A 115,343-nucleotide genomic window follows, 5' to 3' on the forward strand; every position below is an offset into this window, starting at 1 on the left:
CTCGGTAGCTCAATGGTGGAGCACTCGGCTGTTAACCGATAGGTTGGAGGTTCGAGTCCTCTCCGAGGAGCCATTTTTTTTTGCAAAATTTTATGAATATTGTATGTTAAGCTATAAGTTAATTTTTAAATTAATTTATAGCTTTATTTATTTTAAAAGTATAAAATTTTAGTGTAAGCTATTTGTAATTAAAGTTTTTATATTATTGGATATAATTAATAAAAGAATAAATTGAAAATTAATTTTCTATATTAGCCTAATAAAATTAATAAAGTAATTATTAATATTTTTTATTTGGCATAAGGAGTTGAATTTATATATGAAAATTTTATTAGTAGAAGATGAAGAAAGCATAAGAGGATTTTTAAGAATAAATTTCCAAAGAGAGAATTTTCAAGTAATAGAGTGTGAAAATGGAGAAGAAGGTATAAGAAAAGCTTTAATAGAAAAACCAGACATAGCAATTTTAGATGTTATGCTACCAGGAATAGATGGTTTTGAGGTTTGTCAAAAGTTAAGAGAAAATTTCCCTAGAATGGGCATAATTATGCTTACTGCAAAGGGAGAAGACATGGATAAGATAATGGGTCTTCAGTTTGGTGCTGATGATTATGTATTAAAGCCTTTTAATCCTTTAGAAATAACTTTAAGAGTTAAAGCTTTAATGAGAAGGTTAGAGGGAGTTAGCGAAGATAAGGATGAAAATTGTATAGAAGTTGATAATTTTAAGCTAGACCTTTACTCTCAAAGTTTATATAAAGATGGAGAAGAAATAGATGTAACTCCTAAGGAGTTTTTGCTAATGAAAATATTTATGCAAAATCCAGGAAAAGCCTTTACTAGAGATGAACTATTAAATTTAGTATGGGGAATAGATTTTTTTGGAGATCCAAAAATTGTAGATGTTAATATAAGAAGACTTAGAGCAAAAATTGAGGATAATTCATCTAAACCTAAATATATAGAAACAGTATGGGGAACTGGTTATAGATGGAAAAGATAGGGGTAATTAATTTATGAAAAGTATAAAAACTAGGCTAATAAAGAACTTTTTAGTTCTATTATTATCAACTATTATTATAGTTTCGGCCATGTTTTTGATTTTTATTTCTAGATATTATTATCAAAATACAGAAGAAATACTATTAAGTCAGATAAATATATCCGTTGATTTTTATAAAAGATATTTATCTAATGTTAGCTTAGAAGAAAATGTTTATGAAGATGTAGATATATTTTGGAAACAAACAGATGCACAGGTACAAATTTATAATTTAAAAGGACAATTAATTATGGATTCTATAGGCTTAGAGCCTAAAGAATATGACACACCTGTAGATGTAAAGAGAGCTTTAGAAGGAGAAACATCAAAGTGGGTAGGAACAATACCTGATTATACAGGAAAGGTAATGGCAATTTCAGCACCCCTTAGAAATTCTTCTAATGAAATAGTAGGCGTAATTAGATATATAAGCTCTCTTAGAAATGTTGATAATTTTATACTTAATTTCTTTATAGTGTTTTTAGTTATAGGTGTTACAGTTTTAGCTATAGGAATAATTTTAAGTTATTTTTTAGCGAATAGTATTGTAAATCCAATAACAGAATTAATAAAGGTTTCTGAACAGATGGCAAAGGGAAACTTAAAGGTTAGAAATAAAATTGTTACAAATGATGAGATTGAAAAATTAGCAGAAACCTTAAATTTAATGGCAGAAGAAATTGAAAATAGAGAAATTTTAAAAAATGAATTTATTTCGTCAGTTTCTCATGAACTTAGAACTCCTTTAACATCTATTAAAGGATGGGCCATAACTTTAAATAATGATTTTACAGATAGAGAAACCTTAAAGATGGGTTTTGATATAATTGAAAAAGAGTCTGATAGGTTAAGTAATATGGTTGAAGAGTTACTTGATTTTTCAAAGTTTGTAAGTGGAAAAATAAAATTAAAGTACGAAGAAATAAATTTAAAAGAATTTATGGAGTATTTAGTGTTATATATGAATCCAAGAGCAGAAAGAGAGCATAAGGAGCTTATTTTAAAAGGCGTTACAGAAGATTTTATAATTGTAGGTGATAAGAATAGATTAAAGCAAGTTTTTATAAATATCTTAGATAATGCATTTAAATTTACTAATGAAAATGAAAAAATAACTATAGAATTCTCATATACCGAAGAAGGGATATATATAAGTATAATTGACACTGGATGTGGAATAAGTAAAGAAGAATTACCAAGAGTAAAAGAAAAATTTTACAAAGGAAAAAATTCTAAGTCGCAAAATGGCATAGGCTTATCTATATGTGATGAAATTATAGCTTTACATGAGGGAACTTTAAGTATTTATAGTGAACTTGGTAAGGGAACTAAAGTAGTTATATATTTGCCTAAAAAGTTAATTAAGAGTGTTGAGAATGAGTTAAACTAGTCAAAAGAGGTGTTTTATGAAGAGAATTTGTTTAATCTTCTTTACTATTATGAGTTTTTTCATGATGGGATGTTCTCAAAAAGAATCCTTTGATATATCAAAAATAACTCCACCAGAGTCAGATAATATAAAAATATTGGGAAAATGGGAAGTAGTTAGTGAGTTATATGATAGTGATGAAAAAAATTCAAGTAGTGTAGGTGGGGCTTTTAACTTAGAAAAAAATGATATTATAACAATAAGTAAAGACGAAGTTATATCTAATGGAGTTAGCATAGTAAATCCTAAATTTAAATTAAAAAGAATGGAAAGGGACATATTCTTTAGAGAAATAGATAATGCAAAGATAAAAGATGAAATAAAAAAGTCTATTAAAGATGAATATATAGATGTTAATTCTATATATGATAGTAATAAAACTTATTTAAGCATTATTTCAATTAATGATAACGAAGCTTATTTATTGTTAGCTGATAATCTTATAAAATTAAAGAAGGTTTCAGATACTTCTCCTAAGGAGGAGGTTAATAAAATAGAAGGCGAAGATAATTTAAAAGGTAAAAATACTGTAAGTCCAGAGTATTATAATAAGGATGTAGGAATATTGCTTGGCCTTAAAAAACCTGCTCATATGGAAGGAGAAGAATTTGAGGAAGCTTCTTATAGAACTTTATGGATATCTATAATAGATAATAAATTACAACCTATAAGAGTTTTAGATGATTCTATTTTATTACCTAGAATAAATGGATTTTCAAAAATAAGTTTAAACTCAACTTATGAAAATGGAAAAATTGAAAATAAACTTAAGGTTACAAGTAAGAAGAAGGACCCTAATGATAAGACAGAAATAAAGGGTGAGAAAAATATAGAAGGTGGATATGAGGAAATAACTTTTGTTGGCAATGATTATATAGGCTTAGAATCCTATGTAGGAGATGACAACTTTAAAGGTACTTTTAATGAATATAGCATTATACCTATAAATACTATGGATTCTGATAAATGTATGGATATAGTAAGTTTATTTGGTAAGGAACAAGAGGAAAATTACAATAAGAGTGAGAAAAATGCTATACAAAAATATGATATTGAAGGAAGAAAATATTATTCTAAAAATAAATATTCTAATATAACTCTTCAAAGAAAAAATGGGAATTGGCATTTAGAAGGAATATTAAATGAAAAAAATTATATGGATTATCCAAAAACCTTTGATATAAATATAAATCCAGTACCTATTTTAATAAACTACGATACTTTATCAGTTCCTTGGAGTCAGGTTTTATCCTTTGGAAGAGATGTAAGAGATATAGTAACAGCACCTAATGGAAAAATAGCTATTACTTTAAATAAAAATAGCTTAAGCATATATAAGATAATAGATGGAAGAATTGATGAAAAGCTAGGAGAAATTTATATAGGTAGTGATGAAAAAATTGTAATGGCAGAGTGGGCTGTTGGAGATTATGTTAAGTACTGGGATGAAACTGTAGAAGATATTTATGGTGCTAAGAATATTGAAGAATAGAAATTATTTAAATAAAAAGAGCTAAGCATAAAAGCTTAGCTCTTTTTATTAATTAGAAAGCTTATCTTTAAAGTAATTTGCTCTAATCATCTTATCAGATAAATCTAAAGAGTTTTGAACAATTTCTTTTTCTTTGTCTGTAAGTTCACCTTTTACTTCTCTATCAGTTAAAACAGCGTAAGACCTATTTGTATTTAATAGATTTCTTCCTAAGGCTGTATTTTCATAAGTTTTATTATCTACGCCTAATAAATATAAAAGTGTTGGCATTATATCTATTTGTCCTCCATATACATCATCTTGAACAGGAGTTTTTATACTTGGATTGTAAATTATAAATGGAACTGTATGGTTTCCATTATCTAACCACCAAGATTCAGGATTAGATAAAGATTCTATTTTACTATTATAATATTTATGTGGACCTGCATGGTCTCCTTCTATAGCAATAACTGTATTATCTAAAAGTCCATCTTTCTTTAAAGACTCTATAAACATTCCTATTTGAGCATCAGTATAGTGAACACTTTGGAAGTAACCACCTAAAACATTCTCTTCAAGTTCAGGGCTTAGTTTTAATTTACGATATTCTCCAGGTAAATCAAAAGGTCCATGACTTGTTAAAGTAACAGTAAAGGCATAAAATGGTTGTTTTAATTTTTTTATCATAGGTTCAACTTGTCTAAAGTAACTTCCATCACTTAGTCCAAGACCTATATTTTCATCACGGTCAAAAGAATAATAATCTACAAATTCATCAAAACCTATTCCAGTTAGCCCTTGAGCATAATTCCAGAAAGAACCTTTATCAGAGTGAATAGCAATAGTGCTATAACCATCTTTTTCTAAGATGTTAGGTAAAGAGTTATAATCTGTTGCTGGATTTCTAAAGAAAGTACTTCCTTGTCTTAAAGGTAACATAGAAGTGTTTACCATTAAGTCTGAATCAGAGCTTGTACCTTCATTTACTTGTTCAAAAATGTTAGGGAAGTATATAGAGTTATTTAATAACTTGTTTATATTTGGAGTTATTTCTTGTCCATCTACTTTTTGATTTATAACAAAATCTTCAAGAGATTCAACTTGTATTACTAGAAGATTTTTACCCTTAAACATTCCTTTATAATTATTATCAGGAAGATTTTCATTTTTGAATTCATAATATTCTTTTATTTTTTCTTCATCTTCAGCAGTCATATTGTAAGGTTTTGAGTTTTTATAAACATTGTATATATCAAAAATGTGGTATCCAATTGGTGAAAAATATTCTACTGTGTTAGTAGGGTCATAACTACTAAATAAGTATGAGTTCTTAACGTTTTCTCTTTTTAATACATTTACGTTAAAAGGAACATATCCTATGTAACAAATTGAAAGTATTAAAACAACTAAAGTACCTTTCCAGTTTGATTTACAATTTTTGAAGCTTTTTCTGAAAATTATAAAAGCTATTATTAAAATAATAAAATCTATAAAGAATAGTAAGTCATATGGACTAGCCATTGAGAAAATACTATCACCAAGATTATCTAAGTTTGCAGTTTGTTTTAATAGCATTACTGATGGTACTGTTTGGAATCCCCTAAAATACCAAATATCCATTACTGTAATTAAAGTTAAGACTAAATCCACAAATATTAAAGAGAAAAATTTACCCTTATTTTTAAATAGTAAGCAGATACTTACAAAAATTGCTGCAAAAGCTATGTAATAATTAATAAAGTAGGAAGCTTGTCTAAACCCTAAACCAAAATTAAGCACATATAAGTCTTGATTTAAAGAAAAACCTAAAAAAAGTGCTCCCTTTAAAACTACGGCTATAATTGTAAAAACATAAAAACCTAGTCTTATTAAAGCATTTTTATTAAGTGATTCTTTTATTTTAGCAAGCCCGCCATTTATTTTAACTTTTTCTTGCATTGAAACACCCCTTTTTTTATTATTCAAAGCTGTTAATATTATATCATAAAATAATATGTTAATAGTATGAAGGAATTATTACAAAAAAGTTTAAAAAGCACTTTTTTAGCATAACTTTGATTTTCTCAATTTATAAAAATATGATATCTTTATAATATAGAATATTTTAAGAGGTGAAGATATGAAAAAAATAAATTGTATAGGAATGGCTTGTCCTATGCCTGTTATAACTACAAAAAAATATTTTGATTCTATTGAAAAAGGCATAGCAGAAGTTTTAGTAGATAATGAAGTTGCAAAAAATAATATATGTAAATATGCAGAAGGTTGTGGTTATGATTTTGAATCTTCAAAAAAAGAAGGAAACTTTATAATTAAAATAGAAAAAACTTTTGAAAAGGAAGTAAAGGAAGAGGAAAATGATTTTGTAATCTTGCTTGGAACTGATAAGTTAGGAGAAGGTAACGATGACTTAGGAAAAATACTTATGAAAGGATATTTATATACTTTATCTGAAAGTGATGTAATTCCTAAAGAACTTATATTTTTAAATGGAGGAGTTAAACTTACCGTTAAAAATTCAGAGGTTTTAGAATCCTTAAAGACTTTAGAAAAGCGTGGAGTTAAAATAATGAGTTGTGGAACTTGTTTAGACTTTTATGGATTAAAGGAAGAATTAGCTATAGGTGAAATAAGTAATATGTATGCTATAGTTGAATCAATGAATAAGGCAAGTAAAGTTATAAAATTATAATTCTTTTGAGAGGAGAAAATATTTTTATAGTATGGATAATATTTTTAGTGAGTATGATGTTGTAGTTGTTGGTGGAGGCGTAAGTGGTATGGCAGCAGCTATAGGGTCAAAAGAAAGAGGAATAGAAAAGATATTATTACTTGAAAGAGAAGATGTTTTAGGTGGTGTATTAAATCATTGCATACACTGTGGTTTTGGAAAAGAAATTCTAGGAGAAGCTGTTACAGGAAGTGAGTATGTAGAATATTTAGTTCAAAAAGTTAAGGCTTTAGGAATAGAAGTTAAATTAAATACTACAGTTTTAGAAATCAGTAAAAATAAAGAAGTAAGTTATGTTAGTCCTGAAGAAGGAATGAAGGTAATAAAAGCTAAGACTATAGTTTTAGCAACAGGAAGTAGAGAAAAATTTAAAGGAAATGTAAGTGTCCCTTTAAATAAATTTACAGGTATATATACTTCAGGAACTGCACATAGATTTATAAACTTATATGGATATTTGCCAGGTAAAAAGATAGTTATAATAGGCTCTCATGATAGTGATATGATAGTTGCAAGAAGATTAATAATAGAAGGTGCTGAGGTTGAGGCTATAATAGAAAGCAAAGACTATTTAAATTCTTCTCAGTATATTATAGAAAATATAATAGAAGCTTTTAATATTCCTGTTAAGCTTGGATATACAGTAAATGAAGTTTTAGGTACAGAAAGAGTAGAAGGAGTTATTATAAGTAAGGGTGGAGAAGATGAATGCTTTATAAAATGTGATTCTCTTTTAATATCTGTTCCTTGGATACCTGAAAGTGGTTTAGGTAAAAAAATAGGACTTAGAATATCTAATAGTAGTGAAACTATTTTAGTAAATGAAAATTTTGAAACTTCCGAAGAAGGGATATTTGCTTGCGGAAATGTTTTGCATGCTTATGAATTATCTGATGTAGCAACAAAAGAGGGTTTTAAAGTTGGAGAAGCTATTGAAGAGTATCTTAAAAATTAATTTTTAATAAGACTAAAATTCATTATGATTTGAATTTTAGTCTTATTTCTTTTAAAATTTATAGTTTAAGAATTTAATAAATTATCTATGCTTTCTTTTATTATACTTGCAACTAATAAATTTCCATCAATACTAAGATGCAGTCCATCTGTATAGTTTGCTTTATTTAAAGGAAAAATAGAATTTATATCTATAAATATTGTATTATTTTCTTTGCATAATAAATTTAATTTATTAGAATATTTTTTTAGCTTAAGATTGCATTTATTGTAATCAATAGATGAATCCCATTTTTCAGTAGCTAGGGAAGAATATATTTTAGGTGGCGATAAGATTACTGGTTTTATATTAAGTAAATTACAATCATCTATCATTAATTTTACATTGTCAATAATTGAAGAAAGAGATTTATTCATTAGAATGTCATTAGAGCCACACATAATCAAACAAATTTCGCAATCACTTCTTTTTAAGACTTCATATATTCTAGATAATATTCCAGTTGAAGTATCACCATTTATACCTTTATTTATAAAGGAATTTTTATTAGAGTTTAAAAGAGATACCCAAGAATTTTCCTTTGTAACTCCATATCCAAAGGTAAGGGAATCTCCTATACAAAGTATATTCATATAATCACCTACATTCTTAGTAAACATTTTTTGCAAACAATGGTTGTCCCTTTATTTGCAGTTATAAAATCATTTCCAATAATGCTTTTTTTACAAATATCACAGACCTTTTTATTTTCTCCTTTTTTTAAAGAAGGTTCTTTTTTTTCTTTAACAGATTTTCTTTTTTTATTAGGCGGTGGAGAATAAAGAATTTTTTCTACTTCCTTATCTTTTTTTACTATTTCATAATTTAAATCATAGGAGCTTTCAGCAAAAAGCTCTAGTTCAAATCTAGGGTTTTCTTTATCATAAAACTCCTCAGTTATAATTTTTCTTATTTGCATATCATTTATTATTAATCCACTCTTTTCAATTCCATCAAAAATACTCTTTGTTATATTACCTGTATCAGGATGTCTTTTAGAGCTTTTATAATATACTTTTAATAAAGCTATTAAGGATTCTTCTAAAACGATATTTGGATTTTGAATTCTTGCTTCATAAGCAATTTCTTCTTCATATAAGGCATATCTATCATGATATTTACCAGAATTAGAGGGTAAAATTGCTCTTCCCTGTGAATTTGATAGTTTAAAGTTTGACTTAGTAATAGGAGAGCCTTTTACTATAACTTTTGCATAGGAATTCATAATAAACCTCCAATCATATGATATAATAATATAGATTATATCATAATGTAACATTATGTTTTTACATTTCTTGAAAGTATTTAACATATAAAGTATAATACTTTATGTTTACAGGAAAAATTAAAAATAAGAGGGATAAAAATGGATAGAAAAGTTATATTAGCAATAGAAAGTAGTTGTGATGAAACAGCAGCTGCTGTAGTAGTAAATGGTAGAGAAGTTTTATCAAACATAATATCTTCACAAATAGATACACATACCAAATTTGGAGGAGTAGTTCCAGAGGTTGCTTCAAGAAAGCACATAGAAGCTATAAATGCAGTTGTAGAAGAAGCTTTAGAGGTTGCAGGAGTAACTTTTTCTGATATAGATGCTATAGCAGTTACATATGGACCAGGATTAGTTGGTGCTCTGTTAGTTGGACTTCAGTATGCTAAAGGATTAGCTTATTCTTTAGATAAACCTTTAATAGGAGTTAATCATATAGAAGGACATATAAGTGCTAATTTTATAGACCATAAAGATTTAGAACCACCTTTTGTTTGTTTAGTTGTATCAGGAGGGCATACCTTTATAGTTTATGTAAAAGACTATGGCGAGTTTGAAATAATAGGAGAAACAAGAGATGATGCAGCTGGTGAAGCCTTTGATAAGGTTGCAAGAGCTGTTGGTTTAGGATATCCTGGGGGACCTAAAATAGATAAATTAGCTAAAGAAGGAATGGCAGATTCAATAAAATTTCCAAAAGCTAATTTTCATGATGATACCTTAGATTTTTCCTTTAGTGGTGTTAAATCTGCGGTTTTAAATTATCTAAATAAAATGGAAATGAAAAATGAAGAAATCAATAAGGCAGATGTGGTTGCAAGTTTTCAAAAAGCTGTAGTTGAAGTTTTAACTGATAATGTAATAAAAACTTGCAAAAGAAGAAAAGTAAATAAAATAGCCATTGCAGGAGGAGTTGCATCAAATAGTGCTTTAAGAGAAAATCTTCTTAAAGAAGGAAAAAAGAGAGGAATTGAAGTTTTATTCCCATCTCCAATACTTTGCACAGACAATGCAGCTATGATAGGAAGTGCTGCATATTTTGAACTTTTAAAAGGAAATACATCTGAAATGAGTCTTAATGCAAAACCTAACTTAAGATTAGGAGAAAGATAGGGGCTGAATTAATAATGAAGTTTATTCCATACTCCAATGGATTTCATAAGATGAATAAGAATGTGCAAGTAAAGCCTATGACAATAATAAGAAATATTTTTATATTTATATTAGCTTTAGTATTTATAGGTTTTGCATATCAATTTATAGTAAATAAAATAGATAGTAAAAAAATAGAGCCAAGTAATAAATACGTAAGAATAGATAGTAAAAAGAATTATTATGATTTTGAAGGAGAGAGTAAGCCAACTATAGTTATGAATTCTGATATAGGTTTAGGATTAAGTGAGTGGAGTAAAGTACAAGACCTTATAGAAAAAGAATATGGCTATAGAACTTTTTCATATGACAGACCTGGATATGGTTTTTCTGAATCTGTAAAAGATGATGGAATAAAAGACCAAGCACAACATCTTAGAATGATTTTAAAGAAAGCTGGGATTGGAGGGCCATACATTTTAGTTGGCTCTGGTTATGGCGCTTTAGTTATGTGTAATTTTGCAAAACTTTATCCAGATTTAGTTCAAGGAGTTATTCTTGTAGACCCAATAAATGAAGAAGCTTTAAAAAATGATAAAACATATTTAAAGCAATTTTCTAAACAAAAATTTAGTAGGTTAATACAAAAATATGGTTCTTACTTTGGTTTAACAAGCATTATGGGTAAGTTTGGAATGTTAAAAAATCCAGAAGGTTTAGATGAAAATTTAAGTGAAGAAAACTTAAAAGTCTATAATACTTTAAGAACTAAAAGTGATTATAATAGTGGTTATTATAGTGAGCTTACAAATATTTTAGATTTAAATAATGATTCTCAAACAAAGGATTTATTACAGGGAAAACCGTTAAGTATAATAGTTAATGATAAAGAGTTTGTTAAGGAACAAGAAGCACTTAAAAATTTAACTTTAGAAAATAGAGTTCAAATAATAAATGCTAAAAATAAAACGAATGTTATACCTTTAGAAAAGCCTGAGATATTTTTAGATAGTATAAGATTTATACAAGACAATAGCTTAGAATATGAGGGCAATTAAGTAGCTTTAATATAATTTGCATGCCACAAAAATGACATAAATATGACATACAAATGACACAAAAAATGGTTATTATAAACATGTGGAAACGAATGTTTAGGAGGGTATGTATAAATGAGTGATTTTAATAAAAAAGATGAAAACTTAGACGAATATTTCGGTTTTGATGATAAAGAAAATAAAAACTTAGAAGGCGATAATAGCAATAAAGACACAGAAAATAATATAGATGAAACTCAAAAAATAAATACTGAAAAGGAACAAGAAAATAAAGAAGCAGACAGTAGTTCAAAAGGTTCAGAAGATGGCAAAAATAAAGAACCTAAAAAGCCGAAGCAAAAAAGTGGATTTAAAAGAGGCTTTGCACTAGTTGCAGGAGCTGTTGTTATAGCTGTTCTTGGTGGTGTTATAGGTGGTAGTGGAGTATATTTTGCTTTCAAAAATAGTATTCCAATAAGTGCATTAGAAGGTAATGGTTCCTCTAATCAAGTAGCTACACAAGAGTTTAAAGCAGACCAAGGAACTTTAACTGTTCCTCAAGTAGTTGAAAAAGTTACTCCAGCAGTTGTTGGTATTTCTACAAAGAGTTTAGTAAGAGACCAATTTTTCAATGTTAAAGAACAAGAAGGTTTAGGTTCAGGCTTTATAATAAATGAAGAAGGATATGTAGTTACAAACTACCATGTTATAAATGGAGCTCAAGAGGTTAAGGTAATATTCTCTGATGAAAAAGAGGTAAATGCTAAGGTTATAAACTATGATGTTGAAAGAGATATAGCTGTAGTAAAAATAACTGATGATGTTAAGATGCCAGGAATAGCTCAATTAGGAGATTCTTCAACTGTTAGAGCTGGAGAAGAAGTAATTGCTATAGGAAATCCTTTAGGTAAAGAATTTAGTTCAACAGTAACTAAGGGAATAATAAGTTCTCCAAATAGAAAGATGAAAACTGAAAATGGAAATGTATTAGACTATATACAAACAGATGCAGCTATAAACCCAGGTAATAGTGGTGGTCCATTAATAAATGCAAAGGGTGAAGTTATTGGAATAAATACTGCAAAGAAAGTTGGAGAAGATATTGAGGGAATAGGATTTGCAATTCCTATAAATGAAGTTAAAACTAGATTAGATTCATTATCAAAGCCAATCTTAAAACTTGGTATTACTGCAAGAACAGTAACTCCTGAATTAGCAAAGGAAAATAAACTTGAAGAAGGAGTTTATGTTGTAGGAGTTCAAGAATTTAGTCCAGCAGAAAGAGCAGGATTAAAAATTGGAGATTTAATAGTTGAGTTTGGTGGAAAGAGAGTAAAAACTCTAGAAGATTTAAATCAAGTTAAGAGTCAATATAATGATGGCGATACAGTACCAGTTGAAGTAATTAGAGATGGTAAGAAGATAAACTTAAATTTAACTTTAGTTGCTAACTAATTAGATTAATAGATGTATATCAAAAGATAAATTATGCTTTTGATATACATCTTTTTTTATTTCAATAAAATAAAAAAATTTTTAAAGGAATTTTTTATTAAATTAAGAATAATAAAAGAGAATAGGTATTAAATATTTAATGTATCATTTTACTTTAAATGGGTAACTAAAAGAAATATAGGAGGATTATATGAAGAAAATAGTATTATTATGCACATTAGGTATGTCGACATCCTTGTTAGTTTCAAAAATGAGAAAGGCTTCAAGGGAGTTAAATATTGATTGTTCTATAATAGCAGTTGGAGAATATGAACTTAAAAAATTTGAAAAAGAAGCAGATATAATAATGTTAGGCCCTCAAGTAAAATACCTATATAATAGTTTGAGGAAAAAAATAAATGAAGAGGTAGAGATAAGCTTTATAAATGAAGCTGATTATAGCACTATGAATGGAAAGCGAATTTTGACACAAGCTTTAGGACTAATAGAAAAAAAGGAATTATGTAAAAAATAATTATAAAAATAAAGATCATATAAAATCTAAGAGGATTTTTATGGTCTTTATTTATATTTAATAAATTGAAAATTTAAAAATATAATGTTGAATTGTGTAAATTACTACCATATACTAAGAAATATCAAGTTTTAAGGGGGAGAGTTTTTGGAAAAAGTAGTTCTTTTGGTAATTGGAATTTCCTTTGTAATTAGTGGTTTAGATTACATAAATAAAAATAAATTAGGACTAGGAGAAAAATTTAAAGAAGGAATGTTATCTATGGGGCCTATAGCTATATCAATGATAGGTATATATTCTTTCTCTCCGTTAATAGGAAAAATTGTAGGGTTTTTATTAACGCCTTTAAGCAATTTTATAGGTATAGACCCATCAATATTTCCTTCAATGTTCTTAGCCGTTGACATGGGAGGCTTAGGTATAGCAGAAGGTTTATCTTCAAATATAGAAATGTATTGGATATCAGGTGTAATAATAGCCTCTACTCTAGGAGCAACTATAAGTTTTTCAATTCCATTAGCTTTAGGAATAATCGAAAATAAATATTTAGAAGATTTTACAAAAGGCTTGTTATATGGAATAATTACACTACCTGTAGCACCTATTATTGCAGGGATATTTTTAGGGGTAGATATTAAATTTTTACTATTTAATATGTTACCATTAATACTTTTTGCTATAATTTTAGCATTTTGTATGAAAAAATTTAAAGATAAAACTATAAGTCTATTTATTAAGCTAGGAAAATTAATTCAGATAGTTAGTATAGTAGGGCTTTTAATTTTAGGGTTTTTATCAATTGTTGGATTAGAACCTTTAGGATATGTATTACCTATTGAGGAAGCTATAAGTGTTGTAGGAAAAATTGCCATATTTTTAGGAGGTGCCTATCCTTTAATAAATTTCATAACTGAAAAATTTTCAAAATCATTAAATAAGATAGGAAAAAAATTAGATATAGATGAATTTTCTATAGCTGCTTTTTTAGGAACTTTAGCTTCAAACATAATATTATTTAAGAGTTTTAGTAAAATGAGTTCTAAGGGAAGAATAGCTTTAACTGCTTTTAGTGTAAGTGGTGCCTTTGTAATTGGAGGTCAATTAGGCTTTGTTTCTTTAAAAACTCCAGAGGTTATAAATATATATATATTATCAAAGTTAGGAGCTGGAATAGTTGCTATGATTTTAGCATTAATTCTATGGAAAAAGGAAAGTAATTCCCATAAAAAATTAAAAGAGCAAGTTTTGAAATAGTAAAAAAGAGAGTAGAAATACTCTCTTTTATGTTAATTTAATTTTTTATTTTGAAAGTTTTATCAAGTAGTTGAAAATTATTTTTTAAACCTTCTGATAAATAAATTTCCTTATCTTTAGTTACAAAAATAGCTTCTATACTAGGAAGGGATTCTATTAAATTTAACCCATCTATAAGACCCATTCCAAAGGTTGAGGTTGAAAGAGCATCTCCATCTATAGATTTAGAAGAAACTATAGTTACTGAGGCTAAATTATTATCATAGGGATATCCTTTTTTAGGATCTAAGATATGATGATATTTTTTTCCATCAAATTCTATATATCTTTCATAAATTCCAGAAGTAACTACAGATTCGTTAAATACCTTTAAGGTTCCAAGAGGAGAGCCTCTATTTTCAAAAGGATTTTGTATGCCTATTGTCCATTTTTCTCCTTTATCTTTTTCACCAAGGGCATAAATATTACCGCCTAAATCAATTATAGCTTTAGTAACTCCCTCAGAAATTAAAAATTCAGAAATTATGTCTGCTATATATCCTTTTGCTATACCTCCTAAATCTAAAATCATTCCTTTTTCTTTTAGAAATACAGATTTATCTTTTTTATTTAAAACTATATTTTCATAGTTTACAAGGTCTAGGGTATTTAATATTTCATCTTCTTTAGGAACTTTTGCATTTTCACTACCTATACCCCATAACTTAACTAAGGGACCTATGCTTATATCAAAATTTCCATTAGAGGATTTTGAATATTCTAAAGAACTCTCTATTAAGTTAAATGTATGGTCGCTTAGCTTTACAGCTTCTATACCTGCCTTTTCATTTATTTTATTTATTTCAGAGCTATCTATGTTTAGACTAAGCATAGATTCTATTTCACTTATTTTATCAAAGGCTTTATTTAAAATGTTTTCATTAAATTTATCATAAAGTGTAATGTTTACTATAGTTCCCATAAAAAAATTAGATTTGCTTATAGGCTCTTTTTTTATAGAACATCCACCTAAAGTGAAAGCTAAAAACAATGATAGAAAAATACAAATATGTCTTAAGTTCCCCATTTTACCCTCCTAGAAATAAAATAATATTTTTAACTTATTCTACTAATGTTTCTTCAGTTTTTCCTTCCTCAGCATTTTTTAATGCCTCAGCAGCTAATTTTTTAAATTGTTCAGATGAGTTAGTAGCACCTGTAACAACATCTATTTCTGCAGATTGTTTGTCTATTAAAGATTTTTCAAGTTGAGGTTCATATTCTGAAGGGCCAACGCCAGAAACACCTTTCATTTTTTCATTGTAATCTTTATCATCTCTCTTCATAACATTAGTTTCAGCATTAAACTCATTATATTTAGCTTCTGTTATCTTTCCTTCTGATACAGTTATACTAAGTTTTGCTTTATACCCATGGTCGTCAGCATTAGCTGTTTCAACAGTATAATTACCATCCTTTAATTTTGAACTGTTTGATGCCCCACATCCAATAAAGCTAGAAGCTACTATAGTAGATAAAACAATTGCTAATAATTTCTTTTTCATAAAATCCTCCTAAATAAATTTAATTACTATAAATATACTTTTTAATATTAAAAAAATTCCTTAAAGTTAAATAAAACAAATAATTTTAACTTAACGTACATATATACATAATAAGTGATTGTTAATTAGGAGAGATTTTATGAAAAAGTGGGATTTAATTATAATTGTATTTTCAATAATTTTATCTATTATGCCTATTAGAATTCTTATATCTGGAAATAATAGAGTGGAGTTTAAAAGAGTTTTTATAAGTGTTAATGGAGAGGAATATGAAAATTTTAATTTAGAGAAAGATATAAAAAAAGTTATAAAAATTGAAAAGGGAATAGGAGAAAATGAAGTTTATGTGGAAGAGGGAAAAGTATATATGAAAAACTCAAATTGTGCAGACAAGGTATGTATTAGGCAAGGGAAAATAGATAGACTTGGTCAAAGTGTTGTTTGTTTGCCAAATAGAGTTTTTGTAGAAATAAAGGGTAATAAGGATGAGGAGTGTATCTTATCATATTAAAATAATAAAGGGGAATTAGATTTTTATGAAAAGTAAAAAGATGGTATATTTAGGGGTTTTAGTTGCTCAAGCCTTGGTTTTATATATTTTTGAAAGTATGATACCTATGCCTTTTATTACACCAGGTGCGAAACTTGGACTAGCTAATTTAATAGTTGTAATATCACTATATACTTTAGATTCATATAAAGAGTGTATTTGGTTAATATTTTTAAAGCTTATTTTATCAACTCTTCTTATGGGTTCAGTATCTACATTTATTTTTTCTTTAGGTGGTTCTATTTTAAGTTTTTTAGGAATGATTTTTATAAAAGATTTGTTAAAAGAAAAGGTGTCTGCTATTGGAGTTAGTACTATAGGAGGTGTATTTCATAATTTAGGTCAGCTTTTTGTTACTGCTATTATAATTAAAAATATAAGTATATTAACTTATCTTCCTATTTTATCTATAGCAGGTATAGGAACTGGGATTTTTATTGGAATAACAGCAAATTATTTATTAAAGCATATGAAGAATATAAGTATTTTAAATTACAAGGAAAATATGAATATATAAATAAAAAAACTTATAAATATGATTAAATTAATTAAATTTAATATATTTATAAGTTTTATTTTGTAATTAGATTTTATTATATTTATTTAAGGTTTCAAAATAAGCGTTAATAGTTTTTTTAGCTGTTTTTTCCCAAGAAAATTCTTTGCTTTTTTCAAAGGATAACTTTTCTAAGTTTTCTCTAAGTTTATTATCAGTTAAAAGTCTTTCAAGTTTTATTGAAAGGTCATTTTCATCATTTAAATTTATTAAACTTTCTTTAAAAGGAACAACCTCAGGTATAGAAGTTTTATTAGAAGTTAGCACAGCAGTTTTACAGCTCATAGCTTCTAAAGGTGGTAAGCCAAAACCTTCATAAAGAGATGGATATACAAATAGCTTAGTAGCATTATATAAAATTGGTAAGTAATCATCTTCTATAAAACCTGTAAATATAACCTTATCTTTTATAGATAAACTTTCAACATAAGATTTTAATTTTAATCCTTCATCTCTTAAACTACCTACAATTAATAGTTTATATTCTTTAGGAATATTTTTTTGTATTTTTAAAAAGGAATCCACTAAAGCTTTTACATTTTTTCTTAAGCTAAAACCACCTATATAAAGAATAAAAGGTCCTTTAAAGGAAAATCTTTTATTTACACTAAATAAGCATTTTTCTTTATCTAAGGGTTTAAAATTTTCATTTGCTGCTAAAGGTGTTACAAAAATATTTTCAGAAGGAAAATGGGGGAAAAACTTTAAAATATCTTTTTTAGAATATTCCGATACTGTAATTATTCCTGTTGAATTATCTATTATATCAGGCATTGACTTAAGAAATTTTTTTAAGTAGCCTTTTCCAACTGTTTCAGGTAAAACATAAGGAATTAAATCATGTATAGTAACAATTTTAGCTAAGTTTCCTTCAGAATTTAGTCCTATTCCGTTTTGAGGCAAATGAATCAAATCTATTTTTTCAGTTTTACAATAGTAAGGTATATAATGGTCTTCAAAAAAGCTTTGATGTTTTTTTGAGGACATTACTATTTTACTGTTTTCTTTTTCAAATTCTGATATTTTTTCTCCAGAACAAAGAAGGTTATAATAATTTTCTTTATCTAAATTTAAAATGTTTTTTAAAAGATTTAATGTATATGTTCCTATTCCTGTTCCACTATACCAAGTTGCTCCCCTTGCATCTATTAAATAATTCAATATATTTCCACTCCTTAGAAAATAAATGTTTATAATTAAATAATATTAATAAATATTATAAAAGGTGCATTGTAACAAGAGGAATTTGAAAAACATATAATAATTTAAAAAGTGAGATTAGGAGTAGTTTTATGGAATATGATTATATAAAGGATAAAATCTTACTTAACTATGGTATTGAGGCAAAAGAAATAATTAAGATTAAAAATACCTATAAGATAATATCAAAAGAGCAGGAGGAGTATTGTTTAAAAGTAATAAAATATCAATATCCTCATTTTTATTTTATAGTTTCTGCTCAAAAACACCTTATTAATAAGGGATTTAACTCAATTCCTAAAATACTAGATACTAATTTGGGAAGTGATTATATAACTTTAGAAAATAAATTAGCTTATTTAACTCCATGGGTAAAAAGTAGACAATGTGATTATAAAAATAAGGAAGATTTAGCTCTAGCCTCTAGAAAGCTTAGTGAACTACATAATAGTAGTGAAGGCTTTGTTATAAATAAAAACCTTAAACCAAGAATTTATTGGGGGATGTGGTATAAAACTTTTGAAACAAGAGGAAAAGAAATTTTAGATTTTGAGAAAAGAATTTATCAAAAGGCTTATAAGTCTGATTTTGATAAATTATATCTTTCAATATTAGAAGAGGAATTAAAGAGAGTTGAAAGTACATTATTTAGTATAAAGAATAGTGGATATTTTCAATATATGAAGGAAGAAGTTAAAAGATTAGGTTTTTGCCACCATGACTATGCAGACCATAATGTTCTTTTGCTAGATAATAAAGAAATAAACATAATTGATTTTGATTATTGCATATTAGATTCTCATTTACATGATTTAAGTAGTTTATGTATAAGAACTATGAAAGAAGGAAAATGGGATATTAATTTGTTTAATTATATAGTAGAAAATTATTCTTATAACAAAGAAGTTAAAAAGAAAGAATTGCCTATTATGGCTGCTTTTATTGAATTTCCTCAAGCTTATTGGCAGTTAGGAATACAGTATTATTGGGAGCAACAACCTTGGGAGGAAGAACATTTTCTAAAGAAGCTATATAAATATAAAAATGATAGAGAATTTAGACAGGATTTCACTTTACAATTAAAAAATTTTAATTTGAGGTGATTTACTTTGAGTAAAAGTTTAGAAGAATTTTTAAAAAACAATAATATAAAGTTATTTTCTAAAAAATCTTTTAGCTATGACAAGAAGGAATTAAAAATTGATTATTCAATAGATTATATAAAAGCAATATGTGAAATCCATGAAAGATTTTTAGGAGAAGAAAATAAAGAAAATTTTAAAATAAGAAATGAAATTTGGAAGGATATTGAAATTTTAAAACTTTGGTATAGAAGGGTAGAAAGATTAGAAAAAAAAGATTTATTAACTTTAGAAATTTTAGAAGCTTCTAGGAAAAGTTTGCAGTATATTTATGATGTGAATTTTAATTCTCTCATTAAAAGAGCTATGAGAAGAGGGGAAGTTTGTATTGGGAAACTTTATATTAATAAAGAGTATGAAAATACTTTTTTTATTAAGGATGTTAAAAATATAAGATTTAGTATGATAGAAGATGACTATTATGTTTTATTTAAAAGAATTAAAAGGGATGAAAAAAAGGTATTAGAGGACTTAATAAAAGAGGTTATTTCAATGGAAAGATTAGATTATAATAGCTATGTTTATATAGATTCCTTAGTTAAATATCCTTTTTATTCAATGAAATATTTACAAAACTGCTATATAAAAAATTTAAGTGTATGTAGAGAAAAGCTAGAGGAAATCTTAGAGAAAGATTTGATTTTTTATTAGGAGGAGAGTTTTGGGTAATATTAAATATAGAGATGAAAAATATTTATGTAGATATGATTTAGATTTAAAATTATTTGAAGCCTTAGGACTTGATATTATTGATTTAAAACCTAATAGAAATGTATTTTTTTTAGATACAGAGCAAGGTAAGAAGATATTAAAAATAATAAATTATGATGAAAATAGATTAAATTTTATAGTTAATTGTATAAATTATCTTAAGAAAAATTATGAAAATATATTAACCATAAATAAATTAGGGAAAAATAGATATGTATTAAGATGGAAAGAAAATAATTATATTTTATTAGATTATATTTATGGCACAGAATTTAATATGGCAAATCCAATAGAACTAAAAAAAATAACTACTTCAGTAGCTAAACTTCATAAGGCATCCTTAGGCTTTGAAAAAGCTATTTCAAAAAGTGAATATGAGAAAAATAGTGAGCTTTTTAAACTTGAGGATTATTTTATAAAAAGCAAATTAGATTTAGAAAAAATAAAAAATGTAGTAAGCTTATATAAATATAAAAATGAATTTGATAATAGCTTTATAAAAGAAGTTGATTTTCATTTATATGATATAGAAAGATGCATTGCTTTATTAAAAAAGAGTAGTTATTATGATTTATGTAAAGATAGAAGTAAAATAGCTATATGTCATAATGACCTTGCTTATCATAATATTTTATTTAAAGATGACAAAGTAAGTTTTATAGATTTTGATTATTGTAACATAAATTTAAGGGTAATAGATTTATGTGATTTTATAATAAAAACTATAAAGCGATTTGGGTTTAGCATAGATATGTACGATAATATAATAGATAATTATAATAAAGAAAATAAATTGTCAACAGAGGAAAAAGAATTTATAAGTATATATTTAAGATTTCCTAAGGATTTTTATAATATTTCTATGCAGTATTATTATAAGTTAAAGGATTGGAAATATGAGTCTTTTTTAAATAAGTTAGATAAAAAAAATGAATATACGAGAGAAAAGGAAATTCTATTAAAACATATAGAGAGATAAAAATAAAAATAAGACTTATAAATTTTTATAAGTCTTATTTTTATTTAAATTTAAAGAATTAAAGAAGTTTTTTGTAAACATCTAAAGTTTCATAAGCTGTTTTTTTCCAATTAAATTTACTTGAATGATATAGTCCTCTTCTTATCATAAGAGAATAAAGATTTTCGTCATTTAATAATTTAAGTATAGAATTTTTAATTTCTACTATATCATAAGGATTAATTAAAAGAGCAAAATCTTCGCAAACTTCAGGAATAGAAGTTAAATTTGAAGCAATTACAGGGGTTCCACAAGCCATGCATTCAATGGGAGGAAGTCCAAAACCTTCATAAAATGAAGGGTAAACCAAGGCCTTACTACTACTATAGAATATAGGCATATCTTCAATAGGAATAAATCCTGTGAAAATAACAGAGGAAGATAAATTAAGTTTAGAAACTCTTTCCCTATAAATTTCATAAGAAGCTCCAAAGGTTCCTACAATCACTAAATTCAACTCTTTTTTATAAGAATTTTTAACTAAGTTAAAAGCTTCTATAAGACCTAAAATATTTTTTCTAGGACTAAATCCACCAACATATAGTAAAAAGTCATTTTCTATTCCATAGTGTTTTTTTAGATATATAGAGGAGGCTTTTTTATCTAAAGGTTTATATATATCTTCTGCTGCAAGGGGAGTAACAAAAATTTTGTTTCTATCATAGGAAAAGGTCTTACTTATGTCTTCTTTAGAAAAATTAGAAACAGTAATTATTGCATTAGTATTTTTTAAAATATTACTTATATTTTCTGTAAATATATTTAAAAAAGTAGGACTTACAGTAGAAGGCATCTTCATAGGAATAATATCATGAAGAGTAATTACTGTTTTTATGTTTTTTATTTTAGAAAGGCCTATGCCATTTTGAGGAACATGATATATATCTCCTATAATGTTTTCTTTAGGATTTTCTTCTTTTATAAATTCCCAAAAATTTTTTTTATCATTTATTGTAGAGGATAAATAATTAAAATTATTTTTATTTATTAAATCTAGAGAAGAGGATTTAGGAGTTAATATATTGTATTCATTTAAAAAGTCAATTTGATTTAGATTATTTATTAATTGATATGTGTAATTTCCTATTCCAGTACCTCTATACATTTTAGCTGCTCTACCATCAATACATATTTTCATTTTTTTACTCCTTCCTTTAGGGATATATATTTTATTATATTTGTTGTTGGAATAAAATGTTAATAAATTAAGAGCAGATAACATATAAATATGTTAGGAGGTGAATGGATATGATGAGAGAGTTTGAAATAGAAAGGCAATTTGATATTAAGATAGAAAAATTAAAGCCTAATAAAGGCATATATTATTTAAAGAGTAACAAGGGCGAGAGATGTTTAAAGAAAGTTCCTTATGGAGAACAAAGCTTAGCTTTTATTTATGGTGCTAAAGAGCATTTAGCTAAAAATGGTTTTGAGAATATAGATAGATATTTTTTAAACATAGAAGGAGAGCCTTATGCCTTAGTAAATGAGGATATATATACTCTTTCAACTTGGATAAATGGAAGAGAGTGTGATTTTACTAATATAGATGAGGTGAAGATAGCCACAAAAAAATTAGCAAATTTACATGAGGCTAGTAAGGGATATGAAACTCCAGAGAATGCAAAACATAAAAGTGATTTAGGTAGATGGTCTCATCTTATGGAGAAAAGAGGAAAAGCCTTAGAAAAGATGAGAGGAATGGCTAGAAAGAAAAATTTGAAAAGTGATTTTGATATTATTTATTTAAAAAATATTGATTTTTACAAGGATTTAGCAATAAAAGCAAATAAAATTTTAAATGATTCAAAATATTTATCTTTATGTGAAGAAGCTGAAAAAGAAAAAATGTTTTGTCATCATGATTATAATCATCATAATATAATCATTGGAGAAGATAATGAAGTTTATGTTATAGATTTTGATTATTGCAAGAGAGAAATTAGAGCTTACGATATAGCTAATTTTATGAAAAAGGTATTAAAGAAAAATAAGTGGAATATTAAATATGCTAAGGCAATAATAGATTCTTATAATGAGGTGTCTCCTTTAAAGGAAGAAGAATATGAAGTTTTATATGCATACTTATTATTTCCTCAAAGATATTGGAGACTTGCAAATAGATATTATTACAATGAAGTTATGTGGGGACAAAATGTATTTTTAAATAAAATAAACAACATAATTAGTGAAAAAGAAAATTATATGAAATTTATTGAGGAATATAAAAAAGAATATAATCAAAGAGGATAATTATCTTTTAGGTGTCTAATTTTAGACACCCTTTTTATTTTCTAAAAGAAATGTGTAATTTTGTTTTTATTCTTAGAACTTATGAAAAAATTAATCATATTATATTACAACAGATAAATAATAAGGAGATAAATAATATGAAGGTTGGAGATTTAGTTGTAAGAAAGTCTTATAGTAAAGATGTAACTTTTAAAATTATAGATATAAAAGAAACTGAAGAAGGAATAACCTATGTCTTAAAAGGTATTCATATAAGAATAATAGCAGATTCAAAAAAAGAAGATTTAGAAAAAGTTGATGAAGATTTTTTAGGGCATAGAGATAGAGATTTTGATTTTAAGGTAAATGAAGTTATTAAAAAAATAGTAGAGAGTAGACAAAATAACAATGGGTTTATGAGAGGAAGTATTGAAGAAACTTTAGAGAGAGCTAAAAATAATTCAAAATTAGTCTTTGGAAGGCCTGGGAAAATACTTCATATAGATGGAGATTCATCCTATATGGAAACTTGTTTGAAAGCATATAAAAAGTTAAATTTAAATGCTATAGGAGTTGCTATTTCAGAAAGAGAACAACCCTTAAAAATATTAGCTTTAGTTAAAGAGTATAATCCTGATATAGTCGTATTAACAGGACATGATGGAGTTCTTAAAGATTCAAAGGGAATGTTAGATTTAAGTAACTATAGAAATTCAAGATATTTTATAGAAGCTGTAAAAATTTTAAGAAGTTATAAATCAAATTATGATGATTTAGTTATTTTTGCAGGGGCATGTCAGTCCTGCTATGAGAGTTTGTTAGAAGCAGGTGCTAATTTTGCAAGTTCACCAAGTAGAGTGCTTATACATTGTTTAGACCCAGTATTAGTATGTGAAAAAATAGCATATACAAGTATAAATGAAATAGTATCTATAAAAGAGGCAATAGAAAATACTATAACAGGGATAAAAGGTGTTGGGGGATTAGAAACTAGAGGTAAATACAGAGAGGGTTATCCAAAATCTCTATATTTAAATTAAGAGAATAAATTAAATTATTTAAGTTAATAATATAATTGGATGTTTTAGTTTAAATATAGTATATTTTTATTGACAAGAGAGGGCTTTATATAGTAAAATAATTTATTTATTGAAAAAACATCCCCTTTAGTGTATAATGTATAATAGAAAGAGGGTGTTAAAATGAGTACCAGACTTACATTGAACTCCATTAGAAAGAATATAGAAGATCATGTTGGTGAAAAAGTTAAGCTTAGAGCTAATGGAGGAAGAAAAAAGATTTTGGAAAATGAAGGAATACTAGAAAGTGTTCACCCAAGTATTTTTGTAGTTAGATTACAAAAAGACACCCAAAGGAAAGTGACATACAGTTATTCAGATGTACTTACAAAAACAGTTCAACTAGATTTTGTTGGTTAAATAAAAAAAAGTTAGCTATTTAGCTAACTTTTTTTGTTTTATTTTATTTCAAAAAAAAAGAAAGATGGTGGGTTTCCATCTTTCAACTATGGTATAAAAGGGTATTGAGAATTTATGAGAGGTTATATGGTCAATAACCATCTTTATAATACGACAGATTTTTTACTATGTCAACACTTTTTATAAAAAAATGTCGAAAAAAAGATTATTTTTTTTAATTTTATTTTAAAAAGCTATGTAAACGTTTATAAATTTTTTTATATAAAAATATAAATAATGTATCAATAATAAGAATTATCATAATTTAAGAATCATACATATATATTATAGTATTAGATTATTTAGGAGGGATAAATTTGGTAAATTTAGATATTATAAAGGAAAGCATTGGCTTTGAAAGGGTTTTAAGTGAAAGTTATTTAGAAATACCTTTTAGAGAAGAATACTTAATACCAGATACTCAACCAGATGTTCATGAAATTCTTTCAGTTGATACAAAAGTTTTTATTTTAAATAGGGAAGTTCAAAGTGATAGATTATTATTAGAATATGAAATTGAGTATAATGTTATTTATTTAGCTAGAGAAGAAGAAGGTTTAGGAGTTAATAGTGTAGTATATAAAGAAAAAAATTCTAGTTTTACAGATATAACTGGAGTTGAACATAGCATGATGTGTGATATAACATGTGATTTAGAACATATGGATGCGAACATAATCAATGAAAGAAAGATAAGAGTAGAGGGATTATTAAAGGCTAAATATAAAATTTATAAAGAAGAAAAGATAGATGTTGTAAAAGAGTTAGATGGCTTAGGTAATCTTCAAATAAAAAGAAAGCCAGATAGCATAGAAAAAAATATTACTAATGTTACTTGTTCAATGAAAGGAAACTTACCAATAAATGTTGGAATGGACAAACCTCAAATAGGTAAGGTTATTAAATGTTCTTATATGATTCATAGACAGGAGATAAAAATAGGAGAAGATAAGATACAAGCTTCCTGTTTAGCTAAAGTAAATATTTTATATAGAGCTTACGATTCTAAAGAAATTATATCTTTAGAAGATGATTTATATTTATCTAGTGAGGAAGAAGTTTTAGGTATTAATTCTGAAATGAATTGTAATGGATATTTTGAAGTTAAGGAGCAAGAAGTTAAAATATCACAAAATGATTTAGGAGAAAGTAGAGTTTTAGATGTTAACTTAGTTGTTGATGCAAATATTTCAATATCTAAAGTAGAACTTTTAGAAACAGTTGATGATTTATATTCACCAACAGAGAATATAGTTCCTGTAAAAGATTTTTATAATATAAATATGTGTGTTACTGAAAACTCTAGTGAATCGATTGTAAAAGGGGTTATTCCTTTAGAGAACAACAGTGAGGTTATACAAATACTTAACTGTGCAGGAAAGATAATAGATATGGAAAGCTACTTTATAGAGGAGAAAGTAGTTATAAAAGGAAATTTAAATGTTGAAGCTTTATATAAAACAATTGATGAAGAAAATTCTTTTGGCAAATCTAAGGGAAATATTCCTTTTGAAGTTGCTTTAGATATGAAAAATTCTCAATCAGGCATGATATTTGATACTAAGGCAAATTTAGAAGATTTACAATGTAGTATTGAAGGAAGTAATTTATCTATAAAGGCTATAATTTATTTTTATGGCAAATGTTCTGACATCTTTAATAAGGAGTACGTAAAGGATATAGAGCAGTATGAAGATAAAGTTGAAAAGGCATCTTCTGTTACTATATATACAATTCAAAAGGGAGATACCTTATGGAATTTAGCTAAGAAATATAAAACAACTGTAGATACCTTGATTTCATTAAATGATATAGATGATTCAGAAGTTATATATGAAGGAGATAAAATAATTATTCCAGGTAGAGCTATCTTATAATAAAAAAGAGTTTTGCGATAATATGTCGCAAAACTCTTTTTTATGAATAAATATAAATTTTATGGCAAAAATAAGAAATGCATGATTTGAGGTGAAAAAATTGAGTTCTAAGAATAAAAAAAATCTTATTATAATAGGTGGAGCTGAGGATAAAGTAGGAAAGAAGGTAATATTAAACTTCGTTGCAGATAAACTAAAGAAAACAGAAGGGAAATTATTAATTGCAACTATAGCCACAGAATCTCCTAATATAGTAATAGAACAATATAAAAATATCTTTTCAAGTTTAGGAATAAGAAAGATTAATGAACTTCGTATTATAGAAAGAAAAGAAGCTTTTGAAGAAAGAAATATTTCTTTGGTAAAGGAAGCTTCTGTTATATTTTTTACAGGAGGAGATCAACTTAGAATAACTAGTTTAATAGGAGGAACTCCTCTTTATGATGTTTTAAAAGAAAGATGTAGTGAAGGCTGTTATTTTGTTGGAACCTCTGCTGGTGCTTCTGTTATGAGTGATGTAATGATTGTTGGTGGAGAAGAAGAAGAATCACCTAAAAAGAGTACATTAAATATGTCAGCAGGATTAGGTCTTATAAAAAACACACTTATAGACCAACACTTTGCACAGAGAGGAAGAATTGGAAGATTATTGTCTGGAGTATGCCAAAATCCAGAGGTATTAGGTATTGGAATAGATGAAGATACAGCCATAGTAATAAATGATGATGAACTAACTGTAATTGGAAGTGGTTCAGTTTACTTTGTAGATGGAAGAGAAATTAAATATACAAATGTTTCAGAAAAAAGGCAAGATGAGGTTTTTAGTATATTTAATATAAAATTACATGTGCTAACAGCAGGAAAGAAAATGAATTTATCAACAAGGGTGCCTTTTGAGGAGGAAAGAAATAAAAATGAAGATAAATAATCAACGTATCTTTGAAGGAAGAAACATATATTCACATAAAAAGTGTATTAGATTAGATGTTGATTTAGAAGGATACTGCGAAAAACCAACTAAAGATATTACGGGGTTTAATGAAAATTTATTAAAATACCTTCCAGAACTTTATAGCCATAGATGTGGTATAGATGTAGAAGGAGGATTTGTTAAAAGATTAGAAGAGGGAACATACCTAGCTCATGTTTGTGAACACATAATAATAGGAATACATAATAAATTAGGTATGGATATAAAGTATGGTAAAGCTAGAGAAATAAAGGAAGATTTATACTATATAATATTTCAATATGAGCTTAAAAAAACTGCTTTATTAATAGCAGAATTAGCTGTAGATTTAATAAATTCCTTAATAAAAAATAAATCAATTGATTTTTATGATAGAGTAAACAAAATAAAGCAGGTTATGAATGAAGAAGTTTTAGGTCCTTCTACAAGAGCTATTTGTGAAGCTGCAAATAGAGAGAAGTTACCTATTCTTTCTATAGGAGATGGAAGTTTATATCAAATAGCCTATGGAAAGGCAGGAAAAAGATTTAGTGCTACAATTGGGCATTATACAAAGGGGATTGCGATTGATACAGCTTGTGATAAGCTTCTTACAAAAGAACTTTTAGAAACACAAAATATACCTGTTGCTAGAGGAGAAAAAGTATTTAATGTAATAAATCTCTTAGATTCAATAAATAGAATTGGCTATCCTGTAGTTTTAAAACCACAATGGGGTAGCAAGGGTAAGGGCGTTTATCTTAATATAAAAAATGAAAAAGAACTTTTAAAAGCTTATTCAGAGTTAAGTAAAGATTGTAAAGAAGTAATTATAGAAGAATATAAAGAGGGAAATGACTATAGAGTTCTTCTTGTAGATTATAAAGTAGTAGCAGTTTCATTAAGAAAACCTCCATATATAATAGGAGATGGTTTTAGAAGTATTAAAGACTTAATAGAGGCTATGAATGCAAATCCATTAAGGGGAGATGACCATGAAAAGCCTTTAACTAAAGTTAAAATAGATGAAGAACTTATAGATAGATTAGCTAACTTAGGATATGCTTTAAATTCAATTTTATCTTATGGAGAAAAAATTGTTCTTAGGTCAAATGCTAATTTATCTACAGGAGGTAGTGCAGAAGATAAAACTACTGTTATATGTAGAGAAAATATTGAACTTTGTGAAAGGGCAGCTAAGATTATAGGATTAGATATTTGTGGAATAGATATTTGTACTAAATCAATAGAAGAACCTATAGAAAATAATGGAGGAATAATATTAGAAGTAAATGCTGCACCAGGTATAAGAATGCATCATTTTCCTACTTTAGGAGAGAAAAGAGATGTTGGTAAATGCATACTAGATAATATGTTTAAAGATGGTTATAATAATATTCCTGTTATAGCTGTAACAGGAACTAATGGAAAGACAACAACTGTTAGGTTAATATCACACATTTTAAGTTTAATAGGCTTAAAGGTAGGATGCACTACAACATCAGGTGTTAAGATTGGAGATAAATATATACATAAAGGAGATGACACAGGATATTATAGTGCAAGAACAATACTTTTAAATCCAGAAGTTGAAGCTGCTGTTTTAGAAAGTGCTAGAGGTGGATTAGTTAGAAAAGGGTTAGCTTATGATTTAGCTGATGTTGGAGTTATAACTAATATAAGAGAAGACCACTTAGGAATAGATGGAGTTGAAAGTATGGAAGATTTAGCTTTTGTTAAATCTTTAGTTGGAGAAGCAGTAAAAGATACAGGATATTCTGTTTTAAATGCTGATGATGAGTGGAGTATTAAAATATTAAATAGAATAAAAAATAAAAAAATATTATTTTCTATGAATGAAAATAATAAGTATATAAAATCAAATATTAATAATGGAGAGCCTGTAGTATTTTATAGAGAAAAAGATAAGAGTATTTATGTTAATAATAGAGGTAGAGAATATAAAATAGCTTCAGTTTATGAAATGGAATTTACTTTAAATGGAGTATTAGTTCATAATATAGAAAATGCAATGGCGGCTTGTGCAGCTTTAGTTGGAATAGGGGCAGATTATTGCATAATTTCTAAAGGGTTAAAAATGTTTAAATCTTCTGAAGAGGATAATAGAGGAAGGTTTAATATTTTTGATGTAAATGGAATAAAGGTAATATTAGACTATGGACATAATATTGATGGATATGAAAAAGTTATAAAGGCACTTAAAAATTTAAACTTTAGCAAGGTTACAGGAATTATAGGAGTTCCTGGAGATAGAGATATAAAAACTATGAGAGAGATAGGAAAGATAAGTGGTGAATTCTTTGACCATATAATAATAAAAGAAGACAAGGATTTAAGAGGTAAAAAGGTTGGAGAAGTAGCAAATATAATGAAGGAGGGAGTAAATAGTTCTAAAAGAGATAATTTAAGTGTAGAAATTATACTTTCAGAAGAAGAAGCTTTAAATAAAGCTTTAAAAACTGCTAAAGTTGGTGAGTGTATAATAGTGTTCTTTGAGGACTATGAACCTTTATATGATATAGTAAAAAAAAATAAAAGATATTAGGATATTTTAAAGAGAGATTTTCTTTGATTTTTAGGAGATTTCTCTTTATTTTAATTAACTCTTTATGTTTTTAAAATAAAATAATATAATTATATTTAGCTTTATTAATGTAAGAAGGGTGATTATATGAAAATGAAGGCTTATGCAAAAATAAATATAGCCTTAGATGCTGTTGGAAAAAGAGAAGATGATTATCATTTATTAAGAATGATAATGCAAACAGTTGATTTATATGACATTATAGATATAGAAAAAAGTATGGATGAGAAAATAAGCATAACTTGTAATAAACATTATGTTCCTACAGATGAAAGAAATTTAGCTTATAAAGCAGCAGTTTTATTTAAGGAAGAATTTAAAATAAAGCAGGGAGTAAAAATTAATATTAAAAAGAATATACCAGTTGCAGCAGGGATGGCAGGAGGAAGCACAAATGCAGCAGCAGTTTTAGTAATAATGAATGAAATTTTTAATGTTAAGGCTCCTTTAGAAGAATTAGAGAGAATTGGATTAAAGATAGGTGCAGATGTACCTTATTGTATTAAGGGAGGAACTGCTTTATGTGAAGGTATTGGAGAAGTTATAACTCCTTTAAAAGCTTTTGAAAATAAAATTTTAGTTATATTAAAGCCTAATTTTGGAGTTTCAACTAAAGAAGTTTATACAAGCTTAGATATAAATAAAATAAGAAAGCATGTAGACATAGAGAGTTTAATTAATGCTATGGAAAAGGATGATTTAGACTATGTAGCTAAAAATATGAAAAATGTATTAGAAAATGTAACCTTAAAAAAACATAGCATATTAAAAAATATAAAGGACGATATGAGAAAAAATGGTGCTTTAGGGGCTATGATGAGTGGTAGCGGACCTACAGTATTTTCTTTCTTTGAGGACATGTTAACAGCACAGAGAGCTTTTGAGTTCTTAAAAAATAAGTATAAATATTCAGATGTTTATATTACAAGAACTATAAATAATATAGGCAATAAATTTTAATAAATAATTTTTTAGTATGTATATAATAAAGACTCCTTGGTAATAATTAAGGTATCAGGGGGTGTATTGTTATGAAAAAAATATTATCAGTTTTATTATTAGGTATTGTAGGTTTATTTTTAATAGGAGTTTCTTTAGATGGTAGACAAGCTTTAGGAGCAACAGAAGAAAGTTTAGTTGAAGATATAAGTGAGAAGTTAATAAGATTTCATGTTTTAGCTAATAGCAATAGTGATATTGACCAAGAGTTAAAGCTTAAAGTTAAGGATGAAGTTTTAAAATATATTTCACCTATATTAGAAGAATCAAAAAGCTTAGAAGAGTCTAGAGAAATATTGAAAAGAGAAGATGAAAATATTATAAAAATAGCAGAAGATTACATAAAATCTCAAGGATTTAATTATAATGTAGAAACTACATTATCTAGAGAGAACTTTCCAGTTAAGCAATATGGAAATATTATATTACCACAAGGAGAGTATGAAGCCTATAGAATATTAATAGGTGAAGGCGAAGGTGAAAATTGGTGGTGTGTTATGTTTCCTCCACTTTGTTTTATAGATGTAACTAAGGGACAGATTTCCTATGATAAAACAGAGGAGAAAATGAAGGATGTATTAACTGATGAAGAGTTTGATAAAGTTAATAAAAAAGAAAATAATGTTAAATTTGGATTGAAGATATTTGATTTATTTAATTAAAAGAATTAACATAGGATAATAAAGTTATTTTAGGAGGAGAGAAATATATGACTAGAGCATTAGCCATGGTTTCAGGTGGATTAGATAGTATATTAGCTGCAAAGCTTATAAAAGATCAAGGAATAGAAGTAATAGGAATTTGTTTTAAATCATATTTTTTTAATGAAGAAAATGCTAAAAGAATGTGTAAACAAATAGATATGCCTTTAGAAGTAATAGATTTTTCTAAAGAACATTTTGAAATGGTAAAAGACCCTAAGCATGGAAGAGGGAAAAACATGAATCCTTGTATAGATTGCCATGCAATGATGATGAGATATTCAGGGGAACTTTTAAAGAAATTTGATGCTGATTTTATAATAACTGGTGAGGTTTTAAATCAAAGACCAATGTCTCAAAATAGACAAGCATTAAATACAGTAAAAAAAGAATCAGGATTTAGTGAAAAAATATTAAGACCATTATGTGCTTTAAATTTAGAACCTACAGAGATGGAGTTAAATGGATTAGTAGATAGAGAAAAATTATTAAAAATATCAGGTAGAAGTAGAAAAGCTCAAATGGAACTTGCTGAAAAGTGGAATATAGTCGATTATCCATCACCAGCAGGAGGATGTAAATTAACAGAACCAGGATATGCTATAAGATTAAGTGATTTACTTGATAATCAAGATGAAGTAGCACAGGATGAAATTGAAGTTTTAAAATATGGAAGACATATGAGAATATCACCAAAAAATAAAGTTATAGTAGCTAGAAATGCTGACGAGTGGAAAGATATAATTAAGTTAAAGAAAGATGGAGATATTTTAGTAACTTCAAAAAATTCAACAGGAGCACCTGTTATTTTAAGAGGAGAATTTAATAATGAGGACCTTGAAATAGCAGCTAGAATTTGCGGAAGATATTGTAAGGAAAAAGATAAGGACTTAGTTGAAATAAATTATGATAAAGATGGAGAAGTGAAAACTATAACTATAACTCCATTTAAAGATGAAGATTTAAAGAAATATATGATAAATCAATAGTAGTAGAGAGGATATTATTATGAGTAAAAAAGCTATAATATCAATATGTAGTACACAAGATATAGGTGATAGAGAAAAAATAGAAGTTGTAACTGTAGGAGAGTTTTCTATTGTAGGAGATGAGTTTATAGCTACTTATGATGAGACTGAAATTTCAGGTATGGAAGGAACTAAGACTACTTTGAAAATAAAGGGAGATAAAGTTGAGTTACATAGAGAGGGTACAACTAGTACTAAAATGGAATTTAAAAAAGACAATACTCAAGTAGCACTATATAATACTCCTTATGGAATGTTAGAACTTAAAACAACTACTAAGGAATTAGATTTAGATGTAGATGAAAAAGGTGGAAATATATCTATAAAATATCATTTAGTAGCTGGTGGACAAGAACCTATAAAAACTAATTTAAGTATGAAAATAAAGGTAGATGAATAAAATAAAAGGGCTATAAAATAGCCCTTTTTTATTATGATAAAAATAAAAAAAGTTGAAAATTTTCAACTTAACAATTTTAATATTTATAATTAATTTTAAAAAATATGAGTAAAATATAACTAGTAAACGTTCTAGAAATAAAAAAATTAAAAAACACAAAAAAGTACTAGACTTATGTCTGAACTTTTGATAGAATATCTACTATGTTATTAAATCAAGCAATAAAAACCCATTCTAAATGAGGTAATTATCATTATAAATGAAATAAAGAGATATGTCAAGAAAAAATTTAGGAGGAAAAAATATGAGCAAAAATACTAAGTATGTATTTGTAACAGGTGGAGTTGTTTCTTCTTTAGGAAAAGGAATAACAGCTGCTTCTTTAGGAAGATTATTAAAAAATAGAGGATTAAGTGTAAGTATTCAAAAATTTGACCCTTATTTAAATATAGACCCAGGTACAATGAGTCCATATCAACATGGAGAGGTTTTTGTAACTGATGATGGTGCAGAAACTGATTTAGATTTAGGACACTATGAAAGATTTATAGATGAAAACTTAACTCAAAACTCAAATGTTACTTCAGGTAGAGTTTATTGGTCAGTAATATCAAAGGAAAGAAAAGGGGAATACTTAGGAGGAACAGTTCAAGTTATACCTCACATAACTAACGCTATTAAAGAAAGAGTACATAGAGTAGGAAAAGAAAGAGATGTAGATGTAGTAATCACTGAGATCGGTGGAACAATAGGTGATATCGAATCATTACCTTTCTTAGAAGCTATAAGACAAATAAAATATGATGTAGGCAAAGAAAATGTTTGTTTTATACATGTTACATTAGTACCTTACTTAGGAAAAGCTGGTGAGTTAAAAACAAAACCAACTCAACATTCTGTTAAGGAATTAAGAAGTATAGGAATTCAACCTGACATAATAGTTTGTAGATCAGAGAAAGAATTATCAGAAGATATTAAAAAGAAAATAGGTTTATTCTGTAATATAGATGCAAATGAAGTTATTCAAAACTTAGATGCTGAACATTTATATGCTGTTCCTTTAATGTTACATAAAGAAGGCTTAGATAGATTAGTTTGTGAAAAATTAGGTTTAGGATGCAGAGATATAGATAATGCAGAGTGGATAGATATGGTTCATAGAATAACTCACTTAACTCATACAACTAAAATTGCTTTAGTTGGTAAATATGTTGAGTTACATGATGCTTATATATCAGTAGTTGAAGCTTTAAATCATGGTGGATTAAGCAATGATACTAATGTTGAAATTGAGTGGATAAATGCTGAGAATGTAACTAAGGAAAATGTTGATGAATTACTAAGTGGAGTAGACGGAGTTTTAGTTCCAGGGGGATTCGGAGATAGAGGAGTAGAAGGAAAAATAGAAGCTATAAGATGGGCTAGAGAACATAAAAAACCTTTCTTAGGAATATGCTTAGGAATGCAATGTGCTGTTATAGAGTATGCTAGAAATGTATTAGGTTTAGAGGGAGCTCACTCATCAGAATTAGACCCTGAAACACCATATCCAGTAATTGATTTAATGCCAGAACAAAAGGATGTTGAAGATTTAGGTGGAACAATGAGACTAGGATTATATCCATGTAGATTAGAAGACAATACTTTCTGTAAAGATGTTTATGCATCAGATTTAATATATGAAAGACATAGACATAGATATGAATTTAATAATGAATATAGAAGTCAATTAGTAGAAAATGGATTAACTATAGCTGGTACTTCACCAGATGGTAGATTAGTTGAATGTGTAGAAGTTAAGGACCACCCTTGGTTTGTTGCAGTTCAATATCATCCTGAATTAAAATCAAGACCAAATAGACCACATCCATTATTTGTAGGTTTTGTTGGTGCTGCTTTAAATAATAAATAATAGTTTATAAAAGGATATCTAACCTTAATAGGTTGGATATCCTTTTTTTATTAAGAATCAACACAAAATGTTATTAAAATATACTATATATAGATTAGATTTTATATGATATGATAATAATATAAATATTTAACATAAGAAATTTTATACATTTTTAATAGGATATTCGAAGTTTTCTATATATAAAAGTCTTAAAGCAATCTAAAAATTACTTTTCTTTATTTATTCCACTATTTAAAAGAAGCAGGAGGTGCTTAATTTGCATATAGAACAATATGAAAATATGACTTTAGTTCAGCTAATGGAAAAGGCGAAGGAATTAGGAATAAAAAACATAAGTAGAAAAAGAAAAAGCGAATTAATCGAAGAATTAAAAGAAGTATCTAAAAAAGAAAATAATAATATTAGTAAAGTAATACATAAAGATGGCGTTATTTTAAGAGAAAAAATATCTCAAAAAGAAAATAGTGGATATAAAGAAAATAGTTTAAATGAGAAAGTAATTAAAAATTGTAATAACCTTAATGGAAATGGTAATTATCATAATAGTTCAAATGAAGAGGGTAAGAAAGAACAATTAAAAGACATGATTAGTTCATCAGACTCAGCTAAGGGAATACTTGAAATATTAGATAATAATAATTTTGGATTTTTAAGATGTAGAAATTACTTAACTAGTGAAGATGATATATATGTTTCTCCTTCTCAAATAAGAAGGTTTGGTTTAAGAACAGGTGATGAAGTTCAAGGTAAGGTTAGAATCCCAAAGGAAGGGGAAAAATTTAAAGCTCTACTTTACGTTGAAAAGGTAAATGGGGAAAGTCCTGAAAAAGCTATAGGAAGAAAAAAGTTTGAAGATTTAACACCAATATATCCTAAGGAAAGATTAAGACTTGAAACAGATAATAGTAGAGATTTAAGTTCAAGACTTATGGATATAATTTGTCCTATAGGAAAAGGGCAGAGAGGAATGATAGTTGCACCTCCTAAAGCTGGTAAAACAACTCTTTTAAAAAGGATAGCTCAAAATATATCTAAAAATAATCCTGAAGTTAAACTTATTGTGCTTTTAATAGATGAAAGACCTGAAGAAGTAACTGACATGAAAAGAAGTATAGATGGTGAAGTTATTTATTCAACCTTTGATGAGGAACCACAAAATCATGCAAAGGTTTCAAGTATAGTTTTAGAAAGAGCAAAGAGAATGGTTGAGCAGGGAAGAGATGTTGTTATCTTAATGGATTCTTTAACAAGATTGTCAAGAGCATATAACTTAACTGTTACTCCTTCTGGAAGAACATTATCTGGAGGCTTAGACCCAGGAGCTCTTATAATGCCTAAAAAATTCTTTGGAGCTGCTAGAAATTTAGAGGAAGGTGGAAGCTTAACTATTTTAGCTACATCTTTAGTAGATACAGGAAGCAGAATGGATGATATGATTTTTGAAGAATTTAAAGGTACTGGAAATATGGAAGTTCATCTAGATAGAAAACTTCAAGAAAGAAGAATTTTCCCAGCTATTGATATTTATAAATCAGGTACTAGAAAAGAGGACCTTTTATTTAATGAAGAGGAAAGAGAAGCTTCATATAAAATTAGAAGAGTTATGCAAAAGGAAAATAATATAGAAGATGTTGCTGAAAAGATTATAAATTTACTATCTAAAACTAAAAATAACAAGGATTTTTTACAAGTTGTTTTAAAAATTGATTTTGAAGGATAGTAAAAAGTATAACAAAAGAAGATATTAAAGTTTAGGTACTTTAATATCTTCTTTTATTATATGAATTTTCAAGCATTTCATGACAAAGTTTGATTGTTCCTTCAGGTGAATATGAACTTAAAACTTCTACAATGCTTTTTTTCATATTTACTAATATGTTAGACTCTAAGTTTAATTCATTTATTATATCATTTAATTCATCTAAATGTTTAATTGGAATGGCACAATTACTACTTGATAAAAATTCTCTATTTTCACTTTCTTGCCCAGGGATTATAAATGGTATTATCATAGGCAGATGACTTAAAAGTGATTCAGTAGTAGTTAGCCCACCAGGTTTTGTAATAATTAAATCTGAGTTTTTCATAATTTTTGGTATTTCCGTAGTGTATCCTAAAATATTTAACTCTTTATTACCCTTTATATGTCCATATTGTTTACATAACTCTGTTTTTAGCTCAGTGTTATTTCCACAGACTATAGTTAAATTTAAAGGATTTTCATTTTTTATTAGGGTTTTTAATACTTTAGATATATTATCTAAACCCATACCGCCTCCCATTAAAAGAATATTTAATGGTGATTGGATAATTTCTTCTACATAATTATGATAATCTGTTTTATAAAAAGCCTCTTTTGCTGGAATGCCAAAGGGTGAAATATTACTTTTTAAAATTCCTTTTGATGCTAAGTTTTCTTTTGTAAAATCACAAGCAACTATGTAATGATCAATTAATTTAGAAACATAAGTATAATGACACATAAAATCAGTAACAACTGAAATAACAGGAACATTTATCTTTTTCTTCTTTTTCAAATGAGAAAGAATACTTATAGATAAAGGGTGTGTTGTGATTATTAAATCTGGATCAAAATTACTTATAAACTGTTCTAGTTTTTTCGATACAGGTAAAAAAAGAAAACTAACTAAACTATTTATAAATCTTACATTACTAAGTTTATAAATTACACCATAAAGTGTTCCTAGGGAACTTGCACATAAATCATATCCATTTACTATTGATCTATCAAAGAAACGGTTCTCCTTAAGAAAGTCGTGTATAAGAATTTCAGTATTATCATTCTTTATAAGTTCCATTAAAGAGTTGGCTGCTTGATTATGACCATAACCAGTAGATGTACTTAAAATAAGAACTTTTTTCATTATATCCACTCACTTTTACTAAAATCTATTTAAAACAAAGTTTATTTGGAAAATATTCCTTATAAATAAAAATGGGAAAGATACGAGTCTTTCCCATAAAGAAATTATTTATTAAGATTAAATCTCTTGTTGAATTTATCAACTCTTCCGCCAACATCAACGATTTTTTGTTTTCCTGTGAAGAATGGGTGGCACTTAGAGCATATTTCAACTTTAAGTTCTGGTTTAACTGAACCAGTTGTGAAAGTGTTTCCACATGCACACTTAACCACTGTATCGTGATGGTATTCTGGATGTATGCCTTGTCTCATGTAATTCACCTCTTTCAAAAATAAAAAAATGTTGCTAAACAACTATTAACAAGTATATCATGGGTATATTTAATCGTCAATAGTTTAAAAGCTTTCTTATTTAAGTTATAATCATATTTATAATATTATAAAAGGATAAGGAGTTTAAATTTAAAATGAGCAAATTATATTTTAGATACGGAGCTATGAATTCAGGAAAATCTACACATCTTATGCAAGTAGCTCACAATTATGAAGAAAGAGGCATGGAAGTTATAATAATAAAGCCTTCTACAGATAAAAAGGGTGGAGATAAGGTTGTTTCAAGACTTGGTGTTGAAAGAGTTGTAGATATTTTAATAGAAAATGAAGAAAATATTATAGATATAATTGAAGATAGATTAAATAAGGGTAGAAAAATAGATTGTATAATAGTTGATGAGGTTCAATTTTTAAAAGCTCATCATATAGATGAGCTTTTTGAAATTGCAGTTGGAAAGAATATTCCTGTAATATGTTATGGCTTAAGAACAGATTTTCAAATGAACGGTTTTGAAGGAAGTGAAAGACTTCTACTATTAGCCCATAGCATAGAAGAAATGAAAACTATATGTAAATGCGGTAAAAAGGCTGTTTTAAATGGAAGAATGATAAATGGTAAATTTACCTTTGAAGGAGAACAGGTTGCTATAGATTTAGTTGATAATGTTGAATATCAATCTTTATGTGGGGAATGTTATTTTAAGTATAAGTATGGAGATAATTCTCATAAATAATAAATAGTATATGAAAGGATAGGGTTAAAAAATATGAGAAAATGCCAAGTAGGCGGTCAAGCAGTATTAGAAGGCGTTATGATGAGAGGAGCCAAGGGAACAGCTACAGCTGTTAGAACTCCTAAGGGAAACATAGAGGTTTCTTTTGAAGAAACAATACCATACACAAAGAAAAATAAAATTTTAGGATTACCTTTTATAAGAGGATTTGTAACTCTTGTTGAATCTTTAGTTGTTGGATTAAAATCTTTAAACTATTCAGCAAGTTTTTTTGAGGATGACGAACCTTCTAAATTTGAAAAGTGGTTAAATAGCAAGTTAGGTGAAAAAGCTAACAATGTAATTATTACGGTAACTATGATGTTTTCATTTTTATGTGCAATTATTTTGTTTATAGCTATACCAACTGGAATTACATTTTTACTTAAAAAGTTTAACCTTCCAGATTGGACTTTAAGTGCTATTGAGGGAGTTATAAGTATAAGCATTCTTCTAGGATATATGTATTTAATGGGAAAAGTTTCAGATATACAAAGGGTTTTTCAATATCATGGAGCTGAGCATAAAACTATATTTTGTTATGAAAATGAAGAAGAACTTACTGTTGAAAATGTTAAAAAGTATCCAAGATTTCATCCAAGATGTGGAACTAACTTTTTATTTTTAGTAGCTATAGTAAGTATATTTATATTTTCCTTTACAAAATGGGATTCTGTATTGCAAAGAACTGTTATAAGGGTTATTATGTTACCTGTTGTAGCTGGAATAACTTATGAATTAATAAAATGGCTTGGTAATTCTCAAGGGAAAATTGCAAGGATAATTGCTTTACCAGGTTTACAACTTCAAAAGTTAACAACAAGAGAACCAGATGATTCACAAATAGAAGTTGCTATAGCTTCTTTAAGGAGGGCTGAAGGATTGAAAGAACCAAGGAAAAAAGTTTATGAGTTATTAGCTTTAGGAAATGAAACTTTAAAAAATGCTAATATAGACACATATATATTAGATACTCAATTATTATTAGGTGAAGCTTTAAAAAAAGATAAAATTTGGATTATGACTAATAAAAATGAAGAAGTTAAAAAGTCAGAGGAAATACATTTCTTTAATTTATTAGAAAGAAGAAAGGCTAAAATGCCAATACAATATATTTTAGGAACTTGTGAATTTATGGGATTAGATTTTCATGTTGAAAAAGGTGTTTTAATACCAAGAGGAGATACTGAAATAATTGTAGAGGAAGTTTTAAAAAATATAGAAGAAGATTCAGATATTATTCTTTGTGATTTATGCTGTGGAAGTGGAGCAATAGGTTTATCTTTAGCAAGTTATAGAAAAAATATTAAAGTTGATTTAATAGATATTGATGATATTCCACAAAGAGTTACAAGAAAAAATATAATAGAACTAGAATTATCAAAAAGATGTAGTTTTATTAAAAGTGATCTTTTAAGTGAAGCTATAAAAAGAGGAAATAAATATGATGTTCTAGTTTCAAATCCTCCTTATATAAAAAGTAAGGTTATAGGTACTTTAATGGAAGATGTAAAAAACTATGAACCTCATTTAGCTTTAGATGGAGGAGAAGATGGATTAATATTCTATAGAAGAATTATTGATGAATCTTTAGAAGTATTAAATCAAAATGGTATATTAGCCTTTGAAATAGGACATGACCAAGGAGAAGATGTTAAAAATCTTATGATAGAAAAAGGTTACTTAAATGTTAAGATAATAAAAGATTTAGCAGGTTTAGATAGGTGTGTTATAGGGAGAGTAAACCTTGAATTGTAGTCTAATAGTGTGATATAATTGTAAAATATGAAAATCTGTATACGGAGTGATAATAGATGATACTTGATAGATTAAATTTTATTGAAAATAAATATGATGAACTTTCAGTTAAAATTAGTGACCCTTCAATAATGGCTAACCAAAAAGAGTGGAGAAAGCTTTGTAAGGAACATGCTGATTTAGAAGTTATAGTTAATAAGTACAAAGAGTATAAGGAAGCTACTGAGGAATTAGAAGCTAATAAAGAGATGCTTTCTGAAGAAAGTGATCAAGAGATGAGAGAGATGATAAACTCTGAAATCAAGGACTTAACAGAAAGAAAAAAAGAATTAGAGGACGAAATACAAATTCTTTTATTACCAAAAGATCCTAATGATGATAAAAACGTATTTGTTGAAATTAGAGGTGGTGCTGGTGGAGATGAAGCAGCACTATTTGCAGCTAATCTTTTCAGAATGTACACTAAATATGCTGAAAAGAATAGATGGAAGGTAGAACTTATGAGTGCTAATGAAACTGATATTGGAGGTTTCAAAGAAGTTGTATTTATGATAAAGGGTGCTGGTGCTTACTCAAAGCTTAAATACGAAAGTGGTGCACATAGAGTTCAAAGGGTTCCTGATACAGAAAGTTCAGGTAGAATCCACACATCAACTGCTACAGTAGCTGTTTTACCTGAAGTTGATGATGTAGAAATAGAAATAAATGATAAAGATATTAAAATAGATGTCTTTAGAGCATCAGGTAATGGAGGACAATGTGTTAACACAACTGACTCAGCTGTAAGAATAACTCACTTACCTTCAGGACTTGTTGTTTCATGTCAAGATGAAAAATCACAGCTTAAAAATAAAGAAAAAGCTATGAAAGTGTTAAGAGCTAGATTATTTGAGCAAGCTGAAGCTGAGAGATTAGCAGGAATTGCTGAAGATAGAAAAAGTCAGGTTGGTACTGGGGATAGAAGTGAGAGAATAAGAACTTACAACTATCCACAAGGAAGAGTTACAGACCATAGAATAAATATGACTTTATATAAGCTAGACAGTTTCTTAGAAGGTGATATAGACGAAATAATAAATGCTCTAATTACTGAAGATCAAGCTCAAAAGATGAAAGCTATGGGTAATACTGAATTTTAATAAAAAGCCTTACATTAATAATGTAAGGCTTTAAAAATACATAGTTTTAAAATGGTAATTTAAAGAGGAATATAATTATGGATATAGATAAAGCTATAAAAAAACAAAAAAAATCATATAATAGATTCATGTTTCTTATGGTAGTACTTCTAATATTATTGCCTCTTTTGGTTTGCTTTTTTGAGGTTTATAAGGATTTTCTTATAATATATTTAATTCTTTTAGAAATTTTTATAGTCATAGTTATGATTAAAAATTTTAATAATATTAGATTGGAATATAGTTTAGAGAATGGAATTTTAAAAATAAAACCTAATATACTATCTAAATATAAATATATTTATTGTGATAGGGTAGGGTTAGTCCATACTGAAAATGAACTTGAAGATATGAAAATTATAATTGTTTTTACTAACAAAGGGAGAAAAGGAAAGTTTGGTAAACCAGTTGGAGAATATTTTTGCAAAGTTCATCCTGGGTTAAGTAAGGATTATAACAAAATGGTTAAATTAAATAAAGAAAAACAATGGTATTATATAATTATAAAAAGAGGAGCTTTAAAAAAATTTAAGCTTTTAGATGATATTTATAAAAATTGTGTTACAGCAACTTATACAAATGAGAGTATTGAAAATATAAAAATTGCAAGAGGTCAAAAGAATTTATAAAGATGAAGGTGATACTATTTTATGAATACAAAGGTACATTTCATAAAAGATATAAATAAAGACATAGTATATTTAGAGGAAGCTGCTAAAATTATAAAGGATGGCGGTATTGGAGCTTTTCCAACAGAAACAGTTTATGGATTAGGTGCAAATGCCTTAGATGGAGAGGCGGTTAAAAAGATTTTTATTGCAAAGGGAAGACCACAGGATAATCCCTTAATAATACACATAGCTCATAAAAATGACATAGAAAAATATGTTGCTGAAATACCAAGTTTTGCAAAGGAATTAATGGATAAATTTTGGCCAGGACCTTTGACAATAATTTTAAAAAAGAAAGATATAGTTTCAAATGTTACCTCAGCAGGATTGGATACTGTAGGGGTTAGAATGCCAAAGGATGATATAGCATTAAAATTAATAGAACTTTCAGGTGTTCCAATAGCGGCACCATCAGCAAATATATCAGGTAGACCAAGCCCTACAGATATAGAAAGATGTGAAGAAGATTTAAATGGAAGAGTTGATTTTATAATTGGAAATAAAAAAAGTGAAATAGGTGTGGAATCAACTATAGTAGATGCAACAGGAGAACATCTATGTGTTTTAAGACCTGGAGGAATAACTTTAGAAATGCTAAAGGAAATAGACAAGGGAGCATATATAGATAAGGCTATATTAGGTTCTTTAGATAAGAATTTAAAACCAAAAGCTCCAGGAATGAAGTATAAACACTATGCTCCTAAGGCAAAAGTTAGAATGGTTCAAGGACCAGTAAATAAAATGGTTGAAAAAATTAAAGAAATAGTGCATAATTACATAGATGAAGATTTAAAAGTTGGAATTATGGCAACAGATGAAACAATTTCTATGTATAATGAAGGGATTGTAAAGTCCTTAGGCACTAGAAGTGATTTAACTTCTGTAACTAAAAACTTGTTTGAAATGTTAAGAAGTTTTGATGACTTAGGAGTTGATATTATAATAACTGAATCTTTTGAAGAAAAAGATTTAGGGGTAGCCATAATGAATAGATTAAAAAAATCCTGTGGATTTGATATAATAATTGTTTAAGAATATATGTGGAAGGAGCTAGATTAAAATGAAACTTTTTTCAAAAAGGAATTTTTTTGAATTTGACTTTTTACAAAATTCTATATTTGATTTTTTAAAAGTTTTAAATTTTATATCTAGTTTTCTTCTATTTAATAAAAAGAGTGCTTTTTTATTTGGCTTTACTATTTGATTTTTAAAATTAAGTAGTGTTATTAGTCATTGAAAAAGCACTTTTTTTAAAATAATATATTAATTTAAATAGGTATAATGGAGGTTAACGAAATGAAAATAGCAATAGGTTGTGATCATGGTGGATTTAATTTAAAAAACACAGTGATAAAGCATTTACAAGAAAAAGGTATTGAAGTAAAGGATTTTGGTACATACAGCACAGAATCTTGTGATTATCCTGATATATCTATACAGGTTGCAGAAGCTGTAGCTAATAAAGAGTTTGATTTTGGTATATTAATTTGTGGAACTGGTATAGGTATATCTATAGCTGCAAATAAAGTTCCAGGAATAAGAGCTTCTTTATGTTCTGACACATTTAGTGCTCATGCAACAAGACAACATAATAATGCAAATATTTTAGCTATGGGTGAGAGAGTTGTAGGACCAGGATTAGCTTTAGATATAGTTGACACTTTCTTAAATTCAGAATTTGAAGGTGGAAGACATCAAAAAAGAATAGATAAAATAACAGCTATTGAAGAAAAATATTCAAAATAATATAGGGATTTTAGGAGGAAGATAAAATGAGTAATGTAACAGAAATAACACATCCACTTATACTGCATAAGTTAGCTTTTATAAGAGATAAAAATACAGGGTCTAAGGATTTTAGAGAGTTAGTAAGTGAAGTTTCTATGCTTATGGCTTATGAGGTAACAAGAAATCTTCCTATGGAAGAAATTGATATAGAAACTCCAGTTTGTAAAACTAAATGTAAGGTTTTATCAGGAAAAAAAGTTGCTATAGTTCCAATATTAAGAGCAGGTTTAGGTATGGTAGATGGTATGCTACAACTTATACCAGCTGCAAAAGTAGGACATATAGGTTTATATAGAGATGAAGAAACACTTCAACCTGTAGAATACTTCTGTAAGTTACCACAAGATATAGCAGAAAGAGATGTAATAGTTGTAGATCCAATGTTAGCTACAGGAGGTTCAGCAGCAGATGCTATAACTCTTTTAAAGAAAAGAGGGGCTAAGCAAATAAGACTTATGTGCTTAATTTCTTCACCAGAAGGCATAGAATTTGTTAAAAAAGCTCATCCAGATGTAGATATATATGTAGCTTGTATTGATGAGAAATTAAATGATCATGGATATATTGTTCCTGGATTAGGTGATGCAGGAGATAGACTATTTGGAACAAAATAGTTATAATTTAAATAGCTACTTAAATTTTAAGTAGCTATTAATTATTTTTGGAGGTAAATGATTCATGGAAAAGATAAAAGTTTTAACTATCTTTGGAACAAGACCGGAAGCTATAAAAATGGCTCCACTAGTAAAAGAGTTAGAAAAAAGATCAGAAATAGAGTCAAAGGTTTGCGTAACTGCTCAGCATAGACAAATGCTAGATCAAGTTTTAGAGTTATTTGATATAAAACCTGATTTTGACCTAGACATAATGAAAAATCGTCAAACTCTTACAGGAATAACAAACAGAGTTTTAGAAGGATTAGAAAAAGTATTTATAGAAGAAAAGCCAGATATGATACTTGTTCATGGCGATACTACTACTACTTTCGCAGGTGCTTTAGCAGCATTTTATCAACAAATAAGAGTAGGTCATGTTGAAGCAGGACTTAGAACTTTTGATAAGTATTTCCCATTCCCAGAGGAAATGAATAGAAAATTAACAGGAGCTTTAGCAGATTTACATTTTGCTCCAACTAAAGGTTCAAAGGCTAACCTTTTAAGAGAAGGAATAAATGAAAATGACATAAAAATTACAGGTAATACTGTAATAGATGCTATGGAACATACTGTAGAAGATAACTACGTTTTTGAAAATGACGAATTAAACAAAATAGATTTTAAAAATAAAAAGGTTATAATGATAACTGCTCATAGAAGAGAAAACTGGGGAGAAGGTATAGAAAATATCTGTACAGCTTTAAATAAAATAGTTGAAGAGAACAAAGATGTTGAATTAGTTTATCTTGTTCATTTAAATCCAGTTGTAAAAGATGTAGTTTATAAAAATCTTGATGGAAAAGAAAGAGTTCATCTTTTACCGCCACTTGATACAAAAGAAACTCATAACTTAATGAATAAATGCTTTATGGTTATGACTGATTCAGGTGGACTACAAGAAGAAGCACCGCATTTAGGAAAACCAGTATTAGTTTTAAGAGATGTTACAGAAAGACCAGAAGCTGTTCAATCTGGAACTGTTAAATTAGTTGGTACTGATGTAGACAAAATAGTTGAAGAGGCTAATACTCTTATAAATGATAAAGAAGCTTATATAAAAATGAGTAAAGCTATAAATCCATATGGAGATGGTAAAGCTTCTGAAAGAATAGTTAAAGCTATTTTAAATTATTTTGGAAAAAGTGATGAAGTAGTTGAAGAGTTCGTTAGTAAATAAACTTTGTTAAAAAACTAAATAAATATATTTTCAATAAATGTAAAATAAAGACATATAATTAGAATATTATAGAAATTTTAAAGGTATACTTCTATAATAAAGCTTAATTATCTGTCTTTTTTTTTAAAAAGATAAAAAATAGAGAAAAAGATTGTTTAAAATTTAACAAAAAATATTGAAAGGTAATAATTTTAAAGGTATAATTAAATCAGTTAGAAAAAAAATAAAATTTTGATAATTTTTAACTAAATTGGGAGGTATTTGATATGAGAGAGGTAGTTATTGCAAGTGCAGTAAGAACAGCACTAGGTTCTTTTGGGGGTTCATTAAAGGATGTACCTGCTGTAGATTTAGGAGCTTTAGTTATTAAGGAAGCTTTAAATAGAGCAAATATAAAACCAGAATGTGTAGATGAGGTTTTAATGGGAAATGTAATTCAAGCAGGCTTAGGTCAAAATCCAGCAAGACAAGCTGCTGTAAAAGCTGGTTTACCAGTAGATATTCCTTCAATGACAATTAATAAGGTTTGTGGTTCAGGATTAAGATGTGTAGCATTAGCTGCTCAAATGATAAAAGCAGGTGATGCTGATATTATAGTAGCTGGTGGTATGGAAAATATGTCACAAGGACCTTATATCTTAAGAACAGCAAGATTTGGTCAAAGAATGGGCGATGGAAAAATGGTTGATGCTATGGTTAATGATGCTTTAACAGATGCTTTTAATGGGTATCATATGGGTATAACAGCTGAAAACATAGCAGAACAATGGGGAATAACTAGAGAAATGCAAGATGAATTTGCTGCAAATTCTCAAAGAAAAGCAGAAGAAGCTATAAAAGCTGGTAAATTTAAAGATGAAATCGTTCCAGTTGTAATTCCACAAAGAAAGGGAGAACCTATAGTATTTGATACAGATGAGTTCCCTAGATTTGGAACAACAGCTGAAAAGTTAGGAAAACTAAGACCAGCATTTAAAAAAGATGGTACAGTTACAGCAGGTAATGCTTCAGGTATAAATGATGGTGCTGCTGCTTTAGTTGTAATGAGTGCTGAAAAAGCAAAAGAATTAGGAATAACACCTATTTGTAAAATAGTTTCTTATGGTTCAAAGGGATTAGAACCTTCAATAATGGGTTATGGTCCATTCCATGCAACTAAAAAAGCTTTAGAAGGAACAGGATTAACAGTTAATGACCTTGATTTAATAGAAGCAAATGAAGCTTTTGCAGCTCAAAGTTTAGCAGTTGCTAAAGACTTAGAATTTGATATGAGTAAGGTAAATGTAAATGGTGGAGCTATAGCTTTAGGACATCCAGTTGGTGCTTCAGGAGCTAGAATTTTAGTTACATTACTTCATGAAATGATAAAGAGAGATGCTAAAAAAGGTTTAGCAACTCTTTGTATAGGTGGAGGAATGGGAACTGCTCTAATTGTAGAAAGATAATAAGTTTACCATTATTATAATATATATTTTAAAGGTATCATTCTATATAGGATGATACCTTTTTAAATTTTTATTGAATATTTTATGATAAAAGTTAAAAATATACTATATAAATTGCACCTTAATAGTAGAAAAATTTCATATTTAAATTTATACAATTTACTTTAGTTTCTATAAAAATCATGAATAATATTAATAGTAATAGAAAAAAATAGGATTAAAGGTGAGAAATTTGTTTAAATTAAAAAAAAAATATAAAAAAATGTGAATAAATATAAAAGAGGTTATTCAAAACCTTTTAAGTTGTATGCTATATTCTTAATAGTGGTTTAAGAGTTTTTTCACAAAATGCACAATAAAATATGGAATTTCACAATAAAAACTTTTAAAAAAGGATTTCAAAATCGAAAATAGTAATCGGATTTTAACTTGGGGTACTTAGTATTAATTTAAAAATTCGGAAAAATGAAAGTATAAATTCAAAAGATTTCATAAATAATTTGTAAAAGAGAAAATGAGAGTTTTTGAGAGTAAAAATGAAGGAAATAGTTAAAAACACTTTAAAATATAGGAATATTAATAAATACAAGCTAAATTTAAATTTTATTAATATTACATTCGGGAATATAATTAGTAAAGTACATTGCAGAATGATGGAGGTTATATGTGAACGCTAAAATTAAAGGTTTAGTTTTATCCATTAATAAAACTAATGTTTTATTGACAATAGTAGCAACCCTGTTAATTAGTTTTTTTAATTTTAGATTTGGGGTGGCTTTTTTAGTTGGAAGTTTAATTGCAACAATTAACTTTACAGTAAATGCAATTGTAATTAATAAAGTCATAAGTGAAAGAAGAGGAGCTTTTAAAATACAAATAAGCTTCATTTTGAGAATGCTTTTGATTCTTTTATTTACATTATTTTTTATGAGAAATGTTAAGGAATTAGCATTTTACTTAGTAGGATTTATTTTACATCAGATATCAATATTTATTTATACTAAAAGAAATAAGGCCTTATGATAAAAGTAAATAAATATTTATATACATATATAAATTAATACTAAGATAGAAAGGGAGTGATTCCGTGGATATCTTTTCACCAATGTTTACAGTTAAGATTGGTAGTATAAGTATAAGTAGTACAATTATTTTTCAATGGGCAGCTATGCTTGTTATTATAATTTTTGCTATCTTATCAACTAGAAATCTTAAAAAGAAACCTGGTAAGTTACAAGTTGTTTTAGAAACAATCTATCAAACAATTTACAACTTAGTAAAAAGCAACATGGGGGAAAGTTATATTGGTTTTGTGCCTTATATAGGAACTTTAGCAATATTCCTACTAATATTAAACTTTTATGGTTTAATAGGGCTTGCACCTCCTACTCAAGATTTAAGTGTTGCAGTGGCATTAGCAATTACTTCCTTTGTTGTTGTTCATGTTAATGCTATACGTAGATGTCATATTGGAGGATATCTAAAAGGATATTTAAAGCCTTATCCACTAATGTTACCTTTAAACCTAATGGAGAGAATTATTTTCCCAGTATCTCTTGCACTACGTTTATTCGGTAATATGCTAGCGGCTACTCTATTAATTGACTTAATGTATTCAGGTTTAGGTCATATAACTTGGTTTGCACAATTAGGGGTACCAATACTAGCACATGGTTTCTTCGATGTTTTTGATGGAACAATACAAATGATAGTATTTACTATGTTAACTATGGTAAATATTAAAATAATAGCAGATCACTAAGAAAAGTTAAGAAGACAAATCAAAAAACCTTATTTGATTTGAAAAAGGAGGAATTTTTAATGGATATGAAGTTATTAGCAGCAGGTATAGCTGTATTAGCAGGTATAGGAGCAGGTATAGGTATAGGTATTGCGACTGCAGGAGCGTTACAAGCAACTGCAAGACAACCAGAAGCATCAGATAAGATTCAAAGTTTATTCATCATGGGAGCTGGTCTTTCAGAAGCAACAGCTATCTATGGATTAGTTGTATCAATAATCTTATTATTCGTTGCTTAATATCAAATTACGTACTTTTTATTAAGAACTTGTAGTAATTAATAAATAAAGATAATAGAGTTAATATAATTGACTCCGAAGGGAGGCTGTGATTGATATATGGAAATAGATTTTATGAGAATATTAGCTACAATCATTAACTTTATAATATTAATTCTTATATTAAAACATTTTTTCTGGAACAAAATCAAAAAAGCCATCGATGAAAGACAAGAGGCTATAGATGAAACTATCTTAAAAGCCGATGAAGATGCAGAAAAAGCAAGAAGATTAAGATTAGACAATGAAAGAATTCTTAAATCTGCAAAAGAAGAGGGCAGAAAGCTTAGAGAAGAACAGAAAAAAGAAGCTGATAGAATTTATAAAGAAATAGTTGATGATGCTCATAGAGAAGCTGAGGCTATAATAAATAGAGCTAATATTGAAATTCAAAGAGAAGAAGAAAAAGCAAAATACGAATTAAAGCAACAAGTAGTTGATATTTCTGTAATGCTTTCTGAGAAAGCACTTGGAGAATCTATTGACGAATCTAAACATAGAGAATTAATAAATGATTTTATTGAAAAGGTAGGTATCTAATTATGTATGAATATTTAGATCGTAGATATGCCTTAGCTCTATATGAAGTTGCCGAAGAAAAAAATAAAGTTGAAGAGTACATGAATGATTTAAGAGAAATCTGTGATATCATTTATGGAAATAAAGAGTTTTATGAAATAATAAAACATCCTCAAATAAGTACTGTAAGAAAGAAAAAGACTTTTAGAAACATATTTGAAGGAAAAATAGATGAGGATTTACTTTCATTCTTAATGGTTCTTATAGAAAAAGATAGAATACTTTATCTAAGAGAAAAATTAAAAGAAATGGAAAAAATCCATTTAGAGAAAAATAACACCTTACTTGCAGAAGTTAAAAGTGTTATTAAGCTAACAGATGATGAAGTTAAAAGACTTGTAGAAAAGTTAGAAAATAAATACTCAAAGAAAATATTATTAAGACAAGAGATAGATAAGAGTATCATTGGAGGACTTTATGTCAGAGTTGGCGATGATGTTATAGATGGTACTGTTAAATCTAGACTTGATGATATGAAACAGATAATGCTTAAGAGAGAATAGAGGTGAGTCTATGCATATTAAACCAGAAGAAATAACTTCTATAATCAAGAATGAAATAAAAAACTATGAAAAAGAGTTAGAAACTGTTGATTCTGGTACTATCATACAGATAGGTGACGGAGTTGCCAGAGTTTACGGATTAGAGGATTGTATGGAAGGTGAGCTTCTTGAATTCCCTAATCAAGTATTCGGTATGGCTCTTAACTTAGAGCAGGATAACGTTGGTTGTGTTCTTTTAGGTTCTGAAGAAGGAATAAAAGAGGGCGACATCGTTAAAAGAACTGGAAAAATAGTTGAAGTACCAGTAGGTGAGGACTTAATAGGTAGAGTTGTAAATTCATTAGGTCAACCTATAGACGGAAAAGGTCCTATAAAAAATAATGGATACAGAGCTATAGAAATACCAGCACCTGGTATTCTAGAAAGAAGTTCTGTTAATGAGCCTTTACAAACAGGTATTAAAGCAATTGACTCAATGATACCAATAGGTAGAGGACAAAGGGAATTAATTATAGGTGATAGACAAACAGGTAAAACTGCTATAGCTATAGATACTATAATTAACCAAAAAGGTAAAGATGTTATATGTATATATGTTGCTATTGGACAAAAACAATCTACAGTAGCTAACATAGTTAACACTTTAACTGAAGAAGGAGCTATGGATTACTCAATAGTTGTAACAGCATCAGCATCAGAGTCAGCTCCATTACAATACATCGCACCATATTCAGGATGCACAATGGGTGAATACTTCATGAATAAGGGTAAAAATGTATTAATCATATATGATGACTTAAGTAAACATGCAGTTGCTTATAGAACAATGTCACTATTAATTAGAAGACCACCAGGAAGAGAAGCTTATCCAGGGGACGTATTCTACATACATTCAAGATTACTTGAAAGAGCTGCTAAGTTATCAAAAGAAAACGGTGGTGGATCATTAACAGCACTTCCAATAATAGAAACATTAGCAGGAGACGTAACAGCATATATTCCAACAAACGTTATATCAATAACAGATGGACAAATATTCTTAGAAACTGAGTTATTCAACGCAGGACAAAGACCAGCTGTTAACCCTGGTATATCAGTTTCAAGGGTTGGAGGAAATGCTCAAATAAAAGCAATGAAACAAGTTTCAGGTACTTTAAGACTAGAACTTGCTCAATATAGAGAATTAGCATCATTTGCTCAATTTGGTTCAGACCTTGATAAAGATACTCAATCAAGACTTGAAAAAGGTAAGAGACTTATAGAAATCTTAAAACAAGATCAATATAAGCCAATGGCAGTTGAAAAGCAAATTATGATAATATATTCTGCTGTTAACAATTTCTTATTAGATATAAAAGTTTCAGATATTAAGAGATTCGAAAAAGAATTCTTAGAATATATGGATACTCATCACAGAGAAATTGGTAAAGCAATATTAGATAAGAAGGTTTTAGATGATGAATTAAAATCTGCTTTAGAAAGTGCTATAGTAGAATTTAAAAAAATATTCTTAATGTAATAAAAGAGCATAGCTTTTTAATTAAAGCTATGCCCACATTTTTAAGAATGGAGGTGGATCTTAAATGGCAGGTGCAGGACTTTTAGAAATTAAAAGAAGAATAAAAAGTATCACAAACACAAGAAAAATAACAAAAGCTATGGGACTTGTTGCCACTTCTAAGTTAACAAAAGCTAGACAAAAGCTAAATGAAAACAATCAATATTTTAGTAGTCTAGATGAAATTGCTAGAGAATTAATCGGATCATTAAATAGCAATGATAATCCTTTACTTAAACCCAATGATAATCCTAAAAAGTTAATAATTTTATTAGCATCAGACTCAGGATTATGTGGTGGATTTAATGGTAATACTGCAGCTTTTGTAAGAGATCATTATGAAAATAATATTCAAAATATAGAAGCTATAGTAGTTGGAAAAAGAGGTATCCATTATGTTAAGAAAAACAAGATTTCTACTTTAGCAGAATATGTTGATTTAGGAGATACACCAAATATTGGTGATGCATCAACTATAGTAAATAGAGCTGTTAAAGAATTTTTAGATGGAAATTTTGGAGAGGTAAATTTAGTTTATACTAAATTCTTCTCACCTGTTAAGCAAGAGGTTGTTGAGGAAAAACTTTTACCTTTAGATTTAGTTGCAGAAAAAGGAAATGTTTCATTCTCAGTTGAACCAGATGAAGATGAATTAATAGATTCATTAGTTTCATCATACTTAAAAGGTAAATTCATGAATGCTATGTTTAATTCAAAAGCTAGTGAACAAAGTGCTAGAATGCAAGCAATGGACGGAGCAAGTAAAAATGCCGATGATTTATTAAACTCATTAGATGCTAAGTATAACAGAATAAGACAAAGCATAATCACTCAAGAGATATCAGAAATCGTTGGTGGAGCAGAAGCACAAAAATAAGGAGGTACTCAAAATGTCTAATAATATAGGTAAAGTAGTTCAAGTTATTGGACCAGTTGTAGATATAAAATTTGCAAATGATGAACTTCCTAATATATTTAATGCAATACACATAAAAATGGATGATGGAAAAATCTTAGTTTGTGAGGTAGAGCAACACGTAGGAGACGATATAGTTAGAACTATAGCTATGGAAGCTACTGAAGGACTAAGAAGAGGTGTTGACGCTGTTGATACAGGGGCACCTATATCAGTACCAGTTGGTGAATGCGTATTAGGAAGAATATTTAACGTATTAGGTAAACCACTAGATAGTGGAGCTGAAGTTAATCATGAAGAAAAATATCCAATTCATAGACCAGCTCCATCATTTGAAGAACAATCAGTTGTTCCTCAAATGTTTGAAACTGGAATAAAGGTAATAGATCTTTTAGCACCTTATCAAAGAGGTGGTAAGATTGGTCTATTTGGAGGTGCCGGTGTTGGTAAAACAGTTCTTATACAAGAGCTTATAAACAACATAGCTAAAGAGCACGGTGGACTTTCTGTATTTACAGGAGTTGGAGAAAGATCAAGAGAAGGTAATGACCTTTATTATGAAATGAAAGATTCAGGAGTTATAAAAAATACAGCATTAGTATTTGGACAAATGAACGAACCACCTGGAGCAAGAATGAGAGTTGCTTTAACAGGACTTACAATGGCGGAGTACTTCAGAGATCAAGGGCAAGACGTGTTATTATTTATAGATAACATATTCAGATTCTCACAAGCAGGATCTGAGGTTTCAGCTTTATTAGGAAGAATACCATCAGCTGTTGGTTACCAACCAACTCTTGCTACAGAGATGGGTGCTCTTCAAGAGAGAATTACATCAACTACTCATGGATCAATTACATCTGTTCAAGCGGTATACGTACCAGCCGACGACTTAACTGACCCAGCTCCAGCTACAACATTCAACCATCTTGATGCAAAAACAGTTTTATCAAGAAGTATAGCTGAAATAGGTATATATCCAGCAGTTGACCCACTAGATTCTTCATCAAGAATATTAGACCCAAGAGTTGTTGGAGAAGAACACTATGAAGTTGCTTCAAAGGTTAAACATATACTTGAAAGATATAAAGAACTTCAAGATATCATAGCTATCCTTGGTGTTGATGAACTTGCAGATGAAGATAAATTAATAGTTGCTAGAGCAAGAAGAATACAAAAATTCTTATCACAACCATTTACAGTAGCAGAACAATTTACTGGAATGCAAGGAAGATATGTTCCAATAAAAGATACTATAAGAGGATTTAAAGAAATATTAGATGGTAGACATGATAATGTTCCTGAATCAGCTTTCTTATTTGCTGGAACAATAGAAGAAGTACTAGAAAAAGCTAGTGCAATGGCCCAATAAAAGGGGTGAATAAAAATGAATAAATTTAAATTAATTGTTACAACACCAGAAAGAGTACTTGTTTCAGGTGAAGTTACAAAGGTCTTATGTAAAAATGCTATTGGTGAATTTGAAATATTAGCAGGGCATCAACCTTATTTAACAGCAACTATTCCTACAATCACTAGAATAGACGATGAAAATGGAGAAAGTAAATATTTATTTACTTCTACAGGATTAATGAAGGTTCAAAATAATGAAGTTACTTTTTGTGTAAATTCAGCAGAATGGCCAGAAGAAATCGACGAAGCTAGAGCTATGAGTGCTAAGGAAAGAGCTGTTGAAAGATTAAAGAATAAGACTGATGACATAGATGAGAAGAGAGCTAAATTAGCTTTAGCAAGAGCTATGTCTAGATTAAAATTAAAAGAAATGTAATTTATATAAAGCATACAGTTTTACTGTATGCTTTTTTTATTTATATATTTTACTTAATTTATAGAACCTTTTAAGAGGATTATAATATATTGATAATATAGTAAGTAAAATAATGTATAAAAATGATAACTTTGACAATAATTTAGTTGAAGGGGTGATTTTTATGAATAATTTCTTATTATCAACATTAATTTGTTTTTCAATGATTTTTAGTACAAGCACTTTTAATATAGATAGCATGATTTATTCTAAATTAGAAAGTAAATTTAATATAGAAGAGTATGGAATGAAGATAGAGTATAATATTGAAGAAAATATATATAAAGAAATGAATCATATTTTAGATAAAGTAGATTTTGAAAAATTTCAAATAGAAAAAAATAAAGATAATGTTTATTTAAAAGGTGTTATGGAAGAAGTTTTAATTGAAATAAACTTAGTATGTGAAAGTGATTATTCAAGAGGAGAAATAATTTTAACTTCTAAAAATAAAATAAACATAAATAGTATAAAGAAAGATTTTCAAGTTTTTCATAATAAAAACATGAAAAATATAAAATATTATACTTATATTAAAGGCGATATTAGAGAAAATAATAGTATAGATAAAATAGAGGAAAGTATTATAGAAACTATAGGAAAAAATATAATTAAGGAAGTAGAAAGCTTTGATTTAAAAAATGGAAGAACAGGAATGATAAATCTTAAGAGTGATTACCAGTTTAATTACTCCATTATGACATATGAGAAAGATAGGAGCATTATTATAGGAACTCCTATTATATTCAAAACATATTAAAATAATTTTAATGGAGGATAATATGGATAAAATAGTAGTAAAAGGTGGAAAAAAATTAAGTGGAGAAGTAAATATAAATACAGCTAAAAACTCAGTCTTACCTATAATAGCAGGAAGCATATTAGCTACTGAAGATGTACTGATAAATGAATTGCCTATGCTTAAGGATGTATATACAATTTGTAACTTAATGGAACAGCTAGGTTATGAGTTAAAAATAGATAAAAAATCAAATAGTTTATTTATACCCCCTTTAAATAGGGAGCCATTAATTCCAAATGAGGACTTGGTAAAAAAAATGAGGGCTTCTTTTTTAATTATGGGTCCTATGATAGCTAAATATGGAGAATTTAAATTATCAAGGCCAGGAGGTTGTAATATAGGTTCAAGGCCTATAGAACTTCATCTAAAGGGATTAAGAGCTTTAGGAGCTGAGGATAGTAACTGTGGAAATGGTTTTGTTTGTATAAAGGCTAAAAGGTTAGTAGGAAACAAAATATATTTAGATTTTCCTTCCGTTGGCGCAACAGAAAATATAATGATGGCAGCTACAATGGCAAAGGGAACTACAGTTATAGAAAATGCAGCTCAAGAGCCTGAAATAAATGATTTAATTAATTTCTTAAATTCTATGGGAGCTAAAATTTATATAGAAAAACCAGGACAAATAATAATAGAAGGAGTAGAGTCTTTAAAATCAACAAAATATACTCCTATATACGATAGAATAGAAGCAGGAACTTTTATGGTTGCAGCTGCCATAACAGGTTCAGAAATAAAAATAAATGGTGTTAATAAAGACCATTGTTCAGGAATAATATCTAAATTAACTGAAGCTGGAGTAGAGTTTTATGATGTTAAAGATGATAAAAACAGTATTATAGTAAAGGGAAATTGTGATATAAAACCTATAAATATAAAAACTCAACCATATCCAGGATACCCTACTGACATGCAATCACAAATGATGAGTTTGTTAAGCTTAGCTAGGGGAAGTAGCATTATTACTGAAAATGTTTTTGAAAACAGATTTATGAATGTAGATGAATTAAGACGTATGGGAGCTAATATACAAGTAGAAGGAAAATCTGCTTTAATTGAAGGTGTTACAAATCTTACTGGTTGTGAAGTTAAAGCAACTGATTTAAGAGCAGGTGCTGCACTTATTTTAGCAGGACTTGTAGCTTCAGGAGAAACAATAGTTACAGATATACATCATATAGATAGAGGATATGTTGAAATAGAAAGCAAATTTAAAGCTTTAGGAGCTGATATAAATAGAATATAAGTCAACAGCATTTTGCTGTTGACTTTTTTTATTGTAAATAAATTATTTTATAAGTTCGACTTTTATAAAGCTTAGCATATACATAGACTGTATTAATAAGTCTTAGGAGGAATTATGTTAAGAAAAAGAGATTTAGAGCCGTTAATTTTTATTGTAATAATATTAATAATTGTATTTTTAATACCTATTTTCTTTGGAATATTTTCAACCTCAAAAACTATTGAAAAAAGAGATAATATAGAGGAAGTAAAGGGAGAAAAACTAATAGATAAGGTTAACTTAGAAGAAGTTGAAGTCTACATATCTAAAGAAAAGAAAGTTAAAAAAGTTAATTTAGAAGAGTATGTTTTATCTGTAGTATCTAGTGAAATGCCTGCATCTTTTAATGAAGAAGCGATAAAAGCACAAGCTATTTTAGCAAGAACCTTTGTGATAAATAAATTAGTTTCTAAATGTTCAAATATAAAAGAGGGCGATATTTGTGATACAACTCATTGTCAAGTTTATACTAATATAGAGGAAAAGAAGAAGCTTTGGGGAAAGAAGGGAGAAGAATATTTAAATAAAATAAAAAGTGCAGTATCTAGTACAGAAGGAGAGGTTTTATCTTATGAGGGTAAAATTTCTAAATATCCTCAATATTTTTCAACAAGTTCAGGAAATACAGAAGATTCTATAGCTGTTTTTTCTGAAGATATACCTTATTTAAAGTCTGTTAAAAGTCCAGGTGAGGAAGTATCTCCAAAATATAAAAGCGAAGTTTTAGTATCTTTTAAGGAGTTTAAAGATACAGTAAAGAAATATATTAAGAGTGTAAAAATAAATAATATCAATAATGAAGAAATAAAAATAATAAGCAGAAATACTGGTGGAACAGTAAATGAAATAAAAATAGGTAATAAAACAATTAAAGGTAAAGAATTTAGAAAAATATTTAATTTGAATTCCGCTAATTTTACTTTAGAGTTTTTAGAAGGAAAAATAAAGATAAATGTTTTAGGATATGGACATGGTGTAGGAATGAGTCAATGGGGTGCAAATATTATGGGGAAAGAAGGAAAAAGTTATAAGGAAATATTAAATCATTATTTTACAAATAGTAAAGTACAATCTTCTAAGGAGGTGTTTATTTAATTTTAGAGTAGACAATTTGTCTACTCTTTTTTTATTAAAAAGATTTTTTAATTTATGTATTAATTTAGGATATATGGACAGAATTAGAAACGGAGGTGTTGAAAATGAATAAAAAAGACAAATTAAAGAGATTTATCAAAAAGGATGGATTTTATGTAGTTTTATTTGCCTGTCTATGTTTAATAGCAACTGTAGGCGTAGTTGTTGCAAATAAAAGTGCAAATGATACTTTAGAAGAAAATATAGCAGAGAATACTATAGAAAATACAGAGGATAGTGCTACAACAGGAAACAATTTTGAAGATGCTGAGTTAGTTGAAGAAAATAAAGAAGTTGCAAAGGAAGAGGTAGCTACTAATGAAAACAAAGTTCAAGAAAATGTAGAAGAAGAAGCAAAAAAACAAGAGGAAGTTGTAGAAACATCAAATCAAAATAAAAATTTTATATCACCTATTAATAATGGGATAATTACAAGGCTTTATAATTTAGAACCAAGATTAAATGAATCAGGACAAAGTGCTTCTGTTTACAAAGGTATTGATATAGAAGGTAAAGAAGGAGCAGAGGTTTTATCAATTGGTGATGGAAAAGTTTTAGAAGCTGGAAAAGGTAATTCAAAAGAAGGTTGTTTTGTAAAGATTGAACATCAAAATGGCATAGTTGGTTTCTATGGAAACTTAGACCCTGAAATAAAAGTTAAAGAAGGGGATGTGGTTAAAAAAGGTGATGTTATAGGTAAGATTGGAAAAACAATTCAAAATAATCCAAGTGATAGAGTTTCAGAAAATTACTTAATGTTCCATATGGAAAATTCTAAAGAACCAGTAGACCCTCAAAAATATTTAAAAGATGTTCCTGTAAAGGAATAAAAAATACATAATCAGCTGCTTTAATTTTAGCAGCTGATTTAATAAAAAAGATTAAGGAGGAATGGTTCTTGAAAGATTATATTGAGGAAAGAGTGTTAGAGGTAGCTCAATACATTATTTATTCAAGAGCTACAATAAGAAAAACAGCTAAGGTTTTTGGAGTTAGTAAAAGTACTATACATAAAGATATGACTGAAAGATTACCAAAGATAAATCCAGATATAGCAGAGGAAGCTAAAAGTATATTAGATTTAAATAAGGCAGAAAGACATATAAGAGGTGGAAAAGCAACTAAATTAAAATATAAAGTTGTTGAATGATGAAAATATTCCTTATATAATAAAAGTTAGTATTTATGTATAATGTTATAGAAAATAATAATAATTATTATATATTAGGGAGTTGTAAATATGTGGTTTTGGAAAAACAGTACAGACATGGGTATAGACCTTGGAACAGCAACTGTTCTTGTCTATATGAAGGATAAAGGTATAGTCTTAAAAGAGCCCTCAGTAGTTGCTATAGATAAAAACAAAAATAAGGTTTTAGCTGTTGGAGAAGCTGCAAGACAAATGATTGGAAGAACACCTGGAAATATAGTTGCACTTAGACCTATGAGGAATGGGGTTATATCAGATTATGAAATGACTGAAGCTATGCTTAAATATTTCATAAAAAAAGGTGTTGGAAATAGAAGAATATCAGCACCTAAAGTTATGATTTGTATTCCTTGTCAAGCAACAGAAATAGAGAAGAGAGCTGTTATAGATGCAGCAAAAAATTCAGGAGCTAAAGATGTTTACCTTATAGAAGAACCATTAGCAGCTGCTATAGGAGCAGGTTTAGATATATCTAAAGCAAGTGGACATATGGTTGTTGATATAGGTGGAGGTACAGCAGATATAGCAATAATTTCTCTTGGAGGAATTGTTATAAGAGAGTCTGTAAAAGTAGCTGGTGATAAATTTGATGAAGCTATAATAAAGTTTGTAAGAAATAAATATAAGCTTATGATTGGTGAAAGAACAGCAGAAGAATTAAAAATAAACGTTGCTACAGCAGTAGAAGGAAATAGAAAAGAAACTATGGAAGTTAAAGGAAGAAACCTTATTACAGGACTACCAGGAACTATAAATGTTGATAGTGATGAGCTTAGAATGGCTTTAAAAGATGAAGTTAGCACAATTGGAGAGGCAGTTCATTCTGTTCTTGAAAAAACACCACCAGAATTAGCAGCAGACATAATAGAAGAAGGAATTCTTATGACTGGTGGAGGAGCTTTATTAAATGGACTTGATAGATTTATTGAGGAAAGGACAGGCATTAAGGTTAAAGTAGCAGATGATGCTATAAAATGCGTTGCAGAGGGTACTGGTAAGGTATTAAAGACATTTGAAAAATTAAATATAAGTATGGATAATTTAGAAGTTAAATTGATAGACGAATAAAATTAACTACATATCTCTTAGATTAAGAGATATGTAGTTAATTTTTTTTATTTAAGTTATAGGCTGTAACTAAAGAATCTGCTATAACTTTAGACATATCTAATATAAAATTTAATCTAATAGGTCTAGAAGTAAATGATTCTATATTCTCAGAAGAATCTACTATAGCTATTATAGAAATATTTCCAACACTTCTTAAAGTTTTTCCAACACCTTTTCCAGGATATATTGGCTTAGTTCTAACATGAATTTCTCCAATAGAATTTGCATCACCTAAGCAAGCATCAATTGCTAGTATTTTATGATTAGGATATGCTTTTGAAATTTTATCTATTTCAGTATCTAAATTTAAGGCGTGAATTGGAGATTTTAAAGTTCCAAAAACCTTTAAAGGAAAAGATTTTTCTTTTAATAATGTACCAACCATAGGGCCAAGACAATCACCAATACATTTATCTGTTCCTATACATACTATAATTGTTTTTTCATCTATATGATTTTTAAGGAAATTAGAAATTTTATAATATGATAAGTTATTTTTATAGTAAATTTTCACTTTTTCCAAGGTATCACTATGTCAAAGGCTTAAAACTAGTTTGACATACTCCTTTCTTAATATTTTAAGTTTCTATCAGTTAATTATATGAAGGAAAAAATAGAAATATTAAATCAAGTATAAAAATATTTTATGTGGAAATTATTAAAGAAGAGGTGAGGACATTTATGAGTAGAAAAGTTTTAAGTCTTTTAGTAATAACTTTAACTATTATAACTTTAGGAGTTATTATAAATATTCCGAAGGTAAATAAAGAAAAAATAAAATTGAAAAAAGAAAGTTTAGTACTTAATGAAAATAATAATTTCAATAAAGAAAAAGTAGAAAAAGCACCTTTAAACGAAGAAAAAGTAATTTTGCCAAGTAAAGAAAAAAGTAATATAGAAAAAGATAATTTTATTAAAAAAGATGAAAATAATAAAGTAGAAGAAAATGATAAAAAAGAATTAGAAATAAATAAAGATTCAAATAAAGTTAATGAATTTAAAAATAGTAGTTCAAAGGAAAAAAATAATTCCTTAAAAGAAAATAAAAAGGAAAATATAAAGCTTTTTAAAGTTGATAAGTACTCTATTCCAAGTAAGATAAGTAAGAAGGATAAATTTAAATTATTAAAATTATCTAAGGAGTTATCTATAGATGACTATAAAACTTTATTAAAGCACATAAAAAGAACAGATGAGTTAGAGGCAGCTATTGATATATTTAAAATACTTCAAGAGAAGCTATCCTATAAAGATTTTGAGTATGTAAAAGAATTATTAAATCCTTTTATAAATATATCGCTAATAGAAGAAAAAATATAAGTTAAAAAAGAAGTAAATTGGAGAAAAAAAGAGTAATTTAAAAATAAATTAACATAATATCTTTAAATGGCTTAAAATTGAGTTTGAAATAAAAAGCATAACAATATATACTAAGTCTTGTCGATTGGCGATGAGCCAAGAGATAGAAGTTAAAAATACGCTGGTGTGGCTCAATTGGCAGAGCAGCTGACTTGTAATCAGCAGGTTATCGGTTCAAGTCCGATCATCAGCTCCATAAGTGGTGGAATTCCCGAGTGGCCAAAGGGGGCAGACTGTAAATCTGTTGTCGGACGACTTCGAAGGTTCGAATCCTTCTTCCACCACCAATAAGGTCGCATAGCTCAGCTGGGAGAGCACCTGCCTTACAAGCAGGGGGTCACAGGTTCGATCCCTGTTGCGACCACCATTAAAAATAAAATAATAAATACGCTGGTGTGGCTCAATTGGCAGAGCAGCTGACTTGTAATCAGCAGGTTATCGGTTCAAGTCCGATCATCAGCTCCATAAGTGGTGGAATTCCCGAGTGGCCAAAGGGGGCAGACTGTAAATCTGTTGTCGGACGACTTCGAAGGTTCGAATCCTTCTTCCACCACCAATTAAAAAATAAAATATAAATATGCTGGTGTGGCTCAATTGGCAGAGCAGCTGACTTGTAATCAGCAGGTTATCGGTTCAAGTCCGATCATCAGCTCCAAATGTGGTGGAATTCCCGAGTGGCCAAAGGGGGCAGACTGTAAATCTGTTGTCGGACGACTTCGAAGGTTCGAATCCTTCTTCCACCACCAGCAAGAGACACTTAATTTAGTGTCTCTTTGTTAAAATAATATATTTAAAATAGAATATTTAGTATTTATATACTCTTATCCAGAGAGGTGGAGGGAAACAGGCCCTATGAAACCCGGCAACCAGTGAAATTCACTAAGGTGCCAATTCCGGTAAAGAAATTCTTTACAAGATGAGAGAAGATAAATTTAGTGTATAACTAAAATCTCTTCTTAAGTCTTTAAGAAGAGATTTTTTTATTAAAATCATTTTAAAGGCGCGCATTAAGATGATTTTAATAAACAAAAAATATATTATTTTAAGTCGTGGGAAGATAATAAATATTACTTGTTGAATATATAGGGTTGGATAAATAAAAAATGAAAGGGGTGAATTAGCTATCTTAATATAAGTGTAAGATAGCCTAAATCATGAGAAGATTATTTACATCAGAATCAGTTACTGAAGGACATCCAGATAAAATTTGTGACCAAATTTCAGATGCAGTTTTAGATGCTATATTTGAAAAAGACCCAAATGCAAGAGTTGCTTGTGAAACAGCTGTTACTACAGGATTAGTAGTTGTAATGGGAGAAATAACAACAAACTGTTATGTTGATATTCCTAAAATAGCTAGAGAAACTATAAAAAATATAGGATATGATAGAGCTAAATATGGATTTGACTGTGAAACTTGTTCAGTTATGACTACAATAGATGAGCAATCATCAGATATCGCTATGGGTGTTGATGAAGCTTTAGAATCAAGAGCAGGAGAAAAAATTGATATAGATGCAGTAGGTGCAGGAGACCAAGGAATGATGTTTGGTTTTGCTACTAATGAAACTGAAGAATTTATGCCAGCACCAATAGCTATGGCTCATAGATTATCAAGAAGATTAACAGAGGTAAGAAAGAACGGAACTTTACCTTACTTAAGACCAGATGGAAAAACTCAAGTTACTGTTGAGTATGAAGATGACAAACCAGTTAGAATAGATGCAATAGTAATTTCAACACAACATGGTCCTGAGGTTTCTCAAGAGCAAATACAAGCTGATTTAATGGAGCATGTTATAAAAGCTGTTATACCAGCAGAATTATTAGATGAAAATACTAAATACTATATAAATCCAACTGGAAGATTCGTTATAGGCGGACCTCAAGGAGATGCTGGATTAACAGGAAGAAAAATAATTGTTGACACTTATGGTGGATATGGAAGACACGGTGGTGGTGCTTTCTCAGGAAAAGATCCAACTAAGGTTGATAGATCAGCTGCATATGCTGCTAGATGGGTAGCTAAAAACTTAGTTGCTGCAGGTGTTGCAGATAAATTAGAAGTTCAAGTTGCTTATGCTATAGGTGTTGCTAAACCAGTATCAATAATAGTAGATACTTTCGGAACAGGAAAAATTTCTGACGAAAAAATAGTTGATATAATAAATAAGGTATTTGACTTAAGACCAGGTGCTATAATAAGAGACTTAGACTTAAGAAGACCTATATACAAACAAACAGCTGCTTATGGACACTTTGGAAGAACAGATTTAGACCTTCCATGGGAAAACTTAAATAAAGTTGAAGAAATAAAAAAATATCTTTAATATAAAAAAGCTTAGGAAAAATCCTAAGCTTTTTTATATATTATTTATAAGTTCATAAAATTAATTTTGTAATATAATAAATTTTTTAAGCTTTATGAACTATTTTTCCATTAACTATTACGTATTTTATATCTATATTTTCATCAAAAAGAATTAAGTCAGCATCATAACCTTCCTTAATTAAACCTTTTCTATCGTCTACTTTACAATGTCTTGCACCATTATAAGTAGCCATTTTTATAACCTCATTAAGTGGATAATTAGTATTTAAAAATACATTTTTAACTGCAACATCTAATGTTAAAATTGAACCTGCTAAAGAACCACTTAATAATCTTGCAGCACCATTTTTAACTTCAACATCTTGACCACCTAATGTATACATTCCATCAGGCATACAACAAGCCATCATAGCATCAGTTATTAATAGAACTTTATCTGTTCCCTTTTGTTTATATGCAACTCTTAAACTTGGATATGCTATATGAATACCATCAGATATTGTTTCAGTAGTTATTTCACTATCAAAAACTGCACCTACAACTCCAGGTTCTCTATGAGTAAATGGAGTCATTGCATTAAAAAGGTGCGTAGCATGAGAACAACCACATTTTATTCCTTCCATAGCTTCTTCATAAGTTGCCTTTGTGTGTCCCATAGAAACTACTATACCTTTTTTGCTTAAAAATTTAGTAAGGTCTTTAGCACCATCTACTTCAGGAGCAAGAGTTATTGATACAACATCCTCTTCATGTTCTCCAACTAATTTATAAAAGTTTTCTTCAGTTGGAGGTATTAAAAATTCAGGATTTTGAGCACCTATGGCTCCAGGACTTATAAATGGACCTTCTAAGTGAGCACCTAAAACATTAGCACCTTCAGTTCCTTCAGTTTTTGCTTTATGAATTGCTTTCATTGATTTACATACATCTTCAGCAGCTACAGTCATAGTTGTTGGTAAAAATGAAGTTGTACCATGCTTAACTATAACTTTTGAGATTTCATTTATGGCTTCATAAGTTCCATCCATGGTATCATGCCCACCAGCACCATGTATATGAACATCTATAAATCCAGGAGATAGATACAATCCTTGTCCATCTATAACTTCACAATCACATTCATTTTTAGGATTTATATCTTTAATTTTCCCATTTTCTATAAGTATATTTCCTTTTTCAATCTTATCTAAATATACTATATTACAGTTTTTTATTAACATACGAATCACCTTCCTCATAATAATCTTAAAATTTTAATTTAAGTAAGTCAACATAATAAGCCTTATGATTTAAATTAAATAATTGTGATATAATTAGTAGTAAATATTAAAGAAAAAACCTTTTAGGAGGTAATATGGAAGTACTAAATGGAATAGTTGAGAGTATAGTATTTAATAGTGCAGATACTGGTTATACAGTAATAAAATTTAGAGAAAATAATATTAATCATACAGTTGTTGGAGTTTTGCCTCATGTAAAGGAAGGTCAAACTTTAAAGTTAAAAGGAAGTTGGGTTAATCATTCTAATTTTGGAAAACAATTTAAGGTGGAAGAGTGTGAAGAAATATTACCAACTTCAAAAGAAGGAATAGAAAAATATTTAGCTTCTGGAATAATACAAGGTATTGGGCCTGTTACAGCAAAAAAAATTGTAAATAAATTTGGAGAAGATACTCTTGATATTTTAGATAATAATATAGAAAGATTAAAAGAAATAGAAGGTATAGGAAAGAAAAAATTAGAAACTATAATTGATTCATATAAAGAACAAAGAGAATTAAAAAATATAACTATATTTTTGCAAACTCATGGATTAAGTGTAAATCAATGTTTGAAAATATATAAAAAGTATGGAGCAAACTCAGTAGAAACAGTAAAAAATAATCCATACATACTCTGTGATGAAATTTCAGGAATAGGGTTTAAAACTTCAGATAAAATTGCTAGAAGTTTAGGAATAGAAATTGATTCTCCCTTTAGAATTCAAAGTGGAATAAGATATGTAATAAATGATTTTTGTGCTAATGGGCATACATTTATGCCAAAGGATAAACTTATTAAAGAAGCTAGTAATGTACTTACTGTAAGTTATGATGTAATAGAAGAAAATATTAAAAATGCTGCTTTAGATAGAAAAATAAAACTAGAAAAAATTAATGATAAAGAAGGTGTTTTTACAATACCTAATTATTATTGTGAGCTTGGAATAACTAACAGAATTTTAACCTTAGCTATAAGTAATTTTCAAGATGTAAATGTAGATGTAAATCACTTAATACTTCAATTTGAAAAGAAAAATAATATAACTTTTGCTAAATCACAAAAAGATGCTATAATAAGTGCTTTTCAAAATGGTATAGAAATAATAACAGGTGGTCCTGGTACAGGAAAAACAACAATAATAAAATGTATAATTGAAATTTTTGAAACCTGTGGAATGAAGGTTCTTTTGGGAGCTCCCACAGGAAGAGCTGCTAAAAGAATGAGTGAATCAACAGGTAAAGAGGCAACAACAATACATAGAATGCTTGATATGGGGGTTTTTGAAAAGGAAGAAAGTGTTTTTATAACTAATACAGAAGATAATTCCTTAGAGGCAGATGTTGTTATAATAGATGAGGCATCAATGATTGATATAACTTTAATGAATGCACTTCTTAAGGCAATTAAAGTTGGAACTAGGCTTATTATAGTTGGAGATGTAGACCAGCTTCCATCAGTAGGTGCAGGAAATGTATTAAAAGATTTTATAGAAAGTGGCTTTACAAAGGTTGTACGTTTAAAAGAAATATTTAGGCAGGGAAAAGAGAGTATGATTGTAATAAATGCCCATAAAATAAATCAGGGAGAAATGCCTAAATTAAATGAAAAGGGAACAGATTTTTTCTTTATAAGAAATGACTTTCAAGATGGTATATTAAACACTATTGTAGATTTAATAAATACTAGATTACCTAAGTTTAATCCAAAGTGGGATAAATTAAAAAGTATACAGGTTTTAGTTCCTATGAAGAAGGGAATATTAGGAGTTACAAATTTAAATGAGAAACTTCAAAGTGTATTAAATCCAAAGGCACCTTATAAAAAAGAAAAAGAATTTAGAAGTGTTATATTTAGAGAAGGCGATAAGGTTATGCAAATTAAAAATAACTACTCTTTAAAATGGACTAGAATAGCAGGAAAAGGTGAGCATGAAGGTGTTGGCGTATTTAATGGAGATATGGGATTTATAAAAAGCATAGACCTAGAGGGAAAGAAATTGTCTATAATTTTTGATGATGAGAGAGAAGTTGTTTATGATTTTATGTATTTAGATGAATTAGATTTAGCTTATGCAATTACAATACATAAAAGTCAAGGAAGTGAATTTAAGGTCGTTATAATTCCAGCATATATGGGAGCACCCTTACTTATGAATAGGAATTTATTATATACAGGGATAACTAGAGCAAAAGAATTAGTGGTTGTAGTTGGAGTTCCAAAGGCTTTAAAATATATGGTTGATAATAATAGGAGTATGGAGAGATATTCTTCTCTTAATTGGAGGATAAGAGAAGTTATATCTAATGAGGTTTTTGAAAAAGAATAAAATAGGAGGAATTTCACTTGGGGTTATATGAAAATAACTTAAAAGAGGAGAATAAATATAATAGTTTATTAAAAAAGTGGTACTTTAAAAAAGAAGAAATATTTATAAATTTTATATGTGAGCCCTATGAAGATATAAATTTTCTTAAGGATTTTCTTTATTATTGTTTAAAAAATAGTGATAAAGTTTTATATGTAGGAAAAAATAAAAAATCTTTTAATAGTGAAAAGATAAAAGCATCAAATTTTTATTTTGTAAATTTTAGAGATATTTTTAACTTGAAAGAAAATTTTGATTTAGTAATTTATGATGACATAAGCTCTTATTCAAGTAAGACTTCTCTTCAATGTACTGAGGACTTGATGTATTTAAAAAGGTTTTGTAAAAAAATAATAATATGTTCAGTTTTTAAGATATTTAATAATATAAAGCACATAGAAGTTTTTAATAATAGAAAAGAACATTTTTTAGAACCTAGAGTTATAACAACTAGATATAACTTAGAATCATCTATGCCTTATAATTTATACGATTATATAGAATGGTTTATAAAAGAAAAAAGATTATTAGTTATAGATTTTCCTAATAAATTAAATTTAGATAAAATATATGATTATTATACTTATGATTTAAATTTGAAAAATAAGGTTAAAATAATAAAAGAAGATAAGAGAAATACCTTTTTTTATGCATTAAAGGAAAGCAAGTTAAGAAAGGAAGGGATAATATTTATGACAGATTCCCTTTCTAAATATTTTGATTTTTTATCAGACTGTGATGTACTTATATATTCTTTTGCACATGACTGTATAGATTATAAGAAAATAATATTTGCTTGTGGTGCTTTATGTAAAGAAAACAATAACAATAAAGAGGTTTTAATTCTTACTAATTGCGAAGAGGAAAATATAGAATTGGCTAGGAGGATAGCTAGAAGTTTTAATAAAACCTTATGGAGAGAATCAAAAAAAGTATAAATCATTTATTTAAATGTCTTTTAGAAGTAATTTATCCAAGAGAAGAAAAATGTTATATTTGCAATAATTATAGAGAAGATATTATTTGCAATAATTGTTTTAATAAAATACAAAGGATAGATGAAATTTTTAATATTGAGGAATGTAATCTTTTGGTTTGTTCTTATTATTCATATTCAGTAAAAGATTTAATATTAAGATTAAAGTATAAGGGAGATTTTAATGCTGGTGAAATATTAGTTCTTTTATTAGAGGAAAGAGTTAAAAAGGAAAAGCTTAATTTAGATTATATAACTTTTGTTCCTTCTTCTAAGAACTCACTTAAAAAAAGAGGGTTTAATCAATGTGAATATCTATCTAGAAAATTAGGTGAAAGATTAAATTTAAAGGTAATAAATATATTAAATAAGAAAAATAGGGTTAAAGAACAAAAAACTTTATCTAAAGCTGAAAGAGAAAAAAATATTATAGGTGCTTTTAAATTAAATAGAAAAGCTAAAGAATTAGAAGGAAAAAATATTTTACTAATAGATGACGTTATTACAACAGGTTCTACCTTGAAGGCTTGTGTTTTAGAACTTAAAAAAATAAGGAATATTAAAATTTTTTTATTGACTATTGCTAAAAGTAATATATAATATTAATGTAGCTAGGTTTGTGGTTGAAAGTCGATGCCAGTCGCAGGCGAAACGATCCACGTAAGTTAAACAAAGTTTTAATGAGCATGGTGCGGCTTAGAAGTAAGACCTACCAGTTAATAAAAACTGAGAGGGTTAGTAGTGAGAGGTTAATTCCGGGTAGCGAAATCTCCAGTAGGCGAGTGTGGGGTCAAAGACCAGGTCAACTAGCTATAAAAAGGAACCATATATTTATGGTTCCTTTTTATGTTTTGTCAAGTTTAACATCTTATAAATAAATTAAGTAAAGGGAAGATTTAACTAGACATACTAAACTGACATAATGAGAAATAAGATTATTAAAAGTAATTAAAGGTTGTATAAAATACATTAAGATAGTAAAATTATAATATAATATTTAAACCTTTACATTATTAAGGTTACTTGTTTTTTGAAAGGGGCTGACTATATGAAAGTAACAGTATATGCTAAAAATATAGAGTTAACAAATGCTTTAAAGGATTGTGTAGAAAAAAAGCTATCCAAATTGAGCAAGTATTTTGAACCAGGAGTTGAAGCAAAAGCCACTTTAAGCGTAGAAAAGAATAAACAAATAATAGAAGTTATGATTCCTTTTAATGGAATATTATTAAGAGGAGAAGAGTCTACAGATGATATGTATAAATCTATAGACTTAGTTGAAGAAAAAATAGAAAGACAAATAAGAAAACAAAAAACTAGATTATCAAAGAAAAATAGATATGATTCTTTAAGATTTGCTCATATAGAGCCAATTGAAGAAAATAAAGGAGAAAAGGAAGCAAAAATAGTTAAGACTAAAAGATTTGATGTTAAGCCAATGGGGGCTGAAGAAGCTGTGCTTCAAATGGAACTTATAGGACATGACTTCTTTGTATTCCAAGACCCAGATACAAATCAATTAAATGTGGTTTATAAAAGAAAAGATGGAAATTATGGTTTAATTGAACCAGGTTTAGATGAAGAATAGTTTATGAATATAAAAAAGATGCAGGTATTTTTTACCTGCATCTTTAATTTTTTTTATAAAAGCTTTATCTAAATTATTACATTTATTGAAAATAGGTTATTATAAATGGTATAATCTAATGAGAATTATTTTAAATATTTTTATAAAAATTAAGAATAAATTGTATATGTGTTATAATTATATAATTAATTAGAATATTAAGCATATAAGAAATTAGAATTGAGGGATATTATAATGGGATTGTTTGATAAAATATTTGGAAGTTATAGCGATAGAGAAGTTAAAAGAATAACACCTATTGTAGACAAAATAGATTCATTAGAGCCTGAATTTGAAAAATTATCAGATGATGAGTTAAAGCAAAAAACCTTTGAATTTAAAGAAAGATTCTCAAAAGGTGAAAGCTTAGATGATATGCTTCCTGAAGCTTTTGCAGTTTGTAGAGAGGCTTCAAAGAGAGTTTTAGGAATGAGGCATTATAGAGAGCAGTTAATTGGTGGTACTGTATTACATCAAGGTAGAATAGCTGAAATGAAAACAGGGGAAGGTAAAACATTAGTTGCTACTTTACCAGTTTATTTAAATGCTATAGAAGGAAAAGGTGTTCATGTAATAACAGTTAACGATTATCTTGCAACAAGAGATAAGGAGCAAATGAGTCAATTATATGGATTTTTAGGTTTAACAACTGGCGTTATAGTACATGGTTTAACAAATGATCAAAGAAGAGAAGCTTATAATGCAGATATAACTTATGGAACAAATAATGAGTTTGGATTTGATTATTTAAGAGATAACATGGTTATTTATAAAGAAGAAAGAGTTCAAAGACCATTAAATTACTGTATAGTAGACGAGGTTGACTCAATTCTTATAGATGAGGCAAGAACCCCTCTTATAATTTCAGGAGCTGGAAGTAAGTCAACAGACTTCTATAAAATCGCTGATTTCTTTGTAAAGAAATTAAGAGAAGGAGAAGACTATACAATAGATGAAAAGGCTCATGCAGCAATGCTTACTGATAAAGGGGTTGCAGAAGCAGAAAAAGCTTTTGGAGTAGAAAACTATGCAGATGCTAACAATATGGAGTTACAACACCATATTACTCAAGCTTTAAAAGCTAACTATGTAATGAAGAGAGATAAAGATTACATGGTTAAAGATGATGAAATAGCTATAGTTGATGAATTTACAGGAAGACTTATGGAAGGTAGAAGATATTCAGATGGTCTTCATCAAGCTATTGAAGCTAAAGAAGGTGTTAAAGTTCAAAGAGAATCTAAAACTTTAGCAACTATAACTTTCCAAAATTATTTTAGAATGTATAATAAATTAGCAGGAATGACAGGTACTGCTATTACTGAAGAAAACGAGTTTAGAGAAATCTATGGATTAGATGTTGTTGTTATACCAACACATAGACCAATACAAAGGCAAGACCATTCAGACTTAGTATTTAAAACTGCTAAAGGAAAGTATGATGCTATAGTAGATGAGATAATAGAAACTCATAAAACAGGTCAACCAGTTTTAGTTGGTACAACAAGTATTGAAAAATCAGAATATCTTTCATCTTTATTAAAGAAAAAAGGTGTTCCGCATAAAGTTTTAAATGCTAGATATCATGAGCAAGAAGCTGAAATCATATCTCATGCAGGAGAATTAGGTAACATAACAATTGCAACTAATATGGCAGGTAGAGGTACTGATATTAAGCTTGGTGAAGGTGCTTTAGATGTTGGTGGTTTAAAGATAATTGGTACTGAAAGACATGAATCAAGAAGAATAGACAATCAGTTAAGAGGACGTTCAGGTCGTCAAGGAGATAAAGGAGATTCAAGATTCTATATCTCACTAGAAGATGACTTAATGAGAGTATTTGGTTCAGAAAAACTTCAATCTGTTGTTGATAAATTAGGCTTAGAAGATACTGAAGCTATAGAAAGTAAAATGGTTACTAAATCTATAGAAAATGCTCAAAAGAAGGTAGAAGGTAATAACTTTGATATAAGAAAAACATTATTAGGTTATGATGATGTTATGAATAAGCAAAGGGAAGTTATTTATAAGCAAAGATCTCAAGTTTTAGAAGGTGAAAACTTAGAAGATAGTGTTCAATCAATGATTGAGGATGTAATAACTAATGCAGTTGAAACTCATTTAGGAAATGTTGAGGATGATGAGTTTGAAAAAGAACTTGGAGATTTAATTAAGTACTTAGAAGATATAATGTTCCCTCATGGAATGTTCACAGTAGAAGAATTAAAATCCTGTTCAAATGAAGAAATAACTAGAAAATTTATAGAGGGTGCTAGAAAACTTTATAAAGAAAAAGAAGAATCTATCGGCTCAGAACAAATGAGAGAAATTGAAAGAGTTATCATCTTAAAAGTTGTTGATACTAAGTGGATGGATCACATAGATGATATGGACCATTTAAAACAAGGTATTGGATTAAGAGCTTATAAACAACAAGACCCAACTCAAGCTTATCAAATGGAAGGTAGTGCTATGTTTGATGAAATGATAAATAACATCAAAATAGATACAGTAAAATATTTATTCCATGTAAAAGTAGAAGAGAATAAGCCACAAAGAGAAAGAGTTGCTAAGGAAACTGGAGTAAGTCATGGTGATTCTAAAGATGTTAAGAAAAAACCTGTTAAAAAAGAAGCAAAAGTAGGAAGAAATGATTTATGTCCTTGTGGAAGTGGTAAAAAATATAAATCATGTTGTGGAAGAGAAGTAGTTTAATAAAAAAGTCTTTGTATTTTAAATACAAAGACTTTTTTGTTTAAAAATTTTATAGTATTTAGTTTATAAAGTTTGAATTTAAAAACTTCTTTAAATTAGATTATATTGTTTTAAATACTTATAAAATGATATACTTTATAATGTGAAAATAATTAGCGTTAGGGGTGAAGTTTTTATGGTTATGGAACTTGAAAATCAATTATCTAAGTTACATGATATAAAAAATAATTTAAAAGAAATGGGGGCTTCACTTTGACTTAGCATCTTTAGAGAAAAAAAGTGCAGAGTTAGAGCTTAAAATGCAGGAAACTGGATTTTGGGATGATACTAAAAGAGCTCAAGAAGTAACCCAAGAGGCAAAGAGGATAAAAGATAAAATTGATAAATTTAACAGTTTAAATGAAAGAGTAGAGGATATAGAAGTTTTAAAAGAACTTATGGAAGAAAATGACGAAGAAACAGCTAAAGAGATTATAAGTGAAGTTAAGGCCTTAAATAAAGAAGTAGAGGCTTTAAAAGTGGAAACAATTCTTTCTGGTGAATATGATAGAAATGATGCTATATTAACTCTTCATACAGGAGTTGGTGGAAGTGATGCTAACGATTGGACAGAGATGCTTCTTAGAATGTATACAAGATGGTGTGAAAAGAAGGGTTACTCCTTAGAAACTATTGATTATTTACCTGGAGATGAAGCGGGAGTAAAGAGTGTTACTTTAAAAGTTAAAGGTGAATTTGCCTATGGATATTTAAAGGCAGAAAAGGGAATTCATAGGTTGGTTAGAATTTCTCCTTTTAATGCTAATGGTAAAAGACAAACTTCCTTTGCTTCTGTAGAAGTTTTACCAGAATTAACTTCAGAGCAGGATATAGAAATAAATCCAGTTGATTTAAGAATAGATACTTATAGAGCAGGTGGAGCAGGAGGACAACATGTAAATAAAACTGAATCAGCAGTTAGAATTACTCATATTCCAACAGGAATAGTTGTTCAATGTCAAAATGAAAGAAGTCAATTTTCTAATAGAGATACTGCTATGTCAATGTTAAAATCTAAACTTATAGAACTAAAAGAAAGAGCTCATAAGGAAAAAATAGAGGATTTAACAGGTGAATTAAAAGATATGGGATGGGGAAGTCAAATAAGAAGTTATGTTTTTCATCCATATTCAATGGTTAAAGACCATAGAACAAATGTGGAAACCTCTAATGTAAGTGCTGTAATGGATGGAGATATAGATAATTTTATAATTGCCTATTTAAATTCATAAAACATATAATATAAAATTTATAAATAGAATTAAATAGAACTTAATAATAAATTTTAAATCCTAAGCTATTATAAATAAGTATATACTAGCTTAGGATTTTATTTATATAAATTATATTTATAAATTTTTTTGTTTAAAATTTTAACTTTAGTACTATACAAGACATAGCACATAATATTAAAAGAATAAGTATTTTATTATCTAATAAAAATAATCCAGAGGATTCATAGGCTAAATTAAATATTTCATTCCATACAACTGAAAAACTTCTACTTATAGCTGAATTACTAATATATTCTACTTTATCTTCAGGAGTATGTATTTTTGATAAATCTCCATCATTTATTGTTATAGCATCAAATCCTTCATCAATAAAACTTGCATGGTCTGAGGAATCTTTATTTTCTATAATATTTGGTATTTTCTTTTTATTACATATTTCACAAAGATTATCTAATAAATAACTATGAAAGCAAGAATCTTCTCCCGTCATAAATGTAAGAGGAATATTTTTATCGCTTCCAATCATATCAAAATTTATTACTTTAGCATTTTTTAACAATTCTTTATTTTCTCTTGCAAAATTTTTAGAGCCTAAAAGTCCAAATTCTTCTGCATTTAAGGAAACTATTATTATATCTCTTGAAGGTTTAGGTAAGGAGGCTAAAAATGAACTTAATTCAAGTAAAAATGAAGTTCCAGAAGCATTATCTAAAGCACCTCTGTAAATTTCACCAGAAATTCCTTTTCCCATATGGTCAAAGTGAGCTGTTAATACTAATGGATTTAAAAAAGGATTTTTTCCTTTTATTATTCCAGCTACATTATTAACAACTTTTTCTTGAACTTCATAGGGAATAAAACAGTCTATTTTATATCCTTTATTTAAATATTCTTCTAATTCTTTTATAATTTCAGGTCTTACTAATACATATAAATCGCAAGGAGTATTAAAATTAAATGAACTTCTAAAGTTAAAGGCTTCTATATTAGATGACAAAAAAACTATACTTTTATTAGAAATAGATGTTCCTTTAATTATGTTAGGATAAACTTTAAAAGGATTTTTATTATTAAAAGAAATATTATTTTCTCTAAAATTAATAAAGGCTTCTTTAAAATCAAGCCCATAAGTATAAGCTTTTATTATATTATTGTTTTTATCATATATATTTAAATAAGGTTTTCCATCAATTAATACTGGAGTTTTTACAGAAAAGTCATGTAGGTAACTTGAATTAAATTTTTCAATTTTTGAATTAATATAAGAGTTTTTAATAAAATCTTCAGCTAAATAATTTCCTTTATTTCCACAAAGTCTTCCTTCTAATTTGTCAGAGGTTAAATATTCTATATTTTTTAAAACATCATTTATTTCAAAAGGTTCAACCTTATTTTTAAAAGTTATAGAGAATTGTATAAGTAAAATAAATGTGCATAAAAGTATATTTATTATAGATATATATAATTTTTTCATATTATCCTCCAGAAATAATTAGGTTATAATTAAGAGTATGAGATGTAAATTATGTTTATTCAAAAAAACAATAATATTTAAAATTCGTAAGTAAAACACAGGAGGATTTATGGAGAATATAAGCAATATTTTATCAAAGGAACTTAATATTTCATTAAGACAGGTTAAAAATGTCATAGATATGTTAGAAGAGGGAAACACAGTACCTTTCATAGCTAGATATAGAAAAGAGAGAACTGGTGGATTAACAGACGAAGTTTTAAGAAATTTAAATGAGAGATTAATTTATTTAAAGAATTTAGAAGATAGAAAAAAAGATGTATTAAGACTAATAGATGAGCAGGAAAAATTAACTTCAGATTTAAAGAAGAAAATAGAAAATGCTATTACTTTAACTGAAGTTGAGGACATATATAGACCTTTTAAAGCTAAAAAAAGAACAAGAGCTACTATAGCTATTGAAAAAGGATTAAAGCCTTTAGCTGAAGTTATTTTAAAAGGTGATTTTAATGGAGATATATTAAAAGAAGCTAAAAAATATATAAATGAAGAAAAAAATGTGAAAAATGAAGAAGAAGTTTTACAGGGGACTATGGATATTATTAGTGAAATAATATCTGATAATGCTGAGTACAGAAAGTGGATTAGAAATTTTGTTAATAAACATGGAATAGTTAAAGCTAAGGGAAATTGTGAAGAAAAAACACCTTATGAAATGTATTATGATTATAGTGAACCTGTTAAATATATTCCTCCTCATAGAATATTAGCTATAAATAGAGGAGAAAAGGAAAAAGTTCTTTCAGTAAAGGTAATTTGTAATGAGGATAGTATTATAGATTATTTAGATAAAAAGATTTTAAAGGGAAATAAAATAACTGATAAGTATTTAAAAGATAGTATAAAGGACTCTCTTAAAAGGTTAATATATCCTTCAATAGAAAGAGAAGTAAGGGGAGAGTTAACAAATAAGGGAGAAGAAGGTGCTATAAAAATTTTTAAAGCTAATTTGAAAGCACTTTTAATGCAATCTCCTATAAAGGGAAAAGTTGTTATGGGCTTTGATCCAGGCTTTGTAACAGGGTGTAAAGTTGCTATTTTAGATGAAACAGGAAAGTTTCTTGAAAATGTTACAGTTTATCCTACAAGTCCTAAAAGTGAAGTTTCAAAAACTATAAAAACTCTTAAAGATTTAATAAATAAATATAAAGTTGAAGTTATTTCTTTAGGAAATGGAACAGCATCAAGAGAATCAGAGGAAGTAATTGCAAGAATGATTAAGGAAATAAAGGAGGAAACAGGAAGAGAGGTATTTTATGTTATAGTTTCAGAGGCAGGTGCATCAGTTTATTCAGCTTCTGAGCTTGCAAATAAAGAATATCCTAATTTAGATGTAACAGTAAGAGGAGCAATTTCTATAGGAAGAAGGCTTCAAGACCCCTTAGCAGAACTTGTTAAAATAGATACTAAATCTTTAGGTGTTGGTCAATATCAACATGATGTAAATAAGAAAAAACTTGATGAATCTTTAAAGGGAGTAGTGGAGGATTGTGTTAATAATGTTGGAGTAGATTTAAATATAGCAACACCGGCTTTATTAAGTTATATTTCAGGAATAAATTCTTCCATTGCTAAAAATATTGTTGAATATAGAGAAGAAAATGGAAAATTTAAAAATAGAAAAGAACTTTTAAAAGTTAAAAGATTAGGACAAAAAGCTTATGAACAATGTGCAGGATTTTTAAGAGTTATGGAAAGTGATGAAGCTTTAGATAATACTTCAGTTCATCCTGAATCCTATGATGTTGCTAAAAAATTGATTAAAGTTTTAGGATATACAGAAAATGATTTAAAAGAAGGTAATTTATTAAATATAGATGAAAGAGTGAAATTAAAGTGCTTTTCTGATTTAGCAAGAGATTTAGAGGTTGGAGAGCCTACCCTTATAGATATTATAGAGGAAATTAAAAAGCCTGGAAGGGATATAAGAGAAGATTTACCAAAGCCTATACTTAAGTCTGGAGTAATTGAAATGAAAGATTTAAAACCAGGCATGACTTTAATGGGAACTGTTAGAAATGTATCTGATTTTGGTGCCTTTATAGATATTGGAGTTCATCAAGATGGACTAGTTCATAAAAGTGAGATGTCAGATAAATATTTTAAACATCCCTGTGATATAGTTAAAGTAGGAGATATTGTTGAAGTTAGAATACTAAATGTTGATAGCGAAAGAAAGAGAATTTCATTATCAATGAAAAAGTAAGCTTAATAAAGAAATAAATATTAAATAGGTAATTTTAACAGTTAAAAAGTTTTTATTATATTGAAATTAAAAGGAATAAGTGTTAAAATTATAACAAATAAATTAAAAATCTTCAGGGCGGGGTGAAAGTCCCCACCGGCGGTAAAGCCCGCGAGCTAATTTTAGCATGATTCGGTGAAATTCCGAGGCCGACAGTATAGTCTGGATGAAAGAAGATGAGTATTTAATGATTTAAATTCTGAATTTATATGCCCTGATATAATTACGTATATCAGGGCTTTTTAATTTAAAAAAAGTCATTAAAAACTTAAGTGCCTAAGAGGAGTTAACTTTTGGGAGGGAACAAAATGAAACCAAAAACCTTAAACACAAACAAATTTATTAAACTATCACTTTTATCTGCAATTGCAGTAATACTTATGTATATTGATTTCCCAGTAATACCTATATTTCCTTGGCTTAAAATTGATTTAAGTGATGTACCAGCTCTTATGGGTGCTTTTGCCTTTGGACCAGTAGCAGGAATAACTATAGAGCTTATGAAAAACTTATTAATTTTAATAGTAAAAGGAACTGGAACAGCTTTTGTTGGTGAGTTTGCAAACTTTTTAGTTGGTGTAGCTTTAGTATGGCCTGCAGCTATGTTATATAAGAAAAATAAAACTAAAAAAACTGCTATTTTAGGAATGATACTTGGAGTAATATGCATAGAAATAGTAGGAGTACTAGCAAATGTTTATTTATTACTTCCAGCTTACGGTATGGCTATGTCAAAGGCTGAATTAATGCAGTATGTAATAGTAGGATTAATTCCTTTTAATGGTATAAAAGCTATTTTAGTTTGTGGAATAACATATATTTTATATAAAAAGGTTTCTGTATCGATATTTAAGGTTGAGCCTATGTTAGATAGGCCAAAAGAAATGAAAGAAAATTTAGGTTAATATAAATAATTTTAAAACTTACAAATATATTTCTAGAAGATAAAATATAATTTTTATTTAAAACTTCTTTTAATATATTTGTAAGTTTTTTTATAAAGTTTTTTACGAAATTATAAACTTTATAATATTTTAAATATTGTATTTCCACATTATTATGGCATTTTCTTTTGGATTACTATAAAAATTTTTTCTTAATCCTTCTTCTTTAAAACCATGTTTTTTATAGAGATTTTTTGCAGGAGTATTAGATTCTCTAACTTCTAAGGTAAGAGATTTTATGTTAAGTTCTCTACACAAAGAAATTAAACTTTCTATTAAAAGATTTCCAATTCCCTTTTTTCTGTAATCAGGATGAACTGCAACATTTGTTATATCTCCTTCATCAAATAAAATCCACATTCCAACAAAACCAATAACTTTATCATTATGTAAAGCTACTATATATTTTGCAAGATTATTTGAAAGCTCATTTTTTATAGATTCTATACTCCAAGCTTCTTTAAGACTTAACTTACTTACTTCAAATACACCTTTAATGTGAGAAGAATTCATAAGCGTTATTTTATAATCTTTCATTATTTTAATCTCATTCTTTCTTCATATTCTCTTTCAGCTTGAGATTTTCTTAAATATATAGGAGCATACGTATTTAAATCATGAGATATTCCTTCCCTTAATAGTTTTAACCCTAATTCTCCAACAGAGGCTGCTCTTGGGTAGGAAGAATGTTTAGGTGCAAAGTTACAATTAGGAAGTTTTTCGATTAAGGTATTTTTATGTTTTTCTATACCATCTCCTACAAAGATTACATCTTCATTTTTTTCTTTTATTTTTTCTATTAAATCAGTTAAAGAAATACATTCCTTTTCGCTAATAGATTTAAGTGTATCGCCTTCTTTTTTATATAAGGATGAATAAACATTTCCTCTAAGTGCATCTATAATAGGACATATTATTCCATTAAATTCTGAAATATTATAAGCTAAGGCATCAAGAGAAGAAATACATACAGAAGGCTTCTGACTTCCAAAGCTTAATCCTTTAATAGTTGCCATTCCAATTCTAAGGCCAGTAAAAGAACCAGGACCTTCACTAATAGCAAATCCATCTAAATCTTTTATTTTTAAGTTGTTATACTTAAGTAAATCATCTATTAAATCCATTAATAAAACAGAATGTTGTTTTTTATCATTTAAATTTATTTCTCCTAAAACACCTTTTTCACTAACAATTGCGCAAGTAGCTGTGCTAGAGGAGGAATCAATAGCTAATACTAACATCTTTTTATCTCCTTTATGTAGTTATATCTATCACCATAACCATTAATAGTTATTTTTCTAAAGTTTTCGCCCATTTCAGGTAATTTTTCTATTTTTATATGTATATATTCTTCAGGAATAAGTTCTTCTATATAGTTAGCCCATTCAATTAAACTAACTCCATCACCAAAAATATATTCATCAAAACCAATTGCTTCAATTTCATCAGGGTCGTTAACTCTGTAGACATCAAAATGATAAAGAGTTAATCTACCACTATGATATTCATTAACTATATTAAAAGTTGGACTAGTTATATGCTCATTAATTTCTAATCCTTCTGCAATTCCTTTACTTATGTGAGTTTTACCAGTTCCTAAATCTCCAGTTAAACAAAGAATATCTCCTTTATTTACAAGGGAGCCTAGTTGTCTTCCAATGTTCATAGTTTTATCTACACTATCTACTATAAATTCCATAAAGAACTCCTTTCAAATTAACACTCTTTAATAATTCTATCCAAATTTCAAGAAAAAGAAAAGAGAGTGTTAAATTAATAATTATTTTAAATTCCTATGCTTAAATCTTAAGATAATATTTCTTAATAGTATATAGAAAAAGATTTCTATATAAAATTATTATAATATTAATTAGGGAAGTTTAAAGGAAAGTTAATTTGATACTTTCATAAATTTAATATATTTAGATAAATATGTAATAAAACAAGAGTATAATAAATGTATAAGATATGTTTAATTTATGAATGGGGGGATTTTTATGTTAGTAAAAGCTATTATGACAAAAAAAGATAACCTATATCTAGTTAATTCTAATACAAAGCTTAAAGAAGCATTAAAAATAATGAATGATAATAAATTTTTATCAATTCCTGTAGTAGACGGAGAAAAATTTAAAGGTGCAGTAGCTAAAAGTTCCATATATAAATATTATTTTAATCATAATTTGAGCAAGGATGATATTTTAAACAATATTACTGTAGGAGAAATATTAAAAACAGATGTCCCTATAATAAATAGTTCTGAACATATTGAAAAAGCAGTTTCTATGTTAGAAAGAATGAGAATTTCTTTTGTAGCTGTAGTTGATGAATTTGATAATTTTAAGGGGATATTAACTCATAAAGCAGTTTTTAGAGAGTTTAATAATGCCTTTGGACTTAATAAAGGAGAAAGAATAGTTATTAGGTCTTATGATGTTCCAGGACAATTATCAAAAATAACAAAATCAATATCTGAAGAAGGTGGAGATATATTAAGTGTAGTTATTGTAGATACAAAAAGTTTAACTGAAGTTAAAGAGGTTATAGTTAGAGTAAAAGATGTAGATATAAAAACTATTAAAAGAAATTTAAAAGAAGCTGGTTTTAAATTATCGTAATAAGCCATTATAAACATATAAATATAAAAGGAATATATAAATAAAAAAATTTTTTATTTATATATTCCTTATTTTATTTTAAATTATATGTATTTTGATTAAAAATAAAAAAATAAATAAAAAAACTCTTGCGTTAAGTTATTTTTTAATATATAATAAAATCTGTGTTCAGGGGTATGGCTCAATTGGTAGAGTAGTGGTCTCCAAAACCATTGGTTGTGGGTTCGAGTCCTACTGCCCCTGCCAGTTTAACACATTAAATATAATATTATAGGGGTATGGCTCAATTGGTAGAGTAGTGGTCTCCAAAACCATTGGTTGTGGGTTCAAGTCCTACTGCCCCTGCCAAAAATCAGCGAAGTAATTCGCTGATTTTTTTTGTCTTAAAATAAAAAAAAATATTATGGAAAAATATAGACTTAATTCCTTCTATTTCATAGGTTTATAATCTTACTTTTGGTTAATATAATAGTGTAAGCAAGAGATAATTAAAATTCAAGCTTACATATTACCAAAGCCAAAGGAGGAATTAGAAATGTCAAAATCATTAGTTCCAGAAGCAAAAAATGGATTAAGTAAATTCAAAAATGAGGTAGCTAGAGAATTAGGTGTTCCATTCTCAGATTATAATGGAGACTTAAGTTCAAGACAATGTGGTTCCGTAGGCGGCGAAATGGTAAAAAGAATGGTAGAAGCTTACGAAAGTCAAATAAAATAATAAACCTTTCGCACATACTGAATTAAAAAAAGACTCATTAAAATTTGAACATAATACTTGTTCTAGTAAAGTGATTCTAAAAATTTAGAATAGGAGAAATGTTATGGAGGATATACCGCCAAAGCATAATATCTAAACTTCTACCAAAAAAGGTTGTATAGAGAAATTATATTTCTCTATACAATTTTTTTGTTTTTAAAGAATTTATAAGTAAATATTGACAATAATATAAAAGTAATATAAAGTTTATAATATAAAAATGCAAATCATTTGCAAAATATCGGAGGAAATATGAAAAAATTAGCCTATATATTTTTAGGAATTTTTATAACTACTTTTTTTGTAGGATGTCAAAAAAATAAAGCTTTAGAAGAAAATGCTGAAGGTAAAATAGCTATTACTGTTAGTATTGAACCTTTAAGAGAATTTGCAGAAAAAGTAGGTGGTGATAAGGTTTATGTTAAGACTATGGTTCCCCAAGGAACTGAACCTCATGACTTTGAACCAAAAACACAAGATTTAATTGAATTAAATAAATCTAATATCTTTGTTTATAATGGCTTAGGAATGGAACATTGGATTGACCAAGTACTTAATACTATTGAAAATAAAGAACTTCAAGTAGTTGATGCATCTAAGGGTGCTGATATTTTAAAAGAAGGAGAAAAAGTAGATCCTCACCTTTGGTTAAGTTTAGAAGGAGCTAAAGTTGAGGCTAGAAATATAAAAGATGCACTTATTAAAGTAGATTCTAAAAATAAAGATTATTATGAAGAAAACTTCAATAAATTTTCTAAAGAATTAGATTCTCTAAAAGATGAGTATAAAGGAAAGTTTGATGAATTAAAAAATAAAGATTTTGTTACAGGTCATGCAGCTTTTGGATATTTATGTAGAGAATTTTCTTTAAAGCAAATAAGTGTTGAAAATTTATTTGGAGAGGGTGAAATAACACCTCAAAAAATGCAAGATATAATAGAATTTTGCAAAAAAAATAATATAAAAACAGTTTTTATGCCAGAGTTATCTAGTGAAAAGATATCACAGACTTTAGCTAAAGAGATTGGTGGGAAAATTGAAAAAATATATACTATAGAAAGTAAAGAAGATGACTTAAGTTATATTGAAGCTATGAAAGAAAATCTTTCTAAGATATATAAAGCATTGTCTACTCAAAATTAATATTTAAATATAATATTTTAATAAAAGAAAAAACCTATAAAATTTTTATAGGTTTTTTCTTTTATTAAATTTTCAAAATAGGATTAAAATACATTTGTATTAATATATGATAACTATGGTATAATATTAAAAAAGTGTTTTGAGAGGATAAAAATGGATAATATAAAAAATAATTATGAAAGTAAGATAGAAGAAGATTTAAAGATTTTAAAATCTTTAAAAAGTCAATACAATTTAATAAGTCTATTAAGATTGATAGTAGCTCTAAGTCTTATATTTTTTATTTTCTATGCTTATAGTCTAGGTTCCATAAGTTTTGGAATTATAATGTTTTTATTGAATTCTCTACTTTTCTTATACTTAGCTAAAGTCCATGAAAGTATATTAATTAAAAAAAATAAAAGAGAAGCTTTCTTAGAGATTAAAAAGAGAGAGTTATTAAGATTAGAAGGAAAATGGAGAGAATTTAAAGATTTAGGGGAAGAATATTTAGATAAAAAACATTCTTTCACAAATGATTTAGATATTTTTGGTAAAAACTCTTTATTTCAATGGATTAATGAAACAGGAACAGTTTATGGAAGAAAAGCCTTAAGCTCATTATTAAAATTAGAGCATATTCCAAGTAAGAATGAAATTTTGGAAAGACAAAAAGCTTTAAAAGAACTTTCAGAAAAAAGTAGTTTTAGAGAAGAGATTATAGCTACTTTAAAAGACAATAAAGGAAAAAAAGAAAAGTATCTAGGTGAATGGTTAAAGGAAAAAGAAGTTGGAATTAATTCTTTTAAAAATTTTGTAAGAATAGTAATGCCTATTGTAAATATACTTATTACTATTTTAGTTATATTCAATATTTTATCTTGGCAGATTTTACTTCTTTCATTAATACTAAGTTATGCTTTTTTAAAGTTTGGAGGAAAAGAAGTTTCTAAGGGGTTAAGTATTTTTGATGATTTAAAATATAGGATAAAATCTTATGTAGAAGCTTTAGAATTAATAGAGAAGGAAGACTTTAATTCTGTCATTTTAAAAAATATAAAAAACAATTTAAATAAAAATGGAAAAAGTGCAAGTAAAGAACTTTTTTATTTAGAGAAAATAACAAGTTGGCTTTATGATAGAGGAAATATTTTTTATATACTTTTAAATGCTTATTTACTTTGGGATTATCAAATTATTTCAAAGCTTGATAAATGGAAACTTAGAAATGGAGAGTTCTTTGAGTCATGGATGAACTCTTTAGGAGATTTTGAATCCTTAGTATCTTTAGCAGGTTTTTATCATAACAATAATAATTGGACTATACCAAAAATAAATGAAGGATATGAATTAAAAGGGGAAAATCTTAGTCATCCTATGTTAGGAGATAAGGGCGTTGGAAATAACTTTGAGATAAATAAAGAAAGTAGAGTTTTATTAATTACAGGTTCTAATATGTCAGGAAAAAGTACATTTTTAAGAACTATTGGCTTTAATTGCATACTAGCCTATTTAGGACTTCCTGTAAAGGGTGAAAGTTTTGAAACTCCTATATTAAACATTTATACATGTATGAGAACAGGGGATAACCTTGAGGAGAGTATATCCTCTTTCTATGCTGAGATACTTAGAATTAAAATAATGGTTGAAGGTGTAAAAAGAGGAGAAAAAATTCTATTCCTTTTAGACGAAATATTTAAAGGAACAAATTCCCTAGATAGACATGAAGGAGCTGAAATATTAATAAATCAACTTTTAGAAGGAAATACTTTAGGATTAGTTTCAACTCACGATTTTGAACTTTGTGATATGGAAAAAGAAAATTCTAAAATTAAAAATTATAACTTTAGAGAATATTATGAGAATAATAAGCTAAAATTTGATTATATTTTAAGAAAAGGTGTATCTAAAACAAGAAATGCTAGATATCTTATGAAGATGGCAGGTATAGATATTAAATAAATTTAATGAACAAAGTTAAAAGTCATAATAAAACTTAATTTTAGACAAATTACATTAATTTTGATATAATAAAAAAATGATGTATTTATTAAAAAAGCCTTAAATGGCTTTTTTTCATGAGTAGAGTTATTTAATAAAAGAGGATTTAGAATAAATAGCAAAAATTTAGGAGGCATGTATATTTTGTTTACAGAAAAGGTAAAAGCAAAAGAATATTACATAAAGGATTTATTAAGTAATAAATTCTTATTTGAAATTCCAGATTACCAAAGAGCGTATTCTTGGACTAAAGAAAATTTAAAGCAATTAGTTGAAGATATTTGGGAATCAGTAGAGATAAATAAAGCAAGAGGGAATAAGGTTTTTGACCAATATGAACCATATTTCTTAGGAAGTATTGTTTTATGTTCAAAGGAATATAAAGATGATGGCTTTGGAGTTTATGATGTAATAGATGGACAACAAAGACTTACATCTATAATAATTTTAATTGCCACAATAAGAGATTTAATAGATAATGAGGAATACAAAAAAGTTTTATCAGATTTAATATATCAAAAAGAAAATGTTCTTATGGGAATTAAAGAAAGCATAAGAGTTAAGGCTAGAGGTAAAGAGGAAGAGTTCTTTAAAAAGTACATATTAACTGAAGGTGGAACAGAGTTAGTTGAAGCTTTAAAGGTAGAAGAACTTTCAGAAGCTAAACAAAATATGGTTAATGCAATAAAAATCTTTAGAGATAGTTTCTTTAATGAAAATGGAGAGCTTTTAGAAGAAAAATTAAATGAGTTTATAGTTTATTTACTTCAAAAAGTTGTTTTAGTTGTAATAACAACAGAATCTTTCACTTCAGCTTTTAGATTATTTAATGTAATAAATGCAAGAGGCTTACCTTTAACAGATTCAGACCTTTTAAAAAGTGAAAATTTAAGAGTTATGAATCCTGAAATAAGAAAAGAATACACAGATATTTGGGAAAGTCATGAGCAAGATTTAGGAAAAGAAAACTTAGATAGATTAATTGGTTTCATGAGAACAATGAAGCTTAAGAATAAAGTTGAAGAAAGTGTTTATGAAGATTTTAGTAAAAAAATATTTAGAGATGAACCAGAATATTTAGGGGTTAAGTTTGTAGAACATTTAACTTCAGTAAAAGCTTTATATGATAAATATATAATAGATGGAGCTCTTGAAGGTGTGTCAGAGGAAGAAAAATCTTATTATAAGAATTTAATAAATATAATGAGAGAATTTTTACCTTATGATGATTGGATGGCAGCTGTTATTAGATTTGCTGAAAAATTTAAAGATGATAAGTTAGTTCTAGAATTTGTTAAAGTTTTAGAAAAAAGACTTGTTATTGATTGGGTAAATGGAAACTCTTTTGCAGATAGATTAAGTAGAGTTTATGAAATTTTACAAACTATAGAAGAGAAGAATTCCTTAGAAGAAATAAAAGAAGCACCAGTATTTTTATATGATTTAGAAAGAACAAGTGCATATTTTGAAAATGCTTTAAATGATATAGATTTTTATAGCAAAGGTAGAATGATGATACCTAAATATGTTTTTGTAAGACTTGATATGGAAAAAAGACCTAATGAAATTATAGATTATAGTGATAAAATAATGATAGAGCATGTTCTTCCTAGAAATGCAAAGGAAGCTTATTGGAAAGATAACTTCTCAGCTGACCAAAGAAGAAATTGGGCTAATAAATTAGGAAACTTAGTTATAATAACAGGTGCTAAAAATACTAGGGCTAATAATAAGCCTTTTGCTGAAAAAGTTGAGCAGTATTTAAGTAAGAAAAGTGATTTTGCTATAACTAAGGAGATTTTAGAGTTACCTGATTGGAATATGGATTCTTTAAAAGAGAGACATGAAGATTTAGTAAGTAGAGCTTTAGAACTTTGGACTAAGTTTTAATATAATTAGTTTATAGAGTAAGAAGGGTGTATTAAAGTAACTTTTGTTATTTTAATACATCTCTTTTTCTTTAGAAAGAAGTTAAAATTTGCTTTTTAAAAAAATATATTATTTATAAATATAATATATTTTTATATTTTAGTATATAAAAGGAAATAATAACTCAAATTTAATGAAAAAAAATAAAATTCATGGCATAATTATATATGGATATAGATAGTGAGAGGAAGTAGAAAATGGGGTATGTAATAATAGACCTAGAATTTAATAATATGCAAAATATTACAAAATTTTATCCTAATATTTATAATGAACAAAAGGAATTAAAAGAGTTAGATTCCTATAATGAAATAATAGAGATTGGGGCTATAAAATTAAATAAATTTATGCAAAAGGTTGATGAGTTTAAAACTTATATAAAGCCTTCAGTATTTAAGGTTTTAAACCCAAAGATAATAGACATAACAGGAATAACAGAAGAAGATTTAAAAGATGGGGTTAACTTTGAAGAAGCTATGGATAAACTTAAGGATTTTATTGGAGAAGAGGATATTTTATGTTCTTGGGCTACTGATGATATTGTTCATATAGTTAATAATGCTAAATATCATTCTTATAAAAATATAGAATGGATAAAAAAATATATAGATATACAAAAATATTGCACAAAAATATTAGCACATAAAAAGTCGCTAAGTTTAAAGCATGCCTTAGAAGAATTAAAAATAAAAATGGATAAAAATAAACTTCATGATGCATTAAATGATGCAGTCTATACAGCAGAAGTTTTTAAAAGATTATATAATGGTAAAAAAGTAAAGGAGTATATTGTAGATGATGTTTACAATATGCCTTCTATAAGGGTAAAAGATTTAAAAAATTATAATTTAGATTGTGAGGATTTTGAATTTAAATGTCCAAAATGCAATATTAAAATGGAAATGGAGCATCCATTTAAATTATTTAGTTGGAGGTTTGTATCAATTGGCAAATGTCCAAAATGTAACAGAAATGTAAGACAAGAAGTTGTGTTAAAGAAAACTTTATCTGGAAATTTAGTTTATGAATCAACAAATTCCCTAATAAATGATACAGAATATATAGACCTTGAATATAAATTTAAAAAGTTAGCTAAATGACAATAGATTGTCACTTTACAAAAAATATATATGATAGAATATATGTATAACTATTATTATAAAAAAATTAGGGGAACTGATATATTATGAATATTGCTTTTTTTTTAACACCAAAAAGTGAAGTAGCATATGAATATACAGATGCAACAATGAGACAAGTTATGGAGAGAATGGAGCATCACGGGTATACAGCTATTCCACTTATAGATAAAACAGGAAAGTATGTAGGTACTTTAACAGAAGGGGACTTGCTTTGGACTTTAAAAAGAAATCCAGAGCTAAATTTTAAAAACACTAATTTAGTTAGTGTAAAAGATATTCCAAGGAAGGTTAGACATAAAAGTGTTTGTATTAATGAGAATATGGAAAGTTTAATATCATTAGCAATATCTCAAAACTTTGTACCTGTTGTTGATGATAATGGAATATTTATAGGAATAATAAAAAGAAGTGATATAATAAATCACTGTTACAATAGTCTATATAACAAAAATTAAGGCAAAAGCCTTAATTTTTTTTTCTTTAGTATTGATTGAATTTTCTTAAAGTATTATTATTAATTATATTTAAATAATTAAATCTTTTTAGTAGTTTTAAATAAAATAAATTTATTATATAATATCTTTAATAAATTTAGAATGTGAATTTAGAAAGTGGGGGAATTTTGTGATAGCTTTATTATCACCTGCAAAAACTTTAGATTTAACAAAAGCTAGTTTAGATATAAAGACAAGCAAACCTATTTTTATAGATGAAGCTAAAGTTATTATGAATGATTTAAAAAAGCTAGAAATTCAAGACTTATGTCCTTTAATGAAAATAAGTGATGATTTAGGCGTTAAAACATTCATGAAAATTCAGGATTGGAATACAATTTATTATGGTGATGAAAAACCCTTTTTATTATCTTTTAAGGGGGAGGCATATAAGGGATTAGATGCAGATGATTTTACAAAAGAAGATTTAGAGTTTTGTAATTCTTCTTTAAGAATATTATCTGGGCTTTATGGTTCTTTAAGACCGTTAGATGGAACAAAGGCTTATAGATTAGAAATGGGAACCAAAATATCAATTAATGGTTTTAAAAATCTTTATGACTTTTGGGGAGATAAAATAAAAAATTCAATATTAAAAGATTTAGAAGGACATAATGAAAAGGTAATTATAAATTTAGCATCAAATGAATATTATAAATCTGTAAAAGGTATTGAAAAAAATGTTAGAGTTATAACTCCAGTATTTAAAGATAGAAAAGGCTTTGATTACAAGATAATTACTGTATATGCTAAAAAAGCAAGAGGAGAAATGGTAAGATACATAACTAAAAATAGGATTACTAAATCCGAAGATTTAAAAAATTTTGATTTAGATGGATATGAGTTTAATGAGGGGCTTTCTGAAGGTGATACATGGGTATTTACTAGAGATTAGCTAAAAATCATAAATATTAAATCATGATATAGTAATAATATTTATAGATTATTATATAAAATTAATATAAAGAAATTAAAATTTTAAGGAGAGATTTTTTTATGAGCAAACTTATTTTAGAGATTGATGGAATGTCATGTTCAAATTGTGTTAGACATGTTGAGGCAGCTTTATTAGATGTTGATGGAGTAGATGTATTAGAAGTAGAGGTTGGTAGAGCTGTTGTTGATACTGAAGTTGATGAAGATACTTTAAGGGATGCTTTAGAAGAAGTTGGTTATGAATTAGTTTCAATTGAAGATTAAATTTTTTAATTACCTAGTAGCAATTTAGTTATTAGGTAATTTTTTTATTTTATATAAATATCTAATAAATTTTACATAGACTTGTTTTATAACATAGAGTTATGTAAAATATTTTATAAAGTAAGCCTTAAATGAAGGAGATGTAAAAATGAGTGAAGATATTACAATGTCAGAATTAATGGATAGCTTTGAATTAAAGCATTTTCATAAAGGAGAAATAGTTAAAGGAAAAGTTATAAGTGTAAAAAATGATGAGATAATAGTAAATATTGGACATTTTGCAGATGGTATTATTCCAAAAAATGAAATTTCAAATGATAAAAACTTTGATATAAATTCAATAAGTGTAGATGATTACATATATGTAATGATTTTAAGTGGTGATGATGGAGAAGGAAATGTTCTTTTATCTAAAAAAAGAGCAGATGAAATAAAGGTTTGGGACGATTTAAAAGAGGCTTTTGAAAAGGAAACTCCTATAAGAGTAACACTAAAGGAAGTTGTTAAAGGTGGAATAGTAGGAGATTTTAAAGGTGTTAGAGTATTTATGCCAGCTTCTCAATGTGCAGGAAGAAAAATAGAAAATTTAGAAGAATTAGTTGGAAAAACTTTAGAAGTTAAGGTTATAGAGTTTAATAAACATAATAAAAAAGTTGTTGTTTCAAGAAGAATAATAGAAGAAGAAATTAGACAAAAAGAAAAGAAAGAACTTTGGGCTTCTATTAAAGAGGGAGAAAAAAGAAAAGGAAAGGTTACTAAACTAGCTAAGTTTGGTGCTTTCGTTGATATTGGTGGAGTAGAAGGATTAGTTCATTTAAGTGATATGTCCTGGTCAAGAGTTAATAAGCCAGAAGAAATTGTATCAGTTGGTGATGAGGTAGAGGTATTTGTATCAGAAGTTGATATGGATAAAGAAAGAATAGCCCTTTCATTAAAGGATGTTATTAAAAATCCTTGGGAAACTTTAGATGAGTTAAAGGTTGGAGATGTAGTTTCAGGAAAGGTAACTAATTTTATAAAGGTTGGTGCTTTTGTTGAAGTTTTACCTGGAATAGAAGGTTTAGTTCATATTTCAGAAATTACAGATGAGAATATAGCTAAGCCATCAGATATATTAAAGTTAGGACAAGAAGTTAAAGTTAAAATCTTAAACATAGATGATGAAAATAAAAAAATGAGTTTAAGTATAAAGGATGCTGTGGAAAGTTCAGATGAATATAAAAAATATAATGATGAAGAGGAAGGGTATTCTTTAGCTGATTTGTTTAAGGGTTTAAATTTATAATTTAAAAAAACTTACAAGCATACTAAGTATGTTTGTAAGTTTTATTTTTATCTTAAATTATATTTTTTCAATTTTTAGCATATTTGTTCCGCCAGTTATTGAAGTTGGGAAACCAGCAGCTACCATTATATTATCTCCAGTTTCAGCTATATTTAATTCCTTAGCAACTTTTCTAGCTTCATCTATAATTTCATCAGTACTATTAAAATAAGCACATTTTTTAGAAATTATTCCAAAGTTTAAAGCAAGACTTCTCCTAACTTTTTCATAAGGAGTTATAGCTATTATAGGGCAACTTGGTTTATATTTAGATAATATTTTAGCTGTTGAACCAGTTTGTGTTGCAGCAACAATAGCTTTAGTTGGAAACTTACTTGCTGTTTTTGAAGCAGAATAGCTTATAGCATCTGCAAAGGCATCAGGATTTGGATTTGGGTCCTTCAATCTTCTTAGAAGATAATTATAATCTAAATTAGCTTCTGCTTTTTTAGCTATTCTAGACATAGTCATTGCAGCTTCTAAAGGGAAGTTACCAGAGGCACTTTCTCCACTTAACATAATTGCATCTGTTCCATCAAAGATAGCGTTGCAAACATCAGAAGCTTCAGCCCTTGTAGGTCTTGGATTTCTAATCATAGAATCTAGCATTTGAGTAGCTGTTATAACTATTTTTCCAGCTTGATTACATTTTTTTATTATATTTTTTTGAATTATAGGAACATTTTCTATAGGTATTTCTACACCCATATCTCCTCTAGCTACCATTACTCCATCAGTAACTTCAATAATTTCTTTTATGTTATCTACGCCTTCTTGACTTTCTATTTTTGATATTATTTTTATATCTTCTCCACCATTAGAATCTAGAATTTTTCTAACTTCTAATACATCTTCAGGTTTTCTTATAAAGGAGGCTGCAACAAAGTCAACTCCCATTTTGCAACCAAAAATTAAATCTTCCTTATCTTTTTTAGTTACAGCAGGAAGTTTGATTTTTACATTAGGCACATTTACTCCTTTGTGATTTTTTATAATTCCACCTTCAATAACTTCACATATTATATCAGTTCCAAGAACTTCTTTTACCTGAAATTCTAAAAGTCCATCATCAACAAGTATAGAACCACCAGGTAGTATGTCTTCATATAATTCCTTGTATGAAATAGAGCATTTAGTGTTATCTCCTAAAATTTCATCACCACAGGAAAAAATAAATTTTTGTCCATTTTCTAATAAAGCTTCTCCATTTTTAAAATTATGAGTTCTTATTTTAGGTCCTTTTATATCTAATAAGATAGCTGTGGCAGATTTTTCTTCTTTTCTAAGTTTTTTTATAAGTTCAATCTTTTGTTTATGACTTTCATGATCTCCATGTGAAAAGTTTAATCTAGCTGCATTCATTCCAATTCTTATAAATTTTCTTAAAATTTCTTCAGAATCGCTTGCAGGTCCAATTGTGAATATCATTTTTGTTTTTTGCATAAAAACCACCTCATTTTTTAAAACTAAAATAGTTTAGCGATTGCTTTAAAAGTTTGATATAATAGAATATATTATTAAATTAATTATATTTTACCATAATAATTTGAAAGGATGGTTAAAAAATGGATGTATTAAAAGGCTTAGAGCCACAAATCGTTTTTAATTATTTTGAACAAATCTCACAAATACCAAGAGGTTCAGGTAATGAAAAAGGAATAAGTGATTTTTTAGTTAACTTCGGAAAAAGCTTAGGATTAGAAACAATACAAGACGAATCTTTAAATATAATAATAAGAAAACCAGCAACTCCAGGATATGAAAATGCACCAGGAGTAATAATACAAGGCCATATGGATATGGTATGTGAAAAGAATAAAGATACTGTACATGATTTTGAAAAAGATCCAATTAAACTTAGAGTAGATGGAGATTATATCTATGCTACAGGTACTACTTTAGGTGCAGATAATGGAATAGCTGTTGCTTATGGAATGGCTGTTTTAGCTTCAAACAATATAGAACATCCAGCTATTGAATTTTTAGTTACAACTGATGAAGAAGTTGGAATGGGTGGAGCAATAGCTTTAGATGGTTCATTATTAAAAGGAAAATATCTTTTAAATATAGATTCAGAAGAGGAAGGAAAACTTTTAGTAAGTTGTGCTGGTGGAGCTAGAAGTGATGTTACTTTACCTATAACTTTTGAGGAAATGAAGGATAACTTTGAAGTTTATGAAATTATGATAAGAGGACTAAAAGGTGGTCACTCTGGAATGGAAATAGACAAACAAAGAGGAAATTCCAATAAGTTAATGGGAAGAATATTAAATGATATAAATTCTAAATGTGATATAAGATTAATATCAATAGATGGTGGTTCAAAGGTTAACGCTATCCCTAGAGAATGTGATTCTTTATTAGCTATTAAGAAAGATGAGGTTAATAAATTAGAAGAATTAGTAAAAGAGTGGGATGCTATATTAAAAAATGAATACCATGCAAATGATGCTGGAGTTAGTGTATCCTTAGTTAAGAAAGAGGAAAATCATAAAGTATTCTCTAAAGATACTACATTTAAAGCTATAAAGATAATTAACTTAATTCCAGATGGAGTTGATACTTACAGCATGGAAATGAAAGGATTAGTTCAAAGTTCAACAAATTTAGGAGTTGTAAGTACAGAAGAAAATAATATAATTTTTGCAAGTTCAACAAGAAGTTCTGTTGAATCTTTAAAAACTAAACTTTTAGATGAAATAGCTGATATTGCTAATATTTTAGGGGCTAAATTTGAAATAAAAGCACCTTACCCAGCATGGCAATATAATCCTAATTCAGAATTAAGAGAACTTTGTATTAATGTATATAAAGATATGACTGGAAAAGAGCCGGAGATAGTTGCTATACATGCTGGATTAGAGTGTGGATTATTAGGACAAAAAATAAAAGGTTTAGATATGATTTCTTTTGGACCTAATATGTATGATGTTCATACACCAAATGAACATGTTAGCATATCTTCAGTAAAAAATGTTTGGGATTTCTTACTTCAAATATTAAAAAGCATAAAATAATTAGCCTAGTTAATTAAGATAAATAAACTACAAAACTTATTTAAGTTTTGTAGTTTTTATTTTTTTATATAAATTTATTTATTATTAAAATGTAAAATCTTAGGAAAGCAAAGTTTTAAAAAAAGGAAATTTACATTTTATGTAAAATAAATAATAGTGAGATGTTTACATATTTTGTAAAATATTTATCTTAATGAAAGGTTGGGGGAAAGGGTGAAGTACACTAGAATTGATGTGAAGAATAAAAAAAGAGGAGGAGGTCATAAAAAAAACAACAATGATGGAAAAAATTTTATCTTTCTTTTCATTGGCGTTATTGTTATAGCATTATTTATTTCAACCATAATGTCTAAATTCATATGGCCAGAGGGAAAACAAGTTTCAACTGAAGAAGAAGCTACTATAGAAGAAACAAAAAATGATTTAGAAAAAAATAATGAGCAGATTTTAGATGAAAATAAAACTTCTTCTGAAGTAAAAGAAGAGGTTAAAGCTAAAGAAAATACAGAGGGACAAGAATATGTAATGCTTCAATGTGGTTTTTATTCAAGTAAGGAAAATGCTGATAAAATTAAAGAAACATTAAAAGAGGATTATATTGCTGTTTCTTTAAAAGAAGATGAAAATTATAGAGTAATAGTTCATATTGGAAGTGAAGAAGAAGCTAAAAAATTATCAGAAGAATTAAACAAAAAAGAAATAAGCAATACAAAGGCTAGATTTATGATACCTAAAAAAGATACTTGTAGTAATGAAATTATAGAGATTATAAATGGATATGTAAACATAATAAATAAATTAAAAGAAGAAAATGTAAAAGGCGTAAAAACAGAAGATTTTAAAAAGTGGGTAAATGAATTAAAAGAATATAAAGATTCTGAGTATTTTAATATATTTAAAGAATTAAAAGAAGCAATAAATAATCTTCCTGAAGAAATAACTAAAGAAAATATAGAAGAAAGCTATCAAATAGTATTTAATACTTTAAATAAATTTAAAGTAAAAAAATAATTGTAATTTATTTTTAATTTATAGTAACATATTTTTAAATTATAATTAAAATGAAAGAGTAAAAACTCTTTCATTTTTTCTTTATAATTTATTGTAGATAGAGATTTATACTTGTTTATAAAAATAATAAATGATAAACTATATAAGATAAAGAATACAAGACCTTATTTAAGAAAAAATAAGATTGTTTAAAAGTTTTTTATATATAAGGTAAGGTGGGAAAAATGAAGGTTATTTTAGCATCTAAATCTCCAAGAAGAATTGAAATTCTTGAAAAAATAGTTAATAAATTTTCTGTAATTGAATCACATTTTGATGAGAATACAATAGAATTTAATGGTGATATTGAAAAGTATGTTAAAGATTTATCTAAAGAAAAGGCTATGGAGGTTTTAAGAAGAATTGATGAACCTTCTATAGTTATTGCAGCAGATACAGTTGTTTATAAAGATGGAGAGGTTTTAGAAAAACCTAAAAATTATGATGATGCGTTTAGTATGTTATCTTCATTAAGTGGTAATACTCATAAGGTATATTCAGGTTTTTGCGTGATAGATACTTATAAAAATGAGGTTGTAACAGATTTTGGCTGTACAGAAGTAAAGTTTTCTAAATTAAGCCCTAAAGAAATAGATAACTATATAAATTCTGGTGAACCTATGGATAAAGCAGGTGCATATGGAATTCAGGGATTAGGCGGTGCTTTTGTAGAGTGTATAAATGGATGTTATTACAATGTAATGGGATTGCCCTTGAACAAATTATACAAAGTCTTAAAAAAGCATGACATAACAATACTTTAAAATTACTTTCAATGGGCATTTTAATTTCTAAATAAGGAGTTATAACATGTCTAAAACTATAAAAATAAATGAAATTCCATCTAATGAAAGACCAAGAGAAAAATTGCTTACATATGGAGCGCAATTTTTATCTAATGAAGAACTTTTAGCTATAATTCTTAGAACTGGAAATAAGGATTTAAATGCAGTTGAATTGTCTTATAGAATAATACATAGTGTTGGTGGATTAAATGGGCTTTTTACAGTTTCTGCAAAGGAACTTATGAAAGTAAAGGGTGTTAAAGAAGCTAAAGCAACTCAAATATTGGCTATTTGTGAGCTTTATAAAAGATTTAAACTATCTCAAATTAGAGATTTTAAAATTATAAAACCTTCAGATGTAGCGGATATTGTTTTAGATGAACTTAGAATGCTAAAACAGGAGGTCTTAGTTTTAATAACTCTAGATAGTAAAAATAAAGTGATTTCTAAAAAGGAAATCTTTAAAGGTGGATTAAATTCTTCTTTAGTTCATCCAAGAGAGATATTTAAAGAGGCTGTTAAAGATAGTGCAGCATCTATAATTATATGTCATAATCATCCTTCGGGAGACCCAACACCTAGTAGAGATGATATAAACATAACAACAAGACTAAAAGAATGTGGAAAAATGATGGGTATTGAGCTTTTAGATCATTTAATAATAGGAGATAACAGATTCATAAGTCTTAAAGAAAAAGACATATTGTGATTAGGAAAGGGGATTAAAAATGGGTTTATTTAATTTTGGAATGACAAAAGACATGGGTATCGATTTAGGAACTGCAAATACCCTAGTGTTCGTTAAAGGGAAGGGAATTGTATTAAGAGAACCTTCAGTTGTTGCCATAAACAACTTAACAAAAAAATCCTTAGCTGTTGGTACAGAGGCCAAGCAAATGATAGGTAGAACACCAGGAAACATAGTAGCTATAAGACCATTAAAAGATGGAGTTATAGCTGATTTTGATGTTACTCAAACAATGCTTAAAAGATTCATAGAGAAAATAACAAATAAGAGTGCATTTACAAGTCCAAGAATAATAGTATGCTTCCCATCTGGAGTAACTGAAGTTGAAAGAAGAGCTATAGAAGAAGCTACTAAACAAGCAGGTGCAAGAGATGTAATATTAATGGAAGAGCCAATGGCAGCTGCAATCGGAGCTGGACTTCCTGTTGATGAGCCTACAGGAAGCATGATAGTTGACATTGGTGGTGGTACTACTGAAGTTGCTATTATTTCTTTAGGTGGAATAGTTACTAGTAAGTCCTTAAGAGTTGCAGGGGATGAATTAGACCAATCAATTATAAACTACATTAAAAGAGAATTTAACTTAATGATTGGTGAAAGAACAGCAGAACAAATAAAAATGGAAATTGGATCAGCTTATAAAGTTGACGAGAATGAAGAAGAACAAACAATGGACATAAAAGGAAGAGATTTAATAACAGGACTTCCTAAGGTTGTTGTTGTTGATGCAGGACAAATAAGAAACGCTTTAAAAGAGCCAGTTTCATCAATAATAGAATCAATAAAAACTACTCTAGAAAAAACACCACCAGAATTAGCAGCAGATATTATGGATAAAGGAATAATGCTTGCAGGTGGAGGAGCATTCCTAAAAGGATTAGATCAACTTATATATAAAGAAACAGGAATGCCTGTTCATATAGCAGAATCACCTCTTGACTGTGTTGCCTTAGGTACAGGAAAAGCCTTAGATAAGTTTGATTTAATAGTTAAACAGCAAAGAGGATAGAATATGAAATTCTTCAAGAATAAACTGGCAGTAACTGTTATAGTACTGTCAGTTGCCTTTTTAGGAATAATTATATTTACTGTTAAGAGTGATTCTAAAAATCCAGTTTCGGGTGGAGTTGGTACTGTATTAAATCCAGTACAAAAGGTTGTATACACTATAAGTGATAAAGTTCATGATGTTTTTGATTTCTTTTATAATTTTTCAGATGTTAAAAGTGAAAATGATCAATTAAAAAAGAAAAATTTAGAGTTAGAAAATCAATTAGTTGAATATAATGAGTTAAAGCGTCAAAATGAGGTTTTAAAAGGAATAGTAGATTTTTCTAAAGAAAACAACCAATATAAATATATTGGAACTAATATAATAGGAAAAAGTGGTAATAGTTTTGTAGAAGGCTATACTATTGATAAAGGGTCAAATGAAGGTATTAAAAAAGATTACATAGTAATTGCTCCAGAGGGATTAGTTGGAGTTGTAACAGAGGTTCATTCAAATTGGGCTAAAATACAGACCTTATTAAATGAAAACGTAGCAGTTGCAGCTACTATTGAAGGAGATAGTAATTCTGGAGATGGAATCGTTAAAGGATACAGAAATGGAAATGAAATGCAAGCTGAAATTACTAATTTACCTATGAATTCTACCATAAAAGAAGGAGAAACCGTAGTAACTTCTGGACTTGGTGGATATTATCCAAAGGGAATAAGAATAGGTGAAGTTACATCAGTTCAATCAGATGATGTTAAAGTTATGAAGACTGCTATATTAAAAACTTATGTTGATTTTAACAATTTACAGGAGTTATTTGTAGTTGTACCTCCATCAGAAAGAGATGGTGTAGTTAAGTATTAGAAAAGAGGGATTAATTTGAAAAGATTAATACTTATATTAATATGTCTTTTATTATTTATTTTAGATAATACTCTTGTGCCCTTCTTCTCTATAAAAGGTGTTTATCCTAGTTTGTTATTCACCTTTGCTATACTATATTCTCTTATGAGTGGATATTGGGAAGCGGTATTTATAGGTGTATTATCAGGATTTCTTCAAGATATTTATTTTGTAAATGTCTTTGGGGTAAATATGCTAGTAAATATGCTAGTGTGTTTAATATCAGCTTACATTGGAGAAAGTGTCTTTAAACACAAAAAAACAATACCAGTTTTATCTGTAGGTGCTTTAACTGCTGTAAAGTTTTTTATAGTAGCATTTATATTAAATTTAATAGATATAAAGGTTAATTTATTAAATTTCTGGATTATGGTTTTATATAATGTGTTTATAGGCTTCTTTATGTATAACTGGGTTTATAAGTTATGCAATAAAGATATTATGAAAAGAGAATGGAAAATAAGTGAAAAATAGGTGGTTAAATGAGAAGTTCGATAAATGGAAAAACGCCTATAGATAGATATAAAATTCTCATAGGAATAATGATAATAGTATTTGTTGCCATAGTTGTAAGGCTTGTTTACCTTCAAGTGTTTAATTATGATGAATATAAGCAAAGAGCAGATACTAGGTCTATGAGATTTCTATCAGAACAGGCTCCAAGAGGAAAAATTTATGATTCAAATGGGGATATTTTAGCTACGAATAGACAAACATACACCTTAACATTTACTGAAACAGAAGAATCAAATAAAAACTTTTATACTACAATAGATAAAGTTTATTCTCTTTTAAAAGAGAATAATCAAAGTATATTAGATAACTTTAAACTTAGAATAAATGATAAGGGAGAACTTTATTTTGATGTTTCAGGAGATGCTGAAAAATTAAGATTCTTAAAAGATATTGGTATGGGAGATAAGGTTAAAAATATTCTCTTTAAGAATAAAGAGGGAGATTTAACTGCAGAAGAAGAAGACCAAATAGATAGCGAGCTTTTGAAGGTTACTCCAAAGGAAGCTTTTGATTTCTTAGTAAAAGAGTATCAATTATATGATGTTTTAAATCCAACTAAGGAAGAAAAGGATCAATTTAAAAAGATGGATTCTAAGGAGATTGCAAACATATTATTAAAGAAATATTCTTTACAAGAAATAAGAGGATATATGCTTGTTAAAAATGCAATAAAAATGCAAAGTTTCTCAGGATATAAGCCTGTTACTATAGCTAAGGATATAAATAAAGAAACAGCCTTTATATTCTATCAAAGACTTAATGACTTACCAGGAATTGATGTAAGTATTGAGCCTATGAGATATTATCCATATAATGAGTTAGGTTCTTCCTTCATAGGATATGTAGCTTCTATAAATGGAGACCAAAAATCTAAATATGAAGCAAGAGGATATGATGCTTCTACAGACCTTATAGGAAAAGCTGGAATAGAAGCGGCTTTTGAAAATGAATTAAAGGGAGTTAAAGGTGGTACTACAGTTAAGGTAAATTCTTCAGGAAGAAAGAAAGAAGAACTTTATGACTTAGAATCTTATCCTGGAAATAATGTTCATTTAACTGTAGACAAGGATATTCAATATTCAGCTGAAACTTCTATGAAGAGTGTTTTAGAGCATCTACAAAATAGAAATTATGATTCTGTAAATACAAGAAATGCAACAAGAGGAGCTGCTGTTGCTATAGAAGTAAATACAGGAAAAGTATTAGCTTTAGTTAGTTATCCAGGATTTAATCCTAATGAGTTTTCAAAAGGAGAGCTAGACCCTAAGGTTGCAAAGGAATATTTCCAACCAGATTATGAAGCCTTTGCAAAAGATTTTATAGCTAAGAATGCTTTAAATAAGACAGTAGATGACCTTTTCCCTAAAAATGAAAAAACAGGGTTAAGAGAAGATTTATATGACCTTTATCCAAAGAGGTTTTATAATTATGCTACTTTAGGTATGGTTCCACCAGGTTCAACTTTTAAACCTCTAACAAGCGTAGCTGCATTAGAATATGGTGTTATAACTCCAAGTTCTACAGTATATGCAAATGGTCAAAACTTTGGTCAATCATATCCAGAGATTTTTGGTAAAAATCCAGCAAACTGGCCAAGAGATACTAACTATAGAGGTACTCCAGATTTATATACTGCACTTCAACACTCATCAAATTCATATTATTTTGATGCTGCAGTAAAAATGTATTATAAAAATGGAGGAGACCCTTACGGAGATGGAAGATATAAAAAGAGTAGTACAGAAGCTTTAGATTCTATTGCAAAATATGCTTGGCAATTTGGATTAGGAGTTAATCCAAATTCAGATCAAAAAGCTTCTACAGGTATTGAAATATCAGAAAATTTCGGTCAAGTTTATAATTTTGAATCTTTTAAAAATCAAACAATAGCTCTTATGAGATTTACATTAGTAGATTCCCTTGAAAAAGGTACTTTTGTTAATTCACCTTCACCAGAGTTTCCACCTATAAGCATAGGAGTTAGCGACAGAGATTCTAAGGAGTTATCAGTAGCTAAAGAAGCTATAAAGAAGGATGTTGAAAATTCATTAAATAAACTTGGCGATGGAAATACAATAGATGAAAAAGCTTTAAGTGAAGCTTTAAAGAAAGACCTTAAAACTTTATATAATGTAGACCCTGCTTATAGAGAAAGTGTTAAAAACTTTAATGGAATAAAAGCTAAGGATGAGGAAGAAAAAGCAGATAAAGCAATAAATTTAACAACTCAAAAGATAGTTGCTTGGGTAGTTGGAGATATTGCATATCAAATAGTTTCACCAAGAAACCTTACAGACTCAGCTATAGGACAAAGTACAAGTAACTTTACTCCTGTTCAACTTGCAAGTTATGTAGCAACTTTAGCTAATGGAGGAACTAGATATAAGGTTCATTTAGTTGACAAGATAACAGATGCACAAGGAAACTTAGTTGAGGAATTTAAACCAGAGGTTTTAAATAAAGTAGATATGTCAAAAGCTACATTAGATGCTGTTAAGGAAGGTATGAGAAGAGTTAACAGAGAAGATGGAGGTTCTGCAAGTTCTATAATGTCAAGATTTCCTATTGTAACTGGTGGTAAAACAGGTACAGCTACCTTTAGAAATGACCAGTCAGATTATGGAAGAAATGACTATGGTGTATATATTTCCTTTGCTCCTTTAGATAATCCTAAAGTAGCAGTAGCTACTGTACTTTATGATGGTGGTCATGGATACTATGGTTCATATATTGCTAAGGCTGTTTATGAAACTTACTTTAGAGATGAATTAAAGAAAGACTATCCAGATTATAGACCAGTAGATATTGATGGAAATACTTATGATTATTCATTAAATCCACCATTACAGGCTGTGCAGGATTCAAATATAAATAATAACAATTTAGATAATAAAGCTAAAGAAAATAATGATGCAAAAGATAAAACAAAAGATGAAGCTAAAGTAGAAGAAAATAAAGCTCAGTAATAAAAAACCTACAGAAGTATTTTCTGTGGGTTTTTAGATTGTTATTATAATTTTAGTTAAAAGATTTCAATTTTTATAATTAATCTTTTAAAATGAGATTTATTTTTTCAAAAATTTACTACTTTATTTCATAAAGTTCTTTTATAAATTACAAATAATTTATATAATATAAAGTGAGAATTGATTTAATGTATAATTTACCTTAAGAATAAAAGGGGTTGGATACTTGGAGGATAGTAATTTACTATGCGTGATGATAGAATTTTTATAAAAGGAAATAAGCTAGGGATAAATGCCATAATAAACATGGACAAATTTGGGAATTTTGATGAAATGCTTGATTCTTTAGTAGAAAAGTTAAGTAGAGGAAAAAAATTTTATAAAGGGGCTACTTTAACTGTAACTACTGATTTAAAATATATAAACGAAAGACAAATATCAAAATTAAAAGATGTACTTTTTGATGAGATACTTATAAAAGATTGTATATTTGAAGAGCGATTAGAAAAGCAAAGTAGTGTTTTTTCAGGAGTTTATGAGGGAAGAACAAAGTTTGTAAGAAAAACTGTAAGAAGTGGTCAATGTTTAAATTACGCAGGTAATTTAATAATAATTGGTGATGTTAATAATGGAGGAGAAGTTAGGGCACATGGAAATGTTGTTGTATTAGGAGACTTAAAGGGAAAGGTTTTTGCAGGAGACAATGGAAATGAAAATGCTATAATAGCAGCCTACTCTTTAGAGCCTGAGTTAATTTCTATATCAGGTAAAATAACAATATCACCGGATGATTTTGAAAAAACAGGATATCCAGAGGTGGCTAGATTAAATGGAAATAATATAATTGTAGAGCCGTATTTACCGGATAAATATTCTTATTAATATTACATAATTTAATGGAGGGAAAGTAATGGGAGTATCGATAGTAATAACATCAGGAAAAGGTGGAGTTGGAAAAACAACTACTACAGCTAACATCGGAACAGCTTTAGCAGCACAAGGGAAAAAGGTTGTTGTTGTTGATGGAGATACAGGTCTAAGAAATTTAGATGTGTTAATGGGATTAGAAAATAGAATTGTTTACACAATAATTGATGTAATAGAAAATAGATGTAGAACTAAACAAGCTTTAATAAGAGATAAGAGATTTAATAATTTATATTTACTACCAACAGCTCAAACTAAGGATAAAAATGATATAAGTCCTGAGCAAATGTTAAGATTAGTAAATGAATTAAAAGAAGAATTTGATTATGTAATTTTAGATTGCCCAGCTGGTATAGAACAAGGTTTTGAAAATGCTATAGTTGGAGCAGATAGAGCTATTGTTGTAGTTAATCCAGAAATAACTTCTGTTAGAGATGCAGATAGAGTTATTGGAAAGCTTGATGCTAAGGGATTAGAAAATCATGAAGTTATAGTAAATAGATTAAACTATGAAATGACTAAAAATGGAGATATGTTAGATATTTCAGATATAATAGAAACTCTTTCAGTAAAACTATTAGGAGTTGTACCTGATGATAGAAGTATAACTGTTTCTACTAATAAGGGTGAGCCTATAGTCTTAGATGAAAAAGCAAGTGCAGGACAAGCTTTTAGAAATATAGGAAGAAGAATAGCAGGAGAAGATGTTCCTTTAATGGACTTAAACACAGAACATCAAGGAATATTTAGTTCTATATTAAAATTATTTAAAAGAGGGTAGGTGAGAAAAAGTGAGTTTTTTAAATGTTTTTTCTAGTAAACCTACACCAAAGCAAGTTGCTAAAGATAGATTAAAGGTTATTTTAATTCATGATAGAGGAGAACTATCAGATGAAGTTTTAGATAAAATAAGACTTGAAATATTAGATGTGCTTTCTAAATATGTTGAAATTGAAAACGAAGATGTAGATATAACAGTTACAAAATCAAATGCAATAGAGGGAGAAGCACCATCTTTAGTAGCTAATATACCGATAAAAAATATAAAAGGAAAAGCTAGATAAATAAAAAATAAGCTATTTCAAATTTTTTTGAGATAGCTTTTTATTGGTATTTTAAAAAGTTCAGAATTTTGTAATTGAAAATAGGAAAAAATAAAGTATTATATAGATAGTTGTTTAAAGAAATAAAATTTATGGAGGTACTATAATGCTTAGTAGACTAAAACTAGATAGTAAACTAAGAAGAGAAATTGATTATAAGCTTTTAGTATCTATGATATTAATAATACTGTTTGGAATATTGAACATATATTTAGGAACAAAATCTCAGGTGGGATTTTTCTTTGCTAAGAAACAGTTAATGTGGTTTATAATATCAATGGTGGCATTGTACATAATATTACTTTGGGATTATAACATAATATACAATTACGTAGAGATATTTTATTGGGGGTCTATAGCGCTTCTTTTAATAACTAGATTTGCAGGGAGTGTAATAAATGGTGCTAGAGGATGGATTGTTCTAGGACCTGTAAGTATTCAGCCCTCTGAGCTTGCAAAGACGGCCATGATACTTATGCTCGCCAAAAAGATGAGTCAGATTGACCTTAAAATAAATGACTTTAGGAATTTTATTAAGGTTGCAATGTATGCAATAATACCTATGATATTTATTGTTGTACAACCTGATATGGGAATGACTATGGTTTCATTTTTTATAGCTCTTGGTATATTTTTTGCGGCAGGATTAGATTTTAAAGTAATAGGTGCAGGACTTTTATCTATTGTGGTTGCCATAGCTTTAGTTTGGAATTCAGGGCTTATAAAGGATTATCAAAAAGATAGATTAGTTGGATTTTTAAATCCTGATGGAGATGAGCTAGGAATAAATTTACAGCTTACTCAATCTAAAATAGGTATTGGTTCTGGAGGTTTCTTTGGTACAGGATTGGATTTAAATGGAGAAGTTGGTGGGTATTCTTCTGAATTTGTACCTGAAAAACAAACAGACTTTATCTTTGCTGTAATAGGAGAACATTGGGGTACTTTAGGAGGTATAATACTTTTATTATTATATGGAATAATGATATATAGGATAATAATAACGGCAAAGACCTCGAAGGACATATTTGGGTCGATTATATGTGTAGGATTTGCCTCCTATTTTATATTTGCTATATTACAAAATATTGGAATGACTATAGGTATAATGCCTATAACAGGTATAACTTTACCTTTAGTAAGTTACGGAGGTAGTTCCCTTCTTACAACGGTAGCTAGTATAGCCTTAGTTTTAAATATTTCTATGAGAAGAAAGAAATTAAAATTTTAAAATAAAACCTTAAGTATTTTTAATACTTAAGGTTTTATTTTTTTAATTAATATAATTCCAATTTTAATAAAAGTTCTATAAGTAGATAGAAAAAAATATATATAGATTGTAATTAAATATTTATAGAAAGGAGAAGCTTTATGGGAAACTATAATGGAGCTTATGAGAAGTATTATAAAAAAATAAACAAAAAAAGAAAAACTTCTCCTAAATATGAAGTTGATTTTAATGAAAAGAACTTTTATAAAAAACGGAATAAAAATAGTTTAGGTAAAATTTTAATTAAGGAGATTGTTTTTTCATCAACCATTAGTGTAATGATTTTTTTAGGGCTTTTTTTTATAGGTGAGGGAGAAAATAAATTCTTATTAAGTTTAAATACTAAGCTAAATGAAATAATAGAGGAAAATGGATATTATAAAAATTTAAATATAAATAAAAGTAATATACTAGCTACTTTTAGTAAAAATATAGATGAAAGCTTTGCCTTAGAAACTTTAGAAGAAAAAAATATAGAAAGCAATGAGGGAGAAATTTCTGCTTTTAATGATTTCGAAGTGGTTGAAAAAGAATCTATAGATTTTTTAAAGGAAAGTAGTGTAGAGATTTTTAAGGGAGTTATTAAAGAGAAAGAAGGTTTAAAAGATACATTTTTTATAGAAGGGGAAAGAGGAGAGGTTAAAAGTCCTTTAGATGGAGAAATTATAGATGTAAATAAAATAAATAATATATATTCTTTAAAGGTTAAATATTATGATGATTTATATATTTTATATAATAATTTAGAAAGTGTTTCAAAAGATATAGGTCATAAGGTTAAGGAAGGAGAAAAAATAGGAGTTTCTTCTGAAGGTGAAAAAGCAAAGGGCATAGAGATTCAAGTATTATTTAAAGATAATTTTGTAAAAGTTAAAAAAGATTAATTTTTAGGAGTGTAAGCTTTGAAAATTGATAAAAGAATAATACTAGAACTTATTATTTTTTTTGTTTTAGGTTTTATATTTGATTTAGCCTTAGCTTTTTTTTGGATTATAATACATGAATTAGCTCATTACTTTGTTTTATTAAAATTAAATATAGAGTCGGAAAAGTTCAAAGTTCATGTTTTAGGAGCTAGATTAGAAATTAAAGATTTTGAGGACTTAAGCTCTAAAGAAAAATTAATAATATGTTTTGCAGGGCCTATATTAAATGGAATGATTGCTTTCCTTACCTTTTTAATTTATAAATTTATTTTTAAAAATCAATATATTTATTCAACTTATGAAGTGAATTTAGTTTTATTTATTTTTAATATGCTTCCTACATATCCTTTAGATGGAGGTAAAATATTAGGTGCTTTATTGGAAAAAAATATGATTTTTAAGGATGTAAATAATATATTAATTAAAATAAGCTATTCATTTGGAATAGCATTTGTTTTGTTGTTTATTTATGGAATTTTAGTTCTTAAGAGATTTAATATAACAAGTATATTAGCAGGAATAATAATAATCTATTTAAGTTATAATGAGAGAAGAAAGGTAATGTATATAATTATGGGAGATGTAAGTAAAAAGAGAGAACGATTAATTAATAAGAAATACATAGATAGTAGAATTACTTCTGTATATTGTGATCAAGATATGGTTAATCTTCTTAGAATTATTGATAAAAATAGATTTAATATATTTTATGTTTTAGATGATGAAATGAACCTTCTTTATATTTTAAAAGAAAATGAAATAGTAAATATTTTAAAAACAGTTGGAAATATAAATTTAAAAGAATATTACATTAAGTATAGAAAAGAATAAATATATTGGTTATAATTATTCTTTGTGATAAAATAAAAATGTTAATATGAGAGAAGTATAAATTGATATACTTCTCTTTTATTATAGATTTTAGAATTAGATTTTATAAAATTAAATTGCAGGAGGAAACTAAATGGTAAATATAAGTGATGATATTTTATATAGAGTTGAAAAACCATCTAGATATATAGGTGGTGAACTTAATGAAGTTATAAAAAATCCAAAGGAAGTTGATATAAGATTTGGATTTTGTTTTCCAGATGTTTATGAAGTTGGAATGTCTCATTTAGGTTCAAGAATTTTATACCATGTTTTAAATCAAAGAGAAGATACATATTGTGAGAGAGTTTATGCACCATGGCCTGATATGGAAAAACTTATGAGAGAAAATAATCTTCCTTTATATGCCTTAGAAACTAAGGATCCTATAAATGAATTTAACTTTTTAGCATTTACTCTTCAATACGAGATGAGTTATACAAACATATTAAATATGTTAAACATGGGAGGGGTTCCATTAAGAGCTTCAGAAAGAACAGAAAAGGACCCAATAGTAATTGCAGGGGGACCTTGTGCCTATAATCCAGAACCTTTATATGACATAGTTGATATATTCCAATTAGGAGAAGGGGAAGAAGGTTTAAATGACCTTTTAGACCTTTATAAAAAGCATAAGGACAACTTTAATAAGGAAGCTTATTTAAGAGAAGCAAGTCATATTCCAAGTGTTTATGTTCCATCACTATATGACGTTACATATAATGAAGATGGTACAATAAAAGAATTTACTCCTAAATATGATGATGTTCCTAAAAAGGTTAAAAAGAGAATTATAAATAACTTTGACCAAGTTGATTTTCCAGATAGCTTAATAGTACCTTATAGTGAAATAGTTCATGACAGAGTTGTTTTAGAATTATTTAGAGGATGCACTAATGGATGTAGATTCTGTCAAGCAGGAATGATATATAGACCAGTTAGGGAAAAAAGCAGAAAGACTTTATTAAATCAAGCTAGAAAAATGCTTAAAGCTACAGGATATGATGAAGTTTCACTAGTTTCTTTAAGTACTTGTGATTATTCAGATATTCAAGGATTAGTAAAAGACCTTGTAGAAGAACATGGACATAAAAATGTAAGTGTTGCCTTACCTTCAATAAGAGTAGATGCTTTTTCAGTAGATTTATTAAAAGAAATACAAAAGGTTAGAAAAACTGGATTAACTTTTGCACCAGAGGCTGGTTCTCAAAGAATGAGAGATGTTATAAATAAAGGTTTAACAGAAGAAAGAATATTAGAAGCAGCTAAAAATGCCTTTGAATCAGGATGGAGTACTATAAAATTATACTTTATAATTGGTGTTCCTTATGAAACAATTGATGATACAGCTGAAATAGGATTATTAGCTGAAAAAATAGCAGACCAATACTTTGCTGTACCAAAGCATATAAGAAATAAAGGTCTTAGAATAACTGTAAGTACATCTATTCTTGTACCAAAGCCATTTACTCCATTCCAATGGGCTCCAATGGAAAAAATGGATGTTGTAACTGAAAAGATTAATGCAGTAAAAGGTGCTATAAAATCAAGAAGTATAGTTTATAATTACCATGAACAAAAGACATCATATATGGAAGGTGTTTTAGCTAGAGGTGATAGAAAACTTTGTGATGTTCTTATAAAAGCTTATGAAAAAGGTGCAAAGTTTGATGGATGGTCAGAATACTTTAACTTTGAAATATGGCAAGAAGCTTTAAAAGAATGTAATGTAGATGGAGATTTCTATGTTTACAGAGAAAGAAGTTATGATGAAGTATTACCATGGGACTTTATAGATATTGGAGTAACAAGAAAATATCTTGAAAGAGAAAATGAAAAGGCTAAAACAGGAGAACTTACTCAAAACTGTAGAAAAGGATGTACAGGTTGTGGAGTAAATGTAAACTTTAAAGATGGGGAGTGTTTTGAAGGTGCGATACTTAATTAAATTTACTAAAGATTCAGAGATAAAATTTGTTTCACATTTAGATTTAATGAGAACAATACAAAGAATAGTAAGAAGAGCTGAACTTCCAGTTGAATATTCAAAAGGATTTAATCCTCATATGGCTTTAGCAATAGCACAACCTTTATCTGTTGGAGTGTATTCTGAAGGGGATTATTTAGACTTAAATTTAACTGAGGATATGGATGAAGAGTTAGTTAAAGAAAAATTAAATGAATTCTCAGCAAATGGTATTAGATTTTTAGAAGTTTCAAAAAGTCCAGTTATACATAATGTTAAGAGATTACCAGCAGCTATGGCTCTTTTAGATGCTGCAAGATATATAATAAAAATAAAATATAATGATGTTTCTAAGGCTGAAGAAGAAGTTAAAGCTTTAATGGATAAAAAAGAGATAGTAACAATTAAAAGAACTAAAAAAGGTGAAAAAGAAGCAGATATAAAACCTTTCATAAAGGACTTTAAGTGCTTTACTGAGGGAAATTGTTTAGTAGTTGATACAACTATTAGCTGTGGAAGTAGAGAGAATCTTTCAGCAGAACTTTTAGCAAAGGTTATAAAAGAAAATACATCAAATGTTAATGAGGAAGCTTTCGTAGAAATAAAAAGAGTTGAGATGTATGCATACAAAGGAGATACTTTAGTTCCTTTATGTAATTACATCTAAATTAGGAAGTGAATTCATGAGAGAAATATATGTAGAAAGAAGAGAAAATTTATTAAGGGTTGCTATAAAGAAAAATAATCTTTTAAGTGAGTGTTATATAGAAGAAGAAAGCTTGGAACCTGTTCAAGGAGAAATATATAAAGGTATAGTAAAGAGAGTTGTAAAGGGAATAAAAAGTGCTTTTATTGATATTGGATATGGTAAACAGGCTTATATGATACTTGGAGAAGAAGATTATGATTTAAAGCAAGGAGATGGAATAACTGTTGAAGTTTTAAAGGAACAACTAGGAAATAAAGGTGCAAAGGTTACACCTAAAATATCTTTAGCAGGAAGATACTGTGTTTTAGAAACTTCAAGAAAAGATATTTCATTCTCAAAAAAAATAGAGGACTTAGAATTTAAAGAGGACCTTGAAAATTCATTAATAAAACCAAAAGAAGTAGGAATTACTATTAGAACAAAGGCACAAAGTGCTAGTATCTCTGAGATTCAAGAAGAAATAGAAGAACTATATAAAACCTATAGAGATGTTATTAGAGAAGGGAAATTTTCCTTAAATCCAAAAAGATTATTAGGAAAGGGAGACCTTATAAATAAAATAATCAGAGAGGATATTGATGAATTTACTTCTTCAATAATTGTTGACTCCTTAGAGGATTATAAAAGAATAAAAGATAGTATTTCTAATTCAGAATATTTAAAAGTAACTCTTTATGAGGAACCTAGAAGTCTTTTTGATTATTATGGTATTGAAAAAGAAATTTTAAGCCTTAGAAATAATAGAGTTAATTTAAACTGTGGTGGAGATATAGTCATAGAAAAAACAGAAGCTATGTATGTTATAGATGTTAACTCTGGAAAAAATACAAATCATAAAAACAAAGAAAAAACAGCCTATGAAACTAACAAAAATGCTGCAATTGAAATTGCTAGACAAATAAAGATTAGAAATTTAGGTGGAATAATATTAGTTGATTTTATAGATATGTATTTAAAGGAAAATAAGAAAAAAATATTAGATATTTTAAAATCAGAATTTGAAAGTGATAATCAAAGAGCAAAAGTTTTTCCTTTTACTGAACTTGGTTTAGTTCAAATAACTAGATATAGAAAAGGAAAAAGTATATATGAATATATAGAGGAAAACTGTGATGTATGCAAAGGTCATGGTAAAAGACTTAAATTATCATATATAAATCTTCTTTTAAAAAATGAAATTTTAAAGAAAAATATAGATGGAAATATAAAAGATTTTCATATAACTATAAATTCTATATATGAAAAAGATATTAAAGGAAATATTTTTGAGTTTTTAAAAGAAATTGGAGCTTTAGATTTAAATATTTATTTGAATTTTGAAGACTTTAAAGAATTTTATAAAGTTGAACCATTAATATTTAAAAAGCAAATAGAAATTGTTGAAGAGTATTTGATTAAGAATATCGAAAAATATTAAAATTAACTTTACAAAAGGTGTTTGCTATGATAGAATGGCTTTTGTAAACCGCTCACGAATAGGTTTTGAAAATAACTTTAATTAGTTTACCTTAAGTGGCGAGACCGTTATGAGGAGGTGTTTTAATGTACGCAGTATTAACTACAGGAGGAAAACAATACAGAGTTCAAGAAGGAGACGTTTTATTCGTTGAAAAACTTAACGCTGAAGTTGACTCAACAGTTGAATTAACAGAAGTTCTTGCAGTCGCTAAAGACGGAGAAATCAAAGTTGGTGCACCAGTAGTTGAGGGTGCTAAGGTTGTAGCAAAAGTATTAGCTCAAGGAAAAGCTAAGAAAGTTGTTGTATTCAAATACAAGAGAAAGAAAGACTACAGAAGAAAAAATGGTCACAGACAACCTTACACTAAGATCGTTATCGAAAAGATCGAAGCTTAATTTCTGATATGATTAGAGTTAAAATTCAATCAAAAAAAGATAACATAATTTCCTTCACTATTAAAGGACACGCAATGGAATGCAGAGATGCTATTCTAGCTGGAGAGGCGTACGATATGATATGTAATTCCGTATCAGTATTATCTCAAAGTGCAATCATTGGTTTAGATGAAGTTTTAAAACTTAATGTAAACTATGAAATGAGTGATGGATATTTAAAACTAGATCTAAATGGGTTTACTCAAGAGGAGATAGTTGAGGCTCAAGTTTTATTAAAAACTTTTGAAATGAGCTTAGCGAGTCTAGTCCTAGGACTGGATAGCAGTTTAGGAAAGAAAACGCGTTGTAAATATATAGAGATAATAAAAGAGGAGGTGTAGACTATGTTAAAAATGAACCTTCAATTATTTGCACATAAAAAAGGGGTTGGTAGCTCAAAGAACGGTAGAGATTCTGAAGCTAAAAGACTTGGTGTTAAATGTGCAGATGGACAATTCGTTCTTGCTGGAAACATCTTAGTAAGACAAAGAGGAACAAAGATTCATCCAGGTGCTAACGTAGGTAAAGGTGGAGACGATACTTTATTCGCTAAGATCGATGGTGTTGTTAGATACGAAAGACTTGGAAGAGACAAGAAAAAAGCTTCTGTTTACCCAGTAAACGTAGAAGAACTTATAGCTGAATAATAATATTTAGTTTTATAAAAGCACCCTAAGTAAAGGGTGCTTTTTAATTAATAAGAAAAAATGTTAAATTAATAACATAACATTAAAAAGTTGTGTTTTTATAATAAAGTAAGGTTATAATATACTAAAAAGGAACATTTTATAGAGAAAGTAAGGTGAGAAAACATGTTTATAGATACGGCCAAGATATTTGTTAAATCTGGAGATGGAGGTCATGGTTCAGTTTCCTTTAGAAGAGAAAAATACGTTCCTCTTGGAGGACCAGATGGTGGAGACGGCGGAAAAGGTGGAGATGTTACCTTTGTAGTAGACCCAGGAATGACAACTCTTTTAGATTTTAAATATAAGAGAAAATTCGTAGCTGGAAGAGGGCAAGATGGGCAAGGTTCTAAATGCTATGGAAAAGATGGAGAAAATTTAATAATAAAGGTTCCTATGGGAACTATAATAAGAGATAGTGAAACTAACAAGGTAATGGCAGACCTTTCTCATAAAGATGATACATATACAATATGTAGAGGGGGAAAAGGTGGTAAAGGAAATTGTAAGTTCTGTACTCCAACAAGACAGGCACCAACTTTTGCTGAACCAGGAATGCCAGGAGAAGAAAGATGGGTTACTCTAGAATTAAAATTATTAGCAGATGTAGGTCTTTTAGGCTTCCCTAATGTTGGAAAATCAACTTTCCTTTCAGTAGTAACTAAGGCTAAACCAAAGATAGCTAATTATCATTTCACAACTTTAAAACCTAATTTAGGTGTTGTTGCTGTAAAAGGAATAGAACCTTTTGTTATGGCTGATATACCAGGTATTATAGAAGGTGCTTCAGAGGGCGTTGGACTTGGATTAGATTTCTTAAGACATATAGAAAGAACAAGACTTTTAATTCATGTTGTTGATATTTCAGGAATTGAAGGAAGAGATGCAGTAGAAGACTTTAAAAGAATAAATGAGGAATTAAAAAACTATAGTGTTAAACTTTGGGATAGACCTCAAATAGTAGTAGCAAATAAATGTGATATGTTATTTGATGAAGAAGTTTTCGAAAACTTTAAAACAGAAGTAAATAAAATGGGCTTTGATAAGGTATTTAAAATGTCAGCAGCTACTTCACAAGGAGTAGAAGAAGTAATAAAAGAGGCAGCTAAAATGCTTAAGGATATTCCTGTTACTGACTTAGAAATACCAGAGGATGAAAGATTTATTCCAGAGGATAAGAAATTTACATATACTATTAATCCAATAGAAGAAGATGGATTAAAGGTTTATGTAATAGAAGGTTCATTTGTAGACAGATTATTACTAGCTGTTAATGTAAATGATCCAGATTCATTAAGATATTTCCACAAAGTTCTTAATAATAAAGGAATATTCAATGAATTAAGAGAAATGGGAATAGAAGATGGAGATATGGTAAGACTAAACGATTTTGAGTTTGAATACTTACTATAATTAATGGAGGATAGAGAATGATAACAACAAAGCAAAGAGCATATTTAAGAGGGTTAGGTGCTAAATTAACTCCTATATTTCAAATTGGTAAAAATGGAATAGAAGATAACTTTTTAAAGCAAATTGATGATGCTTTAGAAGCAAGAGAGATTTTAAAGATAAATGTTCTTGAAAATAGTGGATTAGAGACAAGAGAAGCTTCAAATTTTATCTGTGAAAGACTAGGATGCGAAGGAGTTCAATCTATAGGAAATAAAATAGTTTTATATAGAGCATCAAAAAATAATCCTAAGATAGAATTACCTAAAAAAGGTAAGTAATATGAGGAAAATAGGAGTATTTGGTGGAACTTTTGACCCAATACACATAGGCCATATTTATATAGCTTATGAAGCCTATAAAGTATTAAATTTAGATGAGGTTATATTTATGCCAGCTGGCAATCCACCTCATAAGAAGTGGAAAGATGTAACTGATGAAGCAATTAGATATGAAATGGTTAAAAAA

The 115,343-nt window shown here is 27.8% G+C and carries 110 protein-coding genes, 9 tRNA genes and 2 riboswitches (1 of these 121 running past the window's edge); of the genes, 103 read left to right on the top strand and 16 right to left on the bottom strand.

The window, feature by feature from the left end; genetic code table 11:
• The first annotated feature begins 319 nt into the window (after window positions 1–319).
• Genes AC4FQV_RS00005 through AC4FQV_RS00015 form a run of 3 tightly spaced genes read left to right on the top strand, consistent with a single transcriptional unit; the run spans window position 320 to window position 3,963 of the window.
• Window positions 320–1,003, top strand: coding sequence for a response regulator transcription factor (locus tag AC4FQV_RS00005; protein ID WP_491139507.1), 684 nt, complete (start codon window positions 320–322; stop codon window positions 1,001–1,003).
• Between the two features lie 13 nt (window positions 1,004–1,016).
• Window positions 1,017–2,432: a sensor histidine kinase gene (locus tag AC4FQV_RS00010; RefSeq protein WP_491139506.1), complete on the top strand. Its 1,416-nt coding sequence runs from the start codon at window positions 1,017–1,019 to the stop codon at window positions 2,430–2,432.
• A 16-nt stretch (window positions 2,433–2,448) separates the two neighbouring features.
• The gene (locus AC4FQV_RS00015) at window positions 2,449–3,963 is read left to right on the top strand and encodes a hypothetical protein (RefSeq protein ID WP_491163634.1); all 1,515 of its coding nucleotides are present in this window, start codon (window positions 2,449–2,451) and stop codon (window positions 3,961–3,963) included.
• Between the two features lie 48 nt (window positions 3,964–4,011).
• On the opposite strand, the gene AC4FQV_RS00020 is transcribed toward AC4FQV_RS00015, so the two are convergent.
• Window positions 4,012–5,883: an LTA synthase family protein gene (locus AC4FQV_RS00020; RefSeq protein ID WP_491139504.1), complete on the bottom strand. Its 1,872-nt coding sequence runs from the start codon at window positions 5,881–5,883 to the stop codon at window positions 4,012–4,014.
• A gap of 181 nt (window positions 5,884–6,064) precedes the next feature.
• Here AC4FQV_RS00020 and yedF point away from each other — a divergent pair, with 181 nt between their 5' ends.
• Together yedF and AC4FQV_RS00030 are read left to right on the top strand one after the other, a co-directional pair.
• Window positions 6,065–6,637: a sulfurtransferase-like selenium metabolism protein YedF gene (yedF, locus tag AC4FQV_RS00025; RefSeq protein WP_491163639.1), complete on the top strand. Its 573-nt coding sequence runs from the start codon at window positions 6,065–6,067 to the stop codon at window positions 6,635–6,637.
• Between the two features lie 31 nt (window positions 6,638–6,668).
• The gene (locus tag AC4FQV_RS00030; RefSeq protein ID WP_491163644.1) at window positions 6,669–7,631 is read left to right on the top strand and encodes an NAD(P)/FAD-dependent oxidoreductase; all 963 of its coding nucleotides are present in this window, start codon (window positions 6,669–6,671) and stop codon (window positions 7,629–7,631) included.
• A gap of 65 nt (window positions 7,632–7,696) precedes the next feature.
• Here the strand turns inward: AC4FQV_RS00030 and AC4FQV_RS00035 are convergent, their stop codons facing one another.
• Both AC4FQV_RS00035 and AC4FQV_RS00040 read right to left on the bottom strand, forming a co-directional pair.
• A complete protein-coding gene (locus tag AC4FQV_RS00035; protein WP_491163647.1) occupies window positions 7,697–8,263 on the bottom strand; it encodes a GDSL-type esterase/lipase family protein in 567 nt (188 codons plus the stop codon).
• Window positions 8,264–8,271: 8 nt separating this feature from the next.
• A complete protein-coding gene (locus AC4FQV_RS00040; protein WP_491163652.1) occupies window positions 8,272–8,895 on the bottom strand; it encodes a RusA family crossover junction endodeoxyribonuclease in 624 nt (207 codons plus the stop codon).
• 141 nt (window positions 8,896–9,036) lie between these two features.
• Here AC4FQV_RS00040 and tsaD point away from each other — a divergent pair, with 141 nt between their 5' ends.
• The 5 genes from tsaD (at window position 9,037) to eutH (ending at window position 14,295) form a co-directional block, all read left to right on the top strand.
• Complete coding sequence (tsaD, locus tag AC4FQV_RS00045) at window positions 9,037–10,056, top strand: tRNA (adenosine(37)-N6)-threonylcarbamoyltransferase complex transferase subunit TsaD (RefSeq protein WP_491139499.1); 1,020 nt, start codon at window positions 9,037–9,039, stop codon at window positions 10,054–10,056.
• 14 nt (window positions 10,057–10,070) lie between these two features.
• The gene (locus AC4FQV_RS00050) at window positions 10,071–11,093 is read left to right on the top strand and encodes an alpha/beta fold hydrolase (protein ID WP_491163656.1); all 1,023 of its coding nucleotides are present in this window, start codon (window positions 10,071–10,073) and stop codon (window positions 11,091–11,093) included.
• A 114-nt stretch (window positions 11,094–11,207) separates the two neighbouring features.
• Entirely contained in the window at window positions 11,208–12,527 is a 1,320-nt protein-coding gene (locus AC4FQV_RS00055; RefSeq protein WP_491163662.1) for a S1C family serine protease, read from the top strand.
• A 190-nt stretch (window positions 12,528–12,717) separates the two neighbouring features.
• Window positions 12,718–13,041 (top strand): PTS sugar transporter subunit IIB, encoded by a 324-nt coding sequence (locus AC4FQV_RS00060; protein ID WP_491163667.1) that lies wholly within the window; start codon window positions 12,718–12,720, stop codon window positions 13,039–13,041.
• Window positions 13,042–13,188: 147 nt separating this feature from the next.
• On the top strand, window positions 13,189–14,295 hold the full coding sequence (eutH, locus tag AC4FQV_RS00065; RefSeq protein WP_491139495.1) for an ethanolamine utilization protein EutH: 1,107 nt from the start codon (window positions 13,189–13,191) through the stop codon (window positions 14,293–14,295).
• Window positions 14,296–14,332: 37 nt separating this feature from the next.
• Here eutH and AC4FQV_RS00070 read toward each other — a convergent pair whose 3' ends face one another.
• Window positions 14,333–15,361: an FAD:protein FMN transferase gene (locus tag AC4FQV_RS00070; protein WP_491139494.1), complete on the bottom strand. Its 1,029-nt coding sequence runs from the start codon at window positions 15,359–15,361 to the stop codon at window positions 14,333–14,335.
• Window positions 15,362–15,395: 34 nt separating this feature from the next.
• Window positions 15,396–15,839, bottom strand: coding sequence for an FMN-binding protein (locus tag AC4FQV_RS00075; RefSeq protein WP_491139493.1), 444 nt, complete (start codon window positions 15,837–15,839; stop codon window positions 15,396–15,398).
• Window positions 15,840–15,978: 139 nt separating this feature from the next.
• Here AC4FQV_RS00075 and AC4FQV_RS00080 point away from each other — a divergent pair, with 139 nt between their 5' ends.
• Together AC4FQV_RS00080 and AC4FQV_RS00085 are read left to right on the top strand one after the other, a co-directional pair.
• Window positions 15,979–16,350 carry a NusG domain II-containing protein gene (locus AC4FQV_RS00080; protein WP_491139492.1) on the top strand — a complete coding sequence of 124 codons (372 nt, stop codon included), beginning with the start codon at window positions 15,979–15,981 and terminating at the stop codon, window positions 16,348–16,350.
• 25 nt (window positions 16,351–16,375) lie between these two features.
• Window positions 16,376–16,906 carry a Gx transporter family protein gene (locus tag AC4FQV_RS00085; RefSeq protein ID WP_491139491.1) on the top strand — a complete coding sequence of 177 codons (531 nt, stop codon included), beginning with the start codon at window positions 16,376–16,378 and terminating at the stop codon, window positions 16,904–16,906.
• 66 nt (window positions 16,907–16,972) lie between these two features.
• Here AC4FQV_RS00085 and AC4FQV_RS00090 read toward each other — a convergent pair whose 3' ends face one another.
• Window positions 16,973–18,106: a glycosyltransferase family 4 protein gene (locus AC4FQV_RS00090; RefSeq protein WP_491163671.1), complete on the bottom strand. Its 1,134-nt coding sequence runs from the start codon at window positions 18,104–18,106 to the stop codon at window positions 16,973–16,975.
• Window positions 18,107–18,237: 131 nt separating this feature from the next.
• Between AC4FQV_RS00090 and AC4FQV_RS00095 the strand changes: the two genes are divergently transcribed.
• From AC4FQV_RS00095 to AC4FQV_RS00105, 3 genes are read left to right on the top strand one after another with little or no spacing between them, the layout of a single operon-like run.
• Window positions 18,238–19,248, top strand: a complete 1,011-nt coding sequence (locus AC4FQV_RS00095; RefSeq protein ID WP_491163674.1) for a CotS family spore coat protein — start codon at window positions 18,238–18,240, stop codon at window positions 19,246–19,248.
• 6 nt (window positions 19,249–19,254) lie between these two features.
• Complete coding sequence (locus AC4FQV_RS00100; protein WP_491139488.1) at window positions 19,255–19,938, top strand: hypothetical protein; 684 nt, start codon at window positions 19,255–19,257, stop codon at window positions 19,936–19,938.
• Window positions 19,939–19,948: 10 nt separating this feature from the next.
• Entirely contained in the window at window positions 19,949–20,977 is a 1,029-nt protein-coding gene (locus AC4FQV_RS00105) for a CotS family spore coat protein (protein ID WP_491139487.1), read from the top strand.
• Window positions 20,978–21,035: 58 nt separating this feature from the next.
• On the opposite strand, the gene AC4FQV_RS00110 is transcribed toward AC4FQV_RS00105, so the two are convergent.
• On the bottom strand, window positions 21,036–22,154 hold the full coding sequence (locus tag AC4FQV_RS00110; protein ID WP_491163678.1) for a glycosyltransferase family 4 protein: 1,119 nt from the start codon (window positions 22,152–22,154) through the stop codon (window positions 21,036–21,038).
• Window positions 22,155–22,264: 110 nt separating this feature from the next.
• On the opposite strand from AC4FQV_RS00110, the gene AC4FQV_RS00115 reads away from it, so the two are divergent.
• The 12 genes from AC4FQV_RS00115 to rho all read left to right on the top strand — a co-directional run bounded on the left by AC4FQV_RS00115 (window position 22,265) and on the right by rho (window position 36,920).
• Window positions 22,265–23,269: a CotS family spore coat protein gene (locus AC4FQV_RS00115; protein WP_491139485.1), complete on the top strand. Its 1,005-nt coding sequence runs from the start codon at window positions 22,265–22,267 to the stop codon at window positions 23,267–23,269.
• 137 nt (window positions 23,270–23,406) lie between these two features.
• The gene (gene yabG, locus AC4FQV_RS00120; RefSeq protein ID WP_491163681.1) at window positions 23,407–24,288 is read left to right on the top strand and encodes a sporulation peptidase YabG; all 882 of its coding nucleotides are present in this window, start codon (window positions 23,407–23,409) and stop codon (window positions 24,286–24,288) included.
• Window positions 24,289–24,450: 162 nt separating this feature from the next.
• A complete protein-coding gene (locus AC4FQV_RS00125; protein WP_430486356.1) occupies window positions 24,451–24,687 on the top strand; it encodes a Veg family protein in 237 nt (78 codons plus the stop codon).
• Between the two features lie 356 nt (window positions 24,688–25,043).
• Complete coding sequence (locus AC4FQV_RS00130; protein WP_491139483.1) at window positions 25,044–26,603, top strand: DUF3794 and LysM peptidoglycan-binding domain-containing protein; 1,560 nt, start codon at window positions 25,044–25,046, stop codon at window positions 26,601–26,603.
• A 100-nt stretch (window positions 26,604–26,703) separates the two neighbouring features.
• A complete protein-coding gene (locus AC4FQV_RS00135; protein WP_491139482.1) occupies window positions 26,704–27,531 on the top strand; it encodes a cyanophycinase in 828 nt (275 codons plus the stop codon).
• Window positions 27,518–30,118 carry a cyanophycin synthetase gene (cphA, locus tag AC4FQV_RS00140; protein ID WP_491163685.1) on the top strand — a complete coding sequence of 867 codons (2,601 nt, stop codon included), beginning with the start codon at window positions 27,518–27,520 and terminating at the stop codon, window positions 30,116–30,118. The genes AC4FQV_RS00135 and cphA overlap by 14 nt, the downstream gene beginning before the upstream one ends.
• A 126-nt stretch (window positions 30,119–30,244) precedes the next feature.
• Window positions 30,245–31,117: a 4-(cytidine 5'-diphospho)-2-C-methyl-D-erythritol kinase gene (ispE, locus tag AC4FQV_RS00145; RefSeq protein WP_491139480.1), complete on the top strand. Its 873-nt coding sequence runs from the start codon at window positions 30,245–30,247 to the stop codon at window positions 31,115–31,117.
• A gap of 71 nt (window positions 31,118–31,188) precedes the next feature.
• Window positions 31,189–31,818: a stage II sporulation protein R gene (spoIIR, locus tag AC4FQV_RS00150; RefSeq protein WP_491139479.1), complete on the top strand. Its 630-nt coding sequence runs from the start codon at window positions 31,189–31,191 to the stop codon at window positions 31,816–31,818.
• 47 nt (window positions 31,819–31,865) lie between these two features.
• Entirely contained in the window at window positions 31,866–32,846 is a 981-nt protein-coding gene (locus AC4FQV_RS00155; RefSeq protein WP_491163689.1) for a tRNA 4-thiouridine(8) synthase ThiI, read from the top strand.
• 19 nt (window positions 32,847–32,865) lie between these two features.
• The gene (locus AC4FQV_RS00160) at window positions 32,866–33,285 is read left to right on the top strand and encodes a YwiB family protein (protein WP_491139477.1); all 420 of its coding nucleotides are present in this window, start codon (window positions 32,866–32,868) and stop codon (window positions 33,283–33,285) included.
• A 304-nt stretch (window positions 33,286–33,589) separates the two neighbouring features.
• The gene (gene pyrG / locus AC4FQV_RS00165) at window positions 33,590–35,197 is read left to right on the top strand and encodes a CTP synthase (protein WP_491139476.1); all 1,608 of its coding nucleotides are present in this window, start codon (window positions 33,590–33,592) and stop codon (window positions 35,195–35,197) included.
• Between the two features lie 259 nt (window positions 35,198–35,456).
• Window positions 35,457–36,920, top strand: coding sequence for a transcription termination factor Rho (gene rho / locus AC4FQV_RS00170; RefSeq protein ID WP_491139475.1), 1,464 nt, complete (start codon window positions 35,457–35,459; stop codon window positions 36,918–36,920).
• 40 nt (window positions 36,921–36,960) lie between these two features.
• On the opposite strand, the gene AC4FQV_RS00175 is transcribed toward rho, so the two are convergent.
• Together AC4FQV_RS00175 and rpmE are read right to left on the bottom strand one after the other, a co-directional pair.
• Complete coding sequence (locus AC4FQV_RS00175) at window positions 36,961–38,085, bottom strand: MGDG synthase family glycosyltransferase (RefSeq protein WP_491139474.1); 1,125 nt, start codon at window positions 38,083–38,085, stop codon at window positions 36,961–36,963.
• A 104-nt stretch (window positions 38,086–38,189) separates the two neighbouring features.
• The gene (gene rpmE, locus AC4FQV_RS00180; RefSeq protein ID WP_003452406.1) at window positions 38,190–38,396 is read right to left on the bottom strand and encodes a 50S ribosomal protein L31; all 207 of its coding nucleotides are present in this window, start codon (window positions 38,394–38,396) and stop codon (window positions 38,190–38,192) included.
• Window positions 38,397–38,551: 155 nt separating this feature from the next.
• Between rpmE and AC4FQV_RS00185 the strand changes: the two genes are divergently transcribed.
• The 24 genes from AC4FQV_RS00185 to mreB all read left to right on the top strand — a co-directional run bounded on the left by AC4FQV_RS00185 (window position 38,552) and on the right by mreB (window position 60,825).
• Entirely contained in the window at window positions 38,552–39,151 is a 600-nt protein-coding gene (locus AC4FQV_RS00185) for a thymidine kinase (RefSeq protein ID WP_491139473.1), read from the top strand.
• Between the two features lie 33 nt (window positions 39,152–39,184).
• Entirely contained in the window at window positions 39,185–40,948 is a 1,764-nt protein-coding gene (gene prmC, locus AC4FQV_RS00190; RefSeq protein ID WP_491163693.1) for a peptide chain release factor N(5)-glutamine methyltransferase, read from the top strand.
• Window positions 40,949–41,004: 56 nt separating this feature from the next.
• Window positions 41,005–42,087 carry a peptide chain release factor 1 gene (prfA, locus tag AC4FQV_RS00195; RefSeq protein ID WP_491139471.1) on the top strand — a complete coding sequence of 361 codons (1,083 nt, stop codon included), beginning with the start codon at window positions 41,005–41,007 and terminating at the stop codon, window positions 42,085–42,087.
• A 77-nt stretch (window positions 42,088–42,164) separates the two neighbouring features.
• Window positions 42,165–42,755, top strand: a complete 591-nt coding sequence (locus AC4FQV_RS00200) for a hypothetical protein (RefSeq protein WP_491139470.1) — start codon at window positions 42,165–42,167, stop codon at window positions 42,753–42,755.
• Window positions 42,756–42,776: 21 nt separating this feature from the next.
• Window positions 42,777–43,829, top strand: coding sequence for an L-threonylcarbamoyladenylate synthase (locus tag AC4FQV_RS00205; RefSeq protein ID WP_491163697.1), 1,053 nt, complete (start codon window positions 42,777–42,779; stop codon window positions 43,827–43,829).
• Between the two features lie 264 nt (window positions 43,830–44,093).
• The gene (rpiB, locus tag AC4FQV_RS00210; RefSeq protein WP_491139468.1) at window positions 44,094–44,543 is read left to right on the top strand and encodes a ribose 5-phosphate isomerase B; all 450 of its coding nucleotides are present in this window, start codon (window positions 44,094–44,096) and stop codon (window positions 44,541–44,543) included.
• A gap of 26 nt (window positions 44,544–44,569) precedes the next feature.
• Window positions 44,570–45,199, top strand: a complete 630-nt coding sequence (upp, locus tag AC4FQV_RS00215; protein ID WP_491139467.1) for a uracil phosphoribosyltransferase — start codon at window positions 44,570–44,572, stop codon at window positions 45,197–45,199.
• Between the two features lie 64 nt (window positions 45,200–45,263).
• Window positions 45,264–46,418 (top strand): non-hydrolyzing UDP-N-acetylglucosamine 2-epimerase, encoded by a 1,155-nt coding sequence (gene wecB / locus AC4FQV_RS00220; protein WP_491139466.1) that lies wholly within the window; start codon window positions 45,264–45,266, stop codon window positions 46,416–46,418.
• A gap of 266 nt (window positions 46,419–46,684) precedes the next feature.
• On the top strand, window positions 46,685–47,863 hold the full coding sequence (locus AC4FQV_RS00225) for an acetyl-CoA C-acetyltransferase (RefSeq protein ID WP_491139465.1): 1,179 nt from the start codon (window positions 46,685–46,687) through the stop codon (window positions 47,861–47,863).
• A gap of 666 nt (window positions 47,864–48,529) precedes the next feature.
• On the top strand, window positions 48,530–48,886 hold the full coding sequence (locus AC4FQV_RS00230; protein ID WP_491139464.1) for an ATP synthase subunit I: 357 nt from the start codon (window positions 48,530–48,532) through the stop codon (window positions 48,884–48,886).
• A 64-nt stretch (window positions 48,887–48,950) separates the two neighbouring features.
• A complete protein-coding gene (locus AC4FQV_RS00235) occupies window positions 48,951–49,625 on the top strand; it encodes a F0F1 ATP synthase subunit A (RefSeq protein WP_491139463.1) in 675 nt (224 codons plus the stop codon).
• Window positions 49,626–49,684: 59 nt separating this feature from the next.
• Window positions 49,685–49,903, top strand: coding sequence for an ATP synthase F0 subunit C (atpE, locus tag AC4FQV_RS00240; protein ID WP_491139462.1), 219 nt, complete (start codon window positions 49,685–49,687; stop codon window positions 49,901–49,903).
• Between the two features lie 99 nt (window positions 49,904–50,002).
• Complete coding sequence (locus AC4FQV_RS00245) at window positions 50,003–50,482, top strand: F0F1 ATP synthase subunit B (protein ID WP_491139461.1); 480 nt, start codon at window positions 50,003–50,005, stop codon at window positions 50,480–50,482.
• 2 nt (window positions 50,483–50,484) lie between these two features.
• On the top strand, window positions 50,485–51,024 hold the full coding sequence (locus tag AC4FQV_RS00250; RefSeq protein ID WP_491139460.1) for a F0F1 ATP synthase subunit delta: 540 nt from the start codon (window positions 50,485–50,487) through the stop codon (window positions 51,022–51,024).
• Between the two features lie 10 nt (window positions 51,025–51,034).
• Complete coding sequence (atpA, locus tag AC4FQV_RS00255; RefSeq protein WP_491139459.1) at window positions 51,035–52,543, top strand: F0F1 ATP synthase subunit alpha; 1,509 nt, start codon at window positions 51,035–51,037, stop codon at window positions 52,541–52,543.
• Between the two features lie 64 nt (window positions 52,544–52,607).
• On the top strand, window positions 52,608–53,459 hold the full coding sequence (gene atpG, locus AC4FQV_RS00260; RefSeq protein ID WP_491139458.1) for an ATP synthase F1 subunit gamma: 852 nt from the start codon (window positions 52,608–52,610) through the stop codon (window positions 53,457–53,459).
• Window positions 53,460–53,472: 13 nt separating this feature from the next.
• Window positions 53,473–54,870, top strand: coding sequence for a F0F1 ATP synthase subunit beta (gene atpD, locus AC4FQV_RS00265; protein ID WP_491139457.1), 1,398 nt, complete (start codon window positions 53,473–53,475; stop codon window positions 54,868–54,870).
• A 15-nt stretch (window positions 54,871–54,885) separates the two neighbouring features.
• Window positions 54,886–55,287, top strand: a complete 402-nt coding sequence (locus AC4FQV_RS00270; RefSeq protein WP_491139456.1) for a F0F1 ATP synthase subunit epsilon — start codon at window positions 54,886–54,888, stop codon at window positions 55,285–55,287.
• Window positions 55,288–55,450: 163 nt separating this feature from the next.
• Window positions 55,451–56,086, top strand: coding sequence for a hypothetical protein (locus AC4FQV_RS00275; RefSeq protein WP_491163700.1), 636 nt, complete (start codon window positions 55,451–55,453; stop codon window positions 56,084–56,086).
• A gap of 22 nt (window positions 56,087–56,108) precedes the next feature.
• A complete protein-coding gene (gene murA, locus AC4FQV_RS00280; protein WP_491139454.1) occupies window positions 56,109–57,374 on the top strand; it encodes a UDP-N-acetylglucosamine 1-carboxyvinyltransferase in 1,266 nt (421 codons plus the stop codon).
• A gap of 114 nt (window positions 57,375–57,488) precedes the next feature.
• On the top strand, window positions 57,489–58,508 hold the full coding sequence (spoIID, locus tag AC4FQV_RS00285; protein WP_491163705.1) for a stage II sporulation protein D: 1,020 nt from the start codon (window positions 57,489–57,491) through the stop codon (window positions 58,506–58,508).
• Window positions 58,509–58,612: 104 nt separating this feature from the next.
• The gene (locus AC4FQV_RS00290) at window positions 58,613–59,377 is read left to right on the top strand and encodes a peptidoglycan DD-metalloendopeptidase family protein (protein WP_491139452.1); all 765 of its coding nucleotides are present in this window, start codon (window positions 58,613–58,615) and stop codon (window positions 59,375–59,377) included.
• 68 nt (window positions 59,378–59,445) lie between these two features.
• Entirely contained in the window at window positions 59,446–59,697 is a 252-nt protein-coding gene (spoIIID, locus tag AC4FQV_RS00295) for a sporulation transcriptional regulator SpoIIID (RefSeq protein WP_003452341.1), read from the top strand.
• A gap of 90 nt (window positions 59,698–59,787) precedes the next feature.
• On the top strand, window positions 59,788–60,825 hold the full coding sequence (gene mreB, locus AC4FQV_RS00300; RefSeq protein ID WP_491139451.1) for a rod shape-determining protein MreB: 1,038 nt from the start codon (window positions 59,788–59,790) through the stop codon (window positions 60,823–60,825).
• Between the two features lie 37 nt (window positions 60,826–60,862).
• Here the strand turns inward: mreB and yyaC are convergent, their stop codons facing one another.
• Window positions 60,863–61,390 carry a spore protease YyaC gene (yyaC, locus tag AC4FQV_RS00305; RefSeq protein WP_491139449.1) on the bottom strand — a complete coding sequence of 176 codons (528 nt, stop codon included), beginning with the start codon at window positions 61,388–61,390 and terminating at the stop codon, window positions 60,863–60,865.
• 158 nt (window positions 61,391–61,548) lie between these two features.
• Here yyaC and AC4FQV_RS00310 point away from each other — a divergent pair, with 158 nt between their 5' ends.
• The 9 genes from AC4FQV_RS00310 (at window position 61,549) to metK (ending at window position 64,556) form a co-directional block, all read left to right on the top strand.
• Window positions 61,549–62,187, top strand: a complete 639-nt coding sequence (locus tag AC4FQV_RS00310; RefSeq protein ID WP_491163708.1) for a hypothetical protein — start codon at window positions 61,549–61,551, stop codon at window positions 62,185–62,187.
• 159 nt (window positions 62,188–62,346) lie between these two features.
• Window positions 62,347–62,422 (top strand) — tRNA-Thr (locus AC4FQV_RS00315).
• Between the two features lie 5 nt (window positions 62,423–62,427).
• Window positions 62,428–62,513: transfer RNA gene (locus tag AC4FQV_RS00320), tRNA-Tyr, on the top strand.
• A gap of 4 nt (window positions 62,514–62,517) precedes the next feature.
• Window positions 62,518–62,593 (top strand) — tRNA-Val (locus AC4FQV_RS00325).
• Between the two features lie 22 nt (window positions 62,594–62,615).
• Window positions 62,616–62,691, top strand: a tRNA-Thr gene (locus tag AC4FQV_RS00330).
• A gap of 5 nt (window positions 62,692–62,696) precedes the next feature.
• Window positions 62,697–62,782 (top strand) — tRNA-Tyr (locus AC4FQV_RS00335).
• Window positions 62,783–62,805: 23 nt separating this feature from the next.
• Window positions 62,806–62,881, top strand: a tRNA-Thr gene (locus tag AC4FQV_RS00340).
• 5 nt (window positions 62,882–62,886) lie between these two features.
• Window positions 62,887–62,972, top strand: a tRNA-Tyr gene (locus AC4FQV_RS00345).
• A 72-nt stretch (window positions 62,973–63,044) separates the two neighbouring features.
• Window positions 63,045–63,149, top strand: a riboswitch (SAM riboswitch).
• A 231-nt stretch (window positions 63,150–63,380) separates the two neighbouring features.
• The gene (gene metK / locus AC4FQV_RS00350) at window positions 63,381–64,556 is read left to right on the top strand and encodes a methionine adenosyltransferase (RefSeq protein WP_491139447.1); all 1,176 of its coding nucleotides are present in this window, start codon (window positions 63,381–63,383) and stop codon (window positions 64,554–64,556) included.
• A gap of 85 nt (window positions 64,557–64,641) precedes the next feature.
• Here the strand turns inward: metK and nagA are convergent, their stop codons facing one another.
• Complete coding sequence (nagA, locus tag AC4FQV_RS00355) at window positions 64,642–65,778, bottom strand: N-acetylglucosamine-6-phosphate deacetylase (RefSeq protein WP_491139446.1); 1,137 nt, start codon at window positions 65,776–65,778, stop codon at window positions 64,642–64,644.
• A gap of 134 nt (window positions 65,779–65,912) precedes the next feature.
• Here nagA and recD2 point away from each other — a divergent pair, with 134 nt between their 5' ends.
• The 6 genes from recD2 to prfB all read left to right on the top strand — a co-directional run bounded on the left by recD2 (window position 65,913) and on the right by prfB (window position 74,775).
• On the top strand, window positions 65,913–68,147 hold the full coding sequence (gene recD2, locus AC4FQV_RS00360; RefSeq protein ID WP_491139445.1) for an SF1B family DNA helicase RecD2: 2,235 nt from the start codon (window positions 65,913–65,915) through the stop codon (window positions 68,145–68,147).
• A 17-nt stretch (window positions 68,148–68,164) separates the two neighbouring features.
• Window positions 68,165–69,124 carry a hypothetical protein gene (locus tag AC4FQV_RS00365; protein ID WP_491163713.1) on the top strand — a complete coding sequence of 320 codons (960 nt, stop codon included), beginning with the start codon at window positions 68,165–68,167 and terminating at the stop codon, window positions 69,122–69,124.
• The gene (locus AC4FQV_RS00370; RefSeq protein WP_491139443.1) at window positions 69,100–69,762 is read left to right on the top strand and encodes a ComF family protein; all 663 of its coding nucleotides are present in this window, start codon (window positions 69,100–69,102) and stop codon (window positions 69,760–69,762) included. The genes AC4FQV_RS00365 and AC4FQV_RS00370 overlap by 25 nt, the downstream gene beginning before the upstream one ends.
• A gap of 448 nt (window positions 69,763–70,210) precedes the next feature.
• Window positions 70,211–70,750 carry a ribosome hibernation-promoting factor, HPF/YfiA family gene (gene hpf / locus AC4FQV_RS00375; RefSeq protein ID WP_491139442.1) on the top strand — a complete coding sequence of 180 codons (540 nt, stop codon included), beginning with the start codon at window positions 70,211–70,213 and terminating at the stop codon, window positions 70,748–70,750.
• 234 nt (window positions 70,751–70,984) lie between these two features.
• Window positions 70,985–73,504, top strand: a complete 2,520-nt coding sequence (secA, locus tag AC4FQV_RS00380) for a preprotein translocase subunit SecA (RefSeq protein WP_491139441.1) — start codon at window positions 70,985–70,987, stop codon at window positions 73,502–73,504.
• A gap of 175 nt (window positions 73,505–73,679) precedes the next feature.
• Window positions 73,680–74,775 (top strand): peptide chain release factor 2 gene (gene prfB, locus AC4FQV_RS00385; RefSeq protein WP_491163717.1). Its coding sequence is split into 2 segments (ribosomal slippage): window positions 73,680–73,757 and window positions 73,759–74,775, totalling 1,095 coding nucleotides; the frame shifts between segments, so codons are not numbered across the junction.
• 133 nt (window positions 74,776–74,908) lie between these two features.
• On the opposite strand, the gene AC4FQV_RS00390 is transcribed toward prfB, so the two are convergent.
• Window positions 74,909–76,252, bottom strand: a complete 1,344-nt coding sequence (locus AC4FQV_RS00390) for a M28 family metallopeptidase (protein ID WP_491163720.1) — start codon at window positions 76,250–76,252, stop codon at window positions 74,909–74,911.
• A gap of 109 nt (window positions 76,253–76,361) precedes the next feature.
• On the opposite strand from AC4FQV_RS00390, the gene tex reads away from it, so the two are divergent.
• Window positions 76,362–78,518, top strand: a complete 2,157-nt coding sequence (gene tex, locus AC4FQV_RS00395; protein WP_491163724.1) for an RNA-binding transcriptional accessory protein Tex — start codon at window positions 76,362–76,364, stop codon at window positions 78,516–78,518.
• Between the two features lie 104 nt (window positions 78,519–78,622).
• Window positions 78,623–78,739: riboswitch (FMN riboswitch) on the top strand.
• A gap of 126 nt (window positions 78,740–78,865) precedes the next feature.
• Window positions 78,866–79,462 (top strand): ECF transporter S component, encoded by a 597-nt coding sequence (locus tag AC4FQV_RS00400; protein WP_491139437.1) that lies wholly within the window; start codon window positions 78,866–78,868, stop codon window positions 79,460–79,462.
• 129 nt (window positions 79,463–79,591) lie between these two features.
• On the opposite strand, the gene rimI is transcribed toward AC4FQV_RS00400, so the two are convergent.
• From rimI to tsaE, 3 genes are read right to left on the bottom strand one after another with little or no spacing between them, the layout of a single operon-like run.
• Window positions 79,592–80,038 carry a ribosomal protein S18-alanine N-acetyltransferase gene (rimI, locus tag AC4FQV_RS00405; protein WP_491139436.1) on the bottom strand — a complete coding sequence of 149 codons (447 nt, stop codon included), beginning with the start codon at window positions 80,036–80,038 and terminating at the stop codon, window positions 79,592–79,594.
• Complete coding sequence (gene tsaB, locus AC4FQV_RS00410; protein ID WP_491163728.1) at window positions 80,038–80,742, bottom strand: tRNA (adenosine(37)-N6)-threonylcarbamoyltransferase complex dimerization subunit type 1 TsaB; 705 nt, start codon at window positions 80,740–80,742, stop codon at window positions 80,038–80,040. The genes rimI and tsaB overlap by 1 nt, the downstream gene beginning before the upstream one ends.
• Window positions 80,736–81,200 (bottom strand): tRNA (adenosine(37)-N6)-threonylcarbamoyltransferase complex ATPase subunit type 1 TsaE, encoded by a 465-nt coding sequence (gene tsaE / locus AC4FQV_RS00415; RefSeq protein WP_491139434.1) that lies wholly within the window; start codon window positions 81,198–81,200, stop codon window positions 80,736–80,738. The genes tsaB and tsaE overlap by 7 nt, the downstream gene beginning before the upstream one ends.
• 298 nt (window positions 81,201–81,498) lie before the next feature.
• Here tsaE and AC4FQV_RS00420 point away from each other — a divergent pair, with 298 nt between their 5' ends.
• The 12 genes from AC4FQV_RS00420 to rpsA all read left to right on the top strand — a co-directional run bounded on the left by AC4FQV_RS00420 (window position 81,499) and on the right by rpsA (window position 92,049).
• Window positions 81,499–82,119, top strand: a complete 621-nt coding sequence (locus AC4FQV_RS00420; protein WP_491139432.1) for a CBS domain-containing protein — start codon at window positions 81,499–81,501, stop codon at window positions 82,117–82,119.
• 170 nt (window positions 82,120–82,289) lie between these two features.
• Window positions 82,290–82,365: transfer RNA gene (locus AC4FQV_RS00425), tRNA-Trp, on the top strand.
• A 26-nt stretch (window positions 82,366–82,391) separates the two neighbouring features.
• Window positions 82,392–82,467: transfer RNA gene (locus AC4FQV_RS00430), tRNA-Trp, on the top strand.
• Between the two features lie 187 nt (window positions 82,468–82,654).
• Complete coding sequence (locus AC4FQV_RS00435; protein WP_003452440.1) at window positions 82,655–82,837, top strand: alpha/beta-type small acid-soluble spore protein; 183 nt, start codon at window positions 82,655–82,657, stop codon at window positions 82,835–82,837.
• A gap of 291 nt (window positions 82,838–83,128) precedes the next feature.
• On the top strand, window positions 83,129–84,019 hold the full coding sequence (locus tag AC4FQV_RS00440; protein WP_491139431.1) for a metal ABC transporter substrate-binding protein: 891 nt from the start codon (window positions 83,129–83,131) through the stop codon (window positions 84,017–84,019).
• Window positions 84,020–84,172: 153 nt separating this feature from the next.
• On the top strand, window positions 84,173–85,960 hold the full coding sequence (locus AC4FQV_RS00445; protein ID WP_491163731.1) for a MutS family DNA mismatch repair protein: 1,788 nt from the start codon (window positions 84,173–84,175) through the stop codon (window positions 85,958–85,960).
• Between the two features lie 183 nt (window positions 85,961–86,143).
• On the top strand, window positions 86,144–87,889 hold the full coding sequence (locus AC4FQV_RS00450; RefSeq protein ID WP_491163736.1) for a DUF262 domain-containing protein: 1,746 nt from the start codon (window positions 86,144–86,146) through the stop codon (window positions 87,887–87,889).
• A gap of 236 nt (window positions 87,890–88,125) precedes the next feature.
• Complete coding sequence (locus tag AC4FQV_RS00455; protein WP_491139428.1) at window positions 88,126–89,028, top strand: 3'-5' exonuclease; 903 nt, start codon at window positions 88,126–88,128, stop codon at window positions 89,026–89,028.
• Between the two features lie 86 nt (window positions 89,029–89,114).
• On the top strand, window positions 89,115–89,525 hold the full coding sequence (locus AC4FQV_RS00460) for a CBS domain-containing protein (protein WP_491139427.1): 411 nt from the start codon (window positions 89,115–89,117) through the stop codon (window positions 89,523–89,525).
• Window positions 89,526–89,694: 169 nt separating this feature from the next.
• Window positions 89,695–90,459, top strand: coding sequence for a peroxide stress protein YaaA (gene yaaA / locus AC4FQV_RS00465; RefSeq protein ID WP_491139426.1), 765 nt, complete (start codon window positions 89,695–89,697; stop codon window positions 90,457–90,459).
• Window positions 90,460–90,560: 101 nt separating this feature from the next.
• Window positions 90,561–90,764 carry a heavy-metal-associated domain-containing protein gene (locus AC4FQV_RS00470; RefSeq protein WP_003452305.1) on the top strand — a complete coding sequence of 68 codons (204 nt, stop codon included), beginning with the start codon at window positions 90,561–90,563 and terminating at the stop codon, window positions 90,762–90,764.
• A gap of 148 nt (window positions 90,765–90,912) precedes the next feature.
• On the top strand, window positions 90,913–92,049 hold the full coding sequence (gene rpsA, locus AC4FQV_RS00475; RefSeq protein WP_491163739.1) for a 30S ribosomal protein S1: 1,137 nt from the start codon (window positions 90,913–90,915) through the stop codon (window positions 92,047–92,049).
• A 57-nt stretch (window positions 92,050–92,106) separates the two neighbouring features.
• Here rpsA and pyk read toward each other — a convergent pair whose 3' ends face one another.
• The gene (gene pyk / locus AC4FQV_RS00480) at window positions 92,107–93,531 is read right to left on the bottom strand and encodes a pyruvate kinase (protein ID WP_491139424.1); all 1,425 of its coding nucleotides are present in this window, start codon (window positions 93,529–93,531) and stop codon (window positions 92,107–92,109) included.
• Between the two features lie 122 nt (window positions 93,532–93,653).
• On the opposite strand from pyk, the gene AC4FQV_RS00485 reads away from it, so the two are divergent.
• From AC4FQV_RS00485 to nadD, 23 genes are all read left to right on the top strand, one after another.
• Window positions 93,654–95,105, top strand: coding sequence for an aminoacyl-histidine dipeptidase (locus AC4FQV_RS00485; RefSeq protein ID WP_491139423.1), 1,452 nt, complete (start codon window positions 93,654–93,656; stop codon window positions 95,103–95,105).
• A 213-nt stretch (window positions 95,106–95,318) separates the two neighbouring features.
• Window positions 95,319–96,116 carry an SPOR domain-containing protein gene (locus AC4FQV_RS00490; protein WP_491163742.1) on the top strand — a complete coding sequence of 266 codons (798 nt, stop codon included), beginning with the start codon at window positions 95,319–95,321 and terminating at the stop codon, window positions 96,114–96,116.
• A gap of 224 nt (window positions 96,117–96,340) precedes the next feature.
• Window positions 96,341–96,919: a Maf-like protein gene (locus AC4FQV_RS00495; RefSeq protein WP_491139421.1), complete on the top strand. Its 579-nt coding sequence runs from the start codon at window positions 96,341–96,343 to the stop codon at window positions 96,917–96,919.
• 46 nt (window positions 96,920–96,965) lie between these two features.
• Complete coding sequence (radC, locus tag AC4FQV_RS00500; protein WP_491139420.1) at window positions 96,966–97,649, top strand: RadC family protein; 684 nt, start codon at window positions 96,966–96,968, stop codon at window positions 97,647–97,649.
• A gap of 19 nt (window positions 97,650–97,668) precedes the next feature.
• Window positions 97,669–98,697, top strand: coding sequence for a rod shape-determining protein (locus AC4FQV_RS00505; protein WP_491139419.1), 1,029 nt, complete (start codon window positions 97,669–97,671; stop codon window positions 98,695–98,697).
• A gap of 3 nt (window positions 98,698–98,700) precedes the next feature.
• The gene (gene mreC / locus AC4FQV_RS00510; RefSeq protein WP_491139418.1) at window positions 98,701–99,552 is read left to right on the top strand and encodes a rod shape-determining protein MreC; all 852 of its coding nucleotides are present in this window, start codon (window positions 98,701–98,703) and stop codon (window positions 99,550–99,552) included.
• A 15-nt stretch (window positions 99,553–99,567) separates the two neighbouring features.
• On the top strand, window positions 99,568–100,065 hold the full coding sequence (mreD, locus tag AC4FQV_RS00515) for a rod shape-determining protein MreD (protein WP_491139417.1): 498 nt from the start codon (window positions 99,568–99,570) through the stop codon (window positions 100,063–100,065).
• An 8-nt stretch (window positions 100,066–100,073) separates the two neighbouring features.
• The gene (locus AC4FQV_RS00520; RefSeq protein ID WP_491139416.1) at window positions 100,074–103,073 is read left to right on the top strand and encodes a penicillin-binding transpeptidase domain-containing protein; all 3,000 of its coding nucleotides are present in this window, start codon (window positions 100,074–100,076) and stop codon (window positions 103,071–103,073) included.
• Window positions 103,074–103,319: 246 nt separating this feature from the next.
• On the top strand, window positions 103,320–103,955 hold the full coding sequence (gene minC / locus AC4FQV_RS00525; RefSeq protein WP_491139415.1) for a septum site-determining protein MinC: 636 nt from the start codon (window positions 103,320–103,322) through the stop codon (window positions 103,953–103,955).
• A 28-nt stretch (window positions 103,956–103,983) separates the two neighbouring features.
• Window positions 103,984–104,781, top strand: a complete 798-nt coding sequence (gene minD / locus AC4FQV_RS00530) for a septum site-determining protein MinD (RefSeq protein WP_491139414.1) — start codon at window positions 103,984–103,986, stop codon at window positions 104,779–104,781.
• Between the two features lie 10 nt (window positions 104,782–104,791).
• Window positions 104,792–105,064 (top strand): cell division topological specificity factor MinE, encoded by a 273-nt coding sequence (gene minE, locus AC4FQV_RS00535; protein ID WP_491139413.1) that lies wholly within the window; start codon window positions 104,792–104,794, stop codon window positions 105,062–105,064.
• A 145-nt stretch (window positions 105,065–105,209) separates the two neighbouring features.
• Window positions 105,210–106,334 (top strand): rod shape-determining protein RodA, encoded by a 1,125-nt coding sequence (rodA, locus tag AC4FQV_RS00540; protein WP_491139412.1) that lies wholly within the window; start codon window positions 105,210–105,212, stop codon window positions 106,332–106,334.
• 140 nt (window positions 106,335–106,474) lie between these two features.
• Window positions 106,475–107,257, top strand: a complete 783-nt coding sequence (locus AC4FQV_RS00545) for a peptidoglycan DD-metalloendopeptidase family protein (RefSeq protein WP_491163746.1) — start codon at window positions 106,475–106,477, stop codon at window positions 107,255–107,257.
• An 18-nt stretch (window positions 107,258–107,275) separates the two neighbouring features.
• Entirely contained in the window at window positions 107,276–108,130 is an 855-nt protein-coding gene (locus tag AC4FQV_RS00550; protein ID WP_491139410.1) for a site-2 protease family protein, read from the top strand.
• Window positions 108,131–108,263: 133 nt separating this feature from the next.
• Window positions 108,264–110,117, top strand: a complete 1,854-nt coding sequence (locus AC4FQV_RS00555; protein ID WP_491139409.1) for a TIGR03960 family B12-binding radical SAM protein — start codon at window positions 108,264–108,266, stop codon at window positions 110,115–110,117.
• Entirely contained in the window at window positions 110,101–110,802 is a 702-nt protein-coding gene (locus AC4FQV_RS00560) for a TIGR03936 family radical SAM-associated protein (protein WP_491163750.1), read from the top strand. Before AC4FQV_RS00555 ends, AC4FQV_RS00560 begins: the two co-directional genes overlap by 17 nt.
• A 16-nt stretch (window positions 110,803–110,818) precedes the next feature.
• A complete protein-coding gene (locus AC4FQV_RS00565) occupies window positions 110,819–112,261 on the top strand; it encodes an Rne/Rng family ribonuclease (protein WP_491163752.1) in 1,443 nt (480 codons plus the stop codon).
• A gap of 125 nt (window positions 112,262–112,386) precedes the next feature.
• Window positions 112,387–112,698, top strand: a complete 312-nt coding sequence (gene rplU / locus AC4FQV_RS00570; protein ID WP_003452389.1) for a 50S ribosomal protein L21 — start codon at window positions 112,387–112,389, stop codon at window positions 112,696–112,698.
• A gap of 8 nt (window positions 112,699–112,706) precedes the next feature.
• Window positions 112,707–113,078, top strand: a complete 372-nt coding sequence (locus AC4FQV_RS00575) for a ribosomal-processing cysteine protease Prp (RefSeq protein ID WP_491139406.1) — start codon at window positions 112,707–112,709, stop codon at window positions 113,076–113,078.
• A gap of 3 nt (window positions 113,079–113,081) precedes the next feature.
• Entirely contained in the window at window positions 113,082–113,384 is a 303-nt protein-coding gene (rpmA, locus tag AC4FQV_RS00580; RefSeq protein WP_491163756.1) for a 50S ribosomal protein L27, read from the top strand.
• A 165-nt stretch (window positions 113,385–113,549) separates the two neighbouring features.
• The gene (gene obgE / locus AC4FQV_RS00585) at window positions 113,550–114,836 is read left to right on the top strand and encodes a GTPase ObgE (protein ID WP_491139404.1); all 1,287 of its coding nucleotides are present in this window, start codon (window positions 113,550–113,552) and stop codon (window positions 114,834–114,836) included.
• 17 nt (window positions 114,837–114,853) lie between these two features.
• Window positions 114,854–115,156 (top strand): ribosome assembly RNA-binding protein YhbY, encoded by a 303-nt coding sequence (gene yhbY / locus AC4FQV_RS00590; protein ID WP_491139403.1) that lies wholly within the window; start codon window positions 114,854–114,856, stop codon window positions 115,154–115,156.
• 1 nt (window position 115,157) lies between these two features.
• Window positions 115,158–115,343, top strand: the beginning of a protein-coding gene (nadD, locus tag AC4FQV_RS00595; protein WP_491139402.1) for a nicotinate-nucleotide adenylyltransferase. Its footprint extends 420 nt past the window's final position; the window shows 186 of its 606 coding nt (coding positions 1–186); it begins with the start codon at window positions 115,158–115,160; its stop codon lies beyond the right edge, outside the window.

The sequence above is a fragment of the Clostridium sp. TJA038 genome (assembly GCF_058310255.1).

Excerpts from the sequence above, each read along its gene's own strand:
- radC (WP_491139420.1), top strand. The coding sequence starts at position 96,966 with ATGTCTAAAACTATAAAAATAAATGAAATTCCATCTAATGAAAGACCA.
- AC4FQV_RS00040 (WP_491163652.1), bottom strand. The coding sequence starts at position 8,895 with ATGAATTCCTATGCAAAAGTTATAGTAAAAGGCTCTCCTATTACTAAG.
- rpiB (WP_491139468.1), top strand. The coding sequence starts at position 44,094 with ATGAAAATAGCAATAGGTTGTGATCATGGTGGATTTAATTTAAAAAAC.
- minD (WP_491139414.1), top strand. The coding sequence starts at position 103,984 with ATGGGAGTATCGATAGTAATAACATCAGGAAAAGGTGGAGTTGGAAAA.
- AC4FQV_RS00015 (WP_491163634.1), top strand. The coding sequence starts at position 2,449 with ATGAAGAGAATTTGTTTAATCTTCTTTACTATTATGAGTTTTTTCATG.
- AC4FQV_RS00225 (WP_491139465.1), top strand. The coding sequence starts at position 46,685 with ATGAGAGAGGTAGTTATTGCAAGTGCAGTAAGAACAGCACTAGGTTCT.
- AC4FQV_RS00095 (WP_491163674.1), top strand. The coding sequence starts at position 18,238 with ATGGAATATGATTATATAAAGGATAAAATCTTACTTAACTATGGTATT.
- AC4FQV_RS00070 (WP_491139494.1), bottom strand. The coding sequence starts at position 15,361 with ATGGGGAACTTAAGACATATTTGTATTTTTCTATCATTGTTTTTAGCT.
- AC4FQV_RS00435 (WP_003452440.1), top strand. The coding sequence starts at position 82,655 with ATGTCAAAATCATTAGTTCCAGAAGCAAAAAATGGATTAAGTAAATTC.
- AC4FQV_RS00520 (WP_491139416.1), top strand. The coding sequence starts at position 100,074 with ATGAGAAGTTCGATAAATGGAAAAACGCCTATAGATAGATATAAAATT.
- AC4FQV_RS00155 (WP_491163689.1), top strand. The coding sequence starts at position 31,866 with ATGACTAGAGCATTAGCCATGGTTTCAGGTGGATTAGATAGTATATTA.
- rodA (WP_491139412.1), top strand. The coding sequence starts at position 105,210 with ATGCTTAGTAGACTAAAACTAGATAGTAAACTAAGAAGAGAAATTGAT.
- prfA (WP_491139471.1), top strand. The coding sequence starts at position 41,005 with ATGATACTTGATAGATTAAATTTTATTGAAAATAAATATGATGAACTT.
- murA (WP_491139454.1), top strand. The coding sequence starts at position 56,109 with ATGGATAAAATAGTAGTAAAAGGTGGAAAAAAATTAAGTGGAGAAGTA.
- tex (WP_491163724.1), top strand. The coding sequence starts at position 76,362 with ATGGAGAATATAAGCAATATTTTATCAAAGGAACTTAATATTTCATTA.
- AC4FQV_RS00460 (WP_491139427.1), top strand. The coding sequence starts at position 89,115 with ATGAATATTGCTTTTTTTTTAACACCAAAAAGTGAAGTAGCATATGAA.
- AC4FQV_RS00495 (WP_491139421.1), top strand. The coding sequence starts at position 96,341 with ATGAAGGTTATTTTAGCATCTAAATCTCCAAGAAGAATTGAAATTCTT.
- AC4FQV_RS00205 (WP_491163697.1), top strand. The coding sequence starts at position 42,777 with ATGAATACAAAGGTACATTTCATAAAAGATATAAATAAAGACATAGTA.
- AC4FQV_RS00200 (WP_491139470.1), top strand. The coding sequence starts at position 42,165 with ATGGATATAGATAAAGCTATAAAAAAACAAAAAAAATCATATAATAGA.
- obgE (WP_491139404.1), top strand. The coding sequence starts at position 113,550 with ATGTTTATAGATACGGCCAAGATATTTGTTAAATCTGGAGATGGAGGT.
- nagA (WP_491139446.1), bottom strand. The coding sequence starts at position 65,778 with ATGTTAATAAAAAACTGTAATATAGTATATTTAGATAAGATTGAAAAA.
- mreB (WP_491139451.1), top strand. The coding sequence starts at position 59,788 with ATGTGGTTTTGGAAAAACAGTACAGACATGGGTATAGACCTTGGAACA.
- pyrG (WP_491139476.1), top strand. The coding sequence starts at position 33,590 with ATGAGCAAAAATACTAAGTATGTATTTGTAACAGGTGGAGTTGTTTCT.
- ispE (WP_491139480.1), top strand. The coding sequence starts at position 30,245 with ATGAAAATGAAGGCTTATGCAAAAATAAATATAGCCTTAGATGCTGTT.
- recD2 (WP_491139445.1), top strand. The coding sequence starts at position 65,913 with ATGGAAGTACTAAATGGAATAGTTGAGAGTATAGTATTTAATAGTGCA.
- AC4FQV_RS00050 (WP_491163656.1), top strand. The coding sequence starts at position 10,071 with ATGAAGTTTATTCCATACTCCAATGGATTTCATAAGATGAATAAGAAT.
- AC4FQV_RS00245 (WP_491139461.1), top strand. The coding sequence starts at position 50,003 with ATGGAAATAGATTTTATGAGAATATTAGCTACAATCATTAACTTTATA.
- AC4FQV_RS00275 (WP_491163700.1), top strand. The coding sequence starts at position 55,451 with ATGAATAATTTCTTATTATCAACATTAATTTGTTTTTCAATGATTTTT.
- AC4FQV_RS00110 (WP_491163678.1), bottom strand. The coding sequence starts at position 22,154 with ATGAAAATATGTATTGATGGTAGAGCAGCTAAAATGTATAGAGGTACT.
- AC4FQV_RS00555 (WP_491139409.1), top strand. The coding sequence starts at position 108,264 with ATGGTAAATATAAGTGATGATATTTTATATAGAGTTGAAAAACCATCT.
- AC4FQV_RS00125 (WP_430486356.1), top strand. The coding sequence starts at position 24,451 with ATGAGTACCAGACTTACATTGAACTCCATTAGAAAGAATATAGAAGAT.
- tsaD (WP_491139499.1), top strand. The coding sequence starts at position 9,037 with ATGGATAGAAAAGTTATATTAGCAATAGAAAGTAGTTGTGATGAAACA.
- spoIIR (WP_491139479.1), top strand. The coding sequence starts at position 31,189 with ATGAAAAAAATATTATCAGTTTTATTATTAGGTATTGTAGGTTTATTT.
- AC4FQV_RS00420 (WP_491139432.1), top strand. The coding sequence starts at position 81,499 with ATGTTAGTAAAAGCTATTATGACAAAAAAAGATAACCTATATCTAGTT.
- yhbY (WP_491139403.1), top strand. The coding sequence starts at position 114,854 with ATGATAACAACAAAGCAAAGAGCATATTTAAGAGGGTTAGGTGCTAAA.
- secA (WP_491139441.1), top strand. The coding sequence starts at position 70,985 with ATGGGATTGTTTGATAAAATATTTGGAAGTTATAGCGATAGAGAAGTT.
- AC4FQV_RS00020 (WP_491139504.1), bottom strand. The coding sequence starts at position 5,883 with ATGCAAGAAAAAGTTAAAATAAATGGCGGGCTTGCTAAAATAAAAGAA.
- AC4FQV_RS00390 (WP_491163720.1), bottom strand. The coding sequence starts at position 76,252 with ATGAAAAAATTATATATATCTATAATAAATATACTTTTATGCACATTT.
- AC4FQV_RS00545 (WP_491163746.1), top strand. The coding sequence starts at position 106,475 with ATGGGAAACTATAATGGAGCTTATGAGAAGTATTATAAAAAAATAAAC.
- wecB (WP_491139466.1), top strand. The coding sequence starts at position 45,264 with ATGGAAAAGATAAAAGTTTTAACTATCTTTGGAACAAGACCGGAAGCT.
- atpE (WP_491139462.1), top strand. The coding sequence starts at position 49,685 with ATGGATATGAAGTTATTAGCAGCAGGTATAGCTGTATTAGCAGGTATA.
- pyk (WP_491139424.1), bottom strand. The coding sequence starts at position 93,531 with ATGCAAAAAACAAAAATGATATTCACAATTGGACCTGCAAGCGATTCT.
- rpsA (WP_491163739.1), top strand. The coding sequence starts at position 90,913 with ATGAGTGAAGATATTACAATGTCAGAATTAATGGATAGCTTTGAATTA.
- metK (WP_491139447.1), top strand. The coding sequence starts at position 63,381 with ATGAGAAGATTATTTACATCAGAATCAGTTACTGAAGGACATCCAGAT.
- AC4FQV_RS00185 (WP_491139473.1), top strand. The coding sequence starts at position 38,552 with ATGAGCAAATTATATTTTAGATACGGAGCTATGAATTCAGGAAAATCT.
- AC4FQV_RS00445 (WP_491163731.1), top strand. The coding sequence starts at position 84,173 with ATGGATAATATAAAAAATAATTATGAAAGTAAGATAGAAGAAGATTTA.
- AC4FQV_RS00085 (WP_491139491.1), top strand. The coding sequence starts at position 16,376 with ATGAAAAGTAAAAAGATGGTATATTTAGGGGTTTTAGTTGCTCAAGCC.
- atpA (WP_491139459.1), top strand. The coding sequence starts at position 51,035 with ATGCATATTAAACCAGAAGAAATAACTTCTATAATCAAGAATGAAATA.
- rpmE (WP_003452406.1), bottom strand. The coding sequence starts at position 38,396 with ATGAGACAAGGCATACATCCAGAATACCATCACGATACAGTGGTTAAG.
- AC4FQV_RS00080 (WP_491139492.1), top strand. The coding sequence starts at position 15,979 with ATGAAAAAGTGGGATTTAATTATAATTGTATTTTCAATAATTTTATCT.
- tsaE (WP_491139434.1), bottom strand. The coding sequence starts at position 81,200 with ATGGAATTTATAGTAGATAGTGTAGATAAAACTATGAACATTGGAAGA.
- AC4FQV_RS00030 (WP_491163644.1), top strand. The coding sequence starts at position 6,669 with ATGGATAATATTTTTAGTGAGTATGATGTTGTAGTTGTTGGTGGAGGC.
- AC4FQV_RS00370 (WP_491139443.1), top strand. The coding sequence starts at position 69,100 with ATGGAGAGAATCAAAAAAAGTATAAATCATTTATTTAAATGTCTTTTA.
- mreC (WP_491139418.1), top strand. The coding sequence starts at position 98,701 with ATGAAATTCTTCAAGAATAAACTGGCAGTAACTGTTATAGTACTGTCA.
- upp (WP_491139467.1), top strand. The coding sequence starts at position 44,570 with ATGAGTAATGTAACAGAAATAACACATCCACTTATACTGCATAAGTTA.
- minC (WP_491139415.1), top strand. The coding sequence starts at position 103,320 with ATGCGTGATGATAGAATTTTTATAAAAGGAAATAAGCTAGGGATAAAT.
- AC4FQV_RS00005 (WP_491139507.1), top strand. The coding sequence starts at position 320 with ATGAAAATTTTATTAGTAGAAGATGAAGAAAGCATAAGAGGATTTTTA.
- AC4FQV_RS00055 (WP_491163662.1), top strand. The coding sequence starts at position 11,208 with ATGAGTGATTTTAATAAAAAAGATGAAAACTTAGACGAATATTTCGGT.
- AC4FQV_RS00270 (WP_491139456.1), top strand. The coding sequence starts at position 54,886 with ATGAATAAATTTAAATTAATTGTTACAACACCAGAAAGAGTACTTGTT.
- rpmA (WP_491163756.1), top strand. The coding sequence starts at position 113,082 with ATGTTAAAAATGAACCTTCAATTATTTGCACATAAAAAAGGGGTTGGT.
- tsaB (WP_491163728.1), bottom strand. The coding sequence starts at position 80,742 with ATGTTAGTATTAGCTATTGATTCCTCCTCTAGCACAGCTACTTGCGCA.
- AC4FQV_RS00075 (WP_491139493.1), bottom strand. The coding sequence starts at position 15,839 with ATGAAAAAGAAATTATTAGCAATTGTTTTATCTACTATAGTAGCTTCT.
- AC4FQV_RS00060 (WP_491163667.1), top strand. The coding sequence starts at position 12,718 with ATGAAGAAAATAGTATTATTATGCACATTAGGTATGTCGACATCCTTG.
- atpD (WP_491139457.1), top strand. The coding sequence starts at position 53,473 with ATGTCTAATAATATAGGTAAAGTAGTTCAAGTTATTGGACCAGTTGTA.
- cphA (WP_491163685.1), top strand. The coding sequence starts at position 27,518 with ATGAAGATAAATAATCAACGTATCTTTGAAGGAAGAAACATATATTCA.
- rimI (WP_491139436.1), bottom strand. The coding sequence starts at position 80,038 with ATGAAAGATTATAAAATAACGCTTATGAATTCTTCTCACATTAAAGGT.
- AC4FQV_RS00485 (WP_491139423.1), top strand. The coding sequence starts at position 93,654 with ATGGATGTATTAAAAGGCTTAGAGCCACAAATCGTTTTTAATTATTTT.
- AC4FQV_RS00310 (WP_491163708.1), top strand. The coding sequence starts at position 61,549 with ATGAGTAGAAAAGTTTTAAGTCTTTTAGTAATAACTTTAACTATTATA.
- atpG (WP_491139458.1), top strand. The coding sequence starts at position 52,608 with ATGGCAGGTGCAGGACTTTTAGAAATTAAAAGAAGAATAAAAAGTATC.
- AC4FQV_RS00160 (WP_491139477.1), top strand. The coding sequence starts at position 32,866 with ATGAGTAAAAAAGCTATAATATCAATATGTAGTACACAAGATATAGGT.
- spoIID (WP_491163705.1), top strand. The coding sequence starts at position 57,489 with ATGTTAAGAAAAAGAGATTTAGAGCCGTTAATTTTTATTGTAATAATA.
- AC4FQV_RS00250 (WP_491139460.1), top strand. The coding sequence starts at position 50,485 with ATGTATGAATATTTAGATCGTAGATATGCCTTAGCTCTATATGAAGTT.
- AC4FQV_RS00470 (WP_003452305.1), top strand. The coding sequence starts at position 90,561 with ATGAGCAAACTTATTTTAGAGATTGATGGAATGTCATGTTCAAATTGT.
- AC4FQV_RS00565 (WP_491163752.1), top strand. The coding sequence starts at position 110,819 with ATGAGAGAAATATATGTAGAAAGAAGAGAAAATTTATTAAGGGTTGCT.
- AC4FQV_RS00035 (WP_491163647.1), bottom strand. The coding sequence starts at position 8,263 with ATGAATATACTTTGTATAGGAGATTCCCTTACCTTTGGATATGGAGTT.
- AC4FQV_RS00455 (WP_491139428.1), top strand. The coding sequence starts at position 88,126 with ATGGGGTATGTAATAATAGACCTAGAATTTAATAATATGCAAAATATT.
- AC4FQV_RS00290 (WP_491139452.1), top strand. The coding sequence starts at position 58,613 with ATGAATAAAAAAGACAAATTAAAGAGATTTATCAAAAAGGATGGATTT.
- AC4FQV_RS00010 (WP_491139506.1), top strand. The coding sequence starts at position 1,017 with ATGAAAAGTATAAAAACTAGGCTAATAAAGAACTTTTTAGTTCTATTA.
- yabG (WP_491163681.1), top strand. The coding sequence starts at position 23,407 with ATGAAGGTTGGAGATTTAGTTGTAAGAAAGTCTTATAGTAAAGATGTA.
- prmC (WP_491163693.1), top strand. The coding sequence starts at position 39,185 with ATGAGAAAATGCCAAGTAGGCGGTCAAGCAGTATTAGAAGGCGTTATG.
- AC4FQV_RS00505 (WP_491139419.1), top strand. The coding sequence starts at position 97,669 with ATGGGTTTATTTAATTTTGGAATGACAAAAGACATGGGTATCGATTTA.
- AC4FQV_RS00175 (WP_491139474.1), bottom strand. The coding sequence starts at position 38,085 with ATGAAAAAAGTTCTTATTTTAAGTACATCTACTGGTTATGGTCATAAT.
- AC4FQV_RS00575 (WP_491139406.1), top strand. The coding sequence starts at position 112,707 with ATGATTAGAGTTAAAATTCAATCAAAAAAAGATAACATAATTTCCTTC.
- AC4FQV_RS00400 (WP_491139437.1), top strand. The coding sequence starts at position 78,866 with ATGAAACCAAAAACCTTAAACACAAACAAATTTATTAAACTATCACTT.
- hpf (WP_491139442.1), top strand. The coding sequence starts at position 70,211 with ATGAAAGTAACAGTATATGCTAAAAATATAGAGTTAACAAATGCTTTA.
- AC4FQV_RS00440 (WP_491139431.1), top strand. The coding sequence starts at position 83,129 with ATGAAAAAATTAGCCTATATATTTTTAGGAATTTTTATAACTACTTTT.
- rplU (WP_003452389.1), top strand. The coding sequence starts at position 112,387 with ATGTACGCAGTATTAACTACAGGAGGAAAACAATACAGAGTTCAAGAA.
- yedF (WP_491163639.1), top strand. The coding sequence starts at position 6,065 with ATGAAAAAAATAAATTGTATAGGAATGGCTTGTCCTATGCCTGTTATA.
- AC4FQV_RS00115 (WP_491139485.1), top strand. The coding sequence starts at position 22,265 with ATGATGAGAGAGTTTGAAATAGAAAGGCAATTTGATATTAAGATAGAA.